Annotated in this window: 113 protein-coding genes, 7 tRNA genes, 1 other RNA gene, 3 pseudogenes and 1 riboswitch (2 of these 125 running past the window's edge); of the genes and pseudogenes, 93 read left to right on the top strand and 31 right to left on the bottom strand. The window is 32.1% G+C overall.

All coding sequences use genetic code 11. The features are described from left to right. Both FOC43_RS05225 and FOC43_RS05220 read left to right on the top strand, forming a co-directional pair. Positions 1-230, top strand: the 3' portion of a protein-coding gene (locus FOC43_RS05225) for a TonB-dependent receptor domain-containing protein (protein ID WP_002778449.1). Its footprint begins 1834 nt before the window's first position; only the last 230 of its 2064 coding nucleotides appear in the window; its start codon lies beyond the left edge, outside the window; the stop codon is at positions 228-230. A 75-nt stretch (positions 231-305) separates the two neighbouring features. Further along, positions 306-899 carry an NUDIX hydrolase gene (locus FOC43_RS05220; protein WP_002784640.1) on the top strand — a complete coding sequence of 198 codons (594 nt, stop codon included), beginning with the start codon at positions 306-308 and terminating at the stop codon, positions 897-899. A 20-nt stretch (positions 900-919) separates the two neighbouring features. Here FOC43_RS05220 and FOC43_RS09135 read toward each other — a convergent pair whose 3' ends face one another. The 4 genes and pseudogenes from FOC43_RS09135 to rpmB all read right to left on the bottom strand — a co-directional run bounded on the left by FOC43_RS09135 (position 920) and on the right by rpmB (position 2632). Further along, positions 920-1351 (bottom strand): CZB domain-containing protein, encoded by a 432-nt coding sequence (locus FOC43_RS09135; RefSeq protein ID WP_228762494.1) that lies wholly within the window; start codon positions 1349-1351, stop codon positions 920-922. After that, positions 1352-1603, bottom strand: a pseudogene (locus FOC43_RS09130) (methyl-accepting chemotaxis protein); the annotation flags it as partial. 422 nt (positions 1604-2025) lie between these two features. Then, positions 2026-2241, bottom strand: a complete 216-nt coding sequence (locus FOC43_RS05210) for a YdcH family protein (protein ID WP_002778454.1) — start codon at positions 2239-2241, stop codon at positions 2026-2028. Positions 2242-2437: 196 nt separating this feature from the next. Beyond that, positions 2438-2632 (bottom strand): 50S ribosomal protein L28, encoded by a 195-nt coding sequence (gene rpmB, locus FOC43_RS05205; protein WP_002778456.1) that lies wholly within the window; start codon positions 2630-2632, stop codon positions 2438-2440. 137 nt (positions 2633-2769) lie between these two features. Between rpmB and rpe the strand changes: the two genes are divergently transcribed. The 3 genes from rpe to thiC all read left to right on the top strand — a co-directional run bounded on the left by rpe (position 2770) and on the right by thiC (position 5639). Continuing rightward, a complete protein-coding gene (gene rpe, locus FOC43_RS05200) occupies positions 2770-3417 on the top strand; it encodes a ribulose-phosphate 3-epimerase (protein WP_002783571.1) in 648 nt (215 codons plus the stop codon). Next, complete coding sequence (locus FOC43_RS05195; RefSeq protein ID WP_002780764.1) at positions 3414-4175, top strand: 3'-5' exonuclease; 762 nt, start codon at positions 3414-3416, stop codon at positions 4173-4175. Before rpe ends, FOC43_RS05195 begins: the two co-directional genes overlap by 4 nt. A 22-nt stretch (positions 4176-4197) precedes the next feature. Continuing rightward, a riboswitch (TPP riboswitch) is annotated at positions 4198-4302 on the top strand. A gap of 44 nt (positions 4303-4346) precedes the next feature. Continuing rightward, positions 4347-5639 carry a phosphomethylpyrimidine synthase ThiC gene (gene thiC / locus FOC43_RS05190; protein ID WP_002780766.1) on the top strand — a complete coding sequence of 431 codons (1293 nt, stop codon included), beginning with the start codon at positions 4347-4349 and terminating at the stop codon, positions 5637-5639. Here the strand turns inward: thiC and FOC43_RS05185 are convergent. From FOC43_RS05185 to FOC43_RS05160, 6 genes are read right to left on the bottom strand one after another with little or no spacing between them, the layout of a single operon-like run. Next, positions 5631-6149: a hypothetical protein gene (locus tag FOC43_RS05185; RefSeq protein ID WP_002780767.1), complete on the bottom strand. Its 519-nt coding sequence runs from the start codon at positions 6147-6149 to the stop codon at positions 5631-5633. The genes thiC and FOC43_RS05185 overlap by 9 nt on opposite strands. Further along, positions 6146-6670, bottom strand: coding sequence for a hypothetical protein (locus FOC43_RS05180; protein ID WP_002780778.1), 525 nt, complete (start codon positions 6668-6670; stop codon positions 6146-6148). The genes FOC43_RS05185 and FOC43_RS05180 overlap by 4 nt, the downstream gene beginning before the upstream one ends. Then, complete coding sequence (locus FOC43_RS05175) at positions 6667-7653, bottom strand: hypothetical protein (protein WP_004284915.1); 987 nt, start codon at positions 7651-7653, stop codon at positions 6667-6669. The genes FOC43_RS05180 and FOC43_RS05175 overlap by 4 nt, the downstream gene beginning before the upstream one ends. Before the next feature lie 8 nt (positions 7654-7661). Next, positions 7662-8285, bottom strand: coding sequence for a lysophospholipid acyltransferase family protein (locus FOC43_RS05170; RefSeq protein ID WP_002778463.1), 624 nt, complete (start codon positions 8283-8285; stop codon positions 7662-7664). Continuing rightward, complete coding sequence (gene miaB / locus FOC43_RS05165) at positions 8269-9570, bottom strand: tRNA (N6-isopentenyl adenosine(37)-C2)-methylthiotransferase MiaB (protein WP_002780781.1); 1302 nt, start codon at positions 9568-9570, stop codon at positions 8269-8271. Before miaB ends, FOC43_RS05170 begins: the two co-directional genes overlap by 17 nt. After that, positions 9567-9809: an HP0268 family nuclease gene (locus tag FOC43_RS05160; RefSeq protein WP_002778465.1), complete on the bottom strand. Its 243-nt coding sequence runs from the start codon at positions 9807-9809 to the stop codon at positions 9567-9569. The genes miaB and FOC43_RS05160 overlap by 4 nt, the downstream gene beginning before the upstream one ends. A gap of 124 nt (positions 9810-9933) precedes the next feature. Between FOC43_RS05160 and nusA the strand changes: the two genes are divergently transcribed. Continuing rightward, on the top strand, positions 9934-11022 hold the full coding sequence (nusA, locus tag FOC43_RS05155) for a transcription termination factor NusA (RefSeq protein WP_002778466.1): 1089 nt from the start codon (positions 9934-9936) through the stop codon (positions 11020-11022). Between the two features lie 26 nt (positions 11023-11048). Here nusA and FOC43_RS05150 read toward each other — a convergent pair whose 3' ends face one another. Beyond that, complete coding sequence (locus FOC43_RS05150) at positions 11049-12236, bottom strand: MFS transporter (protein WP_002791951.1); 1188 nt, start codon at positions 12234-12236, stop codon at positions 11049-11051. 71 nt (positions 12237-12307) lie between these two features. Between FOC43_RS05150 and FOC43_RS05145 the strand changes: the two genes are divergently transcribed. Genes FOC43_RS05145 through recG form a run of 3 tightly spaced genes read left to right on the top strand, consistent with a single transcriptional unit; the run spans position 12308 to position 16378 of the window. Further along, on the top strand, positions 12308-13354 hold the full coding sequence (locus FOC43_RS05145; RefSeq protein WP_002778468.1) for a dehypoxanthine futalosine cyclase: 1047 nt from the start codon (positions 12308-12310) through the stop codon (positions 13352-13354). Continuing rightward, entirely contained in the window at positions 13354-14574 is a 1221-nt protein-coding gene (locus FOC43_RS05140; protein WP_004284918.1) for a M16 family metallopeptidase, read from the top strand. The genes FOC43_RS05145 and FOC43_RS05140 overlap by 1 nt, the downstream gene beginning before the upstream one ends. After that, the gene (gene recG / locus FOC43_RS05135; RefSeq protein WP_004284920.1) at positions 14564-16378 is read left to right on the top strand and encodes an ATP-dependent DNA helicase RecG; all 1815 of its coding nucleotides are present in this window, start codon (positions 14564-14566) and stop codon (positions 16376-16378) included. Before FOC43_RS05140 ends, recG begins: the two co-directional genes overlap by 11 nt. Before the next feature lie 2 nt (positions 16379-16380). Here recG and ctb read toward each other — a convergent pair whose 3' ends face one another. After that, entirely contained in the window at positions 16381-16767 is a 387-nt protein-coding gene (gene ctb, locus FOC43_RS05130; RefSeq protein WP_002780786.1) for a truncated hemoglobin Ctb, read from the bottom strand. An 81-nt stretch (positions 16768-16848) separates the two neighbouring features. Between ctb and nssR the strand changes: the two genes are divergently transcribed. From nssR to rpoC, 19 genes are all read left to right on the top strand, one after another. Beyond that, positions 16849-17445, top strand: a complete 597-nt coding sequence (gene nssR / locus FOC43_RS05125; protein WP_002780788.1) for a nitrosative stress-sensitive transcriptional regulator NssR — start codon at positions 16849-16851, stop codon at positions 17443-17445. Between the two features lie 10 nt (positions 17446-17455). After that, positions 17456-18157, top strand: coding sequence for an amino acid ABC transporter permease (locus FOC43_RS05120; protein ID WP_002778476.1), 702 nt, complete (start codon positions 17456-17458; stop codon positions 18155-18157). Further along, a complete protein-coding gene (locus tag FOC43_RS05115; protein ID WP_002780790.1) occupies positions 18150-18806 on the top strand; it encodes an amino acid ABC transporter permease in 657 nt (218 codons plus the stop codon). The genes FOC43_RS05120 and FOC43_RS05115 overlap by 8 nt, the downstream gene beginning before the upstream one ends. Before the next feature lies 1 nt (position 18807). Next, positions 18808-19545, top strand: a complete 738-nt coding sequence (locus tag FOC43_RS05110; RefSeq protein WP_002779794.1) for an amino acid ABC transporter ATP-binding protein — start codon at positions 18808-18810, stop codon at positions 19543-19545. Positions 19546-19679: 134 nt separating this feature from the next. Beyond that, positions 19680-19755, top strand: a tRNA-Thr gene (locus FOC43_RS05105). Positions 19756-19815: 60 nt separating this feature from the next. Continuing rightward, positions 19816-19901, top strand: a tRNA-Tyr gene (locus FOC43_RS05100). Positions 19902-19907: 6 nt separating this feature from the next. Next, a tRNA-Gly gene (locus FOC43_RS05095) sits at positions 19908-19984 on the top strand. A 95-nt stretch (positions 19985-20079) separates the two neighbouring features. Beyond that, positions 20080-20154 (top strand) — tRNA-Thr (locus FOC43_RS05090). Positions 20155-20214: 60 nt separating this feature from the next. Then, the gene (gene tuf, locus FOC43_RS05085) at positions 20215-21414 is read left to right on the top strand and encodes an elongation factor Tu (RefSeq protein WP_002779448.1); all 1200 of its coding nucleotides are present in this window, start codon (positions 20215-20217) and stop codon (positions 21412-21414) included. Between the two features lie 52 nt (positions 21415-21466). After that, entirely contained in the window at positions 21467-21625 is a 159-nt protein-coding gene (gene rpmG, locus FOC43_RS05080; protein WP_002779449.1) for a 50S ribosomal protein L33, read from the top strand. Positions 21626-21636: 11 nt separating this feature from the next. Next, positions 21637-21712: transfer RNA gene (locus FOC43_RS05075), tRNA-Trp, on the top strand. 18 nt (positions 21713-21730) lie between these two features. Next, on the top strand, positions 21731-21910 hold the full coding sequence (gene secE, locus FOC43_RS05070; protein ID WP_002779450.1) for a preprotein translocase subunit SecE: 180 nt from the start codon (positions 21731-21733) through the stop codon (positions 21908-21910). Positions 21911-21923: 13 nt separating this feature from the next. After that, positions 21924-22457, top strand: a complete 534-nt coding sequence (gene nusG, locus FOC43_RS05065) for a transcription termination/antitermination protein NusG (RefSeq protein ID WP_002779451.1) — start codon at positions 21924-21926, stop codon at positions 22455-22457. Between the two features lie 25 nt (positions 22458-22482). Beyond that, entirely contained in the window at positions 22483-22908 is a 426-nt protein-coding gene (rplK, locus tag FOC43_RS05060; RefSeq protein ID WP_002779452.1) for a 50S ribosomal protein L11, read from the top strand. Positions 22909-22965: 57 nt separating this feature from the next. Next, positions 22966-23667, top strand: coding sequence for a 50S ribosomal protein L1 (rplA, locus tag FOC43_RS05055; RefSeq protein ID WP_002779453.1), 702 nt, complete (start codon positions 22966-22968; stop codon positions 23665-23667). Positions 23668-23815: 148 nt separating this feature from the next. Next, positions 23816-24295, top strand: a complete 480-nt coding sequence (gene rplJ / locus FOC43_RS05050) for a 50S ribosomal protein L10 (RefSeq protein WP_002779454.1) — start codon at positions 23816-23818, stop codon at positions 24293-24295. Positions 24296-24312: 17 nt separating this feature from the next. Next, positions 24313-24690: a 50S ribosomal protein L7/L12 gene (gene rplL, locus FOC43_RS05045; RefSeq protein ID WP_002779455.1), complete on the top strand. Its 378-nt coding sequence runs from the start codon at positions 24313-24315 to the stop codon at positions 24688-24690. Positions 24691-24809: 119 nt separating this feature from the next. After that, a complete protein-coding gene (gene rpoB / locus FOC43_RS05040) occupies positions 24810-28937 on the top strand; it encodes a DNA-directed RNA polymerase subunit beta (RefSeq protein WP_002782940.1) in 4128 nt (1375 codons plus the stop codon). Further along, positions 28930-33480, top strand: a complete 4551-nt coding sequence (gene rpoC, locus FOC43_RS05035; RefSeq protein ID WP_002780797.1) for a DNA-directed RNA polymerase subunit beta' — start codon at positions 28930-28932, stop codon at positions 33478-33480. Before rpoB ends, rpoC begins: the two co-directional genes overlap by 8 nt. A 24-nt stretch (positions 33481-33504) precedes the next feature. On the opposite strand, the gene FOC43_RS05030 is transcribed toward rpoC, so the two are convergent. Then, complete coding sequence (locus FOC43_RS05030) at positions 33505-34266, bottom strand: IclR family transcriptional regulator (protein ID WP_002779460.1); 762 nt, start codon at positions 34264-34266, stop codon at positions 33505-33507. Between the two features lie 232 nt (positions 34267-34498). Here FOC43_RS05030 and FOC43_RS05025 point away from each other — a divergent pair, with 232 nt between their 5' ends. From FOC43_RS05025 to FOC43_RS04925, 21 genes are all read left to right on the top strand, one after another. Further along, positions 34499-35407 (top strand): dihydrodipicolinate synthase family protein, encoded by a 909-nt coding sequence (locus FOC43_RS05025; protein WP_002779461.1) that lies wholly within the window; start codon positions 34499-34501, stop codon positions 35405-35407. Beyond that, on the top strand, positions 35404-35667 hold the full coding sequence (locus tag FOC43_RS05020; protein ID WP_002779462.1) for a UxaA family hydrolase: 264 nt from the start codon (positions 35404-35406) through the stop codon (positions 35665-35667). The genes FOC43_RS05025 and FOC43_RS05020 overlap by 4 nt, the downstream gene beginning before the upstream one ends. Positions 35668-35669: 2 nt before the next feature. Further along, on the top strand, positions 35670-36836 hold the full coding sequence (locus FOC43_RS05015; RefSeq protein ID WP_002779463.1) for a UxaA family hydrolase: 1167 nt from the start codon (positions 35670-35672) through the stop codon (positions 36834-36836). Between the two features lie 9 nt (positions 36837-36845). Then, positions 36846-38117, top strand: coding sequence for an MFS transporter (locus FOC43_RS05010; RefSeq protein ID WP_002779464.1), 1272 nt, complete (start codon positions 36846-36848; stop codon positions 38115-38117). 14 nt (positions 38118-38131) lie between these two features. Further along, positions 38132-38920, top strand: coding sequence for an SDR family oxidoreductase (locus tag FOC43_RS05005; RefSeq protein ID WP_002779465.1), 789 nt, complete (start codon positions 38132-38134; stop codon positions 38918-38920). Positions 38921-38930: 10 nt separating this feature from the next. Next, complete coding sequence (fucP, locus tag FOC43_RS05000) at positions 38931-40172, top strand: L-fucose:H+ symporter permease (protein ID WP_002779466.1); 1242 nt, start codon at positions 38931-38933, stop codon at positions 40170-40172. Position 40173: 1 nt separating this feature from the next. Continuing rightward, on the top strand, positions 40174-40968 hold the full coding sequence (locus FOC43_RS04995; protein WP_002779467.1) for an amidohydrolase family protein: 795 nt from the start codon (positions 40174-40176) through the stop codon (positions 40966-40968). Further along, the gene (locus FOC43_RS04990) at positions 40944-41261 is read left to right on the top strand and encodes an L-rhamnose mutarotase (RefSeq protein WP_002779468.1); all 318 of its coding nucleotides are present in this window, start codon (positions 40944-40946) and stop codon (positions 41259-41261) included. Before FOC43_RS04995 ends, FOC43_RS04990 begins: the two co-directional genes overlap by 25 nt. Positions 41262-41274: 13 nt before the next feature. Next, positions 41275-42714, top strand: coding sequence for an aldehyde dehydrogenase (gene aldA / locus FOC43_RS04985; RefSeq protein WP_002779469.1), 1440 nt, complete (start codon positions 41275-41277; stop codon positions 42712-42714). A gap of 139 nt (positions 42715-42853) precedes the next feature. After that, positions 42854-43240 (top strand): 30S ribosomal protein S12, encoded by a 387-nt coding sequence (gene rpsL, locus FOC43_RS04980; RefSeq protein ID WP_002782934.1) that lies wholly within the window; start codon positions 42854-42856, stop codon positions 43238-43240. Between the two features lie 69 nt (positions 43241-43309). Further along, positions 43310-43780, top strand: a complete 471-nt coding sequence (gene rpsG, locus FOC43_RS04975; RefSeq protein ID WP_002782933.1) for a 30S ribosomal protein S7 — start codon at positions 43310-43312, stop codon at positions 43778-43780. Between the two features lie 12 nt (positions 43781-43792). Then, the gene (gene fusA / locus FOC43_RS04970; protein WP_002780804.1) at positions 43793-45868 is read left to right on the top strand and encodes an elongation factor G; all 2076 of its coding nucleotides are present in this window, start codon (positions 43793-43795) and stop codon (positions 45866-45868) included. A 28-nt stretch (positions 45869-45896) separates the two neighbouring features. Then, positions 45897-45973, top strand: a tRNA-Arg gene (locus FOC43_RS04965). A 50-nt stretch (positions 45974-46023) separates the two neighbouring features. Then, the gene (locus tag FOC43_RS04960; protein WP_002779473.1) at positions 46024-46176 is read left to right on the top strand and encodes a hypothetical protein; all 153 of its coding nucleotides are present in this window, start codon (positions 46024-46026) and stop codon (positions 46174-46176) included. Positions 46177-46178: 2 nt separating this feature from the next. Next, positions 46179-46880, top strand: coding sequence for a tRNA1(Val) (adenine(37)-N6)-methyltransferase (locus FOC43_RS04955; protein WP_002779475.1), 702 nt, complete (start codon positions 46179-46181; stop codon positions 46878-46880). After that, entirely contained in the window at positions 46870-47244 is a 375-nt protein-coding gene (locus FOC43_RS04950; protein ID WP_002779476.1) for a YkgJ family cysteine cluster protein, read from the top strand. The genes FOC43_RS04955 and FOC43_RS04950 overlap by 11 nt, the downstream gene beginning before the upstream one ends. Continuing rightward, positions 47217-48494 carry a tetratricopeptide repeat protein gene (locus FOC43_RS04945; RefSeq protein WP_002779477.1) on the top strand — a complete coding sequence of 426 codons (1278 nt, stop codon included), beginning with the start codon at positions 47217-47219 and terminating at the stop codon, positions 48492-48494. Before FOC43_RS04950 ends, FOC43_RS04945 begins: the two co-directional genes overlap by 28 nt. Further along, entirely contained in the window at positions 48491-49267 is a 777-nt protein-coding gene (gene trpC / locus FOC43_RS04940) for an indole-3-glycerol phosphate synthase TrpC (protein ID WP_002780808.1), read from the top strand. Before FOC43_RS04945 ends, trpC begins: the two co-directional genes overlap by 4 nt. Before the next feature lie 10 nt (positions 49268-49277). Continuing rightward, positions 49278-49763 (top strand): HIT family protein, encoded by a 486-nt coding sequence (locus FOC43_RS04935; protein ID WP_002779479.1) that lies wholly within the window; start codon positions 49278-49280, stop codon positions 49761-49763. After that, entirely contained in the window at positions 49753-50751 is a 999-nt protein-coding gene (mnmH, locus tag FOC43_RS04930; protein WP_002780810.1) for a tRNA 2-selenouridine(34) synthase MnmH, read from the top strand. Before FOC43_RS04935 ends, mnmH begins: the two co-directional genes overlap by 11 nt. Before the next feature lie 303 nt (positions 50752-51054). Continuing rightward, entirely contained in the window at positions 51055-52290 is a 1236-nt protein-coding gene (locus FOC43_RS04925) for an ammonium transporter (protein WP_002780812.1), read from the top strand. A 59-nt stretch (positions 52291-52349) separates the two neighbouring features. Here the strand turns inward: FOC43_RS04925 and hemH are convergent, their stop codons facing one another. The 4 genes from hemH to FOC43_RS04905 form a co-directional block, all read right to left on the bottom strand. Next, positions 52350-53261 carry a ferrochelatase gene (gene hemH / locus FOC43_RS04920; RefSeq protein ID WP_004284946.1) on the bottom strand — a complete coding sequence of 304 codons (912 nt, stop codon included), beginning with the start codon at positions 53259-53261 and terminating at the stop codon, positions 52350-52352. A 119-nt stretch (positions 53262-53380) separates the two neighbouring features. Continuing rightward, positions 53381-54235 carry a Gfo/Idh/MocA family protein gene (locus FOC43_RS04915; protein WP_002788195.1) on the bottom strand — a complete coding sequence of 285 codons (855 nt, stop codon included), beginning with the start codon at positions 54233-54235 and terminating at the stop codon, positions 53381-53383. Then, the gene (locus FOC43_RS04910) at positions 54232-55344 is read right to left on the bottom strand and encodes a cobalamin-independent methionine synthase II family protein (RefSeq protein ID WP_002782930.1); all 1113 of its coding nucleotides are present in this window, start codon (positions 55342-55344) and stop codon (positions 54232-54234) included. The genes FOC43_RS04915 and FOC43_RS04910 overlap by 4 nt, the downstream gene beginning before the upstream one ends. Then, positions 55341-56420, bottom strand: a complete 1080-nt coding sequence (locus tag FOC43_RS04905; protein WP_002779737.1) for a DegT/DnrJ/EryC1/StrS family aminotransferase — start codon at positions 56418-56420, stop codon at positions 55341-55343. Before FOC43_RS04905 ends, FOC43_RS04910 begins: the two co-directional genes overlap by 4 nt. A 116-nt stretch (positions 56421-56536) precedes the next feature. Between FOC43_RS04905 and alaS the strand changes: the two genes are divergently transcribed. The 3 genes from alaS to FOC43_RS04890 are packed head-to-tail and all read left to right on the top strand — an operon-like array spanning position 56537 to position 61548. Further along, on the top strand, positions 56537-59065 hold the full coding sequence (alaS, locus tag FOC43_RS04900; RefSeq protein ID WP_002779738.1) for an alanine--tRNA ligase: 2529 nt from the start codon (positions 56537-56539) through the stop codon (positions 59063-59065). Positions 59066-59068: 3 nt separating this feature from the next. Continuing rightward, positions 59069-59620, top strand: coding sequence for a septum formation inhibitor Maf (gene maf, locus FOC43_RS04895; protein WP_002779739.1), 552 nt, complete (start codon positions 59069-59071; stop codon positions 59618-59620). Further along, positions 59617-61548, top strand: a complete 1932-nt coding sequence (locus tag FOC43_RS04890; RefSeq protein ID WP_002779740.1) for a penicillin-binding protein 1A — start codon at positions 59617-59619, stop codon at positions 61546-61548. The genes maf and FOC43_RS04890 overlap by 4 nt, the downstream gene beginning before the upstream one ends. Positions 61549-61590: 42 nt before the next feature. Here the strand turns inward: FOC43_RS04890 and FOC43_RS04885 are convergent, their stop codons facing one another. Both FOC43_RS04885 and FOC43_RS04880 read right to left on the bottom strand, forming a co-directional pair. Beyond that, on the bottom strand, positions 61591-64164 hold the full coding sequence (locus tag FOC43_RS04885) for an ATP-dependent Clp protease ATP-binding subunit (protein WP_002779741.1): 2574 nt from the start codon (positions 64162-64164) through the stop codon (positions 61591-61593). Positions 64165-64298: 134 nt separating this feature from the next. After that, positions 64299-64580 (bottom strand): metal-sensing transcriptional repressor, encoded by a 282-nt coding sequence (locus tag FOC43_RS04880; protein ID WP_002779742.1) that lies wholly within the window; start codon positions 64578-64580, stop codon positions 64299-64301. Between the two features lie 142 nt (positions 64581-64722). Between FOC43_RS04880 and FOC43_RS04875 the strand changes: the two genes are divergently transcribed. The 11 genes and pseudogenes from FOC43_RS04875 (at position 64723) to FOC43_RS04825 (ending at position 74335) form a co-directional block, all read left to right on the top strand. Next, a complete protein-coding gene (locus tag FOC43_RS04875; RefSeq protein WP_031263624.1) occupies positions 64723-66060 on the top strand; it encodes a S41 family peptidase in 1338 nt (445 codons plus the stop codon). 2 nt (positions 66061-66062) lie between these two features. Continuing rightward, a complete protein-coding gene (purC, locus tag FOC43_RS04870) occupies positions 66063-66773 on the top strand; it encodes a phosphoribosylaminoimidazolesuccinocarboxamide synthase (protein ID WP_002776052.1) in 711 nt (236 codons plus the stop codon). Between the two features lie 8 nt (positions 66774-66781). Then, positions 66782-67027: a phosphoribosylformylglycinamidine synthase subunit PurS gene (gene purS / locus FOC43_RS04865; protein WP_002776055.1), complete on the top strand. Its 246-nt coding sequence runs from the start codon at positions 66782-66784 to the stop codon at positions 67025-67027. Beyond that, a pseudogene (purQ, locus tag FOC43_RS04860) lies at positions 67027-67723 on the top strand (phosphoribosylformylglycinamidine synthase I). The gene purS and the pseudogene purQ overlap by 1 nt, the downstream one beginning before the upstream one ends. A gap of 31 nt (positions 67724-67754) precedes the next feature. Further along, positions 67755-68867 carry an SH3 domain-containing protein gene (locus FOC43_RS04855; protein WP_002776058.1) on the top strand — a complete coding sequence of 371 codons (1113 nt, stop codon included), beginning with the start codon at positions 67755-67757 and terminating at the stop codon, positions 68865-68867. Then, positions 68848-69540 carry a lysophospholipid acyltransferase family protein gene (locus FOC43_RS04850; RefSeq protein WP_002776060.1) on the top strand — a complete coding sequence of 231 codons (693 nt, stop codon included), beginning with the start codon at positions 68848-68850 and terminating at the stop codon, positions 69538-69540. Before FOC43_RS04855 ends, FOC43_RS04850 begins: the two co-directional genes overlap by 20 nt. After that, the gene (gene crcB, locus FOC43_RS04845) at positions 69534-69902 is read left to right on the top strand and encodes a fluoride efflux transporter CrcB (protein ID WP_002780858.1); all 369 of its coding nucleotides are present in this window, start codon (positions 69534-69536) and stop codon (positions 69900-69902) included. Before FOC43_RS04850 ends, crcB begins: the two co-directional genes overlap by 7 nt. Before the next feature lie 72 nt (positions 69903-69974). Further along, complete coding sequence (htpG, locus tag FOC43_RS04840) at positions 69975-71804, top strand: molecular chaperone HtpG (RefSeq protein WP_002776065.1); 1830 nt, start codon at positions 69975-69977, stop codon at positions 71802-71804. After that, complete coding sequence (locus tag FOC43_RS04835) at positions 71801-72121, top strand: rhodanese-like domain-containing protein (RefSeq protein WP_002780862.1); 321 nt, start codon at positions 71801-71803, stop codon at positions 72119-72121. Before htpG ends, FOC43_RS04835 begins: the two co-directional genes overlap by 4 nt. After that, the gene (locus FOC43_RS04830) at positions 72118-72552 is read left to right on the top strand and encodes a hypothetical protein (RefSeq protein ID WP_002776068.1); all 435 of its coding nucleotides are present in this window, start codon (positions 72118-72120) and stop codon (positions 72550-72552) included. The genes FOC43_RS04835 and FOC43_RS04830 overlap by 4 nt, the downstream gene beginning before the upstream one ends. Further along, positions 72527-74335: a Na/Pi cotransporter family protein gene (locus FOC43_RS04825; RefSeq protein ID WP_004284948.1), complete on the top strand. Its 1809-nt coding sequence runs from the start codon at positions 72527-72529 to the stop codon at positions 74333-74335. The genes FOC43_RS04830 and FOC43_RS04825 overlap by 26 nt, the downstream gene beginning before the upstream one ends. On the opposite strand, the gene FOC43_RS04820 is transcribed toward FOC43_RS04825, so the two are convergent. The 5 genes from FOC43_RS04820 to mltG all read right to left on the bottom strand — a co-directional run bounded on the left by FOC43_RS04820 (position 74328) and on the right by mltG (position 78457). Further along, positions 74328-76133: a peptidoglycan D,D-transpeptidase FtsI family protein gene (locus tag FOC43_RS04820; protein ID WP_002780868.1), complete on the bottom strand. Its 1806-nt coding sequence runs from the start codon at positions 76131-76133 to the stop codon at positions 74328-74330. The genes FOC43_RS04825 and FOC43_RS04820 overlap by 8 nt on opposite strands. A gap of 5 nt (positions 76134-76138) precedes the next feature. Beyond that, complete coding sequence (gene fliE, locus FOC43_RS04815; RefSeq protein WP_002776071.1) at positions 76139-76438, bottom strand: flagellar hook-basal body complex protein FliE; 300 nt, start codon at positions 76436-76438, stop codon at positions 76139-76141. A 6-nt stretch (positions 76439-76444) separates the two neighbouring features. Beyond that, on the bottom strand, positions 76445-76939 hold the full coding sequence (gene flgC / locus FOC43_RS04810; RefSeq protein ID WP_002776072.1) for a flagellar basal body rod protein FlgC: 495 nt from the start codon (positions 76937-76939) through the stop codon (positions 76445-76447). Positions 76940-76948: 9 nt separating this feature from the next. Continuing rightward, positions 76949-77380: a flagellar basal body rod protein FlgB gene (gene flgB, locus FOC43_RS04805; RefSeq protein WP_002776076.1), complete on the bottom strand. Its 432-nt coding sequence runs from the start codon at positions 77378-77380 to the stop codon at positions 76949-76951. Positions 77381-77455: 75 nt separating this feature from the next. Beyond that, entirely contained in the window at positions 77456-78457 is a 1002-nt protein-coding gene (gene mltG, locus FOC43_RS04800) for an endolytic transglycosylase MltG (protein ID WP_002776077.1), read from the bottom strand. Between mltG and FOC43_RS04795 the strand changes: the two genes are divergently transcribed. From FOC43_RS04795 to FOC43_RS04695, 21 genes are all read left to right on the top strand, one after another. After that, positions 78372-80942, top strand: a complete 2571-nt coding sequence (locus tag FOC43_RS04795; protein WP_002776078.1) for a YhdP family protein — start codon at positions 78372-78374, stop codon at positions 80940-80942. The genes mltG and FOC43_RS04795 overlap by 86 nt on opposite strands. Before the next feature lie 116 nt (positions 80943-81058). Further along, positions 81059-83263 carry an NADP-dependent isocitrate dehydrogenase gene (locus tag FOC43_RS04790; RefSeq protein ID WP_002776080.1) on the top strand — a complete coding sequence of 735 codons (2205 nt, stop codon included), beginning with the start codon at positions 81059-81061 and terminating at the stop codon, positions 83261-83263. Next, entirely contained in the window at positions 83260-84168 is a 909-nt protein-coding gene (locus tag FOC43_RS04785; protein WP_002776081.1) for a malate dehydrogenase, read from the top strand. The genes FOC43_RS04790 and FOC43_RS04785 overlap by 4 nt, the downstream gene beginning before the upstream one ends. Then, positions 84165-85328, top strand: coding sequence for an ADP-forming succinate--CoA ligase subunit beta (gene sucC, locus FOC43_RS04780; protein WP_002776084.1), 1164 nt, complete (start codon positions 84165-84167; stop codon positions 85326-85328). Before FOC43_RS04785 ends, sucC begins: the two co-directional genes overlap by 4 nt. A 9-nt stretch (positions 85329-85337) precedes the next feature. Continuing rightward, positions 85338-86207: a succinate--CoA ligase subunit alpha gene (gene sucD, locus FOC43_RS04775; RefSeq protein WP_002776090.1), complete on the top strand. Its 870-nt coding sequence runs from the start codon at positions 85338-85340 to the stop codon at positions 86205-86207. A 14-nt stretch (positions 86208-86221) separates the two neighbouring features. Continuing rightward, positions 86222-86533 carry a 4Fe-4S binding protein gene (locus FOC43_RS04770; RefSeq protein ID WP_002776091.1) on the top strand — a complete coding sequence of 104 codons (312 nt, stop codon included), beginning with the start codon at positions 86222-86224 and terminating at the stop codon, positions 86531-86533. Between the two features lie 8 nt (positions 86534-86541). Further along, entirely contained in the window at positions 86542-87666 is a 1125-nt protein-coding gene (locus tag FOC43_RS04765) for a 2-oxoglutarate synthase subunit alpha (RefSeq protein WP_002776092.1), read from the top strand. A 1-nt stretch (position 87667) separates the two neighbouring features. Next, positions 87668-88513, top strand: a complete 846-nt coding sequence (locus tag FOC43_RS04760; protein ID WP_002776093.1) for a 2-oxoglutarate ferredoxin oxidoreductase subunit beta — start codon at positions 87668-87670, stop codon at positions 88511-88513. Beyond that, positions 88510-89067 (top strand): 2-oxoacid:acceptor oxidoreductase family protein, encoded by a 558-nt coding sequence (locus FOC43_RS04755; protein WP_002776094.1) that lies wholly within the window; start codon positions 88510-88512, stop codon positions 89065-89067. Before FOC43_RS04760 ends, FOC43_RS04755 begins: the two co-directional genes overlap by 4 nt. Before the next feature lie 128 nt (positions 89068-89195). Then, positions 89196-89459, top strand: a complete 264-nt coding sequence (locus FOC43_RS04750; protein ID WP_002780876.1) for a DUF2018 family protein — start codon at positions 89196-89198, stop codon at positions 89457-89459. Further along, positions 89459-89989 carry a hypothetical protein gene (locus FOC43_RS04745; RefSeq protein WP_002780877.1) on the top strand — a complete coding sequence of 177 codons (531 nt, stop codon included), beginning with the start codon at positions 89459-89461 and terminating at the stop codon, positions 89987-89989. Before FOC43_RS04750 ends, FOC43_RS04745 begins: the two co-directional genes overlap by 1 nt. A 16-nt stretch (positions 89990-90005) precedes the next feature. After that, positions 90006-90899, top strand: a complete 894-nt coding sequence (locus FOC43_RS04740) for a polyprenyl synthetase family protein (RefSeq protein ID WP_002780880.1) — start codon at positions 90006-90008, stop codon at positions 90897-90899. After that, positions 90899-92194: a glutamyl-tRNA reductase gene (gene hemA / locus FOC43_RS04735; protein WP_002780882.1), complete on the top strand. Its 1296-nt coding sequence runs from the start codon at positions 90899-90901 to the stop codon at positions 92192-92194. The genes FOC43_RS04740 and hemA overlap by 1 nt, the downstream gene beginning before the upstream one ends. Next, positions 92181-93890, top strand: coding sequence for a proline--tRNA ligase (locus FOC43_RS04730; protein ID WP_004284949.1), 1710 nt, complete (start codon positions 92181-92183; stop codon positions 93888-93890). Before hemA ends, FOC43_RS04730 begins: the two co-directional genes overlap by 14 nt. Next, entirely contained in the window at positions 93887-94273 is a 387-nt protein-coding gene (locus tag FOC43_RS04725) for a hypothetical protein (RefSeq protein ID WP_002782917.1), read from the top strand. Before FOC43_RS04730 ends, FOC43_RS04725 begins: the two co-directional genes overlap by 4 nt. Further along, a complete protein-coding gene (gene hemC, locus FOC43_RS04720) occupies positions 94270-95196 on the top strand; it encodes a hydroxymethylbilane synthase (protein WP_002782915.1) in 927 nt (308 codons plus the stop codon). The genes FOC43_RS04725 and hemC overlap by 4 nt, the downstream gene beginning before the upstream one ends. After that, positions 95193-96995, top strand: coding sequence for a menaquinone biosynthesis decarboxylase (locus tag FOC43_RS04715; RefSeq protein ID WP_002782913.1), 1803 nt, complete (start codon positions 95193-95195; stop codon positions 96993-96995). Before hemC ends, FOC43_RS04715 begins: the two co-directional genes overlap by 4 nt. Before the next feature lie 156 nt (positions 96996-97151). Beyond that, positions 97152-97517: a FlaG family protein gene (locus FOC43_RS04710; RefSeq protein WP_002776146.1), complete on the top strand. Its 366-nt coding sequence runs from the start codon at positions 97152-97154 to the stop codon at positions 97515-97517. Positions 97518-97519: 2 nt separating this feature from the next. Continuing rightward, positions 97520-99433, top strand: coding sequence for a flagellar filament capping protein FliD (fliD, locus tag FOC43_RS04705; protein WP_004284951.1), 1914 nt, complete (start codon positions 97520-97522; stop codon positions 99431-99433). Positions 99434-99444: 11 nt separating this feature from the next. After that, positions 99445-99831 carry a flagellar export chaperone FliS gene (gene fliS, locus FOC43_RS04700; RefSeq protein ID WP_002776169.1) on the top strand — a complete coding sequence of 129 codons (387 nt, stop codon included), beginning with the start codon at positions 99445-99447 and terminating at the stop codon, positions 99829-99831. Then, on the top strand, positions 99812-100087 hold the full coding sequence (locus tag FOC43_RS04695; protein WP_004284952.1) for a hypothetical protein: 276 nt from the start codon (positions 99812-99814) through the stop codon (positions 100085-100087). Before fliS ends, FOC43_RS04695 begins: the two co-directional genes overlap by 20 nt. On the opposite strand, the gene rnpB is transcribed toward FOC43_RS04695, so the two are convergent. Then, positions 100085-100409: RNase P RNA component class A (rnpB, locus tag FOC43_RS04690), an RNA gene on the bottom strand. The genes FOC43_RS04695 and rnpB overlap by 3 nt on opposite strands. A 106-nt stretch (positions 100410-100515) precedes the next feature. Here rnpB and efp point away from each other — a divergent pair. Next, positions 100516-101085 carry an elongation factor P gene (gene efp / locus FOC43_RS04685; protein WP_002776189.1) on the top strand — a complete coding sequence of 190 codons (570 nt, stop codon included), beginning with the start codon at positions 100516-100518 and terminating at the stop codon, positions 101083-101085. A gap of 161 nt (positions 101086-101246) precedes the next feature. Here the strand turns inward: efp and FOC43_RS04680 are convergent. Then, positions 101247-102331, bottom strand: a pseudogene (locus FOC43_RS04680) (FUSC family protein). Next, entirely contained in the window at positions 102328-103560 is a 1233-nt protein-coding gene (locus FOC43_RS04675) for a glutamate-5-semialdehyde dehydrogenase (protein WP_002776194.1), read from the bottom strand. Before FOC43_RS04675 ends, FOC43_RS04680 begins: the two are co-directional and overlap by 4 nt. A 70-nt stretch (positions 103561-103630) precedes the next feature. On the opposite strand from FOC43_RS04675, the gene FOC43_RS04670 reads away from it, so the two are divergent. Together FOC43_RS04670 and FOC43_RS04665 are read left to right on the top strand one after the other, a co-directional pair. Continuing rightward, complete coding sequence (locus FOC43_RS04670) at positions 103631-104566, top strand: NAD(P)-binding domain-containing protein (RefSeq protein WP_002776196.1); 936 nt, start codon at positions 103631-103633, stop codon at positions 104564-104566. A gap of 225 nt (positions 104567-104791) precedes the next feature. Next, a complete protein-coding gene (locus tag FOC43_RS04665; RefSeq protein ID WP_002780904.1) occupies positions 104792-106123 on the top strand; it encodes an MATE family efflux transporter in 1332 nt (443 codons plus the stop codon). Between the two features lie 22 nt (positions 106124-106145). Here FOC43_RS04665 and FOC43_RS04660 read toward each other — a convergent pair whose 3' ends face one another. Next, positions 106146-107075 carry a DUF2860 family protein gene (locus tag FOC43_RS04660; protein WP_002776199.1) on the bottom strand — a complete coding sequence of 310 codons (930 nt, stop codon included), beginning with the start codon at positions 107073-107075 and terminating at the stop codon, positions 106146-106148. A gap of 141 nt (positions 107076-107216) precedes the next feature. Here FOC43_RS04660 and FOC43_RS04655 point away from each other — a divergent pair, with 141 nt between their 5' ends. Further along, on the top strand, positions 107217-108590 hold the full coding sequence (locus FOC43_RS04655; RefSeq protein WP_002780905.1) for a replicative DNA helicase: 1374 nt from the start codon (positions 107217-107219) through the stop codon (positions 108588-108590). A 236-nt stretch (positions 108591-108826) separates the two neighbouring features. On the opposite strand, the gene FOC43_RS04645 is transcribed toward FOC43_RS04655, so the two are convergent. The 3 genes from FOC43_RS04645 to FOC43_RS04635 all read right to left on the bottom strand — a co-directional run bounded on the left by FOC43_RS04645 (position 108827) and on the right by FOC43_RS04635 (position 110811). Further along, the gene (locus FOC43_RS04645) at positions 108827-109063 is read right to left on the bottom strand and encodes an EexN family lipoprotein (protein WP_002776203.1); all 237 of its coding nucleotides are present in this window, start codon (positions 109061-109063) and stop codon (positions 108827-108829) included. A 520-nt stretch (positions 109064-109583) separates the two neighbouring features. Next, positions 109584-109660, bottom strand: a tRNA-Ile gene (locus FOC43_RS04640). A 50-nt stretch (positions 109661-109710) separates the two neighbouring features. Further along, positions 109711-110811 (bottom strand): FtsW/RodA/SpoVE family cell cycle protein, encoded by a 1101-nt coding sequence (locus tag FOC43_RS04635; RefSeq protein ID WP_002780911.1) that lies wholly within the window; start codon positions 110809-110811, stop codon positions 109711-109713. Between the two features lie 78 nt (positions 110812-110889). Between FOC43_RS04635 and FOC43_RS04630 the strand changes: the two genes are divergently transcribed. The 5 genes in view from FOC43_RS04630 to FOC43_RS04610 are tightly spaced (at most 48 nt apart) and all read left to right on the top strand, a layout consistent with a single transcriptional unit that may run on beyond the window. Further along, entirely contained in the window at positions 110890-111855 is a 966-nt protein-coding gene (locus FOC43_RS04630; protein WP_002776205.1) for an RluA family pseudouridine synthase, read from the top strand. Beyond that, complete coding sequence (locus FOC43_RS04625; RefSeq protein ID WP_002776206.1) at positions 111803-113035, top strand: fibronectin type III domain-containing protein; 1233 nt, start codon at positions 111803-111805, stop codon at positions 113033-113035. Before FOC43_RS04630 ends, FOC43_RS04625 begins: the two co-directional genes overlap by 53 nt. Next, a complete protein-coding gene (trmB, locus tag FOC43_RS04620; RefSeq protein WP_002790045.1) occupies positions 113035-114231 on the top strand; it encodes a tRNA (guanosine(46)-N7)-methyltransferase TrmB in 1197 nt (398 codons plus the stop codon). The genes FOC43_RS04625 and trmB overlap by 1 nt, the downstream gene beginning before the upstream one ends. Positions 114232-114279: 48 nt before the next feature. Next, the gene (locus tag FOC43_RS04615; protein WP_002776215.1) at positions 114280-114945 is read left to right on the top strand and encodes a cell division ATP-binding protein FtsE; all 666 of its coding nucleotides are present in this window, start codon (positions 114280-114282) and stop codon (positions 114943-114945) included. Beyond that, on the top strand, positions 114932-115343 hold the 5' portion of the coding sequence (locus FOC43_RS04610; protein ID WP_002776224.1) for an FtsX-like permease family protein. The gene runs 395 nt beyond the window's last position; 412 of the gene's 807 nt are visible here — the first part of the coding sequence; its start codon is at positions 114932-114934; its stop codon lies beyond the right edge, outside the window. Before FOC43_RS04615 ends, FOC43_RS04610 begins: the two co-directional genes overlap by 14 nt.

Raw genomic sequence — 115343 nt, 5'->3', positions numbered from 1 at the left:
CTTTGCCATGGCAAAAATATAAGCCTTTTTATATAGTGGATTTGGGAGTAAATTATAAAATCGATAAACAATCAAGTTTGAGCTTTACAGTGCAAAATCTTTTTGATAAAGATTTCTTTGATCCGCAAGTTACAAGATGGGATGGTGCTAATCCAGGAGGTTATGCAAATCGCTATCAAGATTATACAGAAGGAAGAAGTTTTTGGTTAAGTTATAAATATGATTTTTAAATTGAAAAAAAGAGTGTCTTAACTTAAAACAAGTAAAAACAAAGTATAATGAAGAAAAAATAAAGGCTTTGTTTTATGATATTTAAAAATTTAAAAGAGCTTCCTTTTTGCGAGTCTAATTATATCAAACCCAAAAGATTTAGTTATGAGAGCAATGGAAAGTTTTGTACTTGGGATTTTATAGAATCCAAAGATAGCGTTTCAATTCTTTTATATCATAAAGAATTGAAAAGCTTTATTTTTGTTCGTCAATTTCGCATACCGCTTTGGTATCATCAAAAGCAAGATAAAAACTATCATAAAGATGAAAATATGGGCTATACCATAGAACTTTGTTCAGGGCTTGTAGATAAAGATTTACCCTTAGAGCAAATAGCCAAAGAAGAATGCATCGAAGAATTAGGCTATGCCCCTAAAGAATTTGAAAAAGTAGGCGACTTTTATACAGGTTTTGGTTCGGGGGTTAGTAAGCAAAGTTTTTATTTTGCAATTGTAGATGAGAATGACAAAATTTGTGATGGTGGCGGGGTTGATGACGAGCAAATAGAGGCTGTTTTTGTAAAGATCAATGAATATGAAGAATTTTCTAAAAAGATAATCCATACACCTTTGCTTGATTTTGCTTATTTGTGGTTTTTAAAAGAAAAGAAAGAACTTTGCCTTAAATAAATAAGGCAAAGAATTTTGGATTAATTTGCTTCATTAAGCATTTCTTTAAATACATCAAATAAATGCAAAGACGCATTTTCAGCATTCTCACATTTTTTGATAATTGCATCTTGAGTATTGCTTAAGCTTACATCTTCTGTGTTTGCGATGCGGATAGCGCTATTCATATTTTCATGTACTTTTTGATGTGGCTCATTGATTTTTATAAAGCTTTTGCTATCGCCAAATCTTTCTTTTCCGGTACTTGCTACCCATTTACCTAAACGACAACTTGTATGATCGGCTAATTCTTGTCCAGATTTTGCAAAAATTTCTTTATATCCATTAAGTTTAAATGCTATATGATCAAGTTTTGCCAAAGATACAAATGCTTCTGAGGCAATACCTACAGCATTCGAATTTGTAGAGTGTGCTTCGTTGACTAAGTGGGTAAATTTTTCTGAAAAACTCATAATGTGTGCGTTAGAATTAATAGAAATTTTTTCCACTTGCTCACTTTGGGTATACATTTCATTTGCATTTTGTTTTAGAAGATTGATATTCATTTCCACTTCTGTTGTAGCTTTTTGAGTTTTTTCAGCTAACTTTCTAACTTCATCCGCAACAACAGCAAAACCCCTACCATGTTCTCCTGCTCTAGCAGCCTCTATAGCAGCATTTAATGCTAAAAGATTGGTTTGATCGGATACATCTTTAATAAGGTTAATTACATTTGTAATCTCATCAACGCTACGATGTAAAGTTCCTGCAACATCGCGTGTTTTATTAGCTGACTCTGTGATATCACCCAAAGAAGCGTTTATAGAATTGGCTATATGGTTTAATTCATCCATCTCAGCTAGTGAAGTTTTGGAATAATTAGAAATAATTTCAGCTTTATTAACATTTTCAAGCATATCACTTTGGACTATGGTAATATTTTTCAAAACACCGCCTAATAATACATTTAAAAGATCGGTTTTTAACTTTGACTCTAAAGCTTCTTGCTCTAAGAGTGAAATTTTATCTTTTAACTCTAAATTTTCAGCCTTGATTTTCTCAAGCTGCTGAGTAAGATTTTGGTTTTCATTCTTGATATCTTGAAGCTCTGTATGATTTATTTTACTTCCAAACATATTTTTTTACCCTATTTTTTATAGTTTGCTAGATATTGGTTTAACTGATCTTTAATATGTAATTTTTCTTTTTTAAGATTTGAAATTTCAATATCACTTAATAAATTTCTTCCTTCTTCTGCATCTTTAATTTGATCGTCAAGTTCATTATGGCGCTCAAATAATTTATCAAAATGCGCATCTTTTCCTTTTAACTCTGACATAAGTTCACGATATTCATGTAACATAAAATTCTCCTTAAAAATTGATACAATTTAAAAAATATTAAACGATATGTTACATTATAACTAATTAAATGATATTTTTGGCTTAAAAAATGCTAAATAATTCAATAAATCTTAAATATGTTACAAATTAGCGATTTGTTAAATTAAATAATTATAATGAAGATTTTTAAGTCATTGAGGACGAATCCTCAAGAGTTTATTTAGAGTTTTGTTTTTTTAAAGTTCTTAAAGTAGAGGCAGCAATTCTCATTTTTCTTGTAGTGCCATCTTCTAGGGTTACACGAACTGTTCTAAGATTAGGTAAAAAGCGTCTTTTTGTTTTATTGTTAGCATGGCTGACATTATTACCCACCATTGGTCCCTTACCTGTGATTTGACATATTCTTGCCATATTTGCATCCTTTGGAAATTTTAAATCAAGATTTTATCAAATTTAAGCTTAAAATATTCAAATATTTATACTATTTTTAATTTATAAATAGATAAAATGTTTTTCTTTAAAATTTTTTACTTTACGAGGCTAAGCTTATGTATGTAGCTCCGAGTTTATTATCGGCCAATTTTTTAAAACTAGAAGAAGAGATTAAGGCAATTGATGAAGCAGGAGCTGATCTTTTGCACATTGATGTTATGGACGGGCATTTTGTTCCAAATTTAACCTTTGGACCCTGTGTAATAGAAAAAATTTCAACCATTACCGAAATACCTTTAGATGTCCATTTAATGGTAAAAGATGTGGGTAAATTTGTAGATCTTTTTATCCCTATCAAGCCTAAATTTATTTCTTTTCATATAGAAAGTGAAGCCCACCCTATACGACTTTGCGAGTATATAAGAAGTCAAGGAATCCATCCTGCTATTGTTTTAAATCCACATACTCCTATAAATTCCATAAAACATATGATAGACTTTGTAGATATGGTGCTTTTAATGAGTGTTAATCCTGGCTTTGGCGGACAAAAATTTTTACCTTTAGTATATGATAAAATCAAAGAATTAAGAAGACTGATCGATGAAAAAAATGCTAAGGTTTTTATAGAGGTTGATGGCGGGGTTAATGGCTTAAATGCAAGCGATTTAGAAGCTGCGGGAGCAGATATTTTAGTCGCTGGAAGTTATATTTTTTCTTCAAATGATTATAAAACTTCAATTTCATCTTTAAAGCTTGAATTTTGAGTTTGCAGCAAGTTGATCAGATTATTTCTATCTTAAGTAAGCAAAGTAAGCCCTATGAGTGGGTAATTAAAGAATTTAAAAAGATTGAAGAATTAAAAGATTATGAACTTGATTTAGAAACTTTCGAGCTTTTGGGTTTGGGTTTAACTCTAGATAAAAATAATATTTTTACCTTGCAAACGCGTACAAAAAAGATCAAAGAAGAAATTTTTTGCATTGTAGATATAGAAAGTACAGGCGGGATTAAAAACGGACAAATTTTAGAAATAGGTGCAGTTAAGATAAAAAATTTGCAAGAAATCGATCGTTTTAGCTCTTTGGTACAGGTAAAAGAAATTCCTGAAAATATTACAGAACTTACAGGAATTAATTTAGACATGGTAAAAGATGCACCGAGTTTGACTAAGGTTTTAAATGATTTTAGACTTTTTTTAAAAGACAGTATTTTTGTCGCACATAATGTGCGTTTTGATTATGGTTTTATTTCCAAGGCTTTAAATGAGTGTGGTTTTGGAATTTTGCTTAATCGTCGTATTTGCACCATAGAATTTGCGCAATGCTGTATAGAAAGTCCAAGATATAAATTAGATGTTTTAAAAGAGCTTTTAGGGATAAAAAATGCCCACCATAGAGCTTTAAACGACGCTTTGGCTGCGGCTGAAATTTTTAAACATTGTCTTGGCAAACTCCCTTATCATATCAAAACCACTGAAGAACTTATAAATTTTACCAAGACTTCTCGCATAAAGCAAAAATAAAATATTTAAAGAGTATAATTAAAACATAAATGACGGGAGCTTGTGATACAGGCTGAGAGTAAGCTAAAAGCTTAGACCGAACCGGAACTAGATAATGCTAGCGTCGGGAAGATTTATACTTTCTACAATTTACTTGCACCCTCATTTATCCAAATTTTTCAAAGGATAAATATGAAAACTCAAATGCTTTATGCCAAAGAAGGTATTTTTACCAAAGAAATGGAGATTGTTGCTCAAAAAGAAGAAGTAAGCAAAGATTTTTTGCTTGCAAATATAGCTTGTGGTAAGATTATCATCCCTGCTAATATCAATCATAAAAGTCTTGATCCAAATGGTATAGGACTTGGACTTCGCACTAAGGTAAATGTAAATTTAGGTGTTTCAAATGATTGTGTTGATTATAGTGAGGAGATGAAAAAAGTAGAGCTTGCTCACAAATTTGGAATCGAAGCTATTATGGATTTAAGCAATTATGGCAAAACAAGTCGTTTTAGAGATGAGCTTATCGCAGTTTCAAAAGCTATGATAGGAACAGTTCCAGTTTATGATGCGGTAGGATTTTTAGAAAAAGATCTAAAACAAATCAGCGCTAGGGATTTTTTAGATGTGGTTTATCATCATGCAAAAAGCGGGGTTGATTTTATGACTATACATGCGGGTATAAATTCGCGCGCGGCTAGAGTTTTTAAAGAAAGCAAAAGACTTACTAATATAGTTTCTAGAGGAGGATCAGTACTTTATGCGTGGATGGCTATGAAAGAAGCTGAAAATCCTTTTTTTGAATACTATGATGATTTGCTTGAAATTTGTTTAAAATACGATGTGACACTATCTTTAGGTGATGCTTTGCGTCCAGGATCTACACATGATGCAAGTGATGCAGCGCAAATTTCTGAACTTATCGAATTATCTTTACTCACTCAAAGAGCGTGGGAAGCAGGTGTTCAAGTAATGATAGAAGGACCTGGACATATGGCAATTAATGAGATTGAAGCTAATATGCAAATTGAAAAACGCATTTGCAAAGGCGCTCCTTTTTATGTTCTAGGGCCTTTAGTTACGGATATTGGTGCTGGATATGATCATATAAGTGGAGCTATCGGTGGTGCTGTGGCTGCTGCTGCGGGTGCTGATATACTTTGTTATGTAACTCCTGCTGAACATTTAAGATTGCCTAATTTAAATGATGTTAGAGATGGTATAGTAGCTACTAAGATTGCAGCTCATGCAGGGGATTTAGCTAAGCTTCCAAAAGAAAGAAAAAGAGATGATGAGATGAGTAAGGCGAGACAGGATATCGACTGGGAGAAAATGTTTAAACTTGCCATTGATGGCGAAAAAGCTAAAAAAATGTTTAACGAAAGACGCCCCGATGATCTAAATTCCTGCTCTATGTGTGGAAAAATGTGTGCTATGAATACAATGAATCAGGTCTTAAAAGGCGAGAATGTAAGTCTAGTTTGAGTAAATTTGCACATTAAGATTTATCATTATCCCATGATCACTAGCCTTTAAGGTCATGGGATAATCAATCTTTACAAGATTGTTATATTGAGCTAAGGCATCTATGAAGTCATATAAGCGTCTAGGATTATTTATCGATGCTCGGATGTTGATTCTATGGGTAAGATATTTTTCTTTTTTATCTAGTTTAAGTTCTGTTATTTGGATATTTTCAAAGTATTTTTCTAAAAAATTTTGAAAGTGCGTGAGATTGAATTGTTGTTCAAATTGCTCTAGACTTTTATTATTTTCTGTTCTTAAGGCGCTTATTTTATTTTCACTAGCATCTAGCTTAGCTTTTGCTGCATTAAATATAGCTGCTTGCGAATTTTTTCTTAAATGGGTTTGTTTGTAATCTTTCAGCACAGGCAATAATAAAAATAAAATCAAAGCAGTACATACAGTAATAAAGCTTAAAACATAAATAACAATCTTTAAAATATTTAATTCTTCAAGACTTTTATCTTTCATTGTAAAACTCCTGAATTTTGTTTACTTATGCTAATAAAGCGATACCAGCCATTGTTTAAACGATAATAAGTTGTAAAACTTTGATCAAAAATACTTTTTAGCGGTGTTTCTAAAAGTAGGGCAAACATTTCTTTTGTTGGCGTAACTCCTATAAGTTTTAGAGAATTTTCTTCTTGTTCTATACTTTCAAGAGTGATTCCATCGGTTTTAACTATTATATCAAAAAGATTTTTTAAGCTATTTTTGAAAGCTTGATTTTGAGTGTGAAAGGTATTTGCAATTTTACTTTGTTCTAGAAGAATATCATATAATTTTCCGTTTTCTTGTGTTTTATTTTGAAATTGCAAAACTTGTTCTTTTTGCTCTTCTATAAAATTATGCGTTAATGCGATTTGAGTAAGATATAGAAAATATACCGCAAAAATAAAAACTATACCAAAACTAAAAAGCCCAAACCATATTTTGTCAAAGAGTGTAAAGATAGGTTTTTTTCTAGGTTGTATGAAGCTATAGCTTTTCACTGAAGCTCCTTTTGCATAAGTTCTATGATTGAATCTAAGGTATTGATTGGCTTAGATTCAATTTCCAGTAAAGTTTCTTCTTCTAAAAATTCAATAGCACTTTGATCAAGCTCTTTGGCGCTAAGGATTAAAGCCTTATCGATAAACGCACTTGGATATTTGTCATCTTTATAAAATTTTTCAATACTTGTAACAATATGACGACAAAGTTCTATGTCGTTTCCAAATTGATCCATTTCTTCAAGATCAAATTTATCTTTGCCATCCAAAAACTCTGAATCATTCTCATTATTTCCTAAAATATTATCAAATTGATCAAGAGCGTTAAGCTTATCTTCTAGGGTTTCATTAAAATTATCAAGCGTTACTTCAGTATCATTTAATGTATCTTCGCCTAAGTTGTCTAAATTCTCTTCTTGATGTCCAAATTCTAGATCCAATTCTTCTTCAAAGAAAATGATATCTCCATATAAAATTTCAATACCTCGGCAAATTATAAGAGTTAGAATATGCTCATGCTTATAGGCGTAAAGAGTTATTTTATCGCTGTTTGGTTTTTCTTTTAAAATATTATGATAAAGTATAGCAAAAGGAGAGTATAAAAAATCTAAACCACCATAATCTTCAAACAATTCATTAAAGTATTCTATGTGTTCTGTTGCTGTGTATATCAAAGCATTATTTAAAGCGATGGATTTTAAGCTCATTTTACCTACATTAAAACGCTCAAAATCCTTGTCGTTTTTACTAGGAATCAAACCTTGCTCTTTGACATTTAAAAATAATGCTGTGTGATAAAATAAAAATTTGCTATTGAGTGTTTTTACATATTCTAATAATTTTTCACTCTTATCAAAGGTTTTTTCATTCCTACTTATAAGTTTGTGATTTTTATATATAGAAGTTTTAAGGATGTTTTTTTTATCTTCTAAAATAATACTTGTGAAAAGTTGTGGTAATATTTTTTTAAGTAAAAATAACATTTTATTCCTTAAAATTTATCCATTTGTTCAATTTTTTTAAAATGTTCAAGTAAAAAAAATTTAGCTTGATCTTTATCTAAACTTGAAATATCCAAGGGTTCGCTAAGCCTATAGACTAAATGAGTAAAAGGCTTAGGTAAAATCATTTTATCCCAACTTTTAAATTCCCAAAAATTTCTTGCCTCATAGTTTAAAATTCTTATTTTAACATTTTTTTTCTGTGCAAGCAATACCGCTCCATCTGAAATGCTATGATAAGGTCCGCGTGGCCCATCAGGAGTAATGACTACATCATGATTTTCATCTAAAATTTTAAAAGCACTTCGAAGAGCTGTACTAGCTCCTTTTGAAGTGCTTCCACGCACGGTATCTAATCCAAACAATTTGATAATTCTAGCAATTTGCTCCCCATCTCTATGATGAGAGATCATAACATAAGCTTTTTTTCCTTTTTTGCCAAAATGCCTAAATGCGAAAGGCATAAGGGCAAGACGCCCATGCCAAAAAAGTATCACATTAGAAATTTGATCAACTTTATCACCTTTGTAGGTTTTTTTACAAGTAAGAAAAATCAACCATTGTAGAATGAAAACTAAGCGTGCTATAAAAGCTATTTTAAATGATTTCCCCATATAAAACCATACGCTTTGCATTAGTAATTTTTACTTCTTTAAAAGTTCCTAAGAGCTCTTCGCTGCCTTCAACTTGCACTAGAAAATTATTATCTGTTCTACCCACGATAGCATTGCCTGCTCTTAATTCTTCAAAAAGAACTTTAAAAGTTTTATTTTCTTGTTTTTTAACAATATCGTCTAAAATTTCATTATGACGAGCCTGTAGAGTACTAAGTCGATTTGAGGCTATCTCTTCATCGATTTGATTTGGCATGGTAGCAGCTTTGGTTAAAGGGCGTTTAGAGTATTTAAAAGAAAACATTTGTTCAAAGCGTACTTTTTCTAAAACTTCCATGGTTTCTTCAAAGTCTTTATCGCTTTCTCCTGGAAATGCAACAATAATATCTGTGGATATGCTAACATTTGGGCAAAGTTCTCTTAATTTTAATGCCCTATCTAGATACCATTCTTTGGTGTAACCACGCTTCATAGCTTTTAAAATTTGACTTGAGCCACTTTGCAAAGGCATATGCATTGATTTACAAACTTTTGGATTTTTGGCAAATACTTCTAAAAATTTATCGTCCATATGTAGAGGATGAGGACTTGTAAAACGGATGCGCTCTAATCCTTCTATGGTGCTAAGTTCTTCTAAAAGATCTGAAAAATCCATTTTTTTGTGTTCATTTCTAAATCTTTTACCATAATTATTGACATTTTGTCCTAATAGGAAAATTTCCTTAGCTCCTTTATCTACTGCTTTTTGTGCTTCTTTATAGATGATATTTAAAGGAATGGAAATTTCATCTCCCCTTGTATGGGGAACTATACAATAAGTACAATGCTTATCACAACCTATAGAGATATTAATATATGATTTATAAATGCTATTTCTAAAATCCCCAAAAGCGAATTCACTCTCATCATAATCTATATCAACGCTCATAAATTTAGGAGTGTTAACAGCTTGGGTAATTTTAGAAATATTCCTAGCTCCTAGTACAAAATCCACATAAGGAGCACGACGAAAGATTTCACTCCCTAAATGAGAAGCTGTACATCCACAAACTCCTATTTTTGCGCCTGATTTTTTAACCTTTTCAAAGCCACCCACTTCTGAAAAAAGCTTATGCACAGGCTTTTCACGCACAGAGCAGGTATTGATAAGTATCAAATCTGCTTCTTTAATATCTTCTGTTAAAGTATAATTATCTTTTTGCGTCAGTTCTGCTATCATATGTTCAGAATCTCTGACATTCATTGCACAGCCTAAGGTTTGAATAAAAAGTTTTTTCGAGCTCAAAGAATATGAACCTCATACATAAAATCATTACTATCTAAACCATATCTGATAGTTCTATGATAAACACTTAAGCCTTTTTTTTCAAAGTGTTCAACCAAGGCAATAAGATCTTTGTGTGAATTTTCTTTATCAAAATAAAAAAACTTTTGTCCTTCTTGATTTACAGCCTCTTCAATTTTAGCTAGACTAATATTTTTAGGCTCTTCATTGATTAAATTTCTTGCCAATTTTAAATCCATATTATATCCTTAGCGTCTTTTAAATCTATAATTTTATCAAATTTTACTTTTAATTAAACTTATTAAAGATATACTTTTAATCTACTTTCTTAAAAAAATCCCAAAAGAAAAGGTATCGATAATTATGGAAAGAATCGCAGACATTATAGAAAGCATTGCGAATGAGAAAAATTTAGATATAGAAAGCGTGAAAGAAAAAGTTATTATAGCTTTGATAAATACAGCAAAAAGAATTTATGGGCAAGAATATGACTTTTTTGTAGATAGAAAAAATTTAAATCTTTATCAAAAAATTACAGTTGTGGCTGATAATGACGAAAGATTGAATGAAAATAAAGAAAGTTATATTGAATTTAGCAAGGCTAAAAAAGAAGCACCTGATGTTGAAATTGGTGATGAGCTTACCTATGAATGTTCTTTAGAAAATTTAGGAAGAACAGCTGTAAATATTTTACATAAAGAATTAGAATACCATATACAAAAACTACTTGAGCAAACCATTTTTGAAAAATATAAAAATAAAGTCGGTCAAATGGTTTTTGGAAATGTTGTGCGAATTGATAATGAGGAAAATACCTATATAGAAATCGATGAGCTAAGAGCTTTTTTACCTAGAAAAAATCGCATCAAGGGTGAAAAATTTAAAGTGGGCGATGTTGTTAAAGCTGTGATACGCCGTGTTTATACGGATAAGGGTATTAAAATGGAGCTAAGTCGCACAAGCCCTAAATTTTTAGAATGTTTACTTGAAGCAGAGGTGCCTGAAATTAAAGATGGATATGTAAGCGTAGTTAAATGCGCTAGAATTCCTGGAGAAAGAGCGAAAATTATACTTCAAGCAAATGGGGCAAATATTGATCCTGTGGGAGCTACTGTAGGTGTAAAAGGGGTTAGAATCAACGCTGTGAGTAAAGAATTACATAATGAAAATATAGATTGTATTGAATTTAGCAATGAACCTGAAATTTTAATCGCAAGAGCTTTAGCACCTGCTATAGTGAGTTCTGTAAAAATTGAAAATGAAAAAGCAATTGTAACTTTAAACAGCGAGCAAAAGAGTAAGGCCATTGGAAAAAGCGGTATTAATATTCGTCTTGCGGGTATGCTTAGTGGATATGAAATCGAACTTAATGAAGTGAATGCTCGCACCACAAGCAATACTTTAAGTAATGAAGAAGCCTTGAAAAACTTGCAAGATTTATTTAAAATTTAATCTTTTAATTTGTGAATTTGTAAAATTCACAAATATTTCTTATTAAACCATCTCCAATAAAAAGCCGCAAATATAAATACCATTCCAAGTAAAGCCGTGATTATAGCAAGCTTAAAACCTTGTTCAAACAATAAGCCCATGAGTTGAGAAATAAGAGCGCTAAAGCTAAGATAAACCATATCTGTATAAGCAATCACTCTGCCATAGTAAGTTTTATCACAATTTTTCTGAATCATAGTATAAGTATAAGCCCAAAGGGATGAGGTACAAAATCCCGCAGCAATAAGGCCTATAAATGAAATATAAAAATTAAACTGGGTTAAAGCCCAAAGTATAATTCCTAAACCTTGACCTAAGTATAGAAAAAATACATTTTTATTGTTTGTGATTTTACTTAGAAAAATAGGACCAAAAGCTAAAGCTAAAGCCCTTATTGCATTTAAAAACCCTATAACCAAAGCAGCGGATAAAACTTCTTTGTATTCGTGTTGGGCTAATAAAGTTACGAGTGTTTCATAAGCGGTAAGTCCTATAAAAGCGTGCAATATAATAAGATGAAGGATGATTTTATTTTGTAAAACATATAAAAAACCTTCTTTAATCAGAATAAAAAATTTATTTTGAATTTTTTGTTTAAAATGAGGAATATGAAGTTTGGTTAAAAATAAAATTCCAATAATTATCAGACAACAATCAAACAAAAAGGCCGCTTTAATGCCAAAGAAATTGATAAAAATTCCCGCACTTGCCATACTTGCTGTATAAGAAACCGCCCAAATTACACTATGCATCTCATTAGCAAGCTTGAGTTCTTTTGGATTTAAAATTTTAGCTAGCAAGCTCATTTCAGCTTGAAAATAAATCGAAGCCACGCAAAGTCTAACAAAAATTAAAATAAATAAAAGCCAAAGCATGCTAAGACTGGTTACAAAGATAAGGCAGAAAATAGAAACAAGTTCTATGCTAATCATACTTAACAAAAGCTTTTTGGGTTTGTTTTTTTCTACTATAACTCCATTAATAGGAGCAAGCAAAACTCCTGGTAAAAAAGCAAGCATAGCGCTTGTAGCCGTTGCCCAAGTAGGAGCGTTAAGGCTTACTAAAAGAGTAAAAACACCTGTTTGGGAAAACCAAGCGCCAAAATACACGATAAATTGTACTAAGGTTAGTATTCTAATATTTTTATTATTTTTCAATAAGTCAATATAATTCATAAGCGAAACTATAGCATAATTTATGTTTTTAAATGCTATAATAAAGCTAAAAATGGATTTAAGGAAATAACTTGAAAAGATTAGATAAAGAAGAAGCTCTTTATTTGTTAAGGAATGCAAATTTAGCAGAACTTGGAGAAATAGCTTATCAAAGAAAATTAGAACTTCATCCCGAAAAAATCACCACCTTTGTTGTAGATAGAAATATAAACTACACCAATGTTTGTTGCATAGATTGTTCTTTTTGTGCTTTTTATCGCCATCATAAAGAAGATGACGCTTATATTTTGAGTTTTGAAGAAATTGGTAAAAAAATCGAAGAGCTTGAAGCTATTGGAGGGACGCAAATTCTTTTTCAAGGCGGGGTGCATCCTAAATTAAAAATAGAATGGTATGAAGAGCTTGTTTCGTGGATTAAGGAGCATTATCCAAATATTACCGTGCATGGTTTTTCTGCAGTTGAGATTGCTTATATTGCCAAGGCTTCTAAAATTTCAATTTCTGAAGTTTTACAAAGACTTCAAGCTAAAGGTTTGTTTTCAATACCTGGAGCGGGTGCTGAGGTATTAAGCGATAGAGTGCGAGATATTATCGCGCCTAATAAATGCGATACTGCTACTTGGCTAGAAGTACATAGAAGAGCGCATGAAATCGGTATGAAAAGCACTGCTACTATGATGTTTGGAACGGTTGAAAGTGATGAGGAGATTATAGATCACTTCGAGCATTTAAGAAAATTACAAGATGAAACAGGAGGATTTAGAGCTTTTATTTTATGGAGTTTTCAAAGTGAAAATACAGCATTAATCCAAAAACATCCTGAAATCATGAAGCAAAGTTCAAACAAATATTTAAGACTTTTAGCTTTGGCTAGACTTTATTTGGATAATTTTAAAAATTTACAAAGTTCTTGGGTAACACAAGGTTCATTGATTGGGCAACTTGCTTTAAAATTTGGGGCCAATGATTTAGGCTCAACCATGATGGAAGAAAATGTTGTAAGCGCTGCAGGTGCGAGTTATAGAATGAATCAAGATGAGATGATAAGACTGATTAAAAGCTTAGGTGAAAATCCCGCTAAGCGTAATACAGCTTATGAAATTTTAGAAAGGTTTTAATGCAGAATTTAGAAGTTAGTAGAGTAAAAATTCCTTTTATTTTTGAAGAAAATAACGATTTTCCTATTGTTATCTTAAAGCTTGTTTTTAGAAATTGTGGAAGAAGTTATGATGAAATAGCAGGACTTGCAAAGATGTTTGCAAGAATTTTAAATGAGGGTGTAGATGATAGCTTTTTTAAAGAATTGGAATTTAAAGCTGTAAATTTGGAAGCAAGTAGTGGTTTTGAAAGTTTAGAAATCAATCTTTCTTGCTTGAAAGAAAATTTTGAATTTGCTTTAAAACACTTAGAAAACTTACTCTTAAATCCTAGATTTGAAGAAAAAATTTTAGAAAAATTAAAAATCAATGCCCTAGGTGAGCTTGCTAGTAAAAATAGTGATTTTGATTATTTAGCAAAAAATTTGCTTAATAGCGAAATTTTTGAATGTAAAGAATTTCAAAGTCCAAATGATGGCGATGAAAAAAGTATCAAGCAAATTTCTTTAAGCGACTTGGAGAGTTTTTATAAGAAAAATATTAATTTAAGTAATCTTGTAGTGATTTTAGGCGGGAATTTAGCCCAAGAAAAGGCTAAAGGCTTATTAAATAAATTATTAGCAAAACTTCAAAAAGGCAGTCGAAATTCACAAAAAACTTATGAAATTAACTCAAAAAATAAAGACATAATCCAAATCAGAAAAGAAAGCGAACAAGCCTATATTTACTTTGCTGCACCCTTTTTTACAAAATTTAATGATAAGGATTTTTATCTTGCAAAAATCGCACTATTTATTTTAGGTCAAGGCGGTTTTGGATCAAGGATAATGGAAGAAATTCGTGTTAAAAGAGGGCTTGCGTATTCTGCTTATGCTATGCTTGATATGAATGCATCTTTTACTAGAGTTTTTGGTTATTTGCAAACTAAAAATGAAAGTGCTAAAGAAGCTAAAAAGATAGTTAAAGAAGTATTTAGAGATTTTGTAAAAGAAGGAGTGAGTCAAAATGAGCTTGTGCAGGCTAAAAATTTTCTCATAGGTTCAACTCCTTTGCGTTATGAAAGTCTTAGTAGGCGTTTGTCGATAAGTTTTAATGAGTACTATCAGGGATTGCCAAAAGGATATTATAAAGAAGAATTAAAGCTTATAGAAAAAGTAGAGCTTCAAGAGCTAAATGCTTATATTCAAAAACATAATGAAATTTTAGATTTAAATTTTGCAAGTATTGCAAATGAAAATTAAAGAAAATGATTTTGATTTTTTTAAAAAATTAAAAATTAAAAGCGCGATTGATTTAGCGCTTATCTTACCTAAAAAAATCGAAAATTTAAGTCCAAGCAAAACACCTAAAGAAAATGAGCTATGCACTCAAAAAATAATCATTAAAAGCATTCATTCAAAAAAAGGTCAGCTCTTTGGTTTGGGATTTTGTAAAGAGTGGAGTCAAGACATTTCCTTTGTGTTTTTTCATCCTAGGGCTTGGCACTTTGGAATTTGCAAAATAGGCAAAGAACTTATTTTAAATGGGAAACTTACGCGTTTTGGCCATGTTTGGCAATTTAACAATCCTAAAATTTTAACTTCTTTTGCAGGTTTTGCTCCAAAATATCAAATTCAAGGTTTACAAGATAAAAAAATTTCTGAATTTATACACAAATATCTTAATTATGAAAATTTAAAAGAAAGTGGGATTGAGGATAAATATATCCATTTTCTTTTAAATTTACACACTTATGATGAAAAAAGTTTTTTGATGTTTGAGAATTTGGAGCGCTTTGAGAAAGATTTAAAATATATAGAAATATATAATTTTTTAAAGCGTTTAAAAGCTAAAAAAACGCATTTTAAAGCTCATCAAATCAATGTTTTTAATATAGCTAATTGGCTTAAAGATTTGCCTTTTTCTCTTACTAAAGATCAGCTTAACGCCTTAAAAGACATAGAAAAAGATTTACACTCAAAAGAAGCCAAAAGGCGTGTGATTATGGGGGATGTAGGCTGTGGCAAGACTTTGGTTTTGTTGGGCGCTGCTTTGATGGTGTATCCAAAACAAGCTATCTTAATGGCTCCTACTAGCATACTTGCCAATCAACTCTATGAAGAGGCAAAAAAGCTTTTGCCTGAATTTGTGGATATTTTATTTATTAAAGGGGGTAAAAAAGAAAAAGATTTGGAAGAAAAAATTAAAAAAGCCAATTTGATTATAGGAACCCATGCGCTCATTCACCTTCAAAGTCATAATGCTGTGCTTGTAATGATAGATGAGCAGCATCGCTTTGGCTCTGCGCAGCGTCAGCAAATTTATTCTTTAAATGAAAATGAATTAGCCCCACATTTTATACAATTTTCTGCAACTCCCATTCCAAGAACTTTAAGCATGATACAATCAGAACTTTTAAATTTTAGTTTTATCAAGGAAATGCCTTTTAAAAAGGATATCACCACTCTTTGTATACAAAATGAAGGTTTTGCAAAGCTTAGTGAAAAAATCAAAGAAGAAATCGCACAAAATCATCAAATCATCATCATCTATCCCTTAGTCAATCCAAGCGATAAAATTCCTTATCTTTCTTTAGAACAGGCCAAAGAATATTGGCAGAGTCATTATGAAAAAGTTTTTGTAACTCATGGAAAAGATAAACAAAAAGATGAAATTTTGGAGCGGTTTCGTGATGAGGGAAATATTTTATTAAGCACCACAGTCGTAGAAGTAGGAATTTCATTGCCAAGGCTTAGTACTATTGTTATTGTAGGAGCGGAGCGCTTAGGCCTTGCTACCTTGCATCAACTTCGCGGACGCGTGGGTCGTGTCGGACTTAAAAGCACTTGTTATCTTTATACAAAACTCAAAGAAATTCCAAGTCGTTTAAAAGAATTTGCTAGTACTTTAGATGGTTTTAAAATCGCAGAACTTGATCTTAAAAATCGTTTGAGTGGAGATTTGCTCGATGGATTTATCCAGCATGGAAATGAATTTAAATATTTTGATTTTTCCAAAGATGAATACATTTTGGAAAAAGCAAAAAAAGATTTGATGGAAATATAATCTTAATGTCCACCAAAACGATAAAGCATATTTTGAAAATGCGAGGCTATCATTTGTGCGCGCTGTAAAATAACATTTTTCATTTCTTCATTATTGTAAATTTTATCTAAACTTTCTTCAAAAAGTCCTAACCAAATTCCAAAAAATTCTTGCGGAAAAGGAGGCAAATCAAGATGTTTTTTTAGAGGTTGTCCGATATAATCACCTTCCCCTAGCAACATTCCTGCCCAAAAATTCCCTATTTTTGCTTTGTGCTCTTTCCAAGCTTCATCGCTAGTTCCTATGGCATTGTTAAAAATAGGCCCTAAATCCTTATCTTTTCTTATTTTGTCATAAAAAAGTTCCATAAGTTTAGCTATACTTTCTTGATTTATAGTTTCATATTTCATTGTGTTTGCCTTTGGATAAAAATTTATCGTTAATATAGCACAAACAAAATGAGATAAAATTAACATAGGTTAAATATTATAATGCAAGAGTATTTAGATTTTTTAAAGGGTATAGGTAAAATAAGAAAATTTGAAAAAAATAATATTTTATTTTTTGAAGGCGAAAAGGCATTAAAATTTTTTATTCTTTTAAAAGGTAGAGTGCGTGTATACAAAAGCACAGCAGGCGAAAAAGAGATTACTTTGCATTATTTTACCCCGCCTAATTTTATAGCCGAAATGCCTACATTTAAGCGTTTGAGATATCCAGCAAATGCTATTTGTGAAGAATATTGTGAAATTTTAGAAATTGATTTTGAAGATTTTGAAACCCTGTGCAGCCAAAATAAAGAATTTAATTTCTTGCTTATTTCATCTCTTTTTGAAAAAATTAAAATTTTAGAAAAAAAATTATTAGAAAATTCTTTGGATTTAAAAAGTAAACTTGCAAGATATCTTTTGGAAAATGAAAAGAATTTGGCTCAAATTTCGCAAAGACAAATTGCAGTGGATTTAAGTGTTCGTGCTGAATCTTTGTCAAGAATTCTAAAAGAATTTAAAAATTCAGAGCTAATTGAGACAAAAAAGGGTAAAATTGAGATCCTAGATAAAGAGGGTTTAAAAAAAGGACTTTGGTAATAGGAATAAAATGGATTTTGATTTTATACTAGCTAATTCAAATGCTTTTATTGCAGCTGCTTGGCTTACTTTAAAACTTAGTTTTTTTGGTATTATTTTTTCTATAATTATAGGCTTTTTTTGTATTTTAATGAGTTATTTTAAAATAACGATTATGGAAGCTTTTTGTAAAGTTTATATAGAATTTTCTCGCAATACTCCTTTATTGATACAGCTTTTTTTCTTGTATTATGCTTTGCCTAAATTTGATATTCATTTAGAACAAATTCCGCCTTTGAATTTGATTTGTTTAAGTGTAGATGAGGCTTTGCGTCCAGCGTTTGCTTGTGCTATTGTGGGGCTTAGTTTTTTGGGCGGTTCTTATATGGCAGAGAGTTTTAGAGCTGGTTTTGAAGCCATTAAAAAGCAGCAATTTGAAGCAGGTCTTTCTTTGGGTTTTACTAAATTGAATAATTTGCGTTATGTTATAATGCCTCAAGCTTTAGGGGTTTGCTTGCCAGGAATAAGCGCAAATATTGTTTTTCTTATTAAAGAAACCTCTGTTGTGAGCATTATAGCTTTGCCGGATTTAGTCACCGTTATGAAGGGTTTAAATTCACTTACTTATAAAACGGATGAGCTTTTATTGCTTTTGTTTTTGGGATATTTATGTATCATACTGCCTATTTCTTTGTTTTTGTTCTTTTTGGAAAAAAGGTTTTCAAATGTTTGATCTATTAAATCCAGATACTTTAAGTCGACTTTGGAAAGGCTTGTATATCACACTTGAAATTTCTATTGTAAGTATTATTATAACTTCTTTTGGCGGGCTTTTTTTAGGTATTTTGATGAGTCTGAAAAATCGTTATATTTATATTTTATGTCGTTTTGCTTTAGAATTTGTTCGTGTTATGCCGCTACTAGTATGGCTTTTTATGGTATATTTTGGACTTTCTAGATGGTTGGGTATAAATTTAAGCAGTGTAAGTTCGGCTATTATTGTTTTTAGTATTTGGGGAAGTTTTGAAATGATGGATTTGGTAAGAACTTCTTTAAAAAGCATTCCTAAACACCAATACGAAAGTGCAGCAAGTCTTGGTTTAAATAAAGCTCAAAGTTATTTTTATATTATCATTCCTCAAGCTATGCGTCGTTTAACACCTATGAGTATGAATTTATTAACACGCATGATTAAAAGTACAACTTTTGCTTATTTAATCGGTGCGGTAGAGCTTGTAAAAGTGGGGCAGCAAATCATCGAATTTAACAATAAAAATGATTTAGCACCATTTATTATTTATGGTCTAATCTTTTTTATCTTTTTTTTAATTTGCTATCCTGTTACTTTATATTCTAAAAAATTAGAAAAAAAATGGAGTTAAAATGAGTATTTTAAAGATAAAAAATTTGCAAAAATATTATGGCTTTCATCATGCTTTAAAGAATATCAACTTAGAAGTAAAACAAAAAGAAGTGGTGGTGATTTTAGGTCCAAGTGGTTGCGGAAAATCTACTCTTTTGCGTTGTATTAATGGGCTTGAGGAAATTGCAGATGGGGTTATAGAAATAGGACAAGATAAGATCGATAAAAATTTTAAAGATTGGACAAGAGTGCGTCAAAAAGTGGGTATGGTATTTCAATCATACGAGCTATTTGAACATTTAAGCGTGAAAGATAACATACTTTTAGGTCCTTTAAAAGTACAAAAAAGAGCTAAAGAAGAAGTTTTGCAAGAAGCTAAAATTTGGCTTGAAAAAGTAGGTTTAGCACATAAAATCGATGCTTATCCAAAAGAGTTAAGCGGAGGGCAAAAACAAAGAATAGCTATAGTGCGCAGTCTTTGCATGAATCCAGAGCTTATGCTTTTTGATGAGGTTACAGCAGCACTTGATCCTGAAATCGTTCGTGAAGTTTTAGAGGTAATTTTAAATTTGGCAAAAGATGGAATGACTATGCTTATAGTCACTCACGAGATGGGATTTGCAAGAGCGGTAGCCGATAGAATAATTTTTATGGATAATGGAGAAATTATCGAAGAAAATACTCCTGATGGTTTTTTTGAAAATCCTAAAAGCGAAAGAGCTAAGAAATTCCTTAATTTATTTGACTATCATAAATGATTTCAATAAAAAATCTTAGTTTTTGTATTTTTAATGGGAAATTTTTAATTATGAAATTGTTTTTTAAATAATTTATAGCGCATAATCTTGACAAACTATTTTTTTTCAGATATAATAACATCTTTAAATTATTTGCTGGTTTAGCTCAGTTGGTAGAGCAGCTGCCTTGTAAGCAGCAGGTCGGGGGTTCAAGTCCCTTAACCAGCTCCATTATTTTAGCAGTGTTTGACCAGAATATTACAATAAGCTTAGATGTAATATTTCATTTATGGTGAGTTACTCAAGTGGCCAACGAGGGCAGACTGTAAATCTGCTGGCTTTCGCCTTCCGTGGTTCGAATCCACGACTCACCACCATGCTTTGCGGGAGTAGCTCAGTTGGCTAGAGCATCAGCCTTCCAAGCTGAGGGTCGCGGGTTCGAGTCCCGTTTCCCGCTCCAAAGTTTGACTGGGAGCTGTATTTTTTTTCTAACTTACAGTAAATCCCCTAAAATTGTTTTTTAGTTGTCTATGTTTTTATATAATTTTTCTGAGCGCTCGTATGGCTCAGAGGTAGAGCACTCCCTTGGTAAGGGAGAGGTCGCGGGTTCAATTCCCGCTATGAGCTCCATAAAATTGAAAAAATTATAAATATAGACTTGCCTTGTTAAATTTTTATATGGAGGAAAAAATGGCTAAAGAAAAATTTTCACGTAATAAGCCACATGTAAACATTGGTACTATTGGTCACGTTGACCACGGTAAAACTACTTTGACAGCTGCTATTTCTGCTGTTCTTTCAAGAAGAGGTTTGGCAGAACTTAAAGATTATGATAATATTGATAACGCTCCTGAAGAAAAAGAAAGAGGTATCACTATTGCAACTTCTCATATTGAATATGAAACAGATAATCGCCACTATGCACACGTTGATTGTCCAGGTCACGCTGACTATGTTAAAAACATGATCACTGGTGCTGCTCAAATGGACGGTGCTATCCTTGTTGTTTCTGCAGCTGATGGTCCTATGCCACAAACTAGAGAGCACATCCTTCTATCGCGCCAAGTAGGTGTTCCATATATCGTTGTATTTATGAATAAAGCAGATATGGTTGATGATGCTGAACTTTTAGAATTGGTTGAAATGGAAATTAGAGAATTATTAAGCTCTTATGATTTCCCAGGTGATGACACACCTATTATTTCAGGTTCTGCTTTAAAAGCTCTTGAAGAAGCAAAAGCTGGACAAGATGGCGAATGGTCAGCGAAAATTATGGATCTTATGGCTGCTGTTGATAGCTATATTCCAACTCCAACTCGTGACACTGAAAAAGATTTCTTAATGCCAATTGAAGATGTTTTCTCAATTTCAGGTCGTGGTACTGTTGTTACAGGTAGAATTGAAAAAGGTATTGTAAAAGTTGGTGATACTATAGAAATCGTTGGTATTAAAGATACTCAAACAACAACTGTAACTGGCGTTGAAATGTTTAGAAAAGAAATGGATCAAGGTGAAGCAGGGGATAATGTTGGTGTTCTTCTTCGTGGTACAAAAAAAGAAGAAGTTATCCGCGGTATGGTTCTTGCTAAACCAAAATCAATTACTCCACATACTGATTTCGAAGCTGAAGTTTATATCCTAAATAAAGATGAGGGTGGTAGACATACTCCATTCTTTAATAACTATAGACCGCAATTCTATGTAAGAACAACAGATGTAACAGGTTCTATTAAATTAGCTGATGGCGTTGAAATGGTTATGCCTGGTGAAAATGTAAGAATTACTGTAAGCTTGATTGCACCAGTAGCGCTTGAAGAAGGTACTCGTTTTGCTATCCGTGAAGGTGGTAAAACTGTTGGTTCAGGTGTTGTTTCTAAAATTATTAAGTAATTTTAAAAGCCAAGTTTAATACTTGGCTTTAAATTTTTTAAGGAAAATATAAATGAGAATTAAAGTTGGTTTAAAATGTGAAGAATGTGGTGATATTAATTATAGCACCTATAAAAATGGCAAAAATACTACAGAAAAATTGGAATTAAAAAAATATTGCCCAAGATTAAAAAAACACACACTTCACAAAGAAGTTAAGCTAAAAAGTTAAGCTTATGCCCTAGGGCAATAGCTCCAACGGTAGAGCACCGGATTCCAAATCCGATGGTTGGGGGTTCGAATCCCTCTTGCCCTGCCATAATTAAGGTTTAAATAAATGGAAAAATTAATAACTTATTTTAAATTATCAAAAGTCGAATTAAGGAAAGTAATTTTTCCTTTAAAAGAACAGGTAAGAAATGCTTATATTACAGTTTTTGTAGTGGTTGCGGTTATTTCTTTGTTTTTGGCGTTAGTGGATTGGATTATGTCCTCTATTGTTTCTGCGATTGTATAAAGGAGAACAAAATTTGAGTACTCATAAATGGTATGCAATCCAAACTTATGCTGGTAGCGAAATGGCAGTTAAAAGAGCCATTGAAAATTTAGTAAAAGATAATGGAATCGAAGAGCAACTAAAAGAAATAGTTGTTCCGACTGAAGATGTTATTGAATTTAAAAATGGAAAAGAGAAGATAAGTGAAAGAAGTTTGTATTCTGGGTATGTTTTTGCACATCTAGATTTAAATACAGAACTTTGGCATCGCATTCAATCTCTTCCAAAAGTTGGTCGTTTTATTGGAGAATCAAAAAAACCTACTCCTTTAACAGAAAAAGATATTAATTTAATTTTGGAAAAAGTGCATAATCGTGCTGCTCCAAAACCTAAAATCTCTTTTGAAGAAGGAGAAAATGTAAGAATTACTGAAGGTCCATTTGCAAACTTTACTGCTATAGTAGAAGAATACGATATGGTTCGTGGATTATTAAAACTTAATGTTTCTATTTTTGGACGTTCTACTCCAGTAGAGATCTTGTATTCTCAAGTTGAGAAAATAATTTAATTTATATCAAGTAAGGAGATTTGTTATGGCTAAAAAAGTCGTAGGCGAAATTAAATTGCAAATTGCAGCTACAAAAGCTAATCCATCACCACCTGTAGGTCCTGCTTTGGGTCAGCAAGGTGTAAATATCATGGAATTTTGTAAAGCTTTTAATGAAAGAACAAAGGATATGGCAGGATTTAATATTCCTGTTGTTATTACTGTTTATGCTGATAAAAGCTTTACTTTTATTACAAAACAGCCACCTGCTACAGATTTAATTAAAAAAGCAGCTGGAATTTCTAAAGGTACAGATAATCCACTTAAGAACAAGGTAGGTAAATTAACTCGTGCCCAAGTTTTAGAAATTGTTGATAAAAAAATTGCAGATTTAAATACTAAGGATAGAGATCAAGCTGCGAAAATTATTGCAGGTTCAGCTCGCTCTATGGGTGTTGAAATCGTAGATTAAAACCTTTTACCGCTAAGGTAAAAAGCGGTAGCACTTTAAAAATGCGGAGAAAAATATATGGCTAAAATAACTAAAAGATTAAAAGAATTATCACAAAAAATTGATGTAAGCAAAGAGTATGCTTTAAATGAAGCAATTGAAACAGTAAGAAATTTAAAATCTGCAAAATTTGATGAAACTGTTGAAATCGCACTTAAATTGAATGTTGATCCAAGACATGCAGATCAAATGGTTAGAGGTTCTGTTGTACTTCCTGCTGGAACAGGTAAAAAAGTTCGTGTAGCTGTTATTGCAAAAGATGCTAAGGCAGATGAAGCAAAAAATGCTGGAGCAGATATTGTAGGAAGTGATGACTTGATAGAAGAAATTCAAAAAGGCAATATGAATTTTGATGTATTAATCGCAACTCCTAATTTAATGGGTCTTGTGGGTAAAGTAGGTAGAATCTTAGGACCTAAAGGTTTAATGCCAAATCCAAAAACCGGAACAGTTACTATGGATGTAGCTCAAGCAGTTAATAATGCTAAAAGCGGACAAGTAAATTTCCGTGTAGACAAACAAGGAAATATTCATGCAGGCCTTGGAAAAGTAAGTTTTTCTAAAGAGCAACTTTGGGATAATATTTCTACTTTTATTAAAGCGATTAATAAACATAAACCTGCAGCAGCTAAAGGTAGATATATTAAAAGCGCAGCTTTGTCTTTAACAATGAGTCCTTCTGTAAAACTTGAAACGCAAGAATTACTTGATATGAAGTAAGAGTTGCTATAATGCAACTCTTTTTAAATAAACATCTGAAAAAATTTTTATTTTTTGAGATGTTTATTTTAGATTGAAGATAGTCGAGGCGAAAGCTTAATTTGGGTAAAACCACTCTGCTTGAAATCTCAGTCGGAAAGGAGAAAATGTGACTAGAAGCGAAAAAGTTGAGATTATTGCTAAGCTTCAAGAAGAATTTAAAATTAGCGAAGCAATTGTAGTTTGTAATTACAAAGGCTTGAGTACTAAAAAGCTTGAAGAACTTAGAAATAATGCGAGAGAAAACAATGTAAAAGTTCAAATTATTAAAAACACTTTGGCTAACATTGCTCTTAATAATTCCGGTAAAACAGGTCTGGTTCTTAAAGATACTAATGTTTATCTTTGGGGCGAGGATCAACTTAGCGTTTCAAAAGTAGCAGCTAAATTTGAAGAAAATAATGATAAATTTGAAATTAAAACTGCTCATATTGAAGGCGAAGTTGCAGATGTTGCTAAGGTTAGAGCTTTGGCAAAAATGCCTTCTCGCAACGAGTTGCTTGCTATGCTTTTGCAAGTTTGGAATGCGCCAATTACCAATTTCACTATTGGTTTAAATGCGCTTAAAAATAAAAAAGAATCTGAATAATAAATAAAGGATAAAAAATGGCAATTTCTAAAGAAGATGTATTAGAATTTATTTCAAATTTAAGTGTTCTTGAGCTTTCTGAGCTTGTAAAAGAATTTGAAGAAAAATTTGGTGTATCTGCTGCTCCTGTAATGGTAGCAGGTGGTGCAGCAGCAGGTGGTGCAGCAGCTGCAGCTGAAGAAAAAACTGAATTTGATATCGTTTTAGTTGATGGTGGTGCTAAAAAGATCGAAGTAATTAAAATCGTTCGTGCTTTAACTGGTCTTGGACTTAAAGAAGCAAAAGATGCAGTAGAGCAAACACCTTCAACCTTAAAAGAAGGCGTGGCTAAAGCTGATGCAGAAGAAGCTAAAAAACAACTTGAAGAAGCTGGTGCTAAAGTAGAACTTAAGTAATTAAGCTTTAAAAGTTTAAGAAGATTTGCTTATTTAAGTAAGTCTTCTTTTTTATTTTTTACCTAGATATTAGGTCTTCTTTTTTAAATTTACAAAATTTACCACGAGGTATATGCAATATGTTAGACAATAAATTAAGAAATCGTTTAAGAGTAGATTTCTCCAATATTTCAAAGCAAATAGAAATTCCAAATCTTCTTCAACTTCAAAAAGCAAGTTTTGATTATTTTTTAAATCTTGAAAATGGTGAAAGTGGAATAGAAAAAGTATTTAAATCAATCTTTCCTATCCATGATCCACAAAATAGGTTAAGTCTTGAGTATGTTAGTAGCGAAATTGGAAAACCAAAATACACAATTCGTGAGTGCATGGAAAGAGGTTTGACTTACTCTGTAAATTTAAAAATGAAAATCCGTCTTACCTTACATGAGAAAGATGAGAAAACAGGTGAAAAAGTTGGTATAAAAGATATCAAGGAGCAAGAAATTTATATAAGAGAAATTCCATTGATGACAGATAGGGTTTCTTTTATTATCAATGGGGTTGAAAGAGTTGTAGTTAATCAGCTTCATAGAAGTCCAGGCGTAATCTTCAAAGAAGAAGAAAGCTCGACTGTTGTTAATAAGCTTGTATACACTGCTCAAATTATTCCTGATCGCGGTTCTTGGCTTTATTTTGAATATGATGCTAAGGATGTATTGTATGTAAGGATTAATAAAAGAAGAAAAGTTCCAGTAACAATGCTTTTTAGAGCTTTAGGATATAAAAAACAAGATATTATTAAATTATTTTATCCTATTCAGACTATTCACGTTAAAAAAGATAAATTTTTAACAGAATTTAATCCAAGTGATTTTATGGATAGAATAGAATACGATATCAAGGATGAAAAGGGTAATATTATCCATCAAGCCGGTAAAAGATTAACCAAGAAAAAAGCCGAACAGCTTATTAAAGATGGCTTAAAATGGATAGAATATCCAGTAGAAATTTTGTTAAATCGTTATCTAGCCAATCCTATTATTGATAAAGAAAGTGGCGAAGTTTTATTTGACTCTCTAACCTTACTTGATGAAAGCAAACTTGCTAAAATTAAAGAGCAAAAAAGTTTTGAAATAGCTAATGACTTGGCAAATGGAGTGGATGCAGCTATTATTAATTCATTTGCACAAGATAATGAAACTTTAAAATTATTAAAACAAAGTGAAAATATCGATGATGAAAATGATTTAGCAGCTATTAGAATTTATAAAGTAATGCGCCCAGGTGAGCCTGTTGTAAAAGATGCGGCTAAAGCCTTTGTTAATGATTTATTTTTTAATCCTGAAAGATATGATCTTACTAAAGTAGGTCGTATGAAAATGAACCATAAACTAGGACTTGAAGTTCCAGAATATGTAACAGTTCTAACCAATGAAGACATTATCAAAACTGCAAAATATTTAATTAAAGTAAAAAATGGTAAAGGACATATTGATGATAGAGATCATTTAGGAAATCGTCGTATCCGTTCTATAGGTGAACTTTTAGCCAATGAACTTCATTTAGGTCTTGCAAAAATGCAAAAGGCGATCAGAGATAAATTTACTTCTTTAAATGCGGATCTTGATAAAGTAATGCCTTATGATTTAATCAATCCTAAAATGATTACTACAACTATCATTGAATTTTTTACAGGAGGTCAGCTTTCGCAATTTATGGATCAAACCAACCCTTTAAGCGAGGTTACTCATAAGCGTCGTTTATCAGCGCTTGGTGAAGGTGGACTTGTAAAAGAAAGAGCAGGTTTTGAAGTACGTGATGTTCACTCGACACATTATGGTAGAATTTGTCCAGTTGAAACACCTGAAGGTCAAAATATTGGTTTGATTAACACTCTTTCTACTTATGCAAAAGTAAATGAACTTGGCTTTGTTGAAGCACCATATAGAAAAGTTGCAAATGGTAAAGTGACTAATGAAGTTGTTTATCTTACAGCGACACAAGAAGAAGGCTTGTTTATCGCACCAGCTTCAACTAAGGTTGATGCTAAAGGCAATATAGTAGAAGAATTTGTTGAGGCTAGACAAGATGGTGAAACTATACTTGCAAGACGCGAAGAAGTGCAATTAATCGATCTTTGCTCAGGTATGGTTGTTGGAGTTGCAGCTTCTTTGATTCCGTTTTTAGAGCACGATGATGCAAACAGAGCGCTAATGGGTTCAAACATGCAACGTCAAGCTGTGCCACTTCTTACTGCTTCAGCTCCGATAGTAGGAACAGGTATGGAACAAATTATTGCGCGTGATGCTTGGGAAGCTGTTAAAGCAAAGCGTGGCGGTGTGGTTGAGAAAGTGGATAATAAAAGCATTTTTATTTTAGGTGAAGATGATAAAGGTCCATTTATTGACCATTACACTATGGAGAAAAATTTAAGAACCAATCAAAATACAAATTATATTCAACACCCTATTGTTAAAAAAGGTGATATAGTAAAAGCAGGACAAATTATCGCAGATGGTCCTTCTATGGATCAAGGCGAACTTGCTATAGGTAAAAATGCTTTAATCGCTTTTATGCCTTGGAATGGTTATAACTATGAGGATGCTATAGTAGTAAGTGAAAGAATTATACGCGAAGATACTTTTACTAGTGTTCATATTTACGAAAAAGAAATTGAAGCAAGAGAACTAAAAGACGGTATAGAAGAAATTACCAAAGATATTCCAAATGTAAAAGAAGAAGATGTTGCGCATCTTGATGAGAGCGGTATTGCAAAAATTGGTACCCATATTAAACCAGGTATGATTTTGGTGGGTAAGGTTTCTCCAAAAGGTGAGGTTAAACCAACTCCTGAAGAAAGACTTTTAAGAGCGATTTTTGGAGAAAAAGCAGGACATGTTGTGAATAAATCCCTTTATGCAACCGCTTCTTTAGAAGGTGTTGTTGTGGATGTTAAAATTTTCACTAAAAAAGGCTATGAAAAAGATGATCGCGCAATAAAATCTTATGATAAAGAAAAAATGGCTTTAGAAAAAGAGCATCATGATAGACTTTTGATGATGGATAGAGAAGAAATGCTTCGTGTTTGTGCTCTTCTTTCCAAAGCCCCTTTAAATAGCGATCAAAAAATTGGAGATAAAAATTATAAAAAAGGACAAACTGCAGATATTAGCGAACTTGAAAAAATCAATCGTTTTACTTTAACAACTTTGATTAAAGCTTATTCTAAAGAGATTCAAAAAGAATACGATGATTTAAAAAATCATTTCCAAAATGAGAAGAAAAAGCTTAAAGCTGAACATGATGAAAAACTTGAAATTTTAGAAAAAGATGATATCTTACCAAGTGGAGTAATTAAGCTTGTTAAGGTGTATATCGCAACAAAACGCAAGCTTAAAGTGGGTGATAAAATGGCAGGACGCCATGGAAACAAAGGTATAGTTTCTACTATAGTACCTGAAGTGGATATGCCTTATTTGCCAAATGGAAAAAGTGTGGATATTGCACTCAATCCACTTGGGGTTCCAAGCCGTATGAATATAGGGCAAATTTTAGAAAGCCACTTAGGTCTTGTAGGGCTTAGACTGGGTGATCAAATTCAAGAAATTTTTGACAGAAAACAAAAAGATTTCGTTAAAGAATTAAGAGCAAAAATGCTTGAAATATGTTCTATTCCAAGACTTGTAAATGAAAAAGAATTTATTAAAAATTTAAGCGATGAAGAGCTTTTAAATTACGCAAGAGATTGGAGCAAGGGTGTTAAATTTGCAACTCCTGTTTTCGAGGGAGTCAATATAGAAGAGTTTGCAAAACTTTTTGAAATAGCAAAGATTGACATGGATGGCAAAACAGAACTTTATGATGGGCGCACTGGAGAAAAAATCGCTGAGAGAGTTCATGTAGGATGTATGTATATGCTAAAACTTCACCATTTGGTCGATGAAAAAGTTCATGCTAGAAGTACTGGACCTTATAGTTTGGTTACCCAGCAGCCTGTGGGCGGTAAAGCACTCTTTGGTGGACAAAGATTTGGTGAAATGGAAGTTTGGGCGCTTGAAGCTTATGGAGCGGCTCATACCTTAAGAGAGATGCTTACTATAAAATCCGATGATGTTGAAGGTAGATTTAGTGCTTATAAAGCGCTTACCAAAGGAGAAAATGTCCCAGCAACAGGAATTCCGGAGACATTTTTTGTATTGACTAATGAGCTTAAGTCTCTAGCTTTAGATGTTGAGATTTTTGACAAGGATGAAGATAATGAGTAAATTTAAAGTAATAGAAATAAAAGAAGATGCAAGACCTAGGGATTTTGAAGCATTTCAACTTAGACTTGCAAGTCCTGAAAAAATTAAATCTTGGTCTTATGGTGAAGTAAAAAAGCCAGAGACTATTAATTATAGAACTTTAAAACCAGAAAGAGATGGGCTTTTTTGCGCTAAAATTTTTGGACCTATTAGAGATTATGAATGTCTTTGTGGTAAATACAAAAAAATGCGCTTTAAAGGCGTTAAGTGTGAAAAATGTGGAGTTGAAGTTGCAAATTCAAAAGTTCGTCGCTCTAGAATGGGGCATATTGAACTTGTAACCCCAGTAGCTCATATTTGGTATGTTAATTCTCTTCCAAGTCGTATAGGAACACTTCTAGGTGTTAAAATGAAGGATCTTGAACGCGTACTTTATTATGAGGCTTATATCGTGGAAAATGCAGGAGATGCGTATTATGATAATGAAAGCACCAAAAAAGTAGAATACTGCGATGTATTAAATGAAGAACAATATCAAAATTTGATGCAGCGTTATGAAAATAGTGGCTTTAAAGCAAGAATGGGGGGCGAAGTAGTCCGTGACTTGCTAGCAAATTTAGATCTTGTGGCGCTTTTAAATCAGCTTAAAGAAGAAATGGCTGCTACAAATTCAGAAGCTAAGAAAAAAACCATTATAAAGCGTTTAAAAGTTGTAGAAAACTTCTTAAATTCAAATTTAAATGCAAATACAAATAACGAAGATGCAGTACCAAATCGTCCTGAATGGATGATGATTACAAACTTACCTGTATTGCCACCTGATTTGCGTCCTTTGGTTGCTTTAGATGGGGGTAAATTTGCAGTTTCTGATGTAAATGATTTATACCGCCGTGTTATTAACAGAAATACACGTCTTAAAAAACTTATGGAGCTTGATGCGCCTGAAATTATTATCAGAAATGAAAAAAGAATGCTACAAGAAGCTGTAGATGCACTTTTTGATAATGGTCGTCGTGCTAATGCAGTTAAAGGAGCAAACAAACGCCCGTTAAAATCTTTGAGTGAAATTATCAAAGGTAAACAAGGTCGTTTTAGACAAAACTTGCTAGGTAAAAGGGTGGATTTTTCAGGTCGTAGCGTTATTGTTGTAGGACCAAAACTTAGAATGGATCAATGTGGCTTACCTAAAAAAATGGCTTTAGAACTTTTCAAGCCACATTTATTGGCTAAGCTTGAAGAAAAAGGTTATGCCACTACAGTAAAACAAGCTAAAAAAATGATAGAAAACAAAACTAATGAGGTTTGGGAATGTTTAGAAGAGGTGGTAAAAGGGCATCCTGTTATGTTAAACCGTGCTCCAACTCTACATAAACTTTCTATCCAAGCTTTCCATCCTGTTTTAGTTGAGGGGAAGGCAATACAACTCCATCCTTTAGTTTGTGCAGCATTTAACGCGGATTTTGATGGTGACCAAATGGCGGTGCATGTGCCACTTTCTCAAGAAGCGATCGCAGAATGTAAGGTTTTAATGCTTTCTTCTATGAATATTCTTTTGCCTGCAAGTGGAAAGTCTGTAACTGTACCTTCTCAAGATATGGTTTTAGGAATTTATTATCTTTCTTTGGAAAAAATGGGTGCAAAAGGTTCACATAAGATATGCACAGGCATTGATGAAGTAATGATGGCCCTTGAAAGTAAATGCCTTGATATTCATGCTAGCATTCAAACTATGGTTGATGGTAGAAAGATTACTACAACAGCAGGAAGACTTATTATTAAATCTATTTTACCTGATTTTGTTACTGAGAATATGTGGAATAAGGTTTTAAAAAAGAAAGATATTGCTGCACTTGTGGATCATGTATATAAACAAGGTGGTTTACAAACTACTGCAAGCTTTTTAGATAAACTTAAAAATTTAGGTTTTGAATATGCGACTAAGGCAGGTATTTCTATATCTATCGCTGATATTATCGTTCCTAATGATAAACAAAAGGCTATTGACGAGGCTAAAAAGCAAGTAAGAGAAATTCAAAATTCTTATAATCTTGGTTTGATCACTTCAGGTGAAAGATATAACAAAATTATTGATATTTGGAAAACCACTAACAATACTCTTTCAAGAGATATGATGAAGCTTGTTGAAAAAGATAAGGAAGGCTTTAATTCTATCTATATGATGGCAGATTCAGGTGCTAGAGGTAGTGCAGCTCAAATTTCTCAGCTTGCTGCTATGAGAGGACTTATGACTAAGCCTGATGGATCGATTATCGAAACGCCTATTATTTCAAATTTCCGTGAAGGTTTGAATGTTCTTGAGTATTTTATTTCAACTCACGGAGCTAGAAAAGGTTTAGCAGATACTGCTCTTAAAACAGCAAATGCAGGTTATTTGACAAGAAAACTTATTGATGTGGCGCAAAATGTAAAAATTACCGTTGAAGATTGTGGCACACACGAAGGTGTTGAAATCAATGAGATCACTGCAGATAGTTCCATTATAGAAACTTTAGAAGAGAGAATTTTAGGCAGGGTTATAGCTGAAGATGTAATCGATCCTATTACAAATTCTGTACTTTTTACAGAAGGTACCTTAATAGATGAAGAAAAAGCTAGAATATTAGGAGAAAGCGGTGTAAAAAGTGTAAATATTCGCACTCCAATCACTTGTAAAGCTAAAAAAGGAATTTGTGCAAAATGTTATGGAATCAATCTTGGCGAAGGCAAGCTTGTTAAGCCAGGTGAGGCAGTGGGTATTATCTCTGCTCAATCTATCGGTGAGCCAGGAACTCAGCTTACGCTTAGAACCTTCCACAGCGGGGGAACTGCAAGTACAGATTTACAAGATAGACAGGTAAGCGCCCAAAAAGAAGGTTTTATAAGATTTTATAATCTTAAAACTTATAAAAATAAAGAGGGAAAAGACATAGTGGCTAATCGTAGAAATGCGGCTATTTTACTTGTAGAGCCAAAAATTAAAGCACCATTTAAGGGTATTATCAATATAGAAAATATCCACGAAGATGTAATTGTTTCTATAAAAGATAAAAAACAAGAGGCAAAATATATTCTTAGAAAATACGATCTTGCTAAACCAAATGAATTAGCGGGCGTTAGCGGAAGCATTGATGGAAAGCTTTATTTACCGTATCAAAGCGGTGCTGAAGTTGAAGAAAATGAAAGTATTGTTGAGATGATTAAAGAGGGTTGGAATGTGCCAAACCGTATTCCATTTGCAAGTGAAATTCTTGTAAAAGATGGGGATCCTGTTGTGCAAAATATCAAAGCAGGGGAAAAAGGAATTTTAAAATTCTATATTCTTAAGGGCGATGGACTTGATAGGGTTAGAAATATTAAAAAAGGCGATATAGTAAAAGAAAAAGGATTTTTTGTTGTAGTTGCTGATGAAAATGATAGAGAGGCAAAAAGACATTACATCCCAAGAGAATCAAGAATAGAATTTAATGATAGCGAAGAGGTTAATTTTGATTCTATAATCGCTAGTGCGCCAAAACAAGAAAAGTCAGTTATTGCAGAATGGGATGCTTATAATAATACTATCATTGCAGAGATTGATGGTGTGGTAAGTTTTGAAGATATAGAAGCAGGTTATAGTGCAGATGAGCAAATCGATGAGGCAACAGGCAAGCGCTCGCTAGTGATCAATGAGTATTTACCAAGCGGAGTAAGACCGACTTTGATAATTGCAGGTAAAGGTGATAAAGCAGTGCGTTATCAGTTGGAGCCAAAAACGGTTATTTTTGTTCATGATGGTGATAAAATTTCTCAAGCAGATATTTTGGCAAAAACTCCAAAAGCAGCAGCGAAATCAAAAGACATTACCGGAGGTCTTCCAAGGGTTTCAGAGCTTTTTGAAGCAAGAAAACCAAAAAATGCAGCAGTAATTGCAGAGATTGACGGTGTGGTTCGTTTTGATAAGCCTTTACGCTCAAAAGAAAGATTGATTATCCAAGCAGAAGATGGCACAAGCGCAGAATATTTGATCGATAAATCAAAACATATTCAAGTAAGAGAAGGTGAATTTATTCACGCAGGTGAAAAGCTAACTGATGGAGTAGTTTCAAGTCACGATGTGCTTAAAATTTTAGGCGAAAAAGCCTTGCATTATTACTTGATTTCTGAAATTCAACAAGTATACCGAGGTCAAGGGGTTGTTATTTCTGATAAGCATATTGAGGTTATAGTTTCTCAAATGTTAAGACAGGTTAAAATTATTAATAGTGGACATACTAAATTTATCGAAGGGGATTTGGTTTCAAGACGCAAATTCCGCGAAGAAAATGAGCGAATTCTTAGATTGGGCGGAGAACCAGCTATTGCCGAACCTGTACTTTTAGGTGTTACAAGAGCAGCGATAGGCAGTGATAGTGTGATTTCTGCAGCTTCATTCCAAGAAACAACAAAAGTACTTACCGAAGCAAGTATCGCGGGTAAATTTGACTACTTAGAAGACTTAAAAGAAAATGTTATTTTAGGTAGAATGATTCCTGTTGGAACAGGGCTTTATGGTGAGCAAAATTTAAAACTTAAAGAACAAGAATAACTTATAGCCCTTTTTTGGGCTATTTTAGTATAATTCTTCTAAATCGTTGAAATGAATTTTTAAGGCTTTTTCTATTTTATTTTTTTCTTCTAAAAGTATTTTTTTATTTTTTTCTCTGAAGGTTTCATTAGAGTAGAAAATAAGATAAGATATACTAATAGCGGCAATTATTTTGTTTTTATGTTCTATACCTATAGCCATACATTCAATTTGCGGATTGATTTCTCCGCTTTCAATAGCAATTTTTTCTTTTTTAATTTGTTCGATTTGTTGATAGAGTTCATCTATATTTTTTAGTGTATTTTCTGTGATTTTTTCAAAATTGTTTGGATAAATTTTTTTTAATTCTTCTTTATTTTTATTGGACAATAAAGCCTTGCCTAAAGAAGTTGCATAAGCAGGATAAGAGGTGCCTATGAAAGATTTTAATTGTACTGGATTATTTGCATCAATTTTTTCTAAATAGAGCACATTTTCTTCTTTTAAAATTCCCATTTGACAAGTTTGATTTGTTAAATTTCTTATATTTTTCATATGTTTTTTAATCATTTCAAAAATACTATTTTCACTTTTTATATTGTATCCTAATTCTAAAATTTTAAAATCTAAATAATAGCTTTTATTCTTTAAATCGCATCTGATGTATTGTTTTTCTTGTAGAGTTTGCAAAATAGGCCAAAGAGTTCCAGCTGGAATATTTAGTTTTTTGGCTATAGTACTTAAGGTAAGTTTTTCTTTTGCCAGCAGTTCTAAAATATTTAAAACTCTAAGAGTAGGCTGATGCATAATGCTTTTATCCTTGTTTTGTTTTTATAAATTCTAGCATAATTTTTACTTTTAGTAACACAAAATAAAAAAATTATTTATTGATAAATTTCGATAATTTTTTGTAAGAATCGGTAGTTATTAAGGATGGAATGTGAATTTTACACCATATTCTTAATTTGATTTTTTACAAATATTTTGTTATATTTTTTGTATATAAATATATTTTTGTATATACGAAAGGAAAATAAAAATGGGAATTTTAAAAGGAACTTTACCGGCTTTGCTTACTCCATATAAAGATGATGGAAGTATTAATGAAAAAGAATTTATTCACTATTGTGAATTTGGTATTTCTAAAGGTTTAAATGGATTATTTTGTAATGGAAGCGCGGGAGATTCTCAAGCTTTAAGCATTGAAGAACAAGTTAAATTAATGAGACTCACAAAAGAAGTTGCAAAAAATAATGTGCCCATTATTACAGGTATTGCTTCAACAATTTATCAAAATACTTTTACTTTGGCACAAAAAGCTTATGAAATAGGTCTTGATGCTTTGTTGCTTGCTATGCCTTATTATTATAAATTAAGTGAAGATGCGCTTTTTGAATATGTAAAAGATCTATCTTCTAAAGTGAAACTTCCCTTGTATGTTTATAATATACCTCTTTTTGCACCAGCACTAAGCTTAAAATTTATAGAAAGAGTTTCAAAGCTTGATAATGTTGTTGGTATAAAAGATAGTAGTGGAGATGCTTTGCTTTTAAATCATATTTTAGATGTGCTACCTAGCAATTTTGATGTTTTTGTAGGAAGAGAAGAATTTTATGTAGGTGCATTATTAGCAGGTGCAAAAGGTTCTATGACTAGCATAGGTGGAGTTTTTCCAGAACTTATGAGCGAAATTTACAAATCAATCAATGAAAAAAATATAGGCAGAGCTTTGCTAATACAAAAAAGTTTATTAAAGGCCATAAGATTTGGTATGAGCATAGCTTTTCCTATGGGTTTTGCTTTGCTTTTAAAGGCCAGAGGATTTGAATTTGTAAATGCTAGTATTCATCCTTTATCACCTGCTACAAAAGAAGAATTAAACACTCGCTTTGATGAAGCAAAAGAGCTTATTAAAACTATAGAAAAAGAAACAGGTATAAAACTATGAAAGGATATATTATAGTCAATGAAAAAGACAATGTTGCCACAGCTTTGCGTGACTTTAAAAAAGGCGAAAAAGTGGCAAATATTGAGCTTTTAAATGATATTGCAAGCGGACATAAATTTGCACTAAAGGATATAAAAAAAGATGAAATTATTATCAAATACGCAGAAGCTATAGCTAGTGCAAGTTGCGATATTAGTACAGGGGAATGGGTGCATATCCATAATACTGCGGGAATTAGAGGTCGTGGAGATAAGGAATAAATATGAAAAAGATAATGGGCTATAGAAGAGAAGATGGAAAATTTGGCTTAAGAAATAAAGTCATTATCATACCAAGTGTACATTGTGCTAATAAAGTGTGTGAAAATATAGCTAGAAAATGTAATGGAGCGGTTTATATCAACCATCAGCATGGTTGCTCCCAGCTTGAATTTGATGCTTTGCAAACCAGAGATGTTTTGATAGGTCATGGGAGCAATGCCAATGTTTTTGGTGTTTTAATTGTAGGGCTTGGTTGTGAGGTAATACAAGCTAAAGTAGTAGCAGAAAAAATCAAAGAAGCAACGCCTTATAAAAAGGTTGAATATTTAGTGATACAAGAATGCGGTGGTAGTAAAAATACTATTGAAAAAGGTATTAAAATAGTCAATGAAATGCTTGAAAGTGCCGCAAAGTTACAAAAAAGTGAAGGAGATTTTAGTGATTTGATTTTAGGCACAGAATGCGGTGGAAGTGATAGCTATAGCGGACTTAGTGCTAATCCTGCTTTAGGAAGTTTGAGTGATTTTGTCATTGATGAGGGTGGTGCGGTAATTTTAGCAGAAACTACAGAGCTTATAGGTTGTGAAGCTATACTTGCTAAGAGAGCAAAAAACGATGAAATAGCTAAAAAGGTATATGATAAGATTTTAGGTTATGAGAATTTAGTCAAGTCTTTTCGTGCTGATATTCGAGGAGCAAACCCTAGTCCGGGAAACATTGCAGGTGGGCTTAGTACTATAGAGGAAAAATCCTTAGGTTGTGTTTATAAAGCAGGAACCAGAACCTTAATGGATGTGATTGATTATGCCAAACCTATAGTTTCTAAAGGACTTACTTTTATGAATACGCCAGGTAATGATATAGAACAACTTAGTGCTATGGTTGCAGGTGGAGCAAATATTTGTGTTTTTACTACAGGTCGTGGCACTCCAACGGGTTCTGCTATTGTGCCTACAATTAAAATGAGTTCTAATACTTTTTGTTATGAAAATATGAATGATGCTATTGATATTAACGCAGGAAGCATTATAGATGGGGTAAAAACAAAAGAAGAAGTGCGTGATGAGCTTATAGAATTAATCGTGCGAATTTCAGATGGAGAATTGGTAAAAGCTGAAATAAACGAGCAAAATGATTTTTCAGTTTGGAGACTTGCTACAACTTGTTAGGGACTAAAAATGGGGCATTTAAAATTAACAAAATTAGAGCTGGTTTGTAAGAAAATATCTTGGCGTATTCTACCTTTAATTGTTTTGATGTTTTGTCTTTCTATGCTTGATAGGACAAATATTAGTTTTGTGAAATCTCACATCGAAATGGATGCGGGTATTAGCGAAACTGCGTATGCTTTGGGTGCTGGGATATTTTTTGTTGGTTATGCTTTGTTTGAAGTGCCTTCAAATTTACTTTTGCATAAATTAGGAGCTAAGATTTGGTTAAGTCGCATAATGATCACTTGGGGACTTGTAACTATGGCTATGATTTTTATACAAGGAGAAACAAGTTTTTATATATTAAGGTTTTTTCTAGGGTTGACTGAAGCAGGTTTTAGTCCAGGGATTATTTTGTATCTTAGTTATTTTTTTCCAGCTATATATCGATCAAAAGCTTATGGAATTTATCAAATGGGTGTGCCTATAGCTTTTGTTTTTGGTTCTTTAATCAGTGGTTTTATACTTGATTATGCATCAAATATGTATTTTAAAAATTGGCAGTGGATGTTTTTAATCGAGGGCGGAATTACTGTTTTGGTGGGTGTTTTTTGTTTGTTTTATCTTGACTCTCACCCAAAAGATGCTAAATGGTTGGATGTAAAAGAAAAAACTGTTTTATTAAAAAATATAGAAATTTGTAATTCCAAGGCAAAAGATTATTCTATCAAAGATATTTTTAAAAATATTTTAGTATGGAAATTTGTATTTGTTTATTTTTGCATACAATTAAGCGTTTATGGCGTTCTTTTTTATTTACCAAGTAAAATAGCTCAAATATTGCAAATAAATGTGGGTTTTGAAGTAGGGCTTTTAAATGCTATTCCTTGGATTTTTGTTTTTATCGCCTTGCCAATATTTACCTCATTGGCGGATAAAAAACGCTCTTGGAATTTATATGCGATTTTATTTTTATTATTAGCAAGTTTAAGCATGATAGCTTCGACTTTTGTTGCGAATTTAGCACCATTTTTATTTTTTATTAGCTTGGCTGTTATAGGTTTTATCGTAATTCAGCCTATATTTTGGAATTTACCAACTCAAGTTTTAAAGGGAAAAGGTGGTGCAGCTGCTATCGCACTTATAGGGTCTTTAGGAAATTTAGGTGGTTTTGTCGCACCGACTTTAAAAACATACATAGAAAATCATTTTGGGGTTGAGTTTGGACTTATAACACTAGCATTAATAGCAGTTTTAGGCGTATTGATATTAGTGCATTTAAAAATGACTTTAAATTAGATAAAGGAGAATAAATGGATTTAAAAATTAAAAATAAGGTTTGTATTATTACAGGTGGTGCTAAAGGCATTGGTTATGGTATTGCTAAATTATGGGCTATGGAGGGTGGAATTCCTGTAGTTTTTTCAAGATCTATGCCTAAAGAGCACGACGAAGAATTAAAAAATTTATGCAAAAGCTATGAATTTTATGAAATTGATCTAAAAAATTATGAACAAATTGAAGAACTTATAAAAAAAGTTGTTACAAAACATGGTGGAATTTATGCCCTTGTAAATAATGCAGGTGCAAATGATAATTTGCATATTGAAAACACAAGCACTAAAGATTTGATTAAATCTTACGAAAACAATCTTTTTCATTATTATGCTATGGCAAAAGAGTGTTTGCCTTATATTAAAAAAGAGCAAGGCAGTATTTTAAATATAGTGAGTAAAACAGGTATCACAGGACAAGGAAGAACTTCAGCTTATGCTTCGGCAAAAGCTGCTCAAATAGGTTTTACTAGGGAATGGGCTTGTGCTTTTGCTAAAGATAGTGTTAGAGTAAATGCCATAGCACCAGCTGAAGTTATGACTCCTCTTTATGAAAAATGGTTGCAAAATTTCCCTAACCCTAAAGAGCAATATGAGAAAATCGCAAAAACTATACCTTTAGGACATCGTTTTACCACTATAGAAGAGATTGCAAATACTGCAGTTTTTACACTTAGTCCTTTGGCTTCACATACTACAGGACAAATTTTAATGCCAGATGGAGGTTATGTTCATTTGGATAGAGCATTGAATTGGGATGAAATTTAAGGAGTAAAAAATGACTGATTCTAAGAATATAAAAATAGCTATTGTTTTGGTGACTTCTCTTTTCTTTTTATGGGGAGTAAGTTATGGGCTTATCGATGTAATGAATAAAAATTTTCAAAATCATCTTCACATTAGCCAGCATGAAAGTGGATTTTTACAATTTGCTTATTTTGGAGCTTATTTTATCATAGCCTTGCCAGCGGGTTATATAGCCAATAAGTATTCTTATAAAATGGGGATTATTTTCGGTTTAGCACTTTATGCTGTAGGGGCTTTGCTTATTATACCTGCTACAAATTTAGCTTCTTTTCATTTGTTTTTATTTGCGTTTTTTGTTTTAGCTTGTGGCATTGGTTCTTTAGAAACTAGTGCAAATCCTTACATGGTAAAACTTGGAGATGAAAAAAATGCAAGTTTTAGAATCAATGCCGCACAAAGTTTTAATGGTTTGGGACAATTTGTAGGACCTATTATAGGTGGAGCTTTATTTTTATCTATTACCAAGCAAGAAGAGGGTGCGAGTGCGGAGCAAATCGAAGCTGCATTGCTAGCCAATATGGGTAATGTTCAGCTTGTTTATGTAGGAATTGCTGCTATTGTTATTTTGATTTTAATTGCTTTTGTTCTAAATAAGCTTCCAGAAGGAAGTGCGGTAAGTGATGATTATAAACAAAAAGATGATTCTAAGCCTATACATGTTTTTAAACACAGACATTTTAATTTAGGACTTTTAGCGCAATTTTCATATATAGCAAATCAAGTTGCAGCAGGGGCGTTTTTTATTAATTATGTAGTAGATCATAATGAAGGATTAAAAGATGCGCAAGCTGCTTATTATTTTTCTATAGCTTTGGTTGCATTTATGCTAGGACGTATTGTTTCTACTCCTTTGATGAAAGTGATTAAAGGTGAGAAAATTTTAGGACTTTATTCTTTAATTAATGTACTCATATGCTTTGGCTTGTATTTTACGAGTGGTTTTTTAAGTACTATTCTTTTAATTGCTTTATTTTTCTTTATGTCTATCTCTTTTCCTACTATTTTTGCAGTTGCAACAAAGAATTTGCCTTTAAATCAAGTAAAACTAGGCGGTTCTTTGCTTGTAATGAGTATAGTAGGTGGAGCGATTATGCCTTTAATTATAGGTTTTATTAATGATCATTATGGCACAGGTATGGGGTATTTAGCAATGGCACCTTTATTTTTATATGTGGCTTGGTATGGTTTTGTTGGCTCAAAGATAAAGGCTTAAAATGCAAAAGATTTTTGATGCACATTTGCATCTTTGGGATTTGGATAAAATGCCTATTTCATGGTTAAAAGGCAATGAAAAATTAGAGCAAAATTATGATTTTTTTAGAGCAAAAGAAGAATATGAAGGATTTGAATTTTTAGGTGCTATGTATGTTGAAACCAATAGCGATGATTTAGAAAAGGAAGCTTTATTTGCTTTAGAGCAAAAAAAGCTTCATAATCTTTTGCTTTGTTTAGCGGATTTAAAATATAAAGAAGAACTTAGCTCTTTTAGGGAAGTAATGCACACGAGTAAAAAAGAAGCTAAAAGACTATTTGAAGCAGATTTTGAAGAAAAAATAGAAATTTTAAAAACTTTCAATATACCTTTTGAAGCTTGTATGAAAAATGAAGAACTCAGTTTTTTAGAAAAATTTTTAAATAAAAATCCAAATTTAAAAGTGGTTTTAAATCATCTAGGAAGTCCAAAAATAGATCGTTTAAATGAGTATAAAAAAGATTTAAATCTTTTGAAAAAATTTCCAAATTTATATATTAAGCTTTCGGTTCCAGATGATTTTTCAGAACAAACCTCAAAGGAATTTATTTATGAGCTTTTTGCTTTTTTTAAAGAAAATTTTAGTGAAGATAAATTCATATTTGGTAGCAATTATCCTGTGGCAAAAATAGCTCCAGCTAAGTGGGCTAAACTCATCATAGAAAGTAAAATTTTCAAAAACTTAAATAAGATATTTTATCAAAATGCTTTATCAATTTACAAGGAGGATAGATGCAAAGATATGGCCAAATCATAAAGATAAAAAAGGAAAAAATAGAGGAATATAAAAATCTTCACGCAAAGCCTTATGAAGGGGTTTGCGAGATGATTAAGAAGTGCAATATGCAAAATTATTCCATTTATTTGTTCGGAGAATATTTATTTGCATATTTTGAATATGTAGGTGCTGATTTTGAAGCAGACATGGCTAAAATGGCAAGAGATGAAAGCACACAAAAATGGTGGAAAGTAACAGATCCTTGTCAAATATCTTTAGGCTATGCAGGACAAAAATGGCTAAATATGGAAGAAGTATTTCACTTAGACTAAAAAAGGAGAAAAAATGACAACTTATTTAAATTATATTGATGGAAAGTTTATCCCACATAATGGAGAATTTATCGAAGTTTTAAATCCGGCTACCAAAGAAGTGATTTCAAGAGTAGCTAGCGCTTCTTTAGAAGATACTAAAAGAGCGATTGAAGCAGCCAAAAAAGCACAAAAAGTTTGGGAGGCTAAACCAGCGATTGAAAGAGCAAATCATTTAAAAGAAATAGCTAGTTTAATACGCAAAAATGCTAATTTCTTAACCGAAGTTTTAATGCAAGAGCAAGGAAAAACCAGAGTTTTGGCTAGCATAGAGATTAATTTTACAGCAGATTATATGGATTATACGGCCGAGTGGGCTAGAAGATATGAGGGTGAAATCATACAAAGCGATAGGGCTAATGAGCATATATATTTATATAAAAGTGCTATTGGGGTAATTGGTGGAATTTTACCTTGGAATTTTCCATTTTTCTTAATCGCAAGGAAGATGGCACCTGCTTTACTAACAGGAAATACTATTGTTATAAAGCCAAGCAGTGAAACTCCAAACAATGCTTTTGAATTTGCAAAGCTTGTTTCGCAAAGTTCTTTACCAAAAGGTGTTTTTAACTTAGTTGCAGGTAAAGGCAGTGTAGTAGGATATGAATTATCAAGCAATGAAAATATAGGTATGGTAAGTCTTACAGGAAGTGTTGAAGCAGGGACTAGAGTAATGGAAGCTGCAGCTAAAAATATTATCAAAGTTTCTTTAGAACTTGGTGGAAAGGCGCCAGCTATAGTGTGCAAAGATGCGGATATTGATTTAGCAGTAGAAGCGATTAAAGCAAGTAGAATTTGCAATAACGGACAAGTTTGTAATTGTGCTGAAAGAGCTTATGTGCATACAAGCATTTATGATGAATTTGTAGACAAATTTGTAAAAGCCATGAGTAAAGTAAGTGTTGGAAATACCTTAAAAGGTGATTTTGATATGGGACCATTGGTCAATCAAGCAGGAGTTGATAATGCTTTGGCAATGCTTCAAAGAGCTACAGCTAAAGGAGCGATTGTAGAATGCGGTGGAAAAATCACTGATACAAGTGGGTATTATTTTCCCGCAAGCGTTCTTACTAATGTTAAACACGAAGATGAGATCATGCAAAAAGAAATTTTTGCTCCGATTTTACCTATTGCTAAATTTGATACACTTGATGAAGCTATTGATATGGCAAATGATTGTGAATATGGTCTTACAAGTTCTATTTATACACAAAATTTAGATATAGCAATGAGAGCTAGCAGAGAAATTAAATTTGGTGAAACTTATATTAATCGTGAAAATTTTGAGGCTATGCAAGGTTTTCATGCAGGCTTTAGAAAAAGTGGCATAGGCGGAGCTGATGGAAAACATGGTCTTGAAGAATATTTAGCTACCCATGTGGTATATTTGCAGTATAATACTAATAAACAATAATTTTATTATCTCATCTAGTTTTAGATGGGATAGGATTTTTAATTTTAGTCACTACTAAAACATCTCTAGTTTATATTTTTGTAAGTAAAATTTAGATATCATCTAAAGTTTATTATATTTTTTAAAGAAAGGAATTATTGTGCCTACCATAAATCAATTGGTTAGAAAAGAGCGCAAAAAAGTTTTAGAAAAATCTAAATCTCCAGCGCTTAAAAATTGTCCACAAAGAAGGGGAGTTTGCACTAGGGTTTATACTACAACACCTAAAAAACCAAACTCAGCGTTAAGAAAAGTTGCCAAAGTAAGACTTACTAGTGGCTTTGAAGTGATCAGCTATATCGGCGGTGAAGGTCATAACTTGCAAGAACACAGCATTGTTTTAGTGCGTGGTGGTAGGGTAAAAGACTTACCAGGGGTTAAATATCACATCGTTCGTGGTGCTCTTGATACAGCAGGTGTTGCAAAAAGAACAGTTTCTCGTTCTAAATATGGTGCTAAACGCCCTAAAGCAGGCGCTGCAAAATAATCATTCATACAGACAAATCCGTTAGATTTGATTTTGTTTGAGTAAAATTTAAAATTTGAAGGAAAAATAATGAGAAGAAGAAAAGCTCCGGTAAGAGAAGTCTTGCCTGATCCGATTTATGGTAACAAAGTAATCACAAAATTTATTAATTCTTTAATGTATGATGGTAAAAAAAGCACAGCTACTACGATTATGTATGGTGCTTTAGAACTTATCGATAAAAAAGGTGGAGAAAAAAAAGGTATTGATATCTTTAATGATGCGATTGAAAATATTAAACCTTTGCTAGAGGTAAAATCTCGCCGCGTAGGTGGGGCGACTTATCAAGTTCCAGTAGAGGTTCGTCCTGCTAGACAACAAGCTTTAGCAATTCGTTGGATTATTTCTTTTGCTAGAAAAAGAAGTGAAAGAACTATGATAGATAAACTTGCAGCTGAACTTTTAGATGCGGCAAATAGCAAAGGTGCTTCATTTAAGAAAAAAGAAGATACTTACAAAATGGCTGAAGCAAATAAAGCATTTGCTCACTATCGTTGGTAAGAAGGAGAAAAAATGTCTAGAAGTACTCCTTTAAAAAGGGTTAGAAATATCGGTATTGCTGCACATATTGATGCGGGAAAAACAACTACAAGTGAGAGAATTCTTTTCTTTACAGGTATGAGTCATAAAATAGGCGAAGTGCATGATGGTGCTGCAACTATGGACTGGATGGAACAAGAAAAAGAGCGTGGGATTACTATCACTTCTGCGGCTACAACTTGTTTTTGGAAAGATCATCAAATCAATCTTATTGACACTCCAGGCCACGTGGATTTCACCATAGAAGTTGAAAGATCTATGCGTGTTCTTGATGGTGCTGTTGCAGTATTTTGTTCAGTAGGTGGGGTGCAACCTCAAAGCGAAACTGTTTGGAGACAAGCAAATAAATATGGTGTTCCAAGAATAGTTTTTGTAAATAAAATGGATAGAATCGGCGCAAACTTCTATAATGTAGAAGATCAAATTCGTAATCGCTTAAAAGCTAATCCAGTTCCACTTCAAATTCCAATCGGCGCTGAAGATAATTTCAAAGGTGTTATCGATCTTGTAACTATGAAAGCTTTAGTTTGGGAAGATGATACTAAGCCAACAGATTATGTAGAAAAAGAAATTCCTGCTGAGCTTAAAGAAAAAGCAGAAGAATATCGCACTAAAATGATAGAAGCGGTTTCAGAAACTTCAGATGAGTTGATGGAAAAATATTTAGGCGGAGAAGAATTAAGCCTTGAAGAGATTAAAACAGGGATTAAAGCAGGGTGTTTAAGTCTTTCTATTGTTCCTATGCTTTGTGGAACTGCATTTAAAAATAAGGGTGTTCAACCTTTACTTGATGCTGTTGTGGCTTATTTGCCAGCTCCAGATGAAGTTGCTAATATCAAAGGAGAATATGAAGACGGCACAGAAGTTTCTGTAAAATCAACCGATGATGGCGAATTTGCAGGACTTGCATTTAAAATTATGACAGATCCATTTGTAGGACAACTTACTTTCGTGCGTGTTTATCGTGGATGTTTAGAAAGCGGTTCTTATGCTTATAACTCAACCAAAGATAAAAAAGAAAGAATTGGTCGTTTGTTAAAAATGCACTCTAATAAAAGAGAAGAAATTAAAGTTCTTTACGCAGGAGAAATCGGTGCAGTTGTAGGACTTAAAGATACTTTAACAGGGGATACTCTTGCAAGTGAAAAAGATAAGGTAATTCTTGAAAGAATGGATTTCCCAGATCCTGTTATTTCTGTTGCAGTAGAACCAAAAACTAAAGCAGATCAAGAAAAAATGTCTATTGCGCTAAATAAACTAGCTCAAGAAGATCCAAGCTTTAGAGTTTCTACGGATGAAGAAAGTGGTCAAACTATCATTTCAGGTATGGGTGAATTACACCTTGAAATTATTGTTGATCGTATGCTTCGTGAATTTAAAGTGGAAGCTGAAGTGGGACAACCTCAAGTTGCTTACCGCGAAACCATTAGAAAAACTGTTGAACAAGAATACAAATACGCTAAGCAATCAGGCGGTCGTGGTCAATACGGACATGTATTCTTACGCCTTGAGCCACTTGAGCCAGGTAGTGGATATGAGTTTGTTAATGATATCAAAGGTGGGGTAATTCCAAAAGAATATATTCCTGCGGTTGATAAAGGTGTTCAAGAAGCATTGCAAAATGGTGTTTTAGCAGGTTATCCTGTGGAAGATGTTAAAGTAACTGTTTATGATGGAAGTTATCACGAGGTGGATTCATCTGAGATGGCGTTTAAACTTGCTGCTTCTATGGGCTTTAAAGAAGGTGCTAGAAAAGCAGGTGCTGTGATCTTAGAGCCTATGATGAAAGTTGAAGTAGAAACTCCTGAAGATTACATGGGCGATGTTATTGGAGATCTTAACAAACGCCGTGGTCAAGTAAATAGCATGGATGAGCGTGGTGGAAATAAAATCATCACAGCATTTTGTCCTTTGGCTGAAATGTTTGGTTATTCTACTGATCTTAGAAGTCAAACTCAAGGTCGTGCGACTTATTCTATGGAATTTGATCATTATGATGAAGTTCCTAAAAATGTTGCGGATGAAATCATCAAAAAAAGAAACGGTTAAATTTTTAGCGGGATTTTTCCCGCTTTCTGTCCTCGTAGCTCAGCAGGATAGAGCGCAAAATTCCTAATTTTGAGGCCGTGAGTTCGAATCTCGCCGTGGACACCATTTAAATTTTTTAAATAAACTTAAATAGAATATAAATTTCAAGGAAAATTATGTTGAAATTTTTTTTCACAATATCATTATCTTCCTTACTTTTTGCTCAAAATTTTATAGATTTTGCAAGTCAAAATAATGCTTTAAAACAAGAACAAAACACAAGCAAAGAAAATACTCCTTTAAAAAGAATTAAAATTCCAACCCATTGAAAATGCAAGATAGTATTAAATTAGCCCAATTGAGTGATGGTTATCGTTACAACAGCGATTCTTTACTTTTAGCTGATTTTGTTTTAGAAATGGGTATTAAAAATCAAGTCTTGGAAGTAGGTTCGGGATGTGGTATTATAGGAATTTTACTTAAAAAATTTGTTTCTAATTTAGATTTATCTTTGCTTGATATACAACAAGAAAATATAGAACTCATTCATCGTAATCTAAAACAAAATAATATACAAGCTGGAGTATTGCATGAAGATTTTAGAAATTTTCAAAATGATAAAAAATTTGATTTTATAGTTTGTAATCCACCTTTTTATAGAGATGGGGCGCATGAGGGTAAAAATACGCATAAAAATATAAGTAAATTTCAAAAATATTTGACTTTAAATGAATTTATTGTTAGATCCAATGCTTTGTTAAAACCTATGGGGGTATTGTATTTTTGTTACGAAGCCTTGGCTTTAGATAAAATTTGCCTTGTTTTAGAGAGTAAAAAGCTAAAATTAACTAAAATTCGTTTTGTACATACTCATCAAAATATTTCAGCAAGACTTGTCTTGGTGCAAGCTAGAAAAAGTGTAAAATCGCCTTGTGAGATTTTACCCCCTTTTTTTATCTATAAAAATGAGAATTTGAGTGAGCAAATGCAAGAGATTCACTCTAGATTTAGGTTGGAAAGTTATGATATTTAATAAAGATTTTTCTTATGGATTTAATGAAAATGCTTGTCAAGAATGCGGTGGAAAATGTTGCACAGGAGAAAGTGGAAATATTTTTGCAAACAAGGAAGAGTTAAAGGCTTTGAGAGAGCATTTGCAATTAGATGAAAAAGAATTTGCTTTGAAATATTTAAAAAAGGTAGGCTTTAGAATGAGTTTTAAGGAAGTTGAATTTGAAGATGGATTTGCATGTATTTTTTTCGATAAGGAAAAAAGAAATTGCTCTATTTATGATTTTCGTCCGAAGCAATGCCGCACCTTTCCTTTTTGGGAATATTTTAAAACACATCAAGAGGAGCTAAAAAAAGAATGTATAGGAATTTGTTATTTGTCTTAATAGGCTTTTTTTTAACTGCGTGTGGGGCTTCAAAAACGATTATAGCTTACCCCGATTATAAGCAGCAAAAGAGCAATGAATTTGATTTAAGGATCATGAAAGCTTATAATTATGAATATTTTAATCAATATGAAGAAGCTAGGGATGAGTTTTTGGCACTTTTTAGAGATTATAATATTACTAATTTTTTAGAAAATGCATTTTTGCTAACTCTAGCAAACAACCTTGATAAAAAAGAAGAGATAAATAATATAGCCAAGCCTTATCTTGATAAGAGTGATAATCTTAAGCGTCTTAGTGCACTTTATGCCTTAAATTCTTATAATCTTAAAGAAGCTCAAGAGCTTATCCAAGGGCTTTTAAAGAAAAAAAGTGATGATCCAAGAAATTTAGAGCTTTATGGAGATGTATTAATACGCCAAAATAATTTAAAAGATGCCATAAAATATTATCAACTAGCCTATAATCAAGTTCAAAACGAGGAGATTTTGTTTAAGCTCGTGGGTGTTTATGCTATATTAAATGATACTTCAAGCATTAAAAATATACTAGAAAATTCAAAAAATATTAATGGTTGCACTCTTAAAACTTGCATTTTACTAGCAAAGATTTATAATGATAAGGGCAATAGCAAAGCTTTACAAGAAATTTATATAGAGCTTTATAATATTACAAAAAACAAAAGCTTTATCCTAGCTCTTATCGAGCTTTTAAGTTCTCAAAACAAAGACAAAGAAGCATTGCATTTTGCTTTAAAATATAATGCAGATGATGATATGAAGCTTTATTTATATCAAAGGTTAAAATTATACAACAAGGCTAAAGATCTTAGTATGCAAATTTATAAACGCACTCAAGAGAAAGAATATCTTTTGCGTGCAGCAGTGTTTGAATTTGAAGAAGCAAATTTGAATAAAAAAATCACTCCGCAGGTTGTTGCTCTTGTGAGCGAAAAATTTTCTAATGCGATTGATGAAAATAGTGATGCTTTGTATTTGAATTATTATGGGTATTTATTGATAGATTATGATTTAGATCTTAAAAAAGGTATGAAATTGGTTGAACTTGCCTTAAAAAAAGAGCCTCAAAATTTATACTATTTGGATTCTTTAGCGTGGGGGTATTATAAACAAGGTGATTGTAAAAAGGCTTGGGAAATTTTGAAGCAAACTTTAGAGGATAAAGAATTTGCAAATTCTGATGAGAGCAAGGCTCATGCAAAAGCAATAAAGGCGTGTATTAAACCATGATTTTAGATAAAATTTTTGAAAAAACTAAAGAAGATTTAAAAGAGCGTAAGGCGCAACTGCCTTATGATATGTTGGGACGATCTTTAGCATCGAATCCTTTTTTTCCTAAAGATGTTAAAGCTGCTTTAAAAAGAATAGAAAATGAAGTAAGAATTATCGCAGAGGTTAAAAAAGCTAGTCCAAGTAAAGGGGTTATAAGGGAAAATTTTGATCCTTTAGATATAGCTTTAAAATACGAAAAAAATGGAGCTGCTGCTATTTCAGTTTTAACAGAACCGCATTTTTTTCAAGGGAGTTTAGAATACCTTAGCATGATACGCCGTTATACGCACGCTCCTTTGTTGCGAAAGGATTTTATTTTTGATGAGTATCAAATTTTAGAAGCTTTGGTTTATGGGGCGGATTTTGTTTTGCTTATCGCTAGAATGTTAAGTATGAAAGAGCTTAAAAGATTGCTTGAATTTACAAGACATTTGGGACTTGAAGCCTTGGTGGAAATTCACGATAAAGAAGATTTGAGCAAAGCGATTTTTTCAGGAGCTGATATTATAGGCATAAATCATCGCAATTTGGATGATTTTTCTATGGATATGAATTTATGCGAAAAACTCATCCCACAAATTCCAAATTCAAAAATTATTATCGCAGAAAGTGGTTTAGAGGATAAAGATTTTTTAAGGCATTTGCAAAATTTAGGCGTTGATGCTTTTTTAATCGGAGAATATTTTATGCGTCAAAACGATGAAGGAGAGGCTTTGAAAGCCTTGCTTTAAAAGGATAAAAATGCAGTATTTGTATGCACCATGGCGAAGTGAGTATTTTGAAAAAGAAAAGAGCGAGTGCCCTTTTTGTGATTGTGCTAATAAAATCAAAAGCGACGAAGAATTAGGAGTGATTTTTAGAGCTAAGTATTGTTTTGGCGTGATGAACCGCTATCCTTATTCTGCAGGGCATTTTATGATAATACCTTATTTGCATGAAGAGCATATAGAAAATTTAAGTGATGAAGCTTGGCAAGAGATAAGTCAATTTGTGCGTCTAGGGGTAAGAATTTTAAAAAGTGAACTCCATGCAGGTGGGGTAAATATCGGTATGAATTTAAGTAAAGATGCGGGTGCTGGGATAGCTCCTCATTGTCATTATCACCTAGTGCCGCGTTGGGCAGGGGATACTAATTTTATCACCACTATAGGAGAGACTAGGGTTTGTGGTACCAATATAGAACAAGTTTATCAAAAACTTGTTTTGGCGTTTAAAAATGTTAAATGAAGTAGATTTTGCAGAATTTCAAAAAGAAAATTTCTCTCTTTTAATCGATGCAAGAAGCCCTAGGGAATTTTTACATTCTCATTTGATAGGGGCGTTGAATTTTTATGCTTTAAATGATGAAGAATATCAAGAAATAGGAACAATTTATAAAAAAAATCAAGCTTTGGCTAAGGCTAGGGGTGCGAGTTATATTTGTCAAAATATGTCAAAGCATATCTTAGAGCTTGCCCACAAATTCCGTATAGGAGATAAGATCGGAATTTACTGCTCTCGTGGGGGTTTGCGTTCAAAATCTATTGCAGTGATTTTGAGCGAATTGGGCTATAGAGTGGTGCGTTTAAAGGGTGGCTTTAAAGCTTATAGAAGTTTTTTGGCGCATTATTTTGATAATGAAATAAATTTAGATTTTTTTGCTCTTTGTGGTAATACAGGCTGTGGAAAGACAGAACTTTTGGAGCTTTTGCCCCATCATTTAAATTTAGAAAAAATGGCAAATCATCTAGGATCATCTTTTGGTGATATTTTAGGTGCTCAGCCTACGCAAAAAGCTTTTGAAGCAAACCTTTTTTATACTTTAAACTCTTTAAAAGATTTTATCTTTATAGAGAGCGAAAGTCGTAAAATAGGTGAAATAGTTTTACCTTTAAAGCTTTATGAAAAAATGCAAAAAGCATTTAAAATTCATTGTTTTTGTTCTTTAGAAAAGCGCATAGACAGGATACAAAAGATCTATCAAGAAAAAATGACTCCTTTAAAATTTAAAGAATGTCTTGCTAAGATCAGTCCTTATATCAGTGTAAATTTTCGTCAGGATTTGCTAAAAAGTTATGAGCAAAGAGAATGGCAAAGGCTTATTGCTTTGCTTTTGGCTTATTATGATAAGAGTTATAAAAAGCCACAAAAAATAGATTTTGAGCTAAACACTGATGATATCTTCAAAGCCAAAGAAGAGCTTTTAGGCTATTTTAAAACGCAATTGCTTTTTTAATACTAGATAATTTCTACTTTTAATTTAAAAAAAACTTTTACCAAATCATCAAAATTTTCTTTATTATCTTGCAAGAATTCTTTTTTATTGTTTTAGTTTAGCCCTAAATTTTTATTTTAATGCTAGTAAATTTGAATTATAGAGAAGTGAAATATTTTTTAAAATCCCTATTTATAGTAATTTCATATAAAAAAATAAACTTTGATAAAAAAAATATATAAAATATTTCTTAAATTTATATTTTTTTAAATCATTTTAAATATAATTATCTCGCAATTAAATTTTGTAAGAAAGGATAGGTAAATGAATGCGATAAATTCAAGTTTTATTGTGTTGTGTACTTTGCTAGTTTTGCTTATGACTCCAGCTTTGGCAATGTTTTATTCAGGTATGGTAAGAAGTAAAAATACTCTTAATACCATAATGAATTGCTTTATTGTTTTTGGTGTTATTACTTTACAATGGGTAGTGCTTGGATTTAGTCTTTCTTTTGGTAAAGATGAAGGACTTGGGCTTGTAGGAAATTTCGAGAATTTCCTCTTAGAGGGTATTAGCGGATACAACGCTTCAGGCGTTCCAAATATTCTTTTTGTGATTTTTCAAATGATGTTTGCACTTATTGCATCTGCTATTATAACAGGCTCTTTGGTGGGAAGAATCAAACTGGGTGTTTTGGTGATATTTCTACTTTTTTGGAGTACTTTAGTTTATGATGTGTTAGCGCATATGATTTGGAGCAGTGAGGGATTTTTGCTTAAAAGAGGAAGTCTTGATTTTGCTGGGGGCGGTGTTGTGCATATCAGCTCTGGGGTTGCCGGACTTGTAGGAGCTTTGATGGTAGGCGCTAGAAAAAGTGATGATGAGGATAAAAACGCGCATTCTATTCCTTATGCTTTCTTGGGTGCGATTTTGCTTTTTATAGGATGGTTAGGTTTTAATGCTGGAAGTGCTGGCGAAATGAATGATATTGCTATCAATGCTTTTATAGTAAGTATTATATCAGCAGCTTGTGGCTTTTTATCTTGGGTGGTACTTGAGTGGCTCATCCATAAAAAACCGACTATTTTAGGTGGACTTAGTGGGCTTGTAGCAGGGCTTGTGGGAATTACTCCAGCTTGCGGTTATGTAGATATTTATGCTTCTCTTGTTATAGGGACTTTGTCTTCTGTGTTTTGTTATTTTGGTTTAAGTTTTATCAAATACAAACTTAAATGGGATGATTCTTTAGATGCCTTTTCTTTGCATGGAATCGGAGGTATTTGGGGAGGAATTGCCACAGGGCTTTTTGCAAGTGCTAAAGTAAATCCTAATGTGATTGCCCAAAATGCACTTGGCGAGGGATTTTTTATCAGTGGAAGCCTAGAGCTTTTAAAAGAGCAAATTTTTGCTATTGTGATTTGTGTGGTTTTGTCAGCTCTTATAAGCTTTGTTATTTTTAAGATTATCTCTTGTTTTACAGACTTAAGAGTAAAAGAAGAAGTAGAGCAAAAAGGCTTAGATGTGAGTTTGCACGGAGAAAAAGCTTATACTTTAGCTTAGTTGGCTAAATTTTTACTAAAAAGTCCTTGTAATCATAAACAAGGACTTCAAAATCATTCTTAATTAAAATCAGACAAATACTTTAAAATAAAGTGGATAAATTCATCACTATCATTTGGGCAAGTGATTAAATCATAATCGCACTTTGCTAAATGTTTATACTCCATACCTAGCTCAAAAATCGTTTCAGAACAATCTATGCAAAAAGAAATAGGATAAATCAAAGCTTTGTTATCTAAATTTCCCAAAATATCGCTCGTATTTGGCTCAAGCCATTTTACTGGACCTAATTTTGATTGATAAGCTAAGATAATCTCATCAAAATGATCTTTTAATCTTTCTTTTAAAAGCTCTACATGATGATTGACATGTTTTTCATATAAATCGCCCTTGTCGATAATACTTTGCGGTAAAGAATGTGCTGAAAAAATTAAAGTTTTAGCATCAAGCTCACTTTTTTTGGTCAAAATATGAGAAACAATCGTCTCATTATAAAGCTCATCTTCGTAAAAAATATCTACAATCTTTATTTTTGCCTTGATTTTTTGTTTTAAAATTTCATTTTGCAAAACTTCAAGCGATGAAGTAACTGTGGTGCTTGAGTGGTGTGGATAAAGTGGAAAAAGAATGATTTCATCATTTTCACTTAAAGTGTATTTTTGCAAAACTTCATTGGCAAAAGGCGGCACATAAAGATTGACAAAATCAAATTTAAAGTCTTTTGTTTTTGCATTAAGCTTTTCGCACAAACTTTGAGTAAGTTCATTGAGTGGAGATTTTCCACCCATTTGTTTATAATTTTCTCTCATAGCTTTTACGCGAGATTTCGTAATAATCCACGCCACAAATCTTCTTATCAATTTATTTTTAATACCCAAAATATAAGGATCATTAAACATATTTTTTAAAAAAGTTTCACAATCTTGTAAATTTGTGGCTCCGCCCATATTTAAAAATAAAACTAATTTCATCTAAAAACCTTTTTTTAATTTTATTTTACTTCAGTATGGATTTAAAATCAATAAATTTTTATCTAAGTGTTTTATTGAAACTCAAGTTATTTGGAGTTTATTGCATTATTTTAGAAAAATTAAAATTTTTCTAAAATTTCTTGCACAGCATAAGCATTTTGTATATTTGCTAGGTAATTTTCCTTATTTAAAAGCAAATCATATAAAGCCATATGTTCGCCAAAAAGGGGTGTTTGTGTCATCAGTTCTAAGTTTTGTCCATCTTTACTTAGGGAAAAATCTGCTAAATTTGCCTCGTAAAAATGATTTTTACTCACAAGTGTAATTTTTCTTAGTCTTTGCGTACTGTTCCAGCTTTGATGCACGCAAGCGATCGTTTTTTCTAGCTTGCAGGTTATAATGCTTTCATCTTCTCTTTGATTGTCTTTGTTGAAACTTTTTAAAATGTTAGCATTTGTAATTTTCTCTGCGCTTAAAAAATGAAGCAAGTCAAGATCATGCACAGCCAAATCTTGTAAAATTCCTACATCACTGATTCTTTGCGGATAAGTGGAAAATCTTTGTATATTGATGCTGATAATTTCTTCATTTTGAAGCTCTTTTTTTAGAGCTAAAACCGCAGGATTAAATCTTTCACAAAATCCCACACCCACTTTTACACCATAGCTTTTAGCTAAATTTGAAATTTCATCTATTTCATTTAAATTCAGCGCTAAAGGTTTTTCGATCAATACGCATTTACATTTACAAAAAACCTTTCTAGCTATTTCTAAATGTGAATTTGTCGGTGTTGCAATGATGATGATGTCATTATCTTGATTTAAAAATTCATCCAAATTAATAAAAAAAGGCGCGTTTAAATTTTTATTTTCAACCATATCAAACAAAGCGTTGATTTTAAAATTTTTATTTTTACTAAGCTCGTTTAAATGGTTTTGCCCCATTTTTCCAAGGCCTACAATTCCTACTTTCAAGAGAAAAATCCTTCATTTTCAAGTTCGCTTAAAACTTGTTTTAAGAGTTTGATTTTTTCCCATTGAGAATGAGTGAAGATTTCATTTCCTTCTTCAGTGGAGCTAAAGCCACATTGTGTGCTGATTTCAATTTGTTTTGGATTTAAAAATTGAGCTGCTATTTTTACTCTTGCTTTTAACTCTTCTACGCTTGGACTTTCATTGGTTTTGCTAGTAAGAATTCCTAAAACCGCAATTTGATCGTTGATGTATTTTAAAGGTTCAAAATTTCCAGCCCTTTCATCATCAAATTCTAAGAAGAATTTATCGACTCTAAGTTCTCCAAAAAGCTTCTTAGCGACTTTCATATAGCCCCCACTTGCTACATAGCGACTGCGGTAGTTTCCACGACAAATATGAATTGCACTCATTATGTTTTTTGGCATAGTTTTTAAACTCTCATTTAAAAAATCTACATATTCTTCACAAATATCATCTGTGTTGATCTCATTTAAAGCGCAAAATTCATAATCACATAAAGAACCAAAGCTTGTATCATCAAGTTGCAAATATACTCCACCAAGAGCTGCAAATTCTTTGTAAAAATTTTCATAAGCATTTAAAATATCATTTTTAAGTTTTGTAAAATCTTTACCATAGTAATTAAATTCTGTGTTTTTGCCCCCGCGGATAAAAAGCATATATAAAAGCATTGAAGGGCTTGGAATGGTAAGTTTTAAGCGATTTGTATCTATTTTTAAACCTTTTGCAATTTGCATTAATCTTTCAAAATCTTTTAAAAAAGGATGGTTATTGCACTCGATTTTACTTTCAATTTCTATGCCCTCAGCCCTTGTTTCTATCCCTTTAAAGATATAACCCTTTTCTTTTTTGATTTTTTTAATGCCGCCAAAACCCCAGTAAAAATCAAGATGCCACCAAGAACGGCGTAATTCCCCATCACTTAAATAATAAATTCCCGCCTTATCGCACTCTTCTAAAAGATCTCTTATGCAAGAATCTTCAATGCTGCGAAGTTGTTCTTCATCGATTTTTCCCAAGGCAAAATTTTCTCTAGCTTCTTTTAAAATTTTAGGTCTTAAAAAAGATCCCACTTGATCTAATTTCATAGTCCTTCCTTAAACACTTTAATTACACTTTCTTGCTCACTTTGACTTAAAAATGCTGAAAATGGCAAGGATAAAATATGCTTACTCGCAAATTCTGATTTTTCTAATTTTAAATGCGAAAATTCACTGAAGCAAGGTTGCTTGTGAAGTGGTGTAGGATAATGGATAGCATAAGGAATGTTTGCTTTTTCAAAAGCTTTTAAAACTCTAGCTCTATCCTCTACTAAAACGCTATATTGCGCATAAGCACTGATGGCGTTTTCATCAATCTTTGGAATTTGGCAATTTGTCAAATTTTCGTTGTAGAATTTTGCTATTTCTTGTCTTTTGTTAATTTCTTCATCTAGGTGTTTTAATTTTACATTTAAAATGGCTGCTTGAAGAGTATCAAGACGAGCATTTATCCCTATAAATTCATGTTTATAACGATCAGTTTGTCCGTGGTTGAGTAAAATTCTTAATTTTTTAGCTATGCTCTCATCGTTGCAAAAAATCGCTCCGCCATCGCCATAAGCTCCTAAGGGCTTAGAAGGAAAAAAGCTAGTGCATGAAATTTTGGCAATAGAGCAAGATTTTTCACTCTTAAAGCTTGCTCCAAAACTTTGTGCGCCATCTTCAATCAAGCTTATATTTTTACTTTCGCAAAAGGTGTTTAATTCTTGTAAGTTGCTCATTTGACCAAACATACTCACAGCAATAATTGCTTTTGTTTTAGGGCTGATAGCATTTTTTAAGAGTTCAAAATCGATATTAAAATTATCTAAATTTATATCTACAAATACAGGCTTAGCTCCTAGTAGTGCTACCATTTCAGCTGTAGCTATAAAAGTAAAGCTAGGAACTATAACTTCATCTCCTTGTTTGATATCTAAAGCCCTTAAAGCAAGATATAAAGCACTTGTGCCACTTGAGCATCCTATTGCGTGTTGCACATGAGTGTATTGGGCTAAATTTGTTTCAAATTCATTTAATTTTGCACCCCCTATAAAAGAGGAGCTTGATAAAACACTTGCGATTTCAGAATCGATTTCTTCTTTATATTTAAGATATTGAGCTTGAAGATTGATAAAATTCATAAAAAACCTTGAAAATTAAAGAAATTAATTAAAAAGGCTTATTGTATTTTAGTTTTACTTAATTTAAAGTAATTTTGGTATGATATGCTTTTATAAAAATTTCTTAGGAAAATCTTATGGATGTTAGAAGTGAATATTTAAATTTTTTTAAGTCTAAGGGTCATGAAATCACCCCTTCAAGTCCTTTAGTTCCTGATGATGCAACCTTGCTTTTTACAAATGCAGGAATGGTGCCTTTTAAAAGTATATTTATAGGAGAAGTGCCTCGTCCAAATCCACCACGCAAAACAAGTTGCCAAACTTGTATAAGAGCAGGGGGAAAACACAATGATTTAGATAATGTAGGCTATACCGCTCGCCATCATACTTTTTTTGAAATGTTAGGAAATTTCAGCTTTGGGGATTATTTTAAAGAACAAGCTATCGCTTATGCTTGGGAATTTGTAACCGAGGTATTAAAACTTCCTAAAGATAGACTTTATGTAACCGTACATGAAAGCGATGATGAAGCGTTTGAATTGTGGCAAAAACATATCCAAAAAGAAAGAATTTATAGATTTGGCGATAAGGATAATTTTTGGCAAATGGGCGATACAGGTCCTTGTGGTCCTTGTAGTGAGATTTTTTATGATCAAGGCGAAGAGTATTTTAATGGCGAAGAAGATTATATGGGTGGAGATGGAGATAGGTTCTTAGAAATTTGGAACCTTGTTTTCATGCAGTATGAAAGAAGTGCTGATGGTAAACTTACGCCTTTGCCAAAACCAAGTATTGATACAGGAATGGGGCTTGAAAGGGTTACAGCTATCAAAGAGGGTAAATTTAGCAATTTTGACAGCTCGCTTTTTATGCCTATTATCGATGAAATTGCAAAACTTTGTGGTAAAACTTATATTTATGAAAGTGGAGCTAGCTTTAGAGTTATCGCTGATCATATAAGATCGAGTGTATTTTTGCTCGCTCAAGGAACGAGTTTTGATAAAGAGGGTAGGGGTTATGTTTTACGCCGTATTTTACGCCGTGCTTTAAGACATGGGTATTTATTGGGGCTTAAAAAACCTTTTATGTATAATTTAGTTGATGTAGTTTGCAAGCTTATGGGTGAGCATTATACCTATCTTAATGAAAAGAAAGATTTTATAAAAGAGCAAATCTGCTTAGAAGAAGAGAGATTTTTGAGCACTATAGAAAACGGTATTGAAATTTTTAATAAAGAGCTTAAAAATACCAAAGAAGTTTTTAGCGGAGAGGTTGCATTCAAGCTTTATGATACTTATGGTTTTCCACTTGATTTAACGCAAGATATGTTAAGAGAAAAAAATCTTGTGGTAGATGAAGCTAAATTTGAAGAATTGATGAATGAACAAAAAAATCGTGCAAAAGCTTCTTGGAAAGGAAGCGGCGATAAGGTAGCAAGTGGAGATTTTAAAAATTTACTTGAAAAATTTGGAGAAAATTGCTTTGTGGGTTATGAAAAAACAGAATGTCAAGCCACCGTTTTAGCTCTTTTAGATGAAGATTTTAAAGAAGTTTCAAGTCTTAAAGGTCTAGGCTGGGTTATGCTTGATAATACTCCTTTTTATGCAACAAGTGGGGGGCAAATTGCTGATACAGGATATATAGGAACTAGCGAAGTGCTAGATACTCAAAAGTTTTTCAATCTCAATCTTAGTCTTGTAAAAGCTAATGAAGAAATCAAGCTTAATGATAAGATAATAGCAAAAATTGATACCGACAAAAGAGAACAAACTGCACGCCATCATTCAGCTACTCATCTTTTACATCACGCTTTAAGAGAAATTTTGGGTTCTCATATCAGTCAAGCAGGTTCTTTGGTTGAAAGCAATAAATTAAGATTTGATTTTACTCATCACAAAGCTTTAAGCAAGGAAGAATTAGAAAGTATTGAAAAAAGAGTTAATGAAATGATCATTAGCTCAAGCGAAGCAATTTTAGAAAATATGCCTTTAGAAGATGCTAAAAAAAGTGGAGCTATTGCTTTATTTAATGAAAAATATCAAGGTAATGTACGCGTTTTAACCTTAGGTGAAAGTAAAGAGCTTTGCGGAGGAACTCATGTAAAAAATACAGCTCAAATAGGAAGTTTTTACATAGTTAAAGAAAGTGGTGTAAGTGCAGGTGTAAGGCGTATAGAAGCGGTTGTTTCAAGAGCAGCTTTAGAATTTTGCAAGACTTTTATGAATGAAAATCTAAACCTTAAAGAAGAGCTTAAAAGCAATGATTTAAGTCTTGGGGTAAAAAAACTTAAAAATGAAATTCTAAAATTAAAAAACGAGCTTAAAAATTCTAACAAATCACAACTTAACTCAAGCAATATCAATGGAGTTCAAATTTGCGTTGAATGCGTAGAAAGCGGTGATATAAAAACCATGATTGATGAATTTAAAAACAAATTTGAAAAAGCTGCTATTTTACTAATACAAACAAAAGATGATAAGATAACCCTTGCAGCAGGTGTGAAAAATTGTCCTTTAAAAGCTGGAAATTTGGTTAAAAATATTGCTCAAATTTTAGGTGGCAATGGCGGCGGAAGAGATGATTTTGCTACAGCAGGCGGTAAAGATATAAGCAAGATAGATGAAGCTTTAAAACAGGCTTTGGATTTGATCCAAAAAGGACTTTAAGCAATGTTAATTCTTGCTTCAAGTTCTGTTTCTAGATCGAATTTGCTCAAAGAGGCAAAGATTGAATTTCAACAAATAAGCTTTGACTATGATGAAAATTTAGACAAAAATTTAAAGCCTAGTATTTATGTGCAAAAAATCGTCTTAGAGAAAGAAAGACAATTTTGCACGACTTATGAAGAGAAATTTAAAGATGAAACTTTACTCTTTGCAGACAGCATAGTTTGCATAGGAGATAAAATTCTTACTAAGGCAAATACCAAAGAAGAAGCTTGTGAAATGCTTGATTTACAAGATGGAAAATGTGCTAGTATTTTAAGTGCTTTTTTGTTAAAGAATTTAAAAAAAAGAGTTTTCTCTCTTTCAAAAACAACGCTTTATTTTTCAAAATTTGATCCTCGTGATTTAAAAGACTATGTAGAAAATGGATTTTATAAGGGTAAAGCAGGGGCGATTATGTGTGAGGGTTTTCATAAAAACTATATCATTAAACAAGAGGGAAATTTAAACACCGCTTTAGGACTTGATACTCAAAATTTAAAGGCTTATTTATGAAAATTTTAAAATATATATTTTCATTTTTTGTTGTGTGTTTGATCGCTGTATTTATTTATGTGGCCTATCTTTTTGCAAATGCAGATACTCAAGGATATACTTTTAAAGAGTATAAACCTCCACTTACAACGCAAATTTACGATAGAAATGGAAAATTAGTAGCCAATATCTTTGAACAACATCGTTTTTATGCAAGCTATGAAGAATTACCCCCGCGTCTTATAGAAGCTCTTGTAGCTATAGAAGATACTAGCTTTTTTGAACATGATGGGGTAAATATTGATGCTATTTTTAGGGCTATTGTTAAAATTATAAGAAGTGGTGGAAAAACCATGGAGGGAGCTTCAACGCTTACTCAACAATTTATCAAAAATACAGAATTAACCCCTGAAAGAACTATCACTCGTAAAATTCGCGAAGCCTTGCTCGCCTATAAAATGGAAACAATTTTAAGCAAAGAGCAAATTTTGGAAAGATATTTAAATTATATCTTTTTTGGACATGGATATTATGGGGTTAAAACAGCTGCGCAAGGATATTTTCATAAAAATCTAAATGAGTTAAGCCTTAAAGAGATTGCTATGCTTGTGGGTATGCCAAAAGCACCAAGTAGCTATGATCCTACAAAACATTTAGATCTTTCTATCGCAAGGGCAAATAATGTTGTAGCAAGAATGTATACATTAGGTTGGATTTCTAAAGCAGAATATGATGAAGCTATGAAAGAAATTCCTCAAGTTTATGATGATACTTTAACGCAAAATGCAGCTCCTTATGTTGTAGATGAGGTGATTAAGCAATTAAGTCCTAGCATTAAAGATCTTAAAACAGGCGGCTATAAAATCACTTTAAATATAGATTTAGATGTGCAAGAAATGGCTCAAAATGCCTTAAAATTTGGTTATGATGAAATAGTAAAGCGTGATAAGGATGCAAATTTAAGTACGCTAAATGGAGCTATGGTGGTGGTTAATCATCAAAGTGGAGATGTTTTAGCCTTAGTGGGTGGGGTTGATTATGAAAAAAGTAATTACAACCGAGCTACTCAAAGCACACGACAACCAGGCAGCTCCTTTAAACCTTTTGTGTATCAAGCAGCTATTAATCTAGGCTATTCGCCTATGAGTGAGATTGCAGATATTTCTAGAATTTTTGAAGGTGGAGCAGGGGATAATAAAGACTGGAAACCTAAAAATGATGGAGGTAAATTCCTTGGCTTGATTACCCTAAAAGAAGCCTTAACACGTTCAAGAAACCTAGCTACTATCAATCTTGCTCTTGGTATGGGACTTGATGTGCTTCATTCAAAGCTTGTAGAATTTGGCTTTAGGGATATTCCGGCTAATTTATCGATTGTTTTAGGAAGCTTTGGAATTTCTCCTTTGGAGTATTCTAAATTTTATACTATGTTTGGAAATTATGGAGTTATAAAAGAGCCACAAATCATTAAGCAAGTACAAGATAGAAATGATCAAATTATTATGGAATTTAACTCAAATGAATACAGAGTGAGCGATGAAGCGCAAAGCTTTTTGGTTTTGGATATGATGAGAAATGTTGTAGAGCATGGTACAGGACGCAATGCAAGGGTTGAAGGCATAGAAATAGCAGGCAAAACAGGAACTACCAATAAAAATATCGATGCTTGGTTTTGTGGCTTAACACCTGAGATTGAAGCTTTGATTTGGTATGGAAATGACAATAATAAGCCTATGCGTTATACAGAGGGTGGGGCTAGGACTTCTGCTCCCGTGTTTAAGGAATTTTTAAATAAATACTTAGAGAAATTTCCTGATACTACAAGAAAATTCAGCATTCCAAATGGGGTATATAGAGGAAGTTATAAGGGGCAAAATGCTTATTATACTATCAAATCACCTCTGCCAAGAACGAATATGAAATTTAATGAAAGTGAGATTTTATTTTAAAAGTATGTGAAGAAATAGAAAAATCTATTTCTTCTAAAAGAGTTAAGCTTTTTCGATAACAATCTCATCATTTTTTGCATCGATAACAATCTCATCATTTTCATTAAGCTTGTCTGCAAGTATCATATCGCTTAGCTTGTCTTCGATTAAATCATAAATAGCCCTTCTTAAAGGTCTAGCACCAAAGTCAGGATCAAATCCGTCCTTAGCGATTAAAAGCGCAGCATTTTCACTAAGACTTGCTTTTATACCCTTATTTTCCAAACTTTTTTGCAAGTCTTTAAATAAAAGTTTAACTATCTCATATGCCTCATCTTTTCCAAGTGGATTAAAGGTGATGATATCGTCTAAGCGGTTTAAAAATTCAGGTTTAAAGAAATTTTTTAACTCATTTTTTACCGCATCTTCTTGTTCTTTTCCGCTTAAATTCATGATAGCACTTGAGGCGATATTAGAAGTTAAAATAATAATGGTATTTTTAAAATCCACAGTTACACCCTTGCTATCAGTTGCCCTACCATCGTCTAAAATTCCTAAAAGTATATTAAACACATCCTTGTGGGCTTTTTCGACTTCATCAAATAAAAGCACGCTATAAGGTTTTCTACGCACCGCTTCAGTAAGCTCTCCGCCTTCTTCATGCCCTACATAACCTGGAGGCGCTCCTAAGAGTCTTGAAACGCTATGTTTTTCCATAAATTCACTCATATCAAAGCGAATCATTGCTTTTTCATCATCAAATAAAAATTTCGCCAAAGCCTTAGCAGATTGTGTTTTTCCTACTCCTGTAGGCCCTAAAAATAAAAAGCTTCCTATAGGCTTATTGTCTGCATTTAATCCTGCTTTATTGCGTTTGATAGCTCTTGCTAAAGCGCTTAGAGCCTTATCTTGCCCAATCACACTTTCTTTTAAGTGTTTTTCTACTTCCAAAAATTTTTGCTTCTCTGAAGTCAGCATTTTTTGCACGCTAATTCCTGTCCATTTGCTTAAAATTCCAGCAACCAAATCTTCATCCACTTGATTTTTAAGCAAGACTCCATTTTCGCTCATTTTTTTCCATTTTTCTTCTAAATTTGCCACTTCTTTTTCGCATTCTGGAATTTTGCCATATTCTAATTCTGCAGCTTTTTGGAATTCACCCTTATTTTTTGCAAAAACAGCTTCGTTTTTAAGACTATCGATTTCTTTTTTCTTTGCGCTTATGCTATCAAAAACTGCTTTTTCATTTTCAAATTGTGAATTTAAAGCACTTTGTTTTTCTTTTAAATTGGCCAGTTCTTTGGCAATTTCATCTAGTCTTTTTTGATTTTTTTCATCATTTTCCATCTTTAGAGCTTCATTTTCTACTTCTAAAGTTTCTATGTCTTTGCGTGCCTTTCTCAAAGAGCTTGGTTCGCTTTCAATTTGCATTTTAAGTTCAGCCGCAGCTTCATCGATTAAATCAATTGCTTTATCGGGTAAAAAACGATCGGCAATATAGCGTTTTGAAAGCTTAGCTGCCGCTACTAAAGCACTATCATTGATGGTGACATTGTGATGAATTTCAAGTTTTTCTTTAATACCCCTTAGCATTGCTAAAGCTTCATTTACGCTAGGTTCGCCTACATTTACAGGTTGAAAACGGCGTTGCAAGGCCGCATCTTTTTCAAAGTATTTACGATATTCTTTAAGAGTGGTTGCTCCTATGGTGTGAAGTTCGCCTCTTGCAAGTGCCGGCTTTAAAATATTTGCAGCATCCATACTTCCTTCGCTTGCTCCTGCGCCTACTATGGTGTGAATTTCATCGATAAAAAGTATGATATTTTCACTTTTAATGACCTCATTTACCACCGCTTTTAATCTATCTTCAAATTCTCCACGATATTTTGCTCCTGCGATCAATGCACTCATATCAAGAGCTATGACTTTTTTATTTTGTAAAGATTTTGGCACATCTTTTTTGATAATTCTTTGTGCTAAAGCTTCTACGATCGCTGTTTTTCCTACTCCTGGTTCACCTAAAAGTATAGGGTTGTTTTTTGTTTTGCGTATAAGAATTTGCATTAAGCGTTCGATTTCTTCTTCTCTGCCTATAACAGGATCAAGCTTTCCTTCACTTGCTTTTGCGGTTAAATCTATACCAAATTTATTTAAGCTATCTAGGGTTTCATCACTTGTTTTGCTTTCGATTTTGCGTCCTGCTCTTAAATTTTGGAGCTCTTTTTGAAATTCTTTAATATCTATAAATTTGGCTAAAATTTCTCTAATAGGATTTTTTTCGCTTTCGCTTATAAGCCAAGTATCTACACTTAAGTAATTATCACCATTGGCACTCATAAGTCCTTTAGCACTTTCTAAGGAATTGATAAATTCATTAGAAAAACGCACATTTTCACGATTGACATTAGAGCTTGTTGCAAGATTTGAAATTCTGCTTTTGATTTCAAGTTCTAAAGCTTCTTTTGAAATATTAAATTTATTACAAATTTGATTTAAAATACTTGAACTGTCTACAATTAAAGCCCATAAAAGATGTAAAGGGACAACTTCATTATTTTTAGAATGAATCGCCAAAGACGCTGCACTTTCAAGGTTTGAAAGCATATTGTCGGTTAAAAATTCTTGTATATTTGCCATTGTATATCCTTTTTCAAGTTTTATATATGAAGTATTATATAACTTTAGTCAAATAATGTCAAGTTATTTTATAAAATTTTTGAAATAAAATTAAGTATATTTTAGAAAGTATTGAATTTTAAGCACTTAAATAGCTATTTTACAAACATATCAATAGCCTTGTTTAAATCCTCTATGCTTTGCGTATCTTTTTCCATCACCGCATGATACATACAATGGGCTAAATGTTCTTTAAGTATGGCTTTAGCGGTATTGTTAACCGCTGCTTTAACCGCAGCAAGCTGGATAAGAATATCACTACAATCCTCATCTCTTTCAACCATTTTTTTAATAGCTTCTAAATGTCCTATAGTGCGACTTAAACGATTACTTATGGCTTTGATATGTTTTGGAGAATGCGTATGAGTGTGTTTCATTTATATTCTTTCTTGCTTTGAAATTAAAAAATATAAAATATTTTAGCATTAATTTTTTTAAATCCATTAAACTTATAACAAATTTAGTATTATTTACGAATTTTTAAGCAAAAGTTATTAAAATTTGGGCTTAAAATATTTAATTTTGGAGTTCATTTTGAGTAGTAAAAGATTTCTAGCCGCTATTACAGGTTTTACAGGCTCTTTGGCTCTTTGTGTTTTTTTAGCAAGCAACCTACAAGCAAAACCAAAGAATCCATCTGATTTAATGCAACAACGCTTAGAGTCTTTAGATAAATTGACTAAAACTTTGGCTATAGTTGAGCAGTATTATGTAGATGATGAAAATATTACAGATTTGATTGATAAATCACTTTCTGGACTTTTGAGCAATCTTGATGCGCATTCTTCTTTTTTAAATGAAAAAGATTTTAATGATATGAAAATTCAAACAAGTGGTGAATTTGGTGGACTTGGGATCACTGTAAGTATGAAAGATGGTGCCTTGACTGTTATTTCTCCTATAGAGGGAACTCCAGCAGATAAAGCTGGGATTAAATCAGGCGATATAATATTAAAAATCAATGATGAGGCTACTTTGGGAATCAATTTAAACGATGCAGTGGATAAAATGCGCGGAAAACCAAAGACGCAAATCACTCTTACTATATTTAGAAAAGGAGCAACTAAGCCTTTTGATGTTACTTTAACGCGTGATATTATCAAAGTAGAAAGTGTTTATGCAAAGCTTATCGAAGATGAAAATATACTTTATTTAAGAGTTACGAATTTTGATAAAAATGTTGTGGACATGACAAGTAAAGAGCTTAAAAAACATCCTAATGTAAAGGGTGTAATTTTGGATTTAAGAAATAACCCTGGCGGTCTTTTAAATCAAGCTACAGGGCTTGTTAATTTATTTGTAGATAAAGGAGTAATTGTTTCTCAAAAAGGACGCGTTACAAGTGAAAATCAAGAGTATACAGCAAATCCAAAAAATAAAATTTCTGACAGTTCTTTAGTAGTGCTTGTGAATGGCGGAAGTGCGAGTGCTAGTGAGATTGTTAGTGGGGCTTTGCAAGATCTTAAGCGAGCTATAATCGTAGGAGAAAATACTTTTGGAAAAGGCAGTGTTCAGCAAATTATTCCGATCAATGAAACTGAAGCTTTAAGACTTACTATTGCAAGATATTATTTGCCAAGTGGGCGCACTATACAAGCAGTAGGTGTAAAACCTGATATTGAAGTATTTCCAGGAAAAGTTAATACTCAAGAAGATGGCTTTAATATCAAAGAAAGTGATTTAAAGCAGCATTTAGAAAGTGAATTGGAAAAACTTGATAAAAATGAGAAAAAAGAAGACAAAAAAGAGCAAAAAAATGATAAAAATATCATTACTCAAAAGCAAATTAATGATGATGCGCAGTTAAAATCTGCCATAGATACCATTAAAATATTAAATATTAAACAAGGACAATAATTATGAAAAAAAAAGAATTACTTTATGAAGGTAAGGGTAAAAAACTCTATACAACCGAAGATGAAAATTTTCTTATAAGCGAATTTAAAGACGATTTAACAGCCTTTAATGCTGAAAAAAAAGGAAGTGAAAGTGGAAAGGGTGCATTAAATTGCAAAATCAGCACAGAACTTTTTCATTTGCTTGAAAAAAATGGCATAAAAACTCATTTAGTTGAAACCATTAGTGATAATGAGCAAGTGGTAAAAAAATGCAAAATTGTGCCTATTGAGGTTATAGTGCGCAATGTTGCAACAGGATCGCTTACAAAAAGATTGGGTATTAAAGACGGCACAGTTTTGCCTTTTGCTTTGGTGGAATTTTGTCTTAAGAACGATGAGTTAGGAGATCCTTTTATCAATGATGAGCATTGTTTGATTTTAAATTTAGTACAAAATGAAGCACAGATTAAAGAAATTAAAGAAATGGCTAAAAAAATCAATGCGATTTTAACTCCTTTTTTTGATGCTAAAAATTTAAGACTTATTGACTTTAAAATTGAGCTAGGTTTAACTAAAGACAATGAGCTTGTTTTAGCCGATGAAATCAGTCCTGATAGCTGTAGATTTTGGGATAAATTTAGCAATGAAAAGCTAGACAAAGATAGATTTCGTCAAGATTTAGGAAATGTTAAAATGGCCTATGAAGAAGTTTTAAAAAGAATTTTAAACTAAGGAATATCATGAAAATACTTGTCAATGTTTTTTTAAAAAATGGTGTTTTAGATCCTCAAGGAAAAGCTATAGAAAAGGCTTTACATTCTTTAAATTTTAATGAAATCAAAGAAGCAAGAGTAGCCAAACAAATCGTGCTTGATTTAGATGAGAGTGATGAACAAAAAGCAAAAGAACGCGTGAAAAGTATGTGTGAAGAGCTTTTGGTAAATAGTGTAATCGAAGATTATGAGCTTATTGTAAGTGAGAAATGATGAAAGTTGCTATTATTAGATTTCCTGGAACAAACTGCGAATTTGATACCCAATATGCTTTTGAAAAACTTGGTGTAAAAGCACAAATCATTTGGCATGAAGAAAAAGAAATTGATGCAGACTTAGTGGTTTTGCCTGGAGGATTTTCGTATGGAGATTATCTAAGATGTGCAGCCATTGCTAAAATCGCTCCTGCTATGCAAGGTGTTATCGCACATGCGAAAAGAGGAGGATATATTTTAGGAATTTGCAATGGCTTTCAAATCTTGCTTGAAAGTGGACTTTTAGAAGGTGCTATGAAGCACAATAATAATTTAAGTTTTATCTCCAAAAATCAAAATTTAAGAGTTGTTTCAAATGATAATGTTTTTTTAAAGAATTTTCAAAAAGATGAAATTATCAATCTTCCTGTTGCTCATGGTGAAGGAAATTATTATGCAGATGAAGCTACCTTGAAAAAAATGCAAGATAAAGATTTAATTCTTTTAAAATACGAACCAAATCCTAATGGCTCTGTGTTGGATATCGCAGGAATTTGTGATGAAAATAAAAAAATTTTTGGCCTTATGCCTCATCCAGAGCGCGCTTGCGATAAAATATTAGGTAATGATATAGGCTTAAGAATGCTCGAAGGTTTTATGTGAGAATAATATTTTTTTTAGTTTTTGTTTGTCTGAGTCTTTTTGCTCGAAGTGAAATTTCTGTTTTTGATGGTCAAGATGAAAATATGCAAAGAGAATTGCAAAAACTTCCAAAAGAGGAACAGCAAATCTATCAAAATATCGCTCCAAGTGATGAAAATTCCGATTTTGATAGTAATATATATGATCCTTTTATACCTCAAAGTTCATTAGTTCTTACTACTGATGATTATGTTAATAAAGTATATGTTGGAGAAGTATTTCCCATAGTTCTTCATGCTAAGATTACAGAGGATACAAATTTTGATTTTAACATCACTTTGCAAAAAAGCAAGGACTTGATCTTTTTAAATCCTGATTTAAAATGGGAATATATTAAAGGCGATTATAGGGCTGTTTTGTGGTTTGAGGCTAAAACTTCAAATGCAAATTTAGAACAGATTTCAGTCAGCCTTTTAAGAAATGGAAAAATTTTTCAAAGTGCTAGTATTAGTATAGGTGCTATCCATTTTGAAAATACACCTAATAATAAAAATTTTTCACATCTTGTGGCAAGTTCCTTGGAGGTTAAAAAAATCAAAACCAGTTATTTTGATGATTCAAGCATTATTACAATGATTGAACTAAGCGCCACAAATGCAAATCTTAAGAGCTTTTTTGTAAATGGAGTCGAGAAACAGGGTATTGAAAATTTAAAGGGTGATTTTAATTCTTCTAATGCTTTTTATTATGCTATTTTTCCATCGACTAAAACAGATTTTGAATTTTCTTATTTTAACAAAGATACTAAAAAAATGGAAAATATGAGCTTTAAGCTTAAAATCAGCGATGATGAGGTGAGCACTCAAAGCGATTTAAATCCTACAAATAGGGATTTTAATATTTATAAACAATATGCTCTTTGGGCTTTGACTCTTATTTTGGCATTATGGTTTGTTTGGAAGAAAAATTATTTTATTTTAGCAGGAGCGCTTTTATGTTTTATACTTGGTTTTCTTGTAGATACTAACACAGAAAATGCAATTTTAAAAGCGGGTTCTAGGGCTAAAATTTTACCAACTGAATCATCAACTTATTTTTATACAGCAAATTCTAACGAAAAGGTTGAGGTGTTAGGCAAAAGACTTCATTATGTTAAAGTGCTTTTTCGCGATGATAAGATAGGATGGGTTGAAAGTAGTGATTTACAAAAAAATTAAAGCTTTATATTTTTGGTTCTTTTTTATTATAAGCGTAGCTTTTGTTGTGCTATGTTTTTGTTTTATGAAATCTCAAGATACGCTTTGGAAACTTCGAAAATCTTGGGCTAGATTTCAAAAAAATATTCTTTTTTGCAAATATGAAGTCATAGGGGAATTTGATCTTAAAGCAAATATGATTTTAATGAATCATCAAAGTACCTTAGATATCATAGCTTTAGAGGATTTGTATCCTAAAAATTTATGTTGGATTGCCAAAAAAGAATTAGGCGAAATTCCTCTTTTTAAAATTGCCATTAAAAAACCTAAACTTCTTTGCATAGATAGAAAAAATCCACGCGATTTGGTGCGTGTTTTAAAAGAAGCTAAGCAAAGGCTTAGTGAAGATAGAGTTTTGGCGATTTTTCCTGAAGGAACGCGTTCTAGGAATGAAAAATTGCTTAAATTTCAAAGTGGTGCTAAAATTTTAAGTGAAAAGCTTGATTTAAAAGTGCAGCCTATTTTGATTGTTGATTCTGCGAAAATTTTAGACACTAAAAGTTTTAGTGCTAGTTCTGGAGTATTGAAAATCATTTGCATGGATTTAGTGGATACGAGTGATAAAAAATGGCTTGAAAATACTAGAAAAAAAATGCAAGAATTACTAGATCAAGAAAGAGCTAAGCTTTGCTAAATACCATTTTAGTTGTTGGTCTTGGGGGTTTTATAGGGGCGGTTTTAAGAATGCTTTCTATCAATTTGATAAATAAAATTTTACCCCATTCTATAAGCTTTGGTACTCTTTTTGTTAATGTCTTAGGATCTTTTATGATGGGGCTTTTGTTTTCTTATGCACATCATAAGGGTTTATCTCCTGCGCTCAAAAGCTTTATAAGTACAGGATTTTTAGGAGCTTTTACAACTTTTTCTACATTTTCTTATGAAAATTTACTGCTTTTACAAAGTGGAAATTATTTTAATTTTTCTTTAAATATTTTATTAAATATAATCCTTTGCCTGATAGCAGTTTGGCTTGGTTTTATAATTTTTAAGTAAGCTCTTGAAATTTACCTTAGAATTTGTATTTTTTGCTAAAATATCTGTTTCAAAATTTATAAAGGAGAAAAAATGCAGTTTCAAACTGAAGTAAATCAACTTTTACAATTGATGATTCATTCCTTATACTCAAACAAGGAAATATTTTTAAGAGAACTTGTATCAAATTCAAGTGATGCTTTGGATAAACTTAATTTTTTAAGCGTGAGTGATGATAAATATAAAAGTTTAAAATTTGAACCTAGAATAGATATTAAAATCGATAAAGATAAGAAAACCCTTACTATTAGCGATAATGGTATAGGTATGGATAAAGATGATCTTATTAACAATCTTGGAACCATAGCAAAAAGTGGTACAAAAAGTTTTTTAGAGAATTTAAGTGGTGATGCAAAAAAAGATTCTCAACTTATAGGACAATTTGGTGTAGGTTTTTATTCTGCATTTATGGTGGCTAGTAAAATCGAAGTTTTAAGCAAAAAAGCTTTAGATGATAAAGCTTATCTTTGGATTTCTGATGCAAATGGCTATGAGATTGAAGATGCGACTAAAGAAGAGCAAGGGACAAGTATTACTTTATATTTAAAAGATGATGAATTTGCAAATTCTTATAAAATCGAAAGTATTATAGAAAAATATTCAAATCATATCCAATTTCCAATTTTTATGGAAAAAGAGGAATTTATCCCTGCTAAAGAGGGCGAGGAAGAAGGAAAAACCGAGCTTAAAATTTCTCAAATTAATAAAGCTAATGCCTTGTGGAGAATGCAAAAATCAAGCCTTAAGACAGAGGATTATGAAAGATTTTATGAGCAAAATTTTCACGATTCTAACAAGCCTTTGCTTTATCTTCATACTAAGAGTGAGGGAAAATTAGAATACAATTCTTTATTTTTTATTCCGCAAAATGCACCTTTTGATCTTTATCGTGTGGATTATCAAAGCGGATTAAAACTTTATGTAAAACGCGTATTTATCAGCGATGATGATAAGGAGCTTTTACCGACTTATTTGCGTTTTGTGCGCGGGATTATTGATGTAGAGGATTTACCACTTAATGTAAGCCGTGAAATTTTACAAGAAAATCAAATTTTAAAAGGCGTAAAAGAAGCCAGCGTTAAAAAAATACTTAGCGAGCTTGAAAAACTTAAAAATAAAGATAAAGAAAAATATTTAAGCTTTTTTAAGAATTTTGGCAAAGTGTTAAAAGAGGGACTTTATGGTTTTGGTGGCGAAAAAGACAGTCTTTTAAAACTCATGCTTTATAAAAGCACTAAGGGTGAAAGTTTGCGCTCTTTAGAAGAATATAAAAATGATATACAAGGCGAGCAAAAAGAAATTTTCTATATCACTGGAAACAATGAAAGCTTGCTTAGAAATTCACCTTTACTTGAAGAATATAAGCAAAAAAATATAGAAGTATTACTTATGGATGATGAGATTGATTCTTTGATTGCTCCTATGCTTGGAGAATATGAAGGCTTGAAATTTATAGCCATTAATCAAGTTGAAGATAAAAATGAATTAAGCGATGAGGAAAAAAATGAATTTGCTCCATTGGTGGCTAAATTTAAAGAGCTTTTAAAGGATCAAGTTGAAGATGTGAGACTTACAAGTCGTTTAAAAGATAGTCCAAGTTGTATTGTTTATGATAAAAATAAGCCTGATTTTGCAATGCAGCAGCTTTTAAAACAAATGGGACAAGAACAAAACTTTAAACCTATTTTAGAAATCAATCCAAAACACGCCATTTTTACAGGTCTTAAAAATAATGAAACTTTTAGTGCTGATATAGCAACCTTAGTTTTAAATATGGCAAAACTTAGCGAAGGTATGGGTGTGGATAATCCGGCTGAATTTAATGCAAGCCTTACAAAAATCATCACTAAGGCTTTCTCATGATTACAAATCTCCCAGCAAGTGTTTGGATGAAGCAGGATTTAAGCGAATATCAAATTTTTGATGTTCGCACTCCAGCTGAATGGGAGGAGGGTGTTTTACCTCATGCTGAATGTGTAGCTTTGTATGATAATCATGGGCTTTTAAATGCTAATTTTTTAGAAGAATTTCAAGCGAGAAGAAATGAAAATAAAAAACTTGCTTTTATTTGTCGTGGAGGTCATAGAAGTATGATGGCTGCAAATTTTATTAAAAATGAACTCGGTTTAGAAAGTGTAAATTTAGATGGTGGGATGTTGGCATTAAAAGGCTTGATATGATAGGACTTTATTTGTTGATAGCAGCGTTATCTTTTTTACTCCTTTATTTTGCACTTAAAAAACTTACTTTAAATATAGATGAAAAGGCCTTGCTTGAGCCTATAAAATCAGATATTTATCCCAAATTTTGTGATATTATCGATGAAAGAATTAGAGAATTTAAGGATGGGGTTCAAAATAATAGTTTTACCTTAAAAGATCAAGATAAAAAAGATGAATTATTGGAAAAATTAGGGGATTTAAACAGAGAGCTTACCTTCATACAAACAATGAATTTAAGCAATAAAAGCGATAGTGTATGGCAAAGTGAGCTTTTTGATTTTTTAAAAGAGCTTGAAAAATTATTGCTTGAATATTTGGAAAATGGCGAAGAAGAGGCTGAAAATTTAAGAGAAAATTTGATGAATGAATTTGAAAAGCTTAGAGGCTAAGGTGCAAGAACGCAAAAACTTTTTAAAATATCTCAAGATGACTTTTTGGGGTATTTTTACTTTGGTTTTAATCTTTGCTTTAATTCGATTTAGTGAATTGGCTAATTTATTGGCTGGAGTTGCAATTTTACTTATAGGAATGACCAATTTAAGCCTAGGATTTAAATCTTTTAGTGGCGGCTTGCTTGAAAAAATTCTTACTCACTCGACAAATACAAAACTTAAAAGCATACTTTTTGGTGCTATTAGCACTCTTATCATGCAATCTTCAACTTTAGTTTCGATTATCTCTCTTTCTTTTTTGAGCGCAGGACTAATATCTTTAGTTGCTGGTGTGGGTATTATTTTTGGTGCAAATTTGGGAAATACTGCAAGTTCATGGTTGATTGTTTGGCTTACAAGAGTTAATATTTCTATCTTGGCTATACCTTTGCTCGTAATTGGAGTTTTGTTTTTCTTTCAAAAAGATAATATGATTAAAAGTTTTGGAAATATTTTTATAGGTATAGGTTTTTTCTTCTTAGGAGTGGATTATATAAAAAATGGTTTTAATGAATTTCAAGATGCTATAGATTTGTCTTATTTTGATTTTACAGGTTTTAAGGGAGTGTTGATTTTTGTAGGTCTTGGGGCTTTGCTTACAGGTATTATTCAATCAAGCACAGCAACAATAGCCATTATAGTCGCAGCACTATTGACAGGGCAAATCAGTTTTGAAAATTCTTTAGCAGCGACTTTGGGTACGAGTGTAGGAGGTGTGGTAACAGCTGTGCTAGCTTCTTTAAGTACTAATGTTGAGGGCAAAAAGCTTGCTTTTGCAAATTGTATTTTTAATTTTACTATTGCAATTATAATCATACTTATTTTTCCTTATTTTATTGATTTTTTAAATGGGATGGCAAAAATTTTAAATATGGAAAATTTAGCTTTAAAAATGGCCTTATTTCATACTTTGTTTAATCTTTTAGGAATATTTATCTTTGTATTGTTTATCCCACAATTGGTAAATTTTTTAAACAAAATCGTTAAAGCACCTAAAGATAAAAATAAAGATCGACCCTTATATCTTGAACCTAGTTTATTGAAATTTAGTGATACAGCTATCGAAGCTTTGCAAAAAGAAAGTGAACATCTTTATGATAATGCGTATGCGATTATCGCTCATGCTATAGGGTTGAGTCGTAAAGATATACAAAGCAATAAAAGCTTTGAAGAAATTTTGCAAAATAAAAAATGGTTTAGTAAAAATGTGGATTTGGATTATTTGTATCAAACTAGAATCAAAGTGCTTTTTGAAGCTATCATTGACTTTTCAACCAAAGCGCAAATTCACATAGATGATGAACTTAAAAATCACAGAATTTTTACTTTTAAAATCGCTGCTAAAAATCTTACAGAGGCAACTAAAAATTTAAAATTAGTTCAAGAAAATATCAAAAAATACTCTAATTGCGGTAATAAAGATTTGGCCTTAGAATACAATAAAATAAGATCTAATTTAGGAGAATTGCTAAGAAGTATTCAAGAGCTTAGAAGCGTGGACGATGAAAAAGTGTATTTGATTATTAAAAATCTTCAAAAAGGTAAGGAAATTCTAAAAGAAATTGATGGTTTAACTCTTAATAATGTCGAACATCTTATTTTAGTTAGAAAAATCACTACCGCAGAGGGTATATCTATAATTAATGATACAAGTTTTATTGCTAAGATTGCTAAAGATCTTATAGATGCCGTTGAAATCATTTTCGCAAGAGAAAAGGTGCTTTGGGATGATATTAATTAAGAGTTTGATTATTTTCTGTGATGATAGGGGTTAGAAAATCTTCATTGATTAAAATATCTACAACATCTTTAAACATAGGCAAAGCACTTTGAGCAGCATAGTAACTATAAGGCTTGGTAGGGTTTCTTACTAAAACCCCTATGGTATAGTTATGTTTTGTATCGTTGGCAAAACCGAAAAAAGAAGCATTATAGCGATTGGAGGTATAGCCTTGTCTTTCTGCAATACGCGCAGTTCCTGTTTTACCCCCTACGATTATACCTTGAGTGATAGCTTTTTTTCCTGTACCTTTTTCTATAACATCAATAAGAATTTTTTGCATGGTTTGCGCTGCTTGCGGGGTTAAAATAACTTCTTTTTTGATATCCTCTTCAAGACTTACAAAGCGTCCATCTTGATAGAATTTTTCAGCCAAATGCGGAGTGATGTAAACTCCATTGTTATTAAAAACATTATAAGCAGCAAGTAGTTGTATAAAGGTTGTTTTTAAGCCATATCCATAGCTTAATACCGACTTTTCTATATCTCTTAAGCGCTTGGAATTAGGGATTTCTCCTTTTTGCTCGTAAGGCAAGTCAATTCCGCTTTTTTCGCCAAATTTAAAAATTTTAAGTCCAGCAATGATTTCAAGATTACTCAATCTTTTCGCAATTTGTATCATACCTATATTAGAAGAATATCTAATCACCTCTTCCATAGTCATTTGATCCATTTTATGATCATCTCTAATAGTGAAACGCCCCAGTTTATAAGCTCCACCATAGGTGTTAATTACTTCATCTGTCTTGAGTTTGCCAAGTCTTAGAGCAGTTGTAAAAATAAAAGGCTTGATAACCGATCCTGCTTCATATCCATACTCTATAGCGCTTGCATTTAAAACAGATAAATCTTTACCGCGATTTTGGGGATCATAACGCCTAGAACTTGCCAGAGCTAGAATTTGACCTGTTTTACTATCCATAACTCCGACTATGATTTCATTAGCTTTTAAATCTTCATTTCTTCCATCAATCGCTTTTTCAATGCTTTTTTGAAGTTTTAAGGATATATTAAGATATAAAAGACAGCCATCAATCTTTTTTTGCTGCAATGAGTTTAAATTTAAGATTATATTTCCACCTATATCTTTTAGGCCTTGAATTTTTTCATTTTGGAGTGGACTTAAGCAGTCGTCATAGTATTTTTCAAGTCCTTTTACTCCAACATTTTTTAAAATTCCGCTTTGAGGATCTAAAACCATTTTAGTATAACCTATGGCTGGAGTTAAAGCATCTTTAGACATATAAATTCTATCTTCTTCATGTTCGATAATGCTTAAACCTCTTGTTTCAACCTTTCCTAGGTTATTGGTAAATGCTTTAAAAAATCCTTGTATATAAAGCTTTTTTGCAAGATCTCTAAGATAGCTTGCTTGTTTAGAATCTAAATTTTGAGAAAGGATAAAATGATAGGATCGTTTTTTCTGTTTTTGAATTCTTTTTTTAATATCTGCAATTTCATCATCGCTAATTCCACTATATATTTGAAAAAGCTTTAAAAATAAATCAAATTTATCCTTATTGATACTTCTTAAATCAATTTCTGCGCGATAAATTTGCCTTGAGCTTGTGATAGTAAAATTATCTTTAGTGATGATATTTCCGCGTAAGGCAAGAGAGTATTGATCTTTTTCAGTGTTGGGGATATGGCGCTTTGAAGTGAGAAAAAAGGTAGAGCTAAGAAAAATGATCATAAAAAAAAGCGCCATGCAGTAAGCAAAGGCGACTTTTGAAACACGATTTTTCTTATGCTCTTGCATACAGCTTAAATTTGTGTTCTTGTGATTTCTTTATAAGCGCTGATAGCTTTATTTCGAACCTCTAGCATAAATTTCATACTGCTTTCAGCTTTTGTGATAGCAATAGCTGCTTGGTGTAAATCTTTTACCTGTCCTGTTGCAATATCTGTCATCGCAGCTTCTGCAGTTTTTTGAGTTTTATCTAAATCTTCGATTTCGTTTTTAAGCATTTTAGCAAATTCGTCGCCGATTTTATCATTAGAATTTTGGCTTTTGTTTGCATTTGAAATGTTATTATTTAATCTTAAATCATTAATATTATTCATATTTTATTATCCTCTTAATAAATCAATCGCACTTTGAGCTATGGTTTTTGCACTTGTAAAAGCACTAACATTAGCTTGATAAGCTCTTGTTGCTTCAATCAAATCTGCCATTTCGATGACAGGATTTACATTTGGATATGCTACATAGCCTTGCGCATTAGCATCAGGATGAGAAGGATCATATTTCATACGAAAATCTTTATCATCTCTTACGACTTTATCTACAACAACGCTTTGTATAGCAGGCTTTGCCTCTTCAGGTGAGCTTGGATCATTTAAAGGATTTTCATATTTTAAAAAGTTATTGTCCTTATTAATTTGCTCGTTTAAAAGCTTATCAAAATCTGTCGCTTTAAAGATCACTTCGCGTCTTCGATAAGGTCCGCCTTCAGCTGTTCTTGTTGTGTTTGCATTAGCTATATTGGAGCTAATAACATTCATTCTAAAGCGTTGCGCACTTAAACCATATCCGCTAATATCAAAATCACTTAAGTATGCCATAATTTACCTTTAACTTAATTTAGAACTTGCATCAAGTATAGAGCTAAAAATATTACTTTGTCTTCTTAAGACCCCATCAAGAGCTGTAATCATCACTGTATTTTTACTCATTTCAGTTGTCTCAACATCTAAATCCACAGTATTTGCATCATTTCTTGCTAAATGTCCATCCCTTAGATAAATAGTAGATTTGCTAGGATCTGGGAATTTCCAAGGTTTTTGATGTCCTTCTTCAGTTATTGCTAATTGTAATTCTTTATTATCATTTTTTTTAAAGATTTCATTTGCACGATTTACTAAAGCAGTTTCAAATTCAATATCTCTTGCTTTATAAAAAGGAGTGTCAACATTTGCAAGGTTTGCATTGATGAGTTGATTTCTTAAATTTCTACCCGCTAAAGCACTTGTGATAAGTTCTTTTGATTTGAATGGGTTAATCATTTTTTATCCTTTTTATAATTTCAAAAATTAACAAGCAAATACTGTTCCAACTTGCATAAATTTTTGCAATTTTAGTTATTTGTTTTTTTGTGATTGAATGGCTTTATTATGATCATTGAGATTGGTGCTAAAAATATGCGCCCCTGTGGTTTTATCTCTTACAAAATATAAATAATCAGTTTTTGCAGGAAAGATAGCAGCACGAATTGCGGATAAAGAGACATTACAAACTGCTTCTTTAGGCAAACCTTCAAATTTATAAGTATTATAAGAGCTATTATCTTCTCTTATTCTTTGAGGAGTGATTTTTGTATGAGAATAAAATCCATAGTTTAAGGTTCCATCCATTTGGAGCTTCATACCTTTTTTTATACGGTTATAAATAACGCTTGCAACTATAGGCATTTCGCTTTCATTAGCCGCTTCTTTTTGAATGACTGATGCTGTTATGATGTATTGGTGCCATTTTTTGGCATTGTATTCGCCAAAAATTTTCTCCGAAGTTTTTCTATTTGAATTTTCTGCATGTTTGAGCAAAACTTGAACCAAAAGTGCTTCTGTGATTCCTTTTGGAATTTTGTAAGTTTCAGGAAGAAAAACCCCTTCTTTATATGTAGCTTGTTTTTCAAATTCGGCTAAAAGCGTGTTTTTATCAAGTTCTAATTGTTTTGCAGCTTGCTCTAAAAAAATCACACTGGTTTCTCCAGGGATGAGAGTAAGGGTTTCTAATGCTGCTTTAGCTATGGTGAGTTTGTGTAAAAATTCTATTCTATTGAGTTCTTTTGTGCCTATATTTATCCAGCCTGATTGAGGATGACCCAAGAAAAATAAGATATATTTATCAATCGTGCTCATTTCATATTTATTTTGTTTTAGATGTGTTATAATTTGAGCAATGGAACCTTGAGGCAAAAAAACAACAGAATTGCTTTTTAAAGGTTGTGTTAAATAATAAAAAATTCCTAAAATAAATATCAAAAAGAAGTTTCTAATGAAAAAGAAAATTGTATATGCATTACTTGTTTTAATTGTATTTATCTCAGTTGTATTTTTAGTTCTTAAGAATGGTATTCTCATATCTCATATCCAATTTAGTTTTTTAAATTTGGAGCAATTATATATTAAATTAGATAAAAAACTCATTGTGCGAGCAAAAAATATCACATTTAATGAAGATAACAATGCAAGTATTCAGGATGATAAGAATGTAAATTCTGACTTTGCTTCTAAGGAATTGTTAAATATTACTAAAAATTTAAAATATCTTTATACTTTTGTTGAGGAAATAGACATACAAAATTTCAATATCAAAGATAATCATATGCGTATATTGTTTAAAAATGATGAATTTTTTGTAGATAATGATTTATTGTTTTTAAAACTTGCGCTACACAGAGAAGGAAAGGAAATTAATGCTGATATTAAAAATCTTTTGCTTAAAGATTATAATTTAAGCATAGATGGAAATTTAAGTATTAATGCAAAAAGTGAATTTTATAATTTTAAAGGCCAAGCAAATAGTGATTTGGCTGATTTTAAGATAAATATTTCTTACAAAAATCAAAACCTAGCCTATAAATTTGAAGATATCAATATTAGAGATATTACCACTATCTTCAATCAAGCAAAAAAAAGAATAGCATTGCCCGAACCTTTAGTTCTTTGGGTTGCGCATAGGGCTAAAGGAGATTTTTATCATTTTGATTTTATTCAAGGTTTTATTGATTTTTCTAAAAATAATTATTATTTTGATGATATCAGTGCTTGGGGTTATGCAAATAATGTAAAAGTTCGTTTGGATAATCAAATGAATGCTATTAATTTTCCAAAACTTGATTTAAATTTAAGCAATCAAAAATTAAATTTTACCTTCAATAAGGCAAGTTATAATGAATCAGATTTAAGTGAAAGCAAGGTGTTTTTATATGATTTATTTGATAATAAAAAGCATGGAATTTACTTGCGTATCAAATCTAAAAATTTAAAATTTGATGAAAAACTTGCTAAGGCATTAAAAAATTATGATTTAAATTTACCTTTTTACCAAAAAAATGGAAAACTTGGAAGTGATTTAGAGCTTATAATCGATTTTAACGAAAAGGGTGATGTAAAATATAATGGCACTTTGTCTTTAGAAAATGCGGAGCTTTCATTAGCAAATTTTAGCGTGGCTAGAGCTTTTGTTAAATTAAATCAAAATGCTTTGAGTATAGAAAATGCAAGCGTAAAAAATGAGTTTTTGGAAGCAGATTTTAATGCTAAAATCGATCTAGCTACCCATAAGGGTATTTTTGATACTCAAATTTCAAGATTATATTTTGACAATGGCGAGCTTTTTGATATGAGAAATCAAAAAACAAAGATAAATTTAGACTATACAGATGATTTACAGCTTAGTGTGCCAGAATGGGATTTGACTTTAAATTTTAAAGAAGGACTTGAAGCATATGCAAACAATCCTAATATTTTAATCCCTCATTCGCCTTTATTAAAAAAATTCGGTTTTATGGGTGCAAAAAGTATTTATTATAAAAGTGTAGACTTTAATGATTTTAATGCGCAAATACAGGATGCTCATTTTAAAAATAACTTATTGGTTAATAACAAGCCTTACGAAAATGATAGCTTTGGTATTGTTCGTAAAAGCGGTGTTTTAAACATAAATACACAAAGTGGTTTAGCTAATGTTAAGGTTATTGATAATAATAAAACCATACATCTTAAAAATTTAACTTATATTTACCAAAAAGATGAAAATGCTTCTACTTCTTCATTTGATATAGCAAAAAATACTCAAAATATTATACTTAATGGAGAAAATCTCACTTTGATTTTAGCAGATTTTAACAAAACTCTAAATTTCGATAAAATGGAGGCAAATTTAAAAAGTGATATCTTAGATGCTAGGGCTACTCGCAAGAATGCAAATTTTGATCTTCATTATAGTCCTAATGATTTGAAATTATTTATTAAAAATATAAACGATGAACATCTGAATGAATTTTTGCAAAAACGGGCTGTGCAAGAGGGTGTCTTTAATTTTAGCGTGATAGGTAGTGGCCTAGATTATTTTGAGGGGGAATTTAATTTTAAAGATACCTTTATAAGGGATCTTAAAGGGGTTAATCAGCTTATATCTTTTATCGATACGGTTCCAAGTCTTTTGATGTTTAAAACTCCTACTTTTAATGAAAAAGGTTTAAGTTTGCATGATGGAAGAGTTGTTTTTAATCGTAAAAAGGATTTGTTAAGTTTTGAAGCGATTAATTTAAATGGCAACAGTATGGATTTGTATGGTTTAGGCAGTGCAAATTTAAGATTAAATACCATAGATATAGATTTAGAATTAAAAACTTTAAAATCAGCTTCTGAAACTATTTCAAAGGTTCCGATTTTAAATTATGTTATTTTGGGGAAAAATCAAGAGATAAGCGCCAATATAAAAGTCGATGGCGCTTTAGATGATCCAAAATTTCACACTCAAATTTTAAGCGATACTTTAAAAACCCCTTTTAATTTGATTAAAAATATCATACAACTTCCTTCTAATTTGTTTAATTAAAAGTGTTTAAAGTTTGTTTTAAAACTAAAACAAACTTTAAATTTACTCTTGCATTTTTTTTTAATTGTAATATACTTTAGATTGAAAAATAAAATTAGTGTTTAAAAGGACAGAAAATGCAAGTTACTTACACTTTGACAGATGAGTCTCCAGCACTTGCGACCTATTCGTTTTTACCTATAGTAAAAGCTTTTTTAAGCAAGGCGCATATAGGAGTAAAAACTTCTGATATTTCGCTATCTGGAAGAATTTTAGCTACTTTTAGTGAGTATCTAAAAGAAGATCAAAGATGCGAAGATGCTTTGGAGCTTTTGGGTGAGCTCGTAAAAAAATCAGATGCAAATTTAATCAAAACTCCAAATATTTCAGCTTCTATTCCACAGCTGAAAGCTGCTATTAAAGAATTGCAGGAAAAGGGTTATATGTTACCAAACTACCCAGACGAACCAAAAAACGATGAAGAATTTCAAATAAAAGCAAAATATCAAAAAGTTTTAGGTTCAGCGGTTAATCCTGTGCTTAGACAAGGCAATTCAGATCGCCGTTCTACTAAAGCGGTAAAAGATTATGCAAAGAATAATCCTTATCGTGTGGTTGAGTTTAATCCTAATTCTAAAACTCGTGTATCTTATATGAAAGAAGGTGATTTCTTTTCTAATGAAAAAGCGGTTTTAATCGATGAGGATTGTGTAGCAAGTATTGAATTTGTTGCAGATAGTGGTAAAAGTGAAATTTTAAAAGAAGGCTTAAAGCTTGAAAAAAATGAAATTTTAGATGCAACCTTTATGGATGTAGAAAAATTGCAAGATTTTTATGCTAAAGAAATCAAAGCAAGCAAAGATAATGATTTACTTTTCTCTCTTCATTTAAAAGCTACGATGATGAAAGTAAGCGATCCTATACTTTTTGGTTATGCGGTAAAAATCTTTTTTAAAGAATTATTTGATGAATTTAAAGATGAATTTGAAACACTTGGAATCAATCCAAACAATGGATTGAGCGAACTTTTAAGCAAGGTGCAAACTTCAAGCAAGAAAGACGAAATTTTAAGAAGATACAACGAAATTTTAAACAGTCGTGCTGATATTTCTATGGTAAATTCAGATAAGGGTATCACCAATTTACATGTTCCAAGCGATGTTATTGTTGATGCTTCTATGCCTGCTATGCTTAAAAATGGTGCAAGATTATGGGATAAAGAAGGCAAAGAAAAAGACACAAATGCAGTTATCCCTGATCAAACTTACGCAACTATTTATGAAGCGGTTATCGAAGATTTGCATAAGAATGGCACTTTAAATCCTGCGAAATTAGGTAGTGTATCTAATGTAGGTTTGATGGCTAAAAAAGCTCAAGAATACGGCTCACATGATAAAACATTTGTTGCTAAAGAAGATGGAGTGTTTAAAATCATTGCCAAAGGTAAGGTTTTATTAGAGCATAAAGTTAGAAAAGGTGATATTTATAGAGCCAATCAAGCTAAATTTGACGCTGTTTTAAATTGGATCGATTTGGGTATAGAAAGAGCTGATTTGACAGGAGCTGAAGCGATTTTTTGGCTAGACAGTAAAAGAGCTAGTAATAAAATTATGATAGATTTAGTTCAAAACCGTCTTAAGGAAAAAAATAAAAATATAGCTATCCTTGCTCCTTATGAAGCTTGCTTAAAAAGCTTAGAATTGATTCGTGCTGGAAAAGATGCTATTTCTATTACAGGAAATGTCTTAAGAGATTATTTAACCGATCTTTTTCCTATTCTAGAGCTTGGAACAAGTGCTAAAATGCTTTCAGTTGTACCAATGTTAAATGGTGGAGCTATGTTTGAAACCGGAGCAGGAGGTTCAGCACCAAAGCAAGTAGAACAATTAGTCGAAGAAAATCATTTACGTTGGGATAGCTTGGGTGAATTTTTAGCCCTACAAGCAAGCTTAGAATTTTATGCTAATAAATGCAATAATCATAAAGCTAAAGTCTTAGCAGAATGTCTTGATGAGGCTATAGGTGAATGGCTTGAAAACAATAAAGCTCCATCAAGAAAAGTAAAAGAAGATGATAATCGTACAAGCCATTTTTATTTAGCAATGTATTTTGCAAATCATTTGGCAAGACAAGCAAATGATATGGAGCTTCAAAGCTTTTTTAAAGATATTGCCTTAGAGCTTTCCTCTAATGAAGAAAAAATTAGAGCCGAATTTAATGATGCACAAGGTGTGAAAGTCGATTTGGGTGGATATTATAAATTTGATGATGAGAAAGCAAATAAAATTATGCGCCCAAGTGCAACTTTTAATGCTATCATAGAAAAAATAGGACAAAGATGAAAATCACAATCATCGGTGCAGGGAATGTAGGCTCAAGCGTAGCCTATGCTTTAATTTTGCGTGAATTGGCAAATGAGATTGTTTTAGTTGATATCAATGAAGATTTATTGATTGCAAGGGAATTAGAATTATCCCAAAGCATAGCTGCTTTAAATTTAGACATAGAATTAACTTGTACTAAGGATTATGCTTATACAAAAAATTCTGATATTGTGCTTTTTAGCGCAGGATTTGCAAGAAAAGATGGCCAAAGTAGAGAAGAGCTTTTGCAGCTAAATACAAACATTATGCTTGATTGTGCTAAAAAAATTAAAGAATTTAATCCTGATCCACTTTTTATCATTTTAACAAATCCGGTGGATTTTTTGCTCAATACTCTTTATGAGAGTGGAATTTTTTCTTCTAAAAAAATTGTTGCTATGGCAGGGGTTTTAGACAATGCAAGATTTAAGTATGAAGTAGCTAAAAAGTTAAAAGCTAGAATTTCAAGTGTGGATACAAGATTAATTGGTTTTCATAATGATGATATGGTTTTAGTAAAATCTTATGCAAGTGTTAAAAATCAAAAACTCGGAGAACTTTTAAGTGAAGAAGAATTTGAGGATTTGGAAAATGAAGTTAAAACCGGTGGAGCAAAGGTGATTAAACATCTTAAAACTTCAGCATATTTGGCACCTGCAAGCGCTTGTGTAAGAATGCTCGAATCCATAAGAAGTGGAGAATTTTTACCTATGAGTGTGATTTTGCATGGAGAATTTGGAGTGCAAAATAAAGCTTTAGGTACTATGGCAAGATTGGGTTTAGAGGGCGTTGTTGAGATTATGAAGCTTGAACTTAGCGACGAAGAAAAAGACAAGGTAAAAAAATCATTAATAAAATATCAATATATAAAGGAAGATAAATGAATATACATGAATATCAAGCAAAAGCGATTTTTGCAGACAATGGTATCCCTACTTTAAAGGGAAAGGTTGCATTTAGCGTAGAAGAAGCTGTAGAAAATGCTAAAGAATTAGGCGGTAGCGTTTGGGCTGTGAAAGCTCAAATCCATGCAGGTGGTCGTGGTCTTGGCGGTGGTGTTAAAATCGCTAAAAATTTAGATGAGGTAAAAGATTATGCAAGTAAAATTTTAGGAATGAATTTAGTAACTCATCAAACAGGACCTGAAGGTAAGCTCGTGCAAAAACTTTATATAGAAAGTGGTGCAAATATAGTAAAAGAATATTATTTGGCTATTTTATTTAACAGAATGGCAGAACAAATTACAATCATTGCTTCAAGCGAAGGGGGGATGGATATAGAAAAAGTGGCTAAAGAAAGCCCTGAAAAAATCGCAAAAGTAGGCATTGATCCACAAATTGGCTTTAAAATGTTTCATGGTCTTGAAGTGGCAAAGGTTTTAGGATTAGATAAAGATGAAAGCAAAAAACTTATTTCTATGATAGCAAAACTTTATAAGCTTTATATGGATAAAGATATGAATATGCTTGAAATCAATCCTTTAATTAAAACTGCAGAAGGAGATTTTTACGCTCTTGATGCAAAATGTAGTTTTGATGACAGTGCGCTTTATCGCCATCCAGAGATTGCCGAACTTAGAGATATCACAGAAGAAAATCCTGCTGAAAGAGAAGCAGCTGAATTTGGTTTAAGTTATGTAAAATTAGACGGTGATGTTGCTTGTATGGTAAATGGTGCAGGACTTGCTATGGCAACAATGGATATTATCAATTATAGTGGTGCAAAACCTGCAAACTTCTTAGATGTGGGCGGTGGCGCATCTGCTGAAACAGTTGCAAAAGCTTTTGAAATCATTTTAAGAGATAAAAATGTTAAAGTAATATTTATCAATATTTTTGGTGGTATTGTTCGTTGTGATAGAATCGCAAATGGTATTTTGGAGGCAACTAAAAATGTTGAGGTGAACATTCCTATCGTAGTGCGTCTTGATGGTACAAATGCAGCTGAAGCAAAAGCGATCTTAGATAGTTCAAATCTTAAAAATATCAAAGCAGCAACCAATCTTAAAAATGGTGCAGAATTAGTAAAAAGTTTAGTAGGATAAGGATAAAAAATGAGTATATTGGTTAATAAAAATACAAAAGTAATAGTTCAAGGTTTTACAGGTAAAGAAGCAACTTTTCATGCAGAGCAGTGTATGGCTTATGGTACAAATATAGTCGGAGGTGTAACTCCTCATAAAGGTGGTCAAACTCATCTTGGCAAGCCTGTTTTTGATACAGTTGCAGATGCAGTTAAAGCCACAGGAGCTGATGTAAGTTTGATTTTTGTTCCTGCTTTTGCAGTAGGTGATAGTGTGATTGAAGCAGCGGATGCAGGCATTAAGCTTGCTGTTGTAATTACAGAACATACTCCGGTTAAAGATATGATGTTTGCCAAGCAGTATGCAAATAAAAAAGGCATGAAAATTATAGGACCAAATTGCCCAGGAATCATTACTTCTGAAGAATGCAAATTAGGCATTATGCCAGGCTTTATCTTTAAAAAGGGTTGCGTAGGGCTTATTTCAAAAAGTGGAACTTTAACTTATGAAGCAGCTAATCAAGTAGTTCAAGGTGGGTATGGAATTTCAACAGCAGTAGGCATTGGTGGAGATCCTATCATAGGACTTGCTTATAAAGAACTTTTAAGTGAATTTGAAAAAGATAACGAAACAAAAGCTATTGTTATGATAGGGGAAATCGGCGGTAGCTTAGAAGTAGAAGCAGCAAAATTTATTAAAGAAAATATTAGCAAACCTGTGGTAGCATTCATTGCGGGAGCGACTGCGCCAAAAGGTAAAAGAATGGGACATGCAGGAGCTATAGTAGGTAGTGCTGATGAAAGTGCTGCAGCTAAAAAAGAAGCATTAAAGTCTTATGGAATTCATGTAGTGGATTCTCCAGCTTTAATCGGTGAAGAAATACAAAAAATATTAGGCTAAAAAAGGAAAAAGATATGAGTATAGCAGCTCCAAAAGATACCCCTGTTTGGGTAGATGAGCATAGATGTAAAGCTTGCAATATCTGCGTTAGCTATTGCCCTGCAGGGGTTTTAGCTATGCGCGATGATGTTCATGCGGTTTTGGGACAAATGATAGAGGTTGTACATCCTGAGTCCTGTATAGGTTGTACTGAGTGTGAAACACATTGTCCAGATTTTGCTATTATGGTGGCAAAAAGAGATGAATTTAAATTTGCCAAACTGACTCCGGAAGCTAAAGACAGAGCCGTAGCAGTAAAAAATAATAAATATAAAAAATTAGCATAGGAAAGACAATGAGAGAAGTTATAGCAACAGGTAATGTTTTGATTGCAAAAGCAGCAATTGATTGTGGATGTAAATTTTTTGGAGGTTATCCTATTACACCAAGTTCTGAAATTGCACATGAATTAAGCCATATGCTTCCTGCAAATGATGGAACTTTTATACAAATGGAAGATGAAATTTCGGGTGTAAGTGTGACTATTGGTGCTGCTATGAGTGGCGTAAAATCAATGACCGCAAGTAGTGGTCCTGGAATTTCGCTTAAAGCAGAGCAAATCGGTCTTGCTTTTATCGCTGAAATTCCACTTGTTATTGTAAATGTTATGCGTGGTGGTCCTTCAACAGGTCTTCCAACAAGGGTGGCTCAAGGGGATTTATTTCAAGCAAAAGCACCTACTCATGGGGATTTTGCTAGTGTGGCTATCGCACCAGCGAGTTTAGAAGAAGCTTATACAGAAACCATAAGAGCGTTTAATTTGGCTGAAAAGTATATGACTCCTGTATTTTTACTTATGGATGAAACTGTAGGGCATATGAATGGTAAAGCGGTATTGCCTGATTTAAAAGATATAGAAATTATTAATCGTAAAAAATTCACAGGCGATAAAAAAGATTATAAACCTTATGCAGCGGGCGAAAATGAACCTGCAACACTCAATCCATTTTTTACTGGCTATCGCTATCATGTAACCGGACTTCATCATGGAGATATAGGTTTTCCAACAGAAGATGGCGCTATAGTTAAGAAAAACATGGAAAGACTTATAGGTAAAATTAAAAACAACCAAGATGATATTTGTACTTATGAAGAATATATGCTTGATGATGCTGAATTTTTAATCATAGCTTACGGAAGCGTAAGTCGTTCTGCTAAAGAAGCTATCAATAGGCTCAGAGAAGAGGGTATTAAGGTAGGACTTTTCCGCCCTATCACACTTTATCCTGTAGCTGAAAAGAAAATTGCTGAAGTGGCAAGCAAATTTAAAAAGGTAATGGTAAGCGAATTAAATATGGGACAGTATCTTGAGGAGATTGAAAGAGTAAGTTCTCGTCGTGATTTTATTAGCTTACATCGTGCAAATGGTCGTCCTATAACACCTAGCGAAATCATTGCTAAAGTAAAGGAGAATATATAAAATGGCGTTTAATTATGATGAATATTTAAGAACTGATAAACTTCCTACTCAATGGTGTTGGGGTTGTGGCGATGGTGTAGTTTTAAAATGTATTATCCGCGCGATAGAAAAGCTGGGTTGGAATATGGATGATGTTTGTCTTGTTTCAGGTATAGGATGTAGCGGTAGAATGAGCTCTTATGTAAATTGCAATACCGTGCACACTACTCATGGTAGAGCTATTGCTTATGCAACAGGCATAAAACTAGCCAATCCTAGCAAACATGTTATTGTAGTAAGTGGCGATGGTGATACTTTAGCAATTGGTGGAAATCATACTATACATGGATGTCGTAGAAATATAGATTTAACTCATATTGTAATCAACAATTTTATTTATGGGCTTACTAATTCTCAAACTTCTCCAACTACTCCAAAAGGTTTTTATACAGTAACTGCACAATTTGGAAATATCGATCCAAATTTTGATGCTTGCGAATTAACTAAAGCTGCTGGAGCTTCTTTCGTGGCAAGAGGAAATGTTATTGAGGCAAATAAATTAGAAAATTTAATTTATAAAGCTTTAGCACACAAAGGTTATAGCTTTGTTGATGTTTTCTCAAATTGTCATATTAACCTAGGTAGAAAAAATAAAATGGGTGAAGCAGTGGCTATGCTTGATTGGATTAAAAATCGTGTTGTGGATAAGTCTAAATTTGAAAGTATGGATTTTGAAGAAAGAAAAGATAAATTCCCAACAGGTGTTTTATATGAAGATAGCACGCAGCCAGAATATTGTCATGCTTATGAAGAAGTGCGTCGTGCAGCCAAAGAAAAAAGAATGGTTGATTTAGGAGCCTTAAAATGAAATATCAATTAAGATTTGGTGGTGAGGGTGGTCAAGGTGTTATCACCGCAGGAGAAATTTTAGCTGAAGCAGCGATTAAAGAAGGTCGTCAAGCCTTTAAAGCTTCAACTTATACTTCCCAAGTGCGTGGAGGTCCGACTAAGGTTGATATTATCATCGATGATAAAGAAATTCTTTTTCCTTATGCGGTAGAGGGCGAAGTAGACTTTATGCTTTCAACTGCAGATAAGGGTTATAAAGGTTTTCGTGGTGGAGTAAAAGAGGGTGGCATCATAGTTGTAGAACCAAATTTGGTTCATCCTGAAAGCGAAGATTATAAAAAATGGCAAATTTTTGAAATTCCTATCATTACTATAGCTAAAGATGAGGTAGGTAATGTAGCTACTCAATCAGTTGTTGCACTAGCCATAGCTGCTTATATGAGTAAATGTATTGATTTGGATATTCTTAAAGAAACGATGCTTCATATGGTTCCAGCTAAAACAAGAGATGCAAATTCTAAAGCTTTTGATTTGGGTGTTAAATATGCACAAGAAACCAAAGCTCATTCTTAAATAAATTTGGGTTTATTCCCAAATTTATTGCTTCTTGAAATAAATTTTTAAACTTTTTCATTTTTTAATTTAGCTACTTTTAACGATTAAAATTTTATAATCAAAAACATATTTATTAAGGAAATTCAATGGATATTTTTGACGAAATGTTTAATAAAACTCCTAAGGAAAAATTTATAGAAATTATACAAAATGGAAATTTAGGAGCTTTAGAAAAAGTATTTGAAAACTTTTTTGCTGATCATATTGCTATGATCGAGCTTTTAGAAAAACAAGGTTTTAATGAAATGGATATGAAAAGCTTTATACTTGAAAATGGAGATTTTATTCAAGAAAGGCAAAACGATCTTTTTATAGAATTAGGTGCTAAAATTTTAGGACATGAGGGCTAATGAGCATTAGGCTTTTGGTTTTTTTTACTTTGATGGCAAATTGCATTGTTTTAAATGCTGCTCCTGTTTTTGATTATACATATAAATTTACACTTAAAAAAGACGAGAGAGCTAGCGTGGAGATTAAAGAGCTTGGTTATGATAATGGGGTTCAAAATTTTGATTTTTATTGGACTTTGTTTGATAATACCAATATAGTCGTTCATTCTAAATTTCGTAAATATCCGCGTCAATTTGTGATGAGTTTAAGAAGAAATTTGGACTGGGTAACCCAAACTTTAATTCCTGATTATAAAAATCCACATATTGATAGAGCAAGGCTTATTTTAGAATTTAGCGAATACAAAAAAGGTGAGGCAATTTTTACTGTGTATATAGAAGATAAGGATTCTAGACTTGAAGTGAAATTTCTTGATCCAAGAAAAATGCAATTAACAAATCCGCCTCAAAATAATCAAGTAGTGCCTATGATAGATTTTAATGAGCCTCAAGTAGAACCATTGATACAACGAGAAAATACCACAAACTAAATTTAAAGGATATAGGGTGCAGCCAATAGATGATTTGATAAAACAATATTTGCAAGAGCTTGATTATGAACCTATTTTAACTATGCTTGCTAATACCAAATCAGGCAAAAAATTGCGTTCAAAGCTACTTTTAGCAATCGCAGGAGAAAATGCAAATTCTTATAAAATTTGTGCCGCAATAGAACTTATACATTTAGCAAGTTTGTTGCATGATGATATCATAGATGAAAGCAAATTAAGACGTGGTGCAAAGTCTGTTAATGCCGAATTTGGTACAAAAAACGCCCTTATGCTTGGAGATATTTTATATTCAAAAGCTTTTTATGAATTGAGCCAACTAGATGCTTGTTTTGCAAGTATTATTTCAGATGCGGTTGTTAAGCTTGCTGTAGGCGAGCTTATGGATGTTGAGCTTAGCAAAAGTTTTAATGCGGATAAAGATAAATATCTAAAGATGATTTATAATAAAACCGCAGTTTTAATCGAAGCAAGTGCAAGGTGTGGGGCTATTTTGGCAAATTTAGATGAAAAAGCTTTTGGAGAATATGGCAAAAATTTAGGTCTTGCATTTCAAATGATTGATGATATTTTAGACATTAAGGGCGATGAAAAAACCCTTGGAAAACCTGCTATGAATGATTTTAAAGAGGGTAAAACCACTTTGCCTTATATTTATCTTTATGAAAATTTAAATAATGAGGATAGGGCTCAATTAAAGAATTTATTTCAAAAAGATTTAAACAATGATGAAAAAATTTGGATACAAACCAAATTTGAAGAAACAAAAGCTTTAAATAAAGCTATATTGGAGGCTAAAGAATATGCCCACCAAGCAGCACTAGCTATAAAAGATTTTTCCAATGAAAAACTTCAAGATATAATTCAAGCTATGATAGATAGGGATTTTTAATGTATTATTGCATATCTTTTACTCATAAAAATACAGATCTTTCTTTAAGGGAGAGATTGAGTTTTTCAGATGAAGCAAAAAAAAACGAGTTTTTGAGATTGCTAAGCATTCATGAAAATATTGAAGAATGTTTGGTTATAAGCACTTGTAATCGTGTAGAAATAGTAGCTTATGTAAAAGAAGCTTGTGCAGAATATATTATTAAATCCTTAGCTTTATTATGCAATGTAGATAAAGAAAGCTTAGTTCAAAAAGCTGATATTTTTGAAGATAGCGGAGCTATTCATCATCTTTTTTCGGTTGCAAGCTCACTTGATAGTTTGGTTGTTGGAGAAACACAAATCGCAGGGCAATTAAAAGATGCTTTTGCTTTTGCTTTAAAAAATAATTTTTGCGCGGTACATCTTTCAAGGGCAATTCACAGTGCATTTAAATGCGCAGCTAAGGTTCGTAATGAAACCCAAATTTCAAAAAATCCTATTTCAGTCGCTAGTGTAGCAGTAGCTAAGGCTAAAGAACTTTTGCCTTTAGATGGAAAAAGTGCTATAGTTATAGGTGCGGGTGAGATGGGAGAGCTTGCAGCCAAGCATTTAATCACTGCTGGAGCTAGAGTTATAGTGTTAAACAGGGATATGGAAAAGGCTCGTATCCTTTGTGAGAGATTGGGTGTTTTAAGCGAGTGCGATAGCTTAAATAATTTAAAAAAATATCTTGATGAGTATGAACTTTTTTTCTCAGCTACCAATGCCCCAAATGCTATTATTGCAAATTCTTTAATCGATGAGGTCTCTCATAAGAGATATTTTTTTGATATTGCTGTGCCACGAGATATTGATATTAGTGAAAATGAAAAAATATCAGTTTTTGCGGTCGATGATCTTGAAGTTGTTGTGCGAAAAAATTTAGCCTTAAGAGAACAAGAAGCGCGTATGGCGTATGGTATCATCGGGCGTGAGACAGCAGAATTTTTTAGATATTTAAATGATTTAGCTTTAACTCCTATTATAAAAGCGATTCGCTTGCAAGCAAAAGAATGTGCCAACAAACAGCTTCAAATCGCTTTAGATAAAGGATATTTAAAACATTCTGATGAAGAAGAGGCAAGAAAATTAATCCATCAAGTTTTTAAAGCTTTCTTGCATACTCCAACTATGAATTTGAAACATTTGCAAGGTAAAATGCAAAGTGATACAGTGATTAATGCTATGCGTTATATTTTTGATTTGGAAAATAATCTTGAAGGTTTAAATCAATACACATGCGAATTTAATATGGAGAATAATGATGAAATTTAGTAAATTATATGCACCAAGTCTTAAAGAGGCTCCAAAAGATGCGACTTTACCGAGCCATATTTTTTTAACACGCGCTGGCTTTGTTGAGCAAATTGGTAGTGGGCTTTATAATTTTTTACCTTTGGGAAAAAGAGTTTTAGACAAGATTAAAAATATAGTTAAAGAAGAAATGGATAAGGCTGGAGCACAAGAAGTAAATCTTAGTTTTATCACTCCTGCAAGTTTGTGGCAAGAAAGTGGGCGTTATAATGTTTTTGGAAAAGAACTTTTGCGTTTTAAAGACAGAAAAGAAAATGAATTTGTTTTAGGTCCAACACATGAAGAGGCTATGCTTTCTTTGGTAAAAAACAAAATCACAAGCTATAAACAACTTCCTTTGCATTTATATCAAATTGGACTTAAATTTCGTGATGAAGCAAGGCCTAGATTTGGGCTTTTAAGATGTCGTGAATTTCTAATGAAAGATGGATATAGTTTTCATGCTAATGAAGAAGATTTAGGGCGTGAGTTTGAGCTTATGTATAAAACTTATTCTCAAATTTTACAAAGAATGGGGCTTGATTTTAGAGCAGTTGAAGCTGATAGTGGGGCTATTGGTGGAAGTGGTTCTAAGGAATTTATGGTTTTGGCAAAAAATGGTGAGGATGATATTTTAATTTGTGAAAATTGTGATTATGCTGCAAATGTTGAAGCTGCAGTTAGAGCCAATAAAACTTGTGATGAAGAGCGTCCTGAAGCAAATTATGCAAGTAAATTTCACACTCCAAATATTAAAACTATAGATTCTTTAGCACAATTTTTTAAAATTAATGCTTTTTATACGATTAAAGCAGTGGTAAAAAAAGCTATTTATGAAAATGAAAGCAAATTAGTTGTGTTTTTTATAAGAGGAAGTGATGATTTGCAAGAGGTTAAGGCTCAAAACGCTTGCAATGCTCTTGAGCTTGTGGATGCGAGCGAAGAAGAATTAGAAAAAGCGGGATTGGTTGCAGGTTTTATAGGCTTTGTGGGTTTGAAAAATGTTGATTTTTATTTGGATAAAGAGCTTGAAGGCGAAAAACAAATGATAATGGGAGCAAATGAAAAAGATTATCATTTAATAGGCATTGATGTAGTTAATTTAAACAAAGATCGCTTTAAGGATTTAGCAGAGGTTAAAGAAAATGATTGCTGTGCTAAATGTGGAGCAAAATTAAAATTAAGCAAGGGTATAGAAGTAGGACATATTTTTAAATTAGGGCAAAAATATTCTAAGGCTATGAATGCAAATTTCTTAGATGAAAATGGCAAAAGCAAGCCTTTTTACATGGGATGTTATGGTATAGGGGTTTCGCGTTTACTTGCAGTAGCAATTGAGGCAAATCATGATGAAAAGGGTTGTATTTGGAATAAAACCTTAGCTCCTTTTACGCTTGAAATTATAATTTCAAATATCAAAGATGAGAAGTCTTTGGAATTTGCTACCAAGCTTTATGAGGATTTAAGCAATGCAGGTATTGAAGTTTTACTTGATGATAGAAATGAGCGTTTTGGTGTTAAGATGAATGATTTTGAGCTTATGGGCTTTCCTTATGCTTTAGTTGTAGGCAAGGGCTTAGAAAAAGATGAGTTAGAATTTATAGATAGAAAAACACTAGAGAAAAAAATCATATCAAGTAAAGAAGTATTTGATTTTATTAAAAAGAGTGTAGAATGAATTACAAGCTAAGCCTTAGTCCGCTTTTTTTACTAGAACTTGTTGCAAGTATTTTATTTATTGTATTTTTTGGTTTGGGAAATTTTTTAATTTTTATTTTAGCTAGTATGATTTTTGGAGTAATTTTGCTCGGAATTTTTTGGAAAAATATGCTTGAATTTCGTATAAGCGGTTTTAAAGATATGTTGACTCAATTTGCTTTTGTAATGGCGGCTTTTTTGTTTATCTTTCCAGGAATAGTAACGAGTATTTTTGGATTTTTTGTTTTGTGTTTTGGTTTGATTTTTAATTTTGCTAAGCCTAGATATAAAAGAAACTACAGACAAAATAACACTTCTGATGAAGAAATTATCGATGTTGAAATTATAGAGGAGAGAAAATGAAAGAGCTTGTTATAGCTACAAGAAAGAGTCAATTAGCTCTTTGGCAAAGCGAATTTATAGCAGATTTTTTAAATAAAACTCATGGCATAGCAGTTCGCTTAGAAGGCTTTAAAACCAAAGGAGATGTTTTGTTAGATAGCCCACTAGCAAAAATAGGTGGTAAAGGACTTTTTACTAAAGAACTAGAAGAAAGTATGCTAAGAAATGAAGCGCATTTAGCTGTGCATAGTTTAAAAGATGTGCCAAGTTTCTTTCCGCAAGGCTTGGTTTTGGCTGCAGTTAGCAAAAGAGAACAAAGTAATGATGCGATGTTGAGTCAAAATTATAAAGATTTTCTTTCTTTGCCAAAAGGCGCAAAGATAGGCACTACAAGTCTTAGACGCAAAATGCAACTTTTATTATTAAGACCTGATTTGGAAATCATTTCTTTGCGTGGCAATGTAAATTCTCGTATAGAAAAATTAAAAAATGGGGATTTTGATGCGATTATCTTAGCTATGGCAGGTATTAAGCGTTTGGATTTAGATAAACAAGTAAATTTTGTTTATACATTTAGCAAAGATGAGCTAATCCCAGCGGCATCCCAAGGAGCTTTAGGCATAGAAAGTATAGATGATGAAAAATTTTTAAAATTTTTAAAATGTTTAAATGATGACAATGCTTTGATAGAAACTACCATAGAAAGAGAATTTATCTCTACTTTAGAAGGAGGATGTCAAGTGCCTATAGGTATTAACGCAGAACTCTTAGGAGATGAAATTTGTGTGCGTGCTATACTTGGATTGCCTGATGGTAGTGAAATTTTAAAAGAAAAAAGAATGATCAAAAAAAGTGATTTTAAAGGCTTTGGAGAGAGTTTGGCTAAGGAGTTTATTGCTAAAGGTGCTAAAGAACTTTTAAAAAAAGCTGAGAGTATGATATGAAAGAATTTATTCAAATTTTAAAAGAAAATGATCTTTTAAGGGTAATTGAAGAACCTGTAGATGTAGATCTTGAAATCGCTCATTTAGCCTATATAGAAGCTAAAAAAGGAGAAAAAGGGAAGGCTTTATTATTTAAAAATCCTATAGATAAAAAATTAAATAAACAATATAAATTTCCTGTTTTGATGAATACTTTTTGCAATAAAAAGGCTTTAAATTTAGCTTTTGGACGTGATTATGAAGAGGTGGCTGAAGAAATTTCAAAACTCATCAAGCTTCATATTCCTACGAGTTTTAAAGCAAAAATGGATTTTTTTATGAATTTGTTAAGTTTTAAAAATATTCCTCCTAAAAGACTGAAAAAAAATAAAGCCTTGTATGATTATGAAATTTTAAACTCACTTGAAGAACTTCCCATACTAAAAACTTGGGAAGATGATGCGGGTAAATTTATTACCATGGGGCAAGTTTATACACAAAATTTAGATAAAACTCAAAATAATCTTGGAATGTATCGTTTGCAAATGAGTGATAAAAATGAACTTTTAATACATTGGCAAATTCATAAAGATGGGGCAAATTTTTATCACGAATACAAAAATGCTGGTTTTAAAAAAATGCCTGTAAGTATAGCCATAGGTGGAGATCCGCTTTATATTTGGTGTTCTCAAGCACCTTTACCTAAGGGAATTTTTGAACTTTTACTTTATGGTTTTATTAAAAAAACTCCTGCAAAAATTACTCCTTGTGAAAATGGTATTTTTGTACCTTATGATAGTGATGTGGTTATTGAAGGTTATGTGGATTTAGAAGAGTTTAAAATCGAAGGTCCTTTTGGAGATCATACGGGTTTTTACACTCCTGCTGAACTTTTTCCTGTGATGAAAGTAGAAAAAATTTATGCTAAAAAAGATGCGATCTATCAAGCAACGGTTGTAGGAAAGCCTCCTTTAGAAGATAAGATCATGGGGCTTGGTACTGAAAGAATTTTTTTACCCTTGCTTCAAACTTCAGTACCTGATTTAATTGATTATAATATGCCTGAAAATGGGGTCTTTCATAATCTTATCTTAGCAAAAATCGATGCAAAATATCCCGCTCATGCGCAACAAATTATGCATGCATTTTGGGGAGTAGGGCAAATGAGTTTTGTTAAGCATGCAATTTTTGTGGATAAAAATGCACCTTCTTTGAAAGATTATGATGCTTTAATTCCTTATATGTTAGATCGTTTTAATACAAAGAAAATTTTAATTTCAGAAGGAATTTGTGATCAATTAGATCATGCTTCACCTAATTCTTGTTTTGGGGGTAAAGCAGGACTTGATGCTTGTGAAGAAATACAAGTTGAAGAGCTTGAAATTTTAGAAGATGAAAAATTACTAGAACTTTTTAAAACTAAGGTAGAACTTTTAAATTTAAAGCAATTTTATAAAGAAAGTAAAAGTCCTATAGTTTGTATTTTGCTTGATAAAAAAGAAAAAATCGAACAAAGTTTTGACAAACTTTTAGAATTTAAAAAACATTTTAGGATTTTAGTGTTTTTAGATGCTGAAAATAAGCTTGAAAATTCTTATATGCTTGTTTGGCGTGTGGTAAATAATATAGATGCTAAAAGAGATATTTTTATCAAAGAAGAAAGACTTGGAGTAGATGCAAGTGCTAAAGGTGAAGCTGAGGGTTATTTAAGAGCTTGGCCTAAGCAAACAGATTGCACTAAAAGCGTGATAGAAGATTTGATCTTGCGTAATATTTTAGAAAATAATCCAGATCTTTTTAATAAATTTGAAATTTTTTAAGATAATTGAGATTTATTTTAAAATTTTGGCACAGTTTTTGCTTATTATTTTTTTATTATTGAAAAATAAAATTTTCTTTATAAGTGTTCATAAATTTATAAATTTGTCGATATAAGCTTTTAACTAGCAATAGGAAATTTTAAAAAGGATTTTAAAATGGAAATATCGAAGGCAAATGGGCAAATGGATACAGCTTTGGCAAACATTAGCCAAAGAACAAGTGAGACACAGGCTAGTTTAAACATTCAAACCGATAGAAGTCAAGGCCAAGAAGGCGATGATGGACAGCAACGAGGTGTGAGTGAAAAGTTGGCTGATATTACAAAAAAGTTAAATGAGCAAATGGATTCTCTAGATACCAATGTTCGTTTTGGTTATAGTGATAAAATCGGTTCTATGTATATTAGCGTGACTGAAAAAAGCACTGGAAGGGAAATCCGTCAAATTCCTAGTGAAGAAGCTATGAGATTAGCTGAGTATTTTAGGGATGTGATAGGAATGATATTTGATAAGGAGAGTTAAAAATGGCATTTGGTAGTCTATCTAGTTTAGGATTTGGTTCTGGGGTTTTAACTCAAGATACTATAGATAAATTAAAAGAAGCAGAGCAAAAAGCTCGTATTGATCCTTATACTAAAAAAATTGAAGAAAATACAACCAAACAAAAAGATTTAACAGAAATCAAAACTAAATTACTAAGTTTTCAGACGGCTGTTTCATCATTAGCCGATGCTACGGTTTTTGCGAAAAGAAAAGTTGTAGGAAGTATTAGCGATAATCCTCCAGCAAGTCTTACGGTTAATTCGGGTGTTGCTTTACAAAGCATGAATATCAATGTTACTCAACTTGCACAAAAAGATGTGTATCAAAGTAAAGGATTAGTAAATGACGGTGGTTTTGTTAATGCACAATTAAATGGAACTGCCGATCTTACTTTTTTTTCAAATGGCAAAGAATATACTGTTACGGTAGATAAAAACACAACCTATAGAGATTTAGCTGATAAAATTAATGAAGCTAGTGGAGGAGAGATTGTTGCTAAGATTGTAAACACAGGAGAGAAAGGCACTCCTTACCGCTTAACTTTAACCAGTAAAGAAACAGGCGAAGACAGTGCGATAAGTTTCTATGCGGGAAAAAAAGATTCGAATGGTAAATATCAAAAAGATACAAATGCAGAAAAAATATTCGACGATCTTGGATGGGGATTAGATGTATCGGCTTCTATTGATCCAGCTAAGGATAAAAAAGGTTATGGTATTAAGGATACTTCTTTGCATATCCAAACTGCGCAAAATGCAGAATTTACACTTGATGGTATTAAGATGTTTAGATCAAGTAATACTGTTACCGATCTTGGTGTAGGAATGACTTTAACTTTAAATAAAACAGGTGAAATTAATTTTGATGTACAGCAAGATTTTGAAGGCGTGACAAAAGCCATGCAAGATTTGGTGGATGCTTATAATGATTTAGTAACCAATCTTAATGCTGCAACTGACTATAATAGTGAAACTGGAACAAAAGGAACTTTACAAGGCATCAGTGAAGTAAATTCAATACGCTCAAGCATTCTTGCTGATTTGTTTGATTCTCAAGTTGTTGATGGAACTACTGAAGATGCAAATGGTAATAAAGTGAACACTAAGGTTATGCTTTCTATGCAGGATTTTGGCTTAAGTTTAAATGATGCAGGCACTTTGAGTTTTAATTCTTCTAAATTTGAACAAAAAGTTAAAGAAGATCCAGACTCTACTGAAAGTTTTTTTTCAAATATTACTAAATACGAAGACATTAATCACACAGGAGAGGTAATTAAGACAGGAAGTTTAAGTAAATATCTTAATTCCAATGGTTTAGAATTTAAACCAGGAGATTTTACTATAGTTTTTAATAATCAAACATATGATTTATCTAAAAATTCTGATGGTACTAATTTTAAATTAACAGGGAAAACAGAGGAAGAATTGCTTCAAAATTTAGCTAATCATATAAACAGTAAAGGTATTGAAGGCTTAAAAGTTAAGGTTGAATCCTATAATCAAAACAATGTTACAGGGTTTAGGTTGAATTTTAGTGGAGATGGTAGTTCGGATTTTTCAATCAAAGGAAATGCTAGCATTCTCAAGGAATTAGGTTTGTCTGATGTAAATATAACCTCTAAGCCTATAGAAGGTAAAGGTATTTTTTCAAAATTAAAAGCCACGTTGCAAGAGATGACTGGAAAAGATGGTTCAATTACAAAATATGATGAGAGTTTGACAAATGATATTAAATCATTAAATACCTCTAAAGACTCAACTCAGGCTATGATTGATACAAGATACGATACAATGGCGAATCAATGGTTGCAATATGAGAGTATTTTAAATAAACTCAATCAACAGCTAAATACTGTGACTAATATGATTAATGCGGCAAACAATTCTAATAATTAAGGATAAAAAAGATGCAAAATAATTTAGCCTATAATGCTTATTCTCAAAATCAAGTGGGGATAGAGTCTCCGCAAAAACTTATTGAAATGCTTTATGAGGGAATTTTGCGTTTTTGTGCAAGAGCTAAAGTAGCCATAAGAAATGAAGATATAGAACAAAGAGTGTATTTTGTAAAAAGAACTACGGCTATTTTTATAGAGCTTATTAATACTTTAAACTATGAAAAAGGCGGAGAAGTGGCTCATTATCTTAGTGGTCTTTACACAAGAGAAATTCAGCTTTTATCTTTGGCAAATTTAGAAAATAACGAAGATAGAATCAATGAAGTTATAAATGTAACCAAAGGTTTGCTAGAAGCTTGGAGAGAAGTGCATAACAATGAAACAGTGGCTCAGTGATTTTAAACTTGCATTAATCCAAGAAGATGTCAATAAACTTGAAAATTTACTTGATGAACTTGATATGAAAGCTTTTATTAAAAATTTAGCCAAAGAATCGCCTTCAGAAGATTTTTTAAAAGAAAATGCAAATGATGTATTTTATCAAGTTCAAGCTCTTTTGCAAGAAGCTGTTATACTGATTGAACAAAAGAAAAAAACAAAAGCTGTTGAAATTCAAAAAATTCAAAAAGCGTTGACATATTTTAAATCTTAAAAAAGCATAGCGATAAGCCGAGTTCTGTCTAGAATGCTCATTTATCTAGTTTTGTTTTCGCAAACAAAATCAAGCGAAGGGTTAAAACAAAGACCTTAACCATCCCTTCTTGCTGCACATTGGGTTTACATAGCCGAAATTGTTGCCAAAATCGCTGGTAAGCTTTTACCTCACCGTTTCACCTTTTCCACTTTTGTGGTAGTTTTCTTTCTGTTGCACTGTCCCTTAGGTCGCCCTAGCCATCTGTTAGATGGAATGTTTGTCTTTTGCAGCTCGGACTTTCCTCTTCTTTTTTTAAAGAAGCGAGCATTTACTATGCTTTAAAGCTAAATTCTAACAAAAAAATGCTTATTTTATTATCAATTATATTGTGATATCAAATAATTTTTGTTAGAATTATAATTTATTTTTAATATAAAAGGAAAATTATGGCATCTTATTCAATGGGTGATTTAAAAAAAGGGCTTAAAATCGAAATCGATGGAATTCCTTTTAAAATAGTTGAATATCAACATGTAAAACCAGGAAAAGGTCCTGCTTTTGTGCGTATAAAAATCAAATCTTTTATTGATGGTAAGGTTTTAGAAAAAACTTTTCACGCAGGAGATAAATGCGAAGCTCCAAATTTGGAAGAAAAAACTATGCAGTATCTTTATGATGATGGAGAAAATTGTCAATTTATGGATACAGAATCTTATGAGCAAGTTGCAATCAGTGATGAAGATGTAGGCGAAGCAAAAAAATGGATGCTTGATGGTATGATGGTGGATGTACTTTTTCACAACGGCAAGGCTATTGGCGTGGAAGTTCCGCAAGTTGTAGAACTTAAGATTGTAGAAACAGCTCCAAATTTTAAAGGCGATACTCAAGGTTCAAACAAAAAACCTGCTACACTTGAAACAGGTGCAGTTGTGCAAATTCCTTTCCATGTTTTAGAGGGTGAAGTTATACGCGTTGATACAGTGCGCGGAGAATATATCGAAAGAGCTAATAAATAAAATTTTTACGCGTACAGATTTTTTTAAGCGCGTTTGATTTTATCGCAAAAAATAAATATCAAATTCAGCAAGTTTGTGTAAATTAAGATATTTATGTAAGATTTTAAAATATATTATTTCAGCTTTTAATGCATGCAAGCTTAAAAGCTGAATTTAAAGAATTATTTACTTGTCAATTTTACTCTAAAAATGTATTTTGCAATGTATTTAAAATATTTTCTTAAATAAGCCCTATGAATAACAAAACCTCCTAAAAGTCCTAAAAGACTGCCTATGATAATATCTTGTAAGCGAGCGTGTATTAACATATCAACACTTAAGTTTCCAAAAGAAGCCGCCTCGGCCAGATAGGTCACATAAGGTGTAAGAAAAATGACAGCTAAGGCATAGTTTCTAACTACTAAAAATTCAATTATAAAGGCTAAAAACATCATTAAAAAGATAAATTCTAAAGGAGTGAATTTAATTCTTAAAAGCCACCATGCAAATAAAATTCCAACTGTTGTTCCAAGAATGCGTTGAAGTTGTTTTATCCAAACTGAATTTAAATTAGTCCCTTGTAAGATAACCGTTGTGCTAACTGCGACCCAATAACTTCGATCAAGTTCTAAAAATGTTCCTAAAAACACAGCAAAGCCAACAAAAAAAGCAATAATTATAGAATCCACAAAGATAACATCAAAACCTAAATTTCCATTTTTTAAAACGGGTTTGGGTGGAGAATTTTTAAAAATATAAATGACAGATACAGAGTATAAAAAAGCAGTTATATTAGCAATGATACCGCCTATACAGATTAGTCCCACTAGAAAAATATAATCTTTTGGCGGAAAAGGAAAAAATGAAGCTAGTAAACAGGAAAAAACGAAGAAAAAATATCCTGCGCGCCTATATTATAATAGCGTATCAAAATAGAGCTAGCCATAGCTACTAAGCCAACTACAAGCGGAGAGAATGCAGGAAAAAAATGCGTGCAAAGTCCTATTAAAAAAGACAAACACAAACCAAAAGAGCAGCACATTGTAACAGCCATTCTATGATACATAGGTGTATTGGTTGTATAAACAAAAGCCATGATTCCTATTATAGCAATTAATCCTAAGTCCATACGATCATAATATGCAGCAATACTAAGCGCAAATCCAACTGCTAAGGCAAAGAAAAAAGGCATTTGCCAAACTCTTTCGGTTGGATTAAGTTGTATGATTTCTTTACATTGTTGTTTTAAAATTTTTCTTTTACTCATTTTCTTATCTGTCCTTCTCCACTGATTAAGTATTTATAGGTGCAAATATCTTCAACTCCCATAGGACCTCTTGCATGAAGTTTGCTTGTGGAAATTCCTACCTCTCCACCAAAGCCAAATTCACCCCCATCACTAAAACGAGTCGAGGCATTGACATAAATACAAGATGAGCGTAGAAGGCGTTGAAATTTGCCTATGTTTAAAGCATTGTTTGAGATTATGGTTTCAGAGTGTAAAGAGCTGTGTTGGTTGATATGCTCTATAGCCTCATCACAATCTTTTACCGATTTTATACTGATAGCATAATCAAGCCATTCTGTATCAAAAGTGCTTTCATCAGCCTTTGAAATTTCTAATTTTGAGTTTTTAAAATGTTCTAAGATATTTTCATGTGCGTGAATTTTTACCTTAAATTTTTCAAATTCAGGGATTAAAAGCTTTATAAAATCTTTAGCAATTTTTTCATGGATTAAAAGGGTTTCTAGAGCATTACAAACGCTTACTCTTTGGCATTTTGCATTAAGGATGATTTCTAAAGCCATATTTAAATTTGCACTCTCATCCACAAAAGCATGACATAAGCCTTTATCTTGTTTAATGAGTGGAATTTTTGTATGACTAGCAATTTCTTGTATCATGTTTGAACTTCCACGAGGGATGATCACATCAACCAAATCATCAAAAGCTAAAATTTGCATGATTTCATTTCTTTCATAAAACATAGCAAAACAATCTTGCAAATTAAACTTTTCTAACACTTTATAAACAAGATCAAATATGGCCGAATTTGTAAATTTTGCCTCACTGCCTCCTTTAAGTACGCAAGCATTGGAGCTTTTTATCATTAAAGCGATGATTTCAGCACTTAGGCTTGGTCTTGCTTCATAAATCACACTGATTAATCCTATAGGAATGCTGATTTTTTCTATCTTTAAGCCCGCATAATTAACCCAGCCTTTAGAAATTTTACCTATAGGATCTTCTAAATAAGCAATCTTTTCCAAAGCATCACAAAGAGAAAAAATGCGTTTTTTATCTAGTAAAAGTCTATCTCGCATTGCTCCGCTTTTGGTAAAATTTGTCATGTCTTTTTCATTGGCTTCTAATATGATTTTAAAATTCTCTCTTAAAGCACAAGCTAATTTCAATATAATATTTTCTTTATCCTTGGGAGTTAAATTGAGCAGTTTTTGAGAATTTTTCTTAATATTTTCAAGTAAATTTCGCATTTTTAATCCTTTATTTACAAAAAACTTGATAAATTATACAAAAAAATTTAGAATTGAAAGGTAAATTTGAATGAAAAAAGTAGATTTAATTGTAGTAGGTGCAGGGCCGACAGGAATTGGTTGTGCGGTTGAAGCTAAGCTTAAAAATAAAGAAGTTTTGGTATTAGAAAAATCAAACAATATTTGTCAAACTTTGATGCAGTTTTATAAAGATGGCAAAAGGGTTGATATGGCTTATAAGGGTTGTGAAGGCACAAATCACGGACATGTTCCTTTTCAAGATGGAACCAAAGAAAGCACTATAGAGACTTTTCAAAATGCTTTAAATGAGCATAAAATAGAAGTTGAGTTTGGCTCTGAGGTAGAGAGTGTGAAAAATGAAAATGGAGTATTTTTAGTAAGTACAGGCAAGGGTGTTTATGAGTGTAAAAATATCATCGTAGCTATAGGTAGAATGGGTAAGCCTAATAAGCCTGATTATAAACTTCCTATAACTTTAACAAAGATTATTAATTTCAATGCTAATTCTGTTTTAGGTGATGAAAAAATCCTTGTTGTAGGAGGCGGAAATTCAGCTGCAGAGTACGCAGTAGATTTAGCTAATTCTAATAAAGTAAGCCTTTGTTATCGCAAGAAAGAATTTACAAGATTAAACGATATCAATCTTAAAGATATTCACGAAGCTGGAAATTCAGGCAAAGTAGAATTAAAACTCGGTATAGATATAGAAGAACTTGAGGATGATAATGGTAAAGCTAAGGTGAAATTTAACGATGGCAGCAACGAGACTTATGATAGAATCATTTATGCTATCGGTGGTTCTACTCCTCTTGATTTTTTACAAAAATGCGGAATCAATGTCGATGATAAAGGAGTTCCTTTAATGGATGAAAATAAACAAAGCAATGTAAAAGGTATTTTCGTAGCAGGGGATATCGCAACTAAAAATGGCGCAAGCATAGTAACAGGCTTAAATGACGCTGTAAAGATACTTGCCGTAATTTAATCAAATTTGGCCCTTGGGCTGAATTTGACTTATTAAACTTTCAATATTATAATTTCTTTATTATATTTTAATTTTTAAATATTATCATGCAAACACAAGATAAAAACAATAAAAAAATCATACCGATAGAAACCTATCGCTTAGCTTTCTACATACTAGGACTTCAAACACTCTATTAGCTCCTTTTAAGATATTTGTATTGTTAAATATTTTAAAGGATTTTTTATGTCAAATATTTTTAGCACCTTAAGCCCTTTTAGGCTTTTTGTTAAATGTGCTGTGCCTAATGTAATAAGCATGGCATTTATTTCTTTTTATTATATTGTTGATGGAATTTTTGTTGGAAAATATCTAGGAAATGACGCTTTAGCAGCTTTGGCCTTGATTATTCCTTTTATTATGATATCTTTTGCTTTGGCTGATATGATAGCCATTGGTTCAGCTGTGCAAATTTCTATGCATTTAGGACTTGGGAAGAAACATTTAGCTAGAAAAATCTTTAGTTCTAGTATGTTAATTATCTTCCTTATTTCATGCTTGGTAGGTATTTTAGAATATCTTTTAAGTCCTGTTTTGATCGATTTTTTAGATGTAAATGAAGATATCAAATCAATGGCAAAAGAGTGTATGCTTGTATTTGCTTTGTTCGCCCCCTTTACTATGTGTTCTTTTGCTTTGGATAATTATCTTAGAATTTGCGGAAAAACAACTTATAGTATGACAATGAATGTGATTATAGCATTGAGTAATATAGTGCTTGATTATATTTTCATCGTTGTGTTGGGTTGGGGCTTGTTTTCAGCAGCTCTTGCGACTTGCTTGGGGCTTATGCTAGGCGGTATTTTTGGAATTTTTCCTTTTTTATTTCAGAATTTAGAGCTTAAATTTTCAAGTTTGTATATGAATATGAAGATTTTTAAAAACATAGTTTATAATGGAAGCAGTGAATTTTTTGGCAATATCTCGGGTTCTTTATATGGTATATTTGCTAATTTAGTTTTGTTAAAAATTTCAGGCACTCAAGCAGTTGCCGCTTTTTCTATCGTTTCGTATATTGATAATTTTATCATTATGCTTATTATCGCTATGGGTGATGCGATGCAACCTGCATTAAGTTATAATTATGCTAAAAAAGATTTTTCAAGGATTAAAGATATTTTAAAGGTAATGTTTTTTGCAGGTGCGATTTTATCTTTATTGTCTGTTGCAATGATATTTGTTTTGGGTAAGGATTTAGTAGGATTATTTACTCAAGAAAATGATCAAGAATTTATCATTTTTGCTTATATGGCTTTGATGTTGTTTTCTTTTAATTATCTTTTTGCGTGGTTTAATGTTTTAAGTGGTTCTTTTTTAACAGCGAGCAATAAAGCGAGTTTTTCTTTGATTTTAAGCTTGAGTCAAAATCTTTTTATTCCTTTATGTTTTCTTTTGATTTTATCTTCTATCATGGGCTTAAAAGGAGTGTGGCTTAGTCCATTTTTTGCTGAATTTTGTGTTTTGGTTTTAGCTTGTATTTTTGTTAGAAAAGTCTTTAAGAAACTATCGTTTTTATAAGGATAGTTTCTTTGGATTGATTTTAGAATTTATATCCTACACCTGTAAGTAAGATGTGATATGTTTCATCGTAAAAATCTATATCGCTATTTCTTTTTTCTAAGCCATAATTTGTAAAACCATAAAGTGAGTTATAGCCTAAGAATTGATTTTTTACGAGCTTGAGATTGAATTTTGTAATGCTACCATCTTGTTTTTGGTTAAAAATAGGATCGGTGCCATCTGCTTTGTATTGATTTAAGCTTAGGCTTGGAGTTAGGATATAATTTCTTGCAAAAACCAGATGTGTTCCTATTTTAAAGCCATATCTTGAGTAGCTTTGAGCCTTTCCATCGGCATCATTATAATCATAGTTTAAGCCTAAATTTAATAAAGAATAATTATAGCTTAATTCTAACTCATGATAATTTCCCTCTCGTTTAAGAGAAGCAAATTCTATACTTTCTTTATCTAATTTATTTTTTGCAAAAACATAAGAAGCGTTGAATTTTCCAAAATCACTTTCATAAAGTTGTGAAATTCTAAAGCCGTATTTACTTACATCGGTTTCTTCACGATTGCCTATAAAATAAGGATTAGCATAAGCTTTTTCTCTTAAAGATGAAATGAAAGAAAAAGAAGTGCTAAAGCGTTCTAAATAAGCTCTTTCATAACCCAAAGCAATACCGCTTAAATCCCTTCCGTTGTAGTTTTTAAGAAATACTCTATCATTATCGATTAAATTGCCATAATAAAGCTCAAGACCTATAAAAGGGATAGCAGCTGTATCAGAATTATCGGCATTGTATCCGCTTAGATAGTCACTATTTGCTAGAGGTGAGATATTGCTCTTAACATCTCTTACACCTACTCCTAGGCTTAAATTTCCGCTAAGACCACTTTGAAATTCTATGGATGAAGCTTGACTTACAAATAAAGAGGCCAAAGCAAAAGAAAATAAGGTTTTTTTCAAGATAAACTCCTTGATAGTTTTTATAATTAGAAATTTTATTGTAACTAATATTACTTTAATTTTTTATAAAAAGCTTATGTGAATTTTTAGATTCTTTTAGATAAAATCTTTCAATAAATTTTACTCAAAAAAGGAAAATAGGTGCAGCAAGAGCATTTTGATTTGGATTTAGAACGTGCAATCTTAAGTAGTTGTATTATGAGTGAGGATGCTTATTCTAGTATAGCAGGAGATATAGAACCTAAGGATTTTAGTCTTAAAGCTCATCAGGATGTTTTTAAAGCTATTATTGCTTGCGTGAATGCTGGAGAGCCTATATCGATTAGCTTTTTAAAAAAGCATAAAAAAATAGACGAGCAAATTTTAACCGAGATTATCGCAACTCCTTCGATAATAGATCTTCCCGCTTATGTCAATGAACTTCGCGAAAAGTCGATTAAAAGACAGCTTTTAAGCTTTGCCCATCTTTTGCCAACAAGGATCAATGATAATCGCGCAGTCAGTGAAATTTCTGATGAAATCGGCAAGGAAATTTTTAACATCACCAATCGTGTAAACACCAACGATATCAAAGATATAGAAATAGTCTTAAGCGAGCTTTTGGAAGAATTTAAAAAACAAAAAAGCCTTGAAAACAAATCCGTGATAGGACTTGATACAGGATTTGAAGATCTAAATACTATGACTAAGGGTTTTAAAGGTGGGGAGCTTATCATCATCGCAGCGCGCCCAGGTATGGGAAAAACAACTTTGTGCTTAAATTTTATAGAAAAGGTTTTAAGACAGGATAAAGGAGTGGTGATGTTTTCGCTTGAAATGCCTGCTGCTCAAATCATGCAAAGAATGCTTTCGGCAAAAACTTCCATTCCTTTGCAAAAAATCTTGACTGCGGATTTAAATGATAACGAATGGGAACGCATTGGCGATGCTTGCAATTATTATTCTAAAAAGAAATTATTTATCTATGATAGTGGTTATGCGACTATTACAGATGTAAGAGCGATTTTAAGGCGCTTAAAGGCTCAAGAAGAAAGTATAGGGCTTTGCGTGATCGACTATATAGGGCTTATGATGAGTAATTCTAATTTTAATGATAGACATTTGCAAGTCAGCGAAATTTCAAGAGGGCTTAAGCTTTTAGCAAGGGAGCTTGATATGCCTATCATCGCGCTTTCACAGCTCAATCGTTCTTTAGAACAGCGTGCAAACAAGCGTCCTATGATGAGTGATTTACGTGAAAGTGGGGCTATAGAGCAGGATGCGGATACGATTTTGTTTGTATATCGTGATGAGGTTTATAGGGAACAAGATGAAAAAGAGCGTGAAAATAAAGCGAAAGCCGAAGGCAAGCCTTATCAAAGAAATTTCATTCCTAATCCTATGCAAGAAAATGCTGAAATTTTAGTCGGCAAAAATAGAAATGGTCCTGTAGGGGTTGTCGAGGTTTTATTTTTAAAAGAAAAATCTTGTTTTGTGGATAAGCCACGATTTGAGAGTGTTGAATTTCAGGAGTAGGGATTAACTCTATAGGTCGAGCTTAATTTGCCATAAAGAAATTTAGAAAGAGAACAAAGTCAAAAGTCTAAACTAAATCAATAATAACTAAAGTCCAAAATACCCATAAACAAGCGGTTTTAATAAGAGGCATTCAAGATAAAAGCCCATTGTGTATTATGCTTAAAACGCCTTCTGCACTTTCAACCCCAAAAGCTAAATTTGGAGCAAGAAAAATTAAAAAAATAATCGCTAGTTTATTTCCATTTAAGAGCGTCTTTGTTGTAATTTTCATTTTTTCCAATTCCGTAAGGAACACGATTGTCGGTTTGCATTTCAACTGCCCATTTTGCATTAGAACAATCCCTTTGTTGAGTTTCATTCATTTTCTCCATTTTTTTACATTCTGCAACTCTAGCTTTAGCCTCATCTAAGTGTGCTTTATAATAATCGCTTGTTTTTGCTTCATCTCCACAACCTGCTAAAAAAGCCAAAGCGCCTCAACCAATTAACCCACTAAAAATAAAATGTTTCATTGCTCTTCTCCTTGATTTGATATAGAAACAAAATATTTTAGCATTATTTTATTTCTATTTAAGAGCGTCTGAGTTTGATTTACTTCAAGTTTTTTTAATATAACCTGCATCTTTTATAAATTTATCCATTTTTACCTGTTGCATTATTCTTTGATTGCTAAGTAATGAGTAGATATATTATTTTAATCTATAATAAGTGATTTTGATTTTTTGAGTGGTTTTTACAGTCTGCAATTTTTCATCAGGGTTTTGTTTAAGTTTTGCAATGAGTGTGGCTTTGTTTTAGAAAACTTTATATTGAAGTTTTAATTGTTGTTATGTATCATTAAATTTTTATCATAAAGAATTTTTAAAAAAAGAGATTAAATTCTACTTTAGATTTGGAGTGTTAAATAAGTAAAGTATTTGTTTAAAATATTATTTGTTAATTGAATAAGTTTGATTTGTTTTTGGATTATATATGAAATAATTAAAGTAATGGTGGATTTAGCAGGACTCGAACCTGCGACCAACCGGTTATGAGCCGGTTGCTCTAACCAACTGAGCTATAAATCCGCCTTAATTTTTAAAGATAAAATTATATCTTATTTTTGCTTAAAATTATTTTATTTATTTTTATTGTCTACCCAAAAGTATCTAAAGGTAATCAAATGCTGTAAAATTCCAAAGAAAATCATAAAAATCGTAAAAGAACTTCCACCATAGCTAAAAAAAGGCAAAGGGATACCAACAACAGGCGCAAACCCTATAGTCATCGAAATATTTACCGCAGCATAAATAAAAATAAACAATGCTACGCAGTTTATAGCAACTCTAGCAAAATAATCATCCTTAAGCTTTTGATTTAAGCTTAGTAAATGAAAGATGAGTAGAGTATAAAGTAAAATCAATACAAATCCCCCCAAAAAGCCAAATCTTTCTATAAGATATGCAAAGATAAAATCACTTGTAGAGATAGGCAAAAAGTTAAAATGCGTTTGTGTAGCTTCATCTTGAGATTTTCCTATAAGGCCGCCATTGCCTATGGCTATCATGGATTGTGCGACTTGATAGCTTGGTTTTTCGGAGATAAAATCATGAATTCTTTGTTTTTGGTAGGGCTTTAACAAATGCGTATAAATGATGGGAGAGCTTATACCGATGGCGATGATGATACTAAGCCAAATTTTATAATGCACACCCATGATAAAAAGCACACCAAAACCTACGATTAAAAGCACCATAGCACTTCCTAAATCAGGCTCTTGAGCGATCAATAAAAAAGGCAAAATGATAAAAAAACTAAGCTTTAGAAATTGTTTTAGTTTATAGCCATTTTTAGGCGGTGGATCTTGATAGATGAGATAAGCAAGCATTAAAATAAAACTAGGTTTAAAAATTTCAGAGGGCTGGATGGTAAAATGAGTAAAAGGAATTTCAAGCCATCTTTTAGCACCCAACTTTTCAACACCAAAAATATCTGTACTTAAAAGCAAAAAGATATTGACCCAATAAGCTATGGGTATAAGCCACATCAGTTTGCGAATAGGCAATAAAAAGAATACGCTAAATGCGGCAATTCCTACACAGGCATAGACAAATTGTTTTTCGGCTAAAAAAGCATTGGCTTCAAAGATTAAAAAAAACGAAATTAAAATAATAGGTACAAACAAAATAGGTTGCATATAATCAAAATGTGTTAAAATTCTTCTATCAGGTATAAACAAAATTTGCCTTCAATTTGTAGTATTAAAATATAATTATAAAATAAAACTCTAAATTATATAAAATTTTATAAGGAAAAAATGCAAACTTTTTTGGTTGATGAACCTTCAAGGCTCGATATTTTTTTAGCTAAAAATCTTCAGCAAAGTCGCAATCAAATAGCCTCGATGATAGAAAAAAACTGCGTTTGGGTTAATGATAAAATTCAAAATAAAAATTCATTCAAGTTAAAAGTCGGAGATAAACTTGTTTTAAATTTGCCACTTGTAGAGGAAGCTAAGCCTAAATTTGATATAGATTTTGATATAGAAATTTTATACGAAGATGAGGATTTGTTGGTTTTAAATAAACCTTCAAATTTGGTTGTTCATGGAGCAAAAAGTGTTAGGAGTGCGACTTTGGTGGATTGGCTTATAGAAAAACAATACACCCTTTCTACCTTAGGCGGAGAAGTGCGCGCAGGGCTTGTTCATAGGCTTGATAAGGAAACAAGCGGAGCTATATTGATAGCAAAAAATAATTTTACTCATCAAAAGCTTAGTGAGCAGCTTAGTGATAAAACTATGGGAAGAATTTATCTTGCGTTAATTGATTTGCCACTAAAAGAGGATAAAATTATCATAGATAAAGCTTTGATTCGATCCAGTGCTAATGCTATTAAAAAAATAGTTACAAATAGCTTTGTTAAGGGTTCTAAGGAGGCTAAAAGTGCTTTTGTTAACTTGGCAAAAAGCGAGGAAGTGAGTCTTATTGGGGCTAAGCTTTTTACGGGTAGAACGCATCAAATTAGAGCACATTTAGCTAGCATAAATCGTCATATTTTAGGAGATGAATTATATGGCTATAGGGGGAAATACGAGTGTAGGATTATGCTGCATGCGTATTTTTTGTATTTCATTCATCCTAGAAATGGAGAAAAAATATTTATCCAAGCTCCATTAATGGACGATTTTAAACAAATTTTAGAAAAAAAATTTATTTTAGGAGAGCTTAATGAAAAAATTTCACTTGAGTCTTTGCTTGGGTGCTTTGACTCTTTTATTTAGTGCTTGCAGTGTTTCGCAACTTTCTAATATAGGTTCAAATAAAGAACTTTTAGTCAATGAAAGCTTGCCAAAGATTAACAATCTTAAAAGTCTTAGTGATATTAGCAATATAGCGTTTGAATGGGATCCTTTATATGATGATAATATCAAAGGATTTTATTTATATCGCTCAAATGATGCAAATCCTGAATTTAAACTTGTAGGAACGATTAAAAATAAATTTCAAACCCATTATGTAGATGTTAAGCTTGAGCCAAATACAAAATATTACTATATGATGAGAAGTTTTAATGATCAAGGTCATATTTCAGAAGATGGAAAGGTGATTGAAGTAAAAACTATGCCAAGATTAGAGGCTATTCCTTTTGCACAAGCTATCACCAATCTACCAAGCCGAATTAAATTGATTTGGCGTCCACATCCAGATCCAAGAGTTGCTTCTTATATCATAGAAAGAGCTAAGGCAGATGGACAAGAATTTAAAAAAATTGCCGAGGTGAAAAATCGCTTGAATGCTGAATTTATAGATGAGGATTTAAAACCGGAGGAGAGTTTTAATTATAGAATTATTGCTGTTGGATTTGATGGGGTGCAAAGCCAGCCAAGTTCTATTTTAAATTCTACAAGCAAGGCCTTACCTCCTCAAGTTGAGCATTTAAATGCGAGCTTAGATGGAGCCAATAAAGTAGTTTTGACATGGGACGCTCCTAAATACAAAGATTTTTCGTATTATAAAGTTTATTCTACAAGTTCAAGTTTTCTTCCTTACACTCTTTTGGCTAAAACCGAGCAAAATTCTTATGAAGATATAGTTGAAGGTGCTGCAAAGAGTAAATACTATAAAGTAACCATGGTAGATATAGACGAGCTTGAAAGTCCTATGCCTAAAGATGGGGTAGAGGGTAAAACTTTAGGAATTCCATCTTCTCCTAGTATTATTTTGGCTCAAAGTACGAGTGATGGTATTGATTTAGAATGGGTGGATAATGACTCAAGAGCGGTTGAATACGAAGTTAGACGCTATGGCGGTGATCAAAATGCTATTTTTAAGGGTGTAAAAGAAAAAAGATTAAAAGATATTAAAGCTTTACCGGGTGTAGAATATAGCTATGAAGTGATAGCGATTGATTCTGTTGGTCTTCGTTCAGAGCCTTCAAAGAAAGTTAAGGCGAAGCAATAGTGCCAAATTTTAAAACTAGAAAACTTAAAGAAATCATTCTACCCTTTGAAAAAGATGGGATAGAATTTGTGTGGATGGCACATAATGATAATGTGAATTTAATCTACACAAGGGTCGAGGAAGAAAGCTTTTTTCTACAGATTAAAAAAGGAGAAAATGAATTTGTAGTTAAGGTAGATAAGCATACCAAACCTTCTAAAATAGCCTATTTACATAAGGCTTTATATATTTTTAAGCAATATTTTTGCGAGGATGTTATCAGCGAGGCTTTTGGTATAAAAAATAATGCTTTAGCCGAAAAAACTCCTTTGATTGCTAATGATTTTGAAGAAGTTTTAGAAAGACTTGAGGGAAAAATTTACATCGAAATTGGTTTTGGTTCAGGAAGACATTTTCTTTACCAAGCTAAAAACAACCCTCAAATTTTAATCCTTGGGATAGAAATTTATAATCCAGCCATCACGCAGGTAGCCAAGCTTGCACGCGCTCAAGGTATTGATAATATCTTATTAGTTCAAAGTGATGCTAGACTTTTGTTGAGTGTTCTTCGGTCTGATTCTATAGAAAAAATTTTCCTACATTTCCCAGTTCCTTGGGATAAAAAGCCTCATCGCCGTGTTGTTTCTAAAGCATTTTGCAAAGAATGTGCAAGAGTGCTTACAACCCAAGGGGTTTTTGAGCTTAGAACGGATAGTTATGAGTATTTTGACTTTACTTTTAAGGAATTTTTAGAATTCTCATCACCGCAATTTAGCATTAGAAAAAATGAAAATTTAGAAATTTCTAGCAAATACGAAGATAGATGGAAAAGACAAGAAAAAGATATTTATGATCTTTGGGTGTGGAATTTAGATAAAGAAGAAAAGAATGTTTTATCAGAAGAATTTGATTTTTCAGATATACATTTAAGTAAAAATGATCTGATGCTTTTAGAGAAAAATTTTGAAAATTTTACTTTAAAAAAAGAGGATTTCTTTTTGCATTTTGAAAATATTTATAAGCAAGGGGAAAGTTTATTATTAAAAATAGCTTTTGGTGCTTTTAATAAGCCTGAGCATTGTTATTTACATATAGGAGAGGCGATTAGTTTTGTTTTTAAAGAGCCTTTTAAGATACAAGAAAATTTAAAAGCTATAAAAGAGCTTAAGAAAAGTGTTAAATTTCACTTTAATATGAAACATTTTCTTGAAAATTAAGCAAAAATAAAGCATAATTTACGAATTTTGAAATTCAAAGAGGATGGGATGTCAAATTTAATTCAAGCGCATAAACTTTCTTTAGGTTATGATGAATTGGTTATTAAAGAAGCCAGTTTCACTTTTAAAGATGATGATTTTGTTTTTATTACAGGTAAAAGTGGAAGTGGAAAAAGCACTCTTTTAAAATCTTTTTACGGGGACTTAGAACTCCTTTCAGGGCAGCTTGAAGTATGTGGATCTTTCATGCGAAAGATTGGAAATTCAGAGCTTTTAAAATTGCGTCAGCAAATTGGTATTATTTTTCAAGATTATAGACTTATACAAGAATACAGCGTAGAAAAAAATGTGATGCTTCCTCTTATGATTAAAGGTTATAGTAAAAAAGTTTGTCATGATCAAGCAAGTAAGCTTTTAAAGCATGTAAATTTGACATTTAAAGCGGATAAATTGCCCAATCAACTAAGCGGAGGAGAGCAACAAAGAGTAGCTATGGCTAGAGCTTTAGCACACAATCCTAAGCTTTTGCTTTGCGATGAGCCTACAGGAAATTTAGATGAGTATTCTTCAGATATCATTTGGACACTTTTAAAATCAGCTAGAGAGCTTTTAGGTACTTGTGTTGTAGTGGTTACGCATAGAATTCCGAGCAATTTAAGACTGAATTATCGTCGTTTTAATATAGAAAATGGAAATATGAATGAAATTTTTTAAAACCCACTTATCTTTGATTTTGCCTTTGCTTTTTATGATGTTTGCTTTTGAGTTTATTTTACTTACAAATGCTACTTTAAGACATTATGAAGAGCTTGTCAATAAGGACTATAATATCATCGTTGCAAGCTCTGCTGAGCTTGATAAGAATGTTATCAAAACCAAACTTTCTTCCTTTTCTAGTTTGGAGCCATTAGATCCTAAAGATTTGATAGATCGTTTAAAAAACGATATTTCTGATAAAAATTTAAAAGTTTTACGAGATTCTTTACCTAAATTTTATAGCATCAAGCTTGATTATTTGCCTACACAAAATGAGCTTAATACCATTAAAAACCAGCTTTTAAGCATACCAAGTATTAGTAAGGTCGAGACTTTTGCTAAAACGCATGATAAGG

The sequence above is a fragment of the Campylobacter coli genome (genome assembly GCF_009730395.1).
GTDB classification, from domain to species: Bacteria; Campylobacterota; Campylobacteria; order Campylobacterales; family Campylobacteraceae; genus Campylobacter_D; species Campylobacter_D coli.
This window is presented reverse-complemented; position numbering and strand designations above follow the sequence as displayed.

Coding starts and splice junctions, on each gene's coding strand:
- FOC43_RS05220 (WP_002784640.1), top strand. CDS start 306: ATGATATTTAAAAATTTAAAAGAGCTTCCTTTTTGCGAGTCTAATTAT.
- FOC43_RS09135 (WP_228762494.1), bottom strand. CDS start 1,351: ATGAGTTTTTCAGAAAAATTTACCCACTTAGTCAACGAAGCACACTCT.
- FOC43_RS05210 (WP_002778454.1), bottom strand. CDS start 2,241: ATGTTACATGAATATCGTGAACTTATGTCAGAGTTAAAAGGAAAAGAT.
- rpmB (WP_002778456.1), bottom strand. CDS start 2,632: ATGGCAAGAATATGTCAAATCACAGGTAAGGGACCAATGGTGGGTAAT.
- rpe (WP_002783571.1), top strand. CDS start 2,770: ATGTATGTAGCTCCGAGTTTATTATCGGCCAATTTTTTAAAACTAGAA.
- thiC (WP_002780766.1), top strand. CDS start 4,347: ATGAAAACTCAAATGCTTTATGCCAAAGAAGGTATTTTTACCAAAGAA.
- FOC43_RS05185 (WP_002780767.1), bottom strand. CDS start 6,149: ATGAAAGATAAAAGTCTTGAAGAATTAAATATTTTAAAGATTGTTATT.
- FOC43_RS05175 (WP_004284915.1), bottom strand. CDS start 7,653: ATGTTATTTTTACTTAAAAAAATATTACCACAACTTTTCACAAGTATT.
- FOC43_RS05170 (WP_002778463.1), bottom strand. CDS start 8,285: ATGGGGAAATCATTTAAAATAGCTTTTATAGCACGCTTAGTTTTCATT.
- FOC43_RS05160 (WP_002778465.1), bottom strand. CDS start 9,809: ATGGATTTAAAATTGGCAAGAAATTTAATCAATGAAGAGCCTAAAAAT.
- nusA (WP_002778466.1), top strand. CDS start 9,934: ATGGAAAGAATCGCAGACATTATAGAAAGCATTGCGAATGAGAAAAAT.
- FOC43_RS05150 (WP_002791951.1), bottom strand. CDS start 12,236: ATGAATTATATTGACTTATTGAAAAATAATAAAAATATTAGAATACTA.
- FOC43_RS05140 (WP_004284918.1), top strand. CDS start 13,354: ATGCAGAATTTAGAAGTTAGTAGAGTAAAAATTCCTTTTATTTTTGAA.
- recG (WP_004284920.1), top strand. CDS start 14,564: ATGAAAATTAAAGAAAATGATTTTGATTTTTTTAAAAAATTAAAAATT.
- ctb (WP_002780786.1), bottom strand. CDS start 16,767: ATGAAATATGAAACTATAAATCAAGAAAGTATAGCTAAACTTATGGAA.
- nssR (WP_002780788.1), top strand. CDS start 16,849: ATGCAAGAGTATTTAGATTTTTTAAAGGGTATAGGTAAAATAAGAAAA.
- FOC43_RS05120 (WP_002778476.1), top strand. CDS start 17,456: ATGGATTTTGATTTTATACTAGCTAATTCAAATGCTTTTATTGCAGCT.
- FOC43_RS05115 (WP_002780790.1), top strand. CDS start 18,150: ATGTTTGATCTATTAAATCCAGATACTTTAAGTCGACTTTGGAAAGGC.
- FOC43_RS05110 (WP_002779794.1), top strand. CDS start 18,808: ATGAGTATTTTAAAGATAAAAAATTTGCAAAAATATTATGGCTTTCAT.
- tuf (WP_002779448.1), top strand. CDS start 20,215: ATGGCTAAAGAAAAATTTTCACGTAATAAGCCACATGTAAACATTGGT.
- rpmG (WP_002779449.1), top strand. CDS start 21,467: ATGAGAATTAAAGTTGGTTTAAAATGTGAAGAATGTGGTGATATTAAT.
- secE (WP_002779450.1), top strand. CDS start 21,731: ATGGAAAAATTAATAACTTATTTTAAATTATCAAAAGTCGAATTAAGG.
- rplK (WP_002779452.1), top strand. CDS start 22,483: ATGGCTAAAAAAGTCGTAGGCGAAATTAAATTGCAAATTGCAGCTACA.
- rplA (WP_002779453.1), top strand. CDS start 22,966: ATGGCTAAAATAACTAAAAGATTAAAAGAATTATCACAAAAAATTGAT.
- rplL (WP_002779455.1), top strand. CDS start 24,313: ATGGCAATTTCTAAAGAAGATGTATTAGAATTTATTTCAAATTTAAGT.
- rpoB (WP_002782940.1), top strand. CDS start 24,810: ATGTTAGACAATAAATTAAGAAATCGTTTAAGAGTAGATTTCTCCAAT.
- rpoC (WP_002780797.1), top strand. CDS start 28,930: ATGAGTAAATTTAAAGTAATAGAAATAAAAGAAGATGCAAGACCTAGG.
- FOC43_RS05030 (WP_002779460.1), bottom strand. CDS start 34,266: ATGCATCAGCCTACTCTTAGAGTTTTAAATATTTTAGAACTGCTGGCA.
- FOC43_RS05025 (WP_002779461.1), top strand. CDS start 34,499: ATGGGAATTTTAAAAGGAACTTTACCGGCTTTGCTTACTCCATATAAA.
- FOC43_RS05020 (WP_002779462.1), top strand. CDS start 35,404: ATGAAAGGATATATTATAGTCAATGAAAAAGACAATGTTGCCACAGCT.
- FOC43_RS05015 (WP_002779463.1), top strand. CDS start 35,670: ATGAAAAAGATAATGGGCTATAGAAGAGAAGATGGAAAATTTGGCTTA.
- FOC43_RS05010 (WP_002779464.1), top strand. CDS start 36,846: ATGGGGCATTTAAAATTAACAAAATTAGAGCTGGTTTGTAAGAAAATA.
- FOC43_RS05005 (WP_002779465.1), top strand. CDS start 38,132: ATGGATTTAAAAATTAAAAATAAGGTTTGTATTATTACAGGTGGTGCT.
- fucP (WP_002779466.1), top strand. CDS start 38,931: ATGACTGATTCTAAGAATATAAAAATAGCTATTGTTTTGGTGACTTCT.
- FOC43_RS04995 (WP_002779467.1), top strand. CDS start 40,174: ATGCAAAAGATTTTTGATGCACATTTGCATCTTTGGGATTTGGATAAA.
- FOC43_RS04990 (WP_002779468.1), top strand. CDS start 40,944: ATGCAAAGATATGGCCAAATCATAAAGATAAAAAAGGAAAAAATAGAG.
- aldA (WP_002779469.1), top strand. CDS start 41,275: ATGACAACTTATTTAAATTATATTGATGGAAAGTTTATCCCACATAAT.
- rpsG (WP_002782933.1), top strand. CDS start 43,310: ATGAGAAGAAGAAAAGCTCCGGTAAGAGAAGTCTTGCCTGATCCGATT.
- fusA (WP_002780804.1), top strand. CDS start 43,793: ATGTCTAGAAGTACTCCTTTAAAAAGGGTTAGAAATATCGGTATTGCT.
- FOC43_RS04960 (WP_002779473.1), top strand. CDS start 46,024: ATGTTGAAATTTTTTTTCACAATATCATTATCTTCCTTACTTTTTGCT.
- FOC43_RS04955 (WP_002779475.1), top strand. CDS start 46,179: ATGCAAGATAGTATTAAATTAGCCCAATTGAGTGATGGTTATCGTTAC.
- FOC43_RS04950 (WP_002779476.1), top strand. CDS start 46,870: ATGATATTTAATAAAGATTTTTCTTATGGATTTAATGAAAATGCTTGT.
- FOC43_RS04945 (WP_002779477.1), top strand. CDS start 47,217: ATGTATAGGAATTTGTTATTTGTCTTAATAGGCTTTTTTTTAACTGCG.
- trpC (WP_002780808.1), top strand. CDS start 48,491: ATGATTTTAGATAAAATTTTTGAAAAAACTAAAGAAGATTTAAAAGAG.
- FOC43_RS04935 (WP_002779479.1), top strand. CDS start 49,278: ATGCAGTATTTGTATGCACCATGGCGAAGTGAGTATTTTGAAAAAGAA.
- mnmH (WP_002780810.1), top strand. CDS start 49,753: ATGTTAAATGAAGTAGATTTTGCAGAATTTCAAAAAGAAAATTTCTCT.
- FOC43_RS04925 (WP_002780812.1), top strand. CDS start 51,055: ATGAATGCGATAAATTCAAGTTTTATTGTGTTGTGTACTTTGCTAGTT.
- hemH (WP_004284946.1), bottom strand. CDS start 53,261: ATGAAATTAGTTTTATTTTTAAATATGGGCGGAGCCACAAATTTACAA.
- FOC43_RS04910 (WP_002782930.1), bottom strand. CDS start 55,344: ATGAAATTAGATCAAGTGGGATCTTTTTTAAGACCTAAAATTTTAAAA.
- FOC43_RS04905 (WP_002779737.1), bottom strand. CDS start 56,420: ATGAATTTTATCAATCTTCAAGCTCAATATCTTAAATATAAAGAAGAA.
- alaS (WP_002779738.1), top strand. CDS start 56,537: ATGGATGTTAGAAGTGAATATTTAAATTTTTTTAAGTCTAAGGGTCAT.
- maf (WP_002779739.1), top strand. CDS start 59,069: ATGTTAATTCTTGCTTCAAGTTCTGTTTCTAGATCGAATTTGCTCAAA.
- FOC43_RS04890 (WP_002779740.1), top strand. CDS start 59,617: ATGAAAATTTTAAAATATATATTTTCATTTTTTGTTGTGTGTTTGATC.
- FOC43_RS04885 (WP_002779741.1), bottom strand. CDS start 64,164: ATGGCAAATATACAAGAATTTTTAACCGACAATATGCTTTCAAACCTT.
- FOC43_RS04880 (WP_002779742.1), bottom strand. CDS start 64,580: ATGAAACACACTCATACGCATTCTCCAAAACATATCAAAGCCATAAGT.
- purC (WP_002776052.1), top strand. CDS start 66,063: ATGAAAAAAAAAGAATTACTTTATGAAGGTAAGGGTAAAAAACTCTAT.
- purS (WP_002776055.1), top strand. CDS start 66,782: ATGAAAATACTTGTCAATGTTTTTTTAAAAAATGGTGTTTTAGATCCT.
- FOC43_RS04855 (WP_002776058.1), top strand. CDS start 67,755: ATGCAAAGAGAATTGCAAAAACTTCCAAAAGAGGAACAGCAAATCTAT.
- htpG (WP_002776065.1), top strand. CDS start 69,975: ATGCAGTTTCAAACTGAAGTAAATCAACTTTTACAATTGATGATTCAT.
- FOC43_RS04835 (WP_002780862.1), top strand. CDS start 71,801: ATGATTACAAATCTCCCAGCAAGTGTTTGGATGAAGCAGGATTTAAGC.
- FOC43_RS04830 (WP_002776068.1), top strand. CDS start 72,118: ATGATAGGACTTTATTTGTTGATAGCAGCGTTATCTTTTTTACTCCTT.
- FOC43_RS04825 (WP_004284948.1), top strand. CDS start 72,527: ATGAATTTGAAAAGCTTAGAGGCTAAGGTGCAAGAACGCAAAAACTTT.
- FOC43_RS04820 (WP_002780868.1), bottom strand. CDS start 76,133: ATGCAAGAGCATAAGAAAAATCGTGTTTCAAAAGTCGCCTTTGCTTAC.
- fliE (WP_002776071.1), bottom strand. CDS start 76,438: ATGAATAATATTAATGATTTAAGATTAAATAATAACATTTCAAATGCA.
- flgC (WP_002776072.1), bottom strand. CDS start 76,939: ATGGCATACTTAAGTGATTTTGATATTAGCGGATATGGTTTAAGTGCG.
- flgB (WP_002776076.1), bottom strand. CDS start 77,380: ATGATTAACCCATTCAAATCAAAAGAACTTATCACAAGTGCTTTAGCG.
- FOC43_RS04795 (WP_002776078.1), top strand. CDS start 78,372: ATGAAAAAGAAAATTGTATATGCATTACTTGTTTTAATTGTATTTATC.
- mltG (WP_002776077.1), bottom strand. CDS start 78,457: ATGAGAATACCATTCTTAAGAACTAAAAATACAACTGAGATAAATACA.
- FOC43_RS04790 (WP_002776080.1), top strand. CDS start 81,059: ATGCAAGTTACTTACACTTTGACAGATGAGTCTCCAGCACTTGCGACC.
- FOC43_RS04785 (WP_002776081.1), top strand. CDS start 83,260: ATGAAAATCACAATCATCGGTGCAGGGAATGTAGGCTCAAGCGTAGCC.
- sucC (WP_002776084.1), top strand. CDS start 84,165: ATGAATATACATGAATATCAAGCAAAAGCGATTTTTGCAGACAATGGT.
- sucD (WP_002776090.1), top strand. CDS start 85,338: ATGAGTATATTGGTTAATAAAAATACAAAAGTAATAGTTCAAGGTTTT.
- FOC43_RS04770 (WP_002776091.1), top strand. CDS start 86,222: ATGAGTATAGCAGCTCCAAAAGATACCCCTGTTTGGGTAGATGAGCAT.
- FOC43_RS04765 (WP_002776092.1), top strand. CDS start 86,542: ATGAGAGAAGTTATAGCAACAGGTAATGTTTTGATTGCAAAAGCAGCA.
- FOC43_RS04760 (WP_002776093.1), top strand. CDS start 87,668: ATGGCGTTTAATTATGATGAATATTTAAGAACTGATAAACTTCCTACT.
- FOC43_RS04755 (WP_002776094.1), top strand. CDS start 88,510: ATGAAATATCAATTAAGATTTGGTGGTGAGGGTGGTCAAGGTGTTATC.
- FOC43_RS04750 (WP_002780876.1), top strand. CDS start 89,196: ATGGATATTTTTGACGAAATGTTTAATAAAACTCCTAAGGAAAAATTT.
- FOC43_RS04745 (WP_002780877.1), top strand. CDS start 89,459: ATGAGCATTAGGCTTTTGGTTTTTTTTACTTTGATGGCAAATTGCATT.
- hemA (WP_002780882.1), top strand. CDS start 90,899: ATGTATTATTGCATATCTTTTACTCATAAAAATACAGATCTTTCTTTA.
- FOC43_RS04730 (WP_004284949.1), top strand. CDS start 92,181: ATGATGAAATTTAGTAAATTATATGCACCAAGTCTTAAAGAGGCTCCA.
- FOC43_RS04725 (WP_002782917.1), top strand. CDS start 93,887: ATGAATTACAAGCTAAGCCTTAGTCCGCTTTTTTTACTAGAACTTGTT.
- hemC (WP_002782915.1), top strand. CDS start 94,270: ATGAAAGAGCTTGTTATAGCTACAAGAAAGAGTCAATTAGCTCTTTGG.
- FOC43_RS04715 (WP_002782913.1), top strand. CDS start 95,193: ATGAAAGAATTTATTCAAATTTTAAAAGAAAATGATCTTTTAAGGGTA.
- FOC43_RS04710 (WP_002776146.1), top strand. CDS start 97,152: ATGGAAATATCGAAGGCAAATGGGCAAATGGATACAGCTTTGGCAAAC.
- fliD (WP_004284951.1), top strand. CDS start 97,520: ATGGCATTTGGTAGTCTATCTAGTTTAGGATTTGGTTCTGGGGTTTTA.
- fliS (WP_002776169.1), top strand. CDS start 99,445: ATGCAAAATAATTTAGCCTATAATGCTTATTCTCAAAATCAAGTGGGG.
- FOC43_RS04695 (WP_004284952.1), top strand. CDS start 99,812: ATGAAACAGTGGCTCAGTGATTTTAAACTTGCATTAATCCAAGAAGAT.
- efp (WP_002776189.1), top strand. CDS start 100,516: ATGGCATCTTATTCAATGGGTGATTTAAAAAAAGGGCTTAAAATCGAA.
- FOC43_RS04675 (WP_002776194.1), bottom strand. CDS start 103,560: ATGCGAAATTTACTTGAAAATATTAAGAAAAATTCTCAAAAACTGCTC.
- FOC43_RS04670 (WP_002776196.1), top strand. CDS start 103,631: ATGAAAAAAGTAGATTTAATTGTAGTAGGTGCAGGGCCGACAGGAATT.
- FOC43_RS04665 (WP_002780904.1), top strand. CDS start 104,792: ATGTCAAATATTTTTAGCACCTTAAGCCCTTTTAGGCTTTTTGTTAAA.
- FOC43_RS04630 (WP_002776205.1), top strand. CDS start 110,890: ATGCAAACTTTTTTGGTTGATGAACCTTCAAGGCTCGATATTTTTTTA.
- FOC43_RS04625 (WP_002776206.1), top strand. CDS start 111,803: ATGAAAAAATTTCACTTGAGTCTTTGCTTGGGTGCTTTGACTCTTTTA.
- FOC43_RS04615 (WP_002776215.1), top strand. CDS start 114,280: ATGTCAAATTTAATTCAAGCGCATAAACTTTCTTTAGGTTATGATGAA.